Genomic DNA, 115,343 nt, shown 5'->3' on the forward strand with positions numbered 1-115,343 from the left:
ACACGAGGAACCTTGTGGGAAGTAAGGGGGACCACCCCCTAAGGCTAAATACTACTTAGTGACCGATAGCGCATAGTACTGTGAAGGAAAGGTGAAAAGGACCCCGGGAGGGGAGTGAAAGAGAACCTGAAACCCTGTGTCTACAAGCTGTGGGAGTGCCTTATGAGCACGACCGCGTACTTTTTGTAGAACGGTCCGGCGAGTTACGCTTACTGGCAAGGTTAAGCACTTCAGGTGTGGAGCCGTAGGGAAACCAAGTCTTAAGAGGGCCAGAGTCAGTAGGAGTAGACCCGAAACCGGGTGATCTATCCATGTCCAGGTTGAAGCTGCCGTAAGAGGTAGTGGAGGACCGAACCCACATCCGTTGAAAAGGGTGGGGATGAGGTGTGGATAGGGGAGAAATTCCAATCGAACCCGGAGATAGCTGGTTCTCCTCGAAATAGCTTTAGGGCTAGCCTCGGTGTGAGTCTTGCGGAGGTAGAGCACTGAATTTCCTAGGGGGCGTCAAAGCCTACCGAAGAATATCAAACTCCGAATGCCGTGTAGATATCACCGGGAGTCAGACTGCACGAGATAAGTTGGGCGGTCAAAAGGGAAAGAGCCCAGACCTACAGTTAAGGTCCCAAAGTGCGCGTTAAGTGGAAAAGGATGTGGGATTTCGAAGACAACCAGGATGTTGGCTCAGAAGCAGCCATACATTCAAAGAGTGCGTAATAGCTCACTGGTCGAGAGGTCCTGCGCCGAAAATGTCCGGGGCTGAAACGCGCCACCGAAACTAAGGAATCTGAAAAGATTGGTAGAGGAGCATTGTATATGGGAAGAAGCAGTACCGTAAGGAGCTGTGGACTATATAGAAGAGAGAATGCCGGAATGAGTAGCGAGATAGAGGTGGGAATCCTCTAGGCCGAATATCCAAGGTTTCCAGGGTAAAGCTGATCTGCCCTGGGTGAGTCGGGACCTAAGGTGAGGGCGAGAGCCGTAGCCGATGGACAACAGGTTGATATTCCTGTACTGCAGTATGACAGAACTGTGGGGACACGTAAGGAGAGCGGGAGCCGGGAATGGAAAGCCCGGTACAAGCGAGGTACCAGTATGGTAGGAAAATCCGCCATGCAATGGGAAGACGTGATGTGGAGCGAAATTTAGTAGCGAAGCCCGTGAGCCATGCGTCAAGAAAAGCCGCTATCGTTCATATTGTACCCGTACCGTAAACCGACACAGGTGGATGAGGAGAGAATCCTAAGGCCGGCGGAAGAAGTATTGCCAAGGAACTCGGCAAAATGGCCCCGTAACTTAGGGAGAAGGGGTGCCTGCGGGAGCAGGCCGCAGAGAATAGGCTCAAGCAACTGTTTAGCAAAAACACAGGTCTATGCGAAACCGAAAGGTGAGGTATATGGGCTGACGCCTGCCCGGTGCTGGAAGGTTAAGAGGAGAGGTTAGCGGTAACGCGAAGCTTTGAATTTAAGCCCCAGTAAACGGCGGCCGTAACTATAACGGTCCTAAGGTAGCGAAATTCCTTGTCGGGTAAGTTCCGACCCGCACGAAAGGCGTAATGATTTGAGCGCTGTCTCGGCAATACATCCGGTGAAATTGAAGTGCCAGTGAAGATGCTGGCTACCCGCGCCAGGACGGAAAGACCCCATGGAGCTTTACTCCAGTTTGGCACTGGGGTCCGGTGTTGCATGTACAGGATAGGTGGGAGGCTGAGAAACGGTAGCGTCAGTTGCCGCGGAGCCGCTGTTGGGATACCACCCTTGTGATATTGGGCTTCTAACCAGCCGCCGTTAGCCGGCGGTGGGACAATGCCAGGCGGGGAGTTTGACTGGGGCGGTCGCCTCCGAAAGGGTATCGGAGGCGCCCAAAGGTTCCCTCAGAATGGACGGAAACCATTCGAAGAGTGCAAAGGCAGAAGGGAGCTTGACTGCGACACCGACGGGTGGAGCAGGTACGAAAGTAGGGCTTAGTGATCCGGTGGTATTAAGTGGGAATGCCATCGCTCAACGGATAAAAGCTACCCTGGGGATAACAGGCTTATCACTCCCAAGAGTTCACATCGACGGAGTGGTTTGGCACCTCGATGTCGGCTCATCGCATCCTGGGGCTGTAGTAGGTCCCAAGGGTTGGGCTGTTCGCCCATTAAAGCGGTACGCGAGCTGGGTTCAGAACGTCGTGAGACAGTTCGGTCCCTATCCGGCGTGGGCGCAGGATATCTGAGAGGAGCTGTCCTTAGTACGAGAGGACCGGGATGGACGGACCGCTGGTGGACCGGTTGGCTTGCCAAAGCCATGGCCGGGTAGCCAAGTCCGGAAGGGATAAACGCTGAAGGCATCTAAGCGTGAAGCCCCCCTCAAGATGAGATATCCCATTCTTATGAAGTAAACCCCCTTGAAGACGACGAGGTAGATAGGGCAGGGGTGGAAGTGTGGTAACACATGGAGCTGACTGTTACTAATCGGGTGAGGGCTTGACCAACAAGCCGAGGAAGCGGGCAGGAAACAGCAGGAATGGATCGGAACAAGCTTGCTTGTGGAGAAGCATTCCTGATGGTTCCTGGACATTTGCGAAGCAAATGACATCGAACGACGGAGTCGTGAGATGACTACCGCTGGAGTATCGGTACGCAGGTTAGAATTGATTCAAAGAGTTTGATTAACGATCAACAAGCATGTATGTAGTTTTTAAGGTATAATCCTTAAATTAAATATTCCTCCTTAGCTCAGTCGGTAGAGCATGCGGCTGTTAACCGCAGTGTCGTTGGTTCGAGTCCAACAGGGGGAGCATGGTGCCATAGCCAAGTGGTAAGGCAAAGGTCTGCAACACCTCTATCCCCGGTTCAAATCCGGGTGGCACCTCTTAGAAAGCCCTGGAAATTTATCTTTCCAGGGCTTATTTTACTAGCTGAAGACAGTGAAGATAATTAAAATGTATTTGAAGAAAGATTTCTGGAAGATCGGACAGCATCCGTAATGAATGCTGTCCGACAGATCAGGAATTTTTTTCTGTAATCAGGATTCTTTGGTTGCACAAGCAGTGAAAAGAGGCCTTAAGGTAGTAAAATTCTTCCCGGCAGAACCGGCAGGTGGAATTTCAATGATCAAGGCTATGGCAGCTCCTTATACAGGAATCCGTTTTATGCCTACCGGCGGGATCAATGCGAAAAACCTTGAGGACTATCTTTTCTGTGACAAAATCCTCTGCTGCGGCGGAAGCTGGATGGTAAAAGGAGATCTTGTGAAGGCAGGAGAATTTGACAAAATATTTGACAAAATAAGAGAGCTGACAGCAGAGGCAAGAAAGCTTGCGGATTCCATAAGAAAGTAATCAGAATTAATACACATATTCAATAAAAAAGCAGAATCCTGCACAACCAGGCAGAGTTCTGCTTTTTTTGTCAATTATTGTGAAAATAGATCAATGAAGCAGGATCAGAAGAAGATTTTTCCGGATCAGCCACAGGATCCGCAGAAGTTTTCCGAAGATCCATTCGGTAAAGATAAAAGATTCCACCGAAGAATCCGGGAATCAATCCGGCGTATCCACCGGTACATAAGATCACAGTCAGTTTCACCATCAGTTCTGTCTGAAGTCCCAGACAAACAAGTAATCCGGACAAAATTCCGGCTGCACTCCATCCAGCTGTCAGAAGTGCAAGAAAAACAGCAGGTGCAGGGGCCTTTTTTTTATTTTGAGCTAATTGATTCCACAGTGTTTTATACATAATCCATTCCTCCCATTTTGATGGAATTATACTTCTGCTGTTGTCAGAAACAGTCAGCCATAATATTGATTTCCTTTATCTGTCTGTATTATAGAAAAGAAATGTAAAATACAAATGCGCAGGAATGAAAAATCTTTGTAAAATATAAGTAGAAATTGCATTTTGAATGAAGAACCGATATACTTATAAATATATTTACAGACATATCGATTACAGATGAAGGGATATTACCAAACAGCTGTGATATTGAGGCGTGGAATAAAAAGGGGGCAAGTAAAAGCCCCCTGAAATTATAGAGAGAGCAAAGAGGAGGATGAGAATGGAGCATACGGAAGGTTATGTGAAGCTGGAGAATGTATCCAAAATCTATGGCTCAAAAGAAGTGAAGATCATAGCTGTGGATGAGATCAGCTTCCGGATAAAAAAAGGAGAATTTGTGGTTGTGGTAGGACCAAGCGGTGCCGGAAAGACAACGGTGCTGAATATCCTGGGCGGAATGGATAAGGCCACATCCGGCAATGTCTGGATCGATGGAAAAAATATTGCAAAATATACAGACCGGCAGCTGACCGGATACCGGCGGGAGGATATTGGATTTGTATTCCAGTTTTATAATCTGGTGCCAAATCTGACTGCATTGGAGAATGTGGAGCTTGCTCTTCAGATCTGTAAGGATCCTCTGGATGCCAGGACAGTTCTGGAGGAAGTAGGGCTGAAGGAGAGACTGACCAATTTTCCGGCACAGTTATCCGGCGGTGAGCAGCAGAGAGTTTCCATAGCCAGAGCGCTGGCGAAGAATCCAAAGCTTCTGCTCTGTGATGAACCTACAGGAGCGTTGGATTATCAGACCGGCAAGGCAATCCTGAAGCTCCTTCAGGATACCTGCAGGGAACGGGGCATGACGGTTATTGTCATTACTCACAACTCTGCATTGACACCTATGGCCGACCGTGTGATCAAGATCAAAAACGGCAAGGTTTCCAGGATGACTGAAAATGCACATCCCACACCAGTGGAAGAGATTGAATGGTAGGTGACGGAATGAAAGCATTACACAAAGATTTCTGGATGGAGATCCGGAAAAGTAAAGCACGTTTTATCTCGATCTTTCTGATCGTGGCACTGGGTGTTGCATTTTTTTCCGGGATCCAGGCGTCTTCTCCGGATATGAGATATTCCGGAGATGCTTATTATGAAGCAGCAAAGCTGATGGATCTGAAGATCCAGGGAACCCTGGGACTGACGCAGCGTGATGTAAAAGCAGTATCGGACATTGACGGTGTGGAACTGGCTGAGGGCGGTTACTCTACGGATGTTATGAGTGGAGAGGACGATGCCAGGAAGGTTCTTCATCTGGAATCCATCAGCAGCAATTTTAATCTGCTCACAGCAGATGAAGGAAGGATACCGAAAAAAAGCGGTGAGATTTTTCTGGACAAGCCATTTGCAAAGAATCGGGGGTACAAAATCGGGGATACCATATCTGTCAGTGAGGATGGAAACAGTGAGCTTCTGAAAAAAACAACCTATACAGTTGTGGGAATCGGAAGCAGCCCTCTTTATATTTCATTTAACAGAGGAAATACGACTCTTGGATCGGGTGAGGTCAGCGGCTTCGGATATATTCTTCCGGAGGATTTTGATCAGGAGGCTTTTACCCAGATCTATGTTATGGTCCATGAATCCGGGGATGTGATCAGCTATACAGATGCCTACGACAATCTTATCAAAAAGATCCGGAAACGTGTGGAAGGCATCGAAAAAGAACAGTGCAGCCTGCGCTACGAGGAGATCGTCGCAGAAGCCAATGAAAAACTGGCTGATGCCAGAAAAGAGCTTGAGGACGGAAAGAAGGAATCAGAGGAAAAACTTGGAAACGCGAAGAAAAGGCTGGGTGATGGGCAGAAGAAGTATGAGGATGGAAAAAAAGAGTACGAAGATGGAAAACAGCAGCTCAGTGATGCAAAAAAGGAGCTGACCGATGGAAAACAGCAGCTTGCTGACGGAAGAAAGCAGATTGAAGATGGATGGTCTCAGCTTAACAGCGCAAAACAGCAGGTGGAAGACGGTCTGTCCCAGTTAAATTCTGCCAGATCCCAGCTTGCCGACTCCGAAGCACAGATAAATGAGAAGCAGGCAGAGCTGACTGCCGGATATGAACAGCTGAATGCCGCAAAACAGCAGGTAAGTGACGGTGAGGTCCAGCTCCGGGAAGCGGAGAAAACACTGGAAAGTAAACAGGCTGAGCTTGACAGTGGAAGAGAACAGTTGGAAACGGGAAAGAATACGATCAAAGAAACAAAGGCTGCTCTCACCAGTCAGAAAGAACAGTGTGAGGCAGGACTTGTACAGGTTTCCGAGGGCGAATCCCAGATCAGTTCCAGTGAAGAAGCCCTTTCCGGGCAGCAGGCACAGCTGGATGAACTGACCAGCCAGAAAGAGGCATTAAGCAGTCAGGCGGCGGAGCTGCAGGCGCAGTATGACGCCGGTGCGGAAGCAGGAAAAACCGAGGAAGAGCTGGCGGAGCTTTTCACGCAGATCCAGACTTTAAATGGTCAGATCAGTGCAATGGAAGAACAGATAAATGCCGGTCAGGCCCAGATCGACGGGGCGCAGGCAGAGCTTACTGCAAAAAAATCAGAGCTGGCCCAGACAAGAGCTGAACTGGAGAGCAGCCTAGGTCAGATCAATGAGGGCTTCCGCCAGATCGAAGAACAGGAAGAGACACTTTCCGGGACAGAGGCACAGCTGAACGAAGGCCAGGAAGAACTGGATAAAGGGAAAAAAGAGCTGGAAACAAAGAAAGCAGAGCTTTCCGCGGCAAAAGAAGAAATTGCGGCAAACCAGGCAACTCTGGATGATGGCCAGAGTCAGCTGGATTCGGCCAGAGTCCAGCTCAGCTCAGGGCGGCAGCAGCTGGAGGAAAAACAGGCCCAGTTAAATGCCGGCCAGGCAGAAATCCAGGCCAACACAGAAAAGCTTACCAGCAGTCAGACTGAACTGGATGCAAATGAACAGAAAATCCTGGATGGTGAAAAAGAGATCCAAGAAAACGAACAGAAATTAAAAGACGCCAAAAAAGACCTGGAGGACGCAAAAAAGAAGCTTTCCGATGGAAAGAAAGAATATCAGGACGGTAAAAAAGAAGCCGATGACAAAATTGCGGAAGCTCAGCAGAAGATCGAGGATGCCCAGAAAGAGGTGGATGATATTGAAACACCGGAATGGATCATCTCAGACCGCAATGACCTTCCGGAATATTCGGATTTTGGTGATAACGCAGAGCGACTGAAAAACATCGGAAAGGTTTTCCCGATGATATTCTTCCTTGTAGCGGCTCTGATCAGTCTTACCACGATGACACGAATGGTGGAGGAACAGCGAACCCAGATCGGAACCATGAAAGCGCTGGGATACGGAAAAGCATCCATTGCATCAAAGTATCTCAGCTACGCATTTCTGGCTACCGTAGGTGGAAGTATCGCAGGAGTACTTTTCGGAGAAAAGGTTCTTCCGTGTATCATTATCCAGGCGTATGGAATCATGTACTGGAATATTGGCGATCACATGCAGCTGGATTATGAGTTACAATATGCACTGATCGCTTCCGGAGCAGCGGTGATCTGTACTATGGGCGCTACACTGTTTTCCTGCGCAAAAACCCTGTCAGAAACACCGGCATCTCTGATGCGTCCGCCAGCACCGAAAGAAGGAAAACGGATCTTTATTGAACGGATCAGCTTTATCTGGAAGCATCTGAGCTTTTCCTGGAAATCGTCCATGCGAAATCTTTTCCGTTATAAAAAGCGTCTTTTTATGACCATTTTCGGAATTGCAGGAAGCATGGGACTGATGCTTGTAGGATTCGGACTTTATGATTCCATTATGGATATTGCGCTTCTCCAGTATGACCAGATCCAGCACTATGATGCCATGGTGATCAATGATGAGGATGCCACAGACAGCCAGGAAAAGGATCTTCTGAAATTTCTGGACGGAAACAGCGAGATCGATCACTATACCCGTGTGCAGCTCACCAAGATGACGGCACCAAAAGAAAAGGGAAGTGTCAGTATCTATGTGTATGTTCCGGAAAATACGGAAAATTTTAAAGAGGATGTAACATTACGTGACCGAAAGTCTCACGAGCAGTATGAGCTTACCGATGATGGAGCGGTGATCTGTGAAAAAACGGCTTCTCTTATCGGTGTGAAAGCAGGAGACAAGATCACCCTGGAGAAAGACAACAGAAAGTATAAAGTAAAGATCACTGCTGTCACAGAGAACTATATGGGACATTACGTTTACATGACCCCATCCTGCTATGAAAAAACATTCGGGGAGAAACCGAAGTATTCAAGTACAGTATATACTATGAAAGAAGATGCAGAGAGTGATCTGGAGACTCTTGGAAATGCGATCCTGAAATATCCGGCAGCTTTAAGTATCAGCTATACAAGCAGCACAGCAGGTCAGGTAGAGCGAATGCTGGGATCCCTCGGAGCGGTGATCTGGGTCCTGATCATTTCTGCCGGAATGCTGGCATTTGTGGTACTGTATAATCTGAACAACATCAATATCACAGAGCGGCAGAGAGAGCTTGCAACATTGAAGGTCCTGGGATTTTATGATGGCGAGGTTTCCCAGTATGTATTCCGGGAAAATATCCTGCTGTCCTTCATAGGGATTCTGGCAGGCGCAGTGTTCGGAATCCTCCTTCACCGGTATGTGATCACAACCGTTGAGGTAGATGCGGTGATGTTCGGAAGAAATATCAAGCCAATAAGCTTTGTTTACAGTGGAATCATTACCTTTGGGTTCTCCATGTTTGTAAATATGGTGATGCATTTTAAGCTGAAAAAGATCAATATGGTAGAGTCACTGAAGAGCGTGGAATAATAGAAGAAAATACTGAAAAACAGTACGAAAATTATGAAAGTGAAAAAATTAAAAAAATAAGGAGAGTATCATGAAAAAAGTATTATACGAGGAATTACTTCCGGAAGAATGTGTACAGAGGATAAAGGAGATGCCGGTTGCCTATCTGCCACTTGGCACACTGGAATGGCATGGTCCGCATATGCCTCTTGGAGCTGACGGGATCCAGTCAAAAGAACTGTTTGTCCGGGTAGCAGAAAAAGTCGGTGGCGTAGTGCTCCCGATGCTGTTCATGGGACCTGACCGTTTATTTGATGATCGGGGAACTGTATTTTATGGAATGGATATCAATACAGAGGGCGCATTGAATACATATTATGCCCAGCAGATGAAGGGCAGTGCCTACTGGATGGAAAAGGGACTGTTTCAGGATCTGCTGCGCAGTATTTTTGCCCAGCTTTCCAGAGCAGGAGTCCGTATCGTTGTGGGACATGGACACGGTCCGTCGACAAATACATTTCAGGAAATGAAGGAAGAGGCAGAAGAAAAATACGGACTGTGCATTATGACAGCATGGACCTATGCGGATGATGAGAGACTGAAATATCAGAATGATCATGCCGGAGCAAATGAGACCTCTATTGTAATGGCTGTTCGGCCGGAGCTGGTTGACTTTGGACAGGTAAAAGAAGATGAGAGTAATCTGATCGGCATTGCAGGTCGTCATCCGGTCCGAGAATCATCGGAAGCATATGGAAATGAAATTCTGGAATATACAATGAAAACACTGATCGCAGGTATTGAAAAGGAGTACAAAACAATAAAAGAAAGATAGATACCTGTCTTGACAAAAAAAGAAAATTTCATTATAGTAGGAACATGGCAAAGGTGTTGAATAAGAGGAGTATGCAGATCTACGCTGACAGAGAGAAATGCACAGACGCAAGAGAAGCGCAGGCTGAAAGGCATTTTCAGATGGAGGACTGCAGAAGGTAGCTTAGGAGCCGGGAAACTGAAAGCAGAAATGCAGAACAGATGCAGATGCTGCTGTGTAGGTTTTCACGTATCCCGCGTTAAGGGACAAGAGATAGACGGGAATAACAGATGTTTTTTCCGGATAATGAAGGTGGTACCGCGAGAATGATCGCCCTTCGCACATTAGTTATTGGCTTTTGTGTGGAGGGCGTGTTTTTTCTTGCAGAGAACAGGAGCGTTCAAAGCTCCCATAATCAGAAAAAACTGTCAGAAAGACAGCTTGATTCCAAAAAGATTCAGGAGGAAAACATGAGCAAAGAACTTGCAAAGACTTATGATCCCAAGGGTATTGAGGATCGTCTGTACAAAAAATGGATGGACAACGGGTACTTTCATGCAAAAGTTAATCCGGACAAAAAACCTTTTACAATTGTAATGCCGCCGCCCAATGTAACCGGACAGCTGCATATGGGACATGCACTGGATGAGACCATGCAGGATATCCTGATCCGTTTCAAAAGAATGCAAGGCTATGAGGCTCTCTGGCAGCCGGGAACTGACCATGCAGCCATCGCTACAGAGGTTAAGGTAACAGAGAAACTTCGTAAGGAAGGGATTGATAAGAACGAGATCGGCCGTGACGAATTTATGAAACATGCCTGGGCATGGAAAGAGGAGTACGGCGGAAAGATCATCAATCAGCTGAAAAAGCTGGGAGCATCTGCAGACTGGGAGCGTGAGCGCTTTACCATGGATGAGGGCTGCTCCAAGGCTGTTCAGGAAGTATTTATCCGCCTTTATGAGAAAGGCTATATCTACAAAGGCTCCAGGATCATCAACTGGTGTCCTGTATGCCAGACCTCTATTTCTGATGCAGAGGTTGTGCATGAAGACCAGGACGGATTTTTCTGGCACATCAATTATCCCATCGTAGGTGAGGACGGACGTTTTGTTGAGATCGCGACCACTCGTCCGGAGACACTTCTCGGCGATACAGCAGTTGCTGTAAACCCGGAGGATGAAAGATATAAAGACCTTGTAGGAAAGATGCTGAAGCTTCCTCTTACAGACAGAGAGATCCCGGTTATTGCCGATGAGTATGTTGACAAGGAATTCGGAACAGGCTGCGTTAAGATCACACCGGCACACGACCCCAACGACTTTGAGGTTGGACGCCGTCATAACCTTGAGGAGATCAACATCTTAAATGATGATGCCACCATCAACAGCCTTGGCGGAAAATATGCAGGTATGGACCGTTACGAGGCACGTAAGGCCATGGTAGAGGACCTGAAGGAGCAGGGACTTCTTGTAAAGGTTGTTCCGCACAGCCACAGTGTTGGTACCCATGACCGCTGCGGTACAACGGTAGAGCCGATGATCAAACCACAGTGGTTTGTAAAAATGGACGAAATGGCAAAAGCTGCTATCAAAACTCTGGACGACGGAAACCTTCAGTTTGTTCCGGCACGTTTTGACAAGACTTACCTGCACTGGCTGGAGAATATCCGTGACTGGTGTATTTCCCGTCAGCTTTGGTGGGGACACAGGATCCCGGCTTATTACTGCGATGAGTGCGGTGAGATGGTGGTGGGAAGAGAGATGCCGGAGAAATGCCCGAAATGCGGATGCACACATATGCATCAGGATGAGGACACTCTGGATACCTGGTTCAGTTCCGCACTGTGGCCGTTCTCCACACTTGGATGGCCGGATAAGACACCGGAGCTTGAGTATTTCTATCCTACAGATGTTCTGGTAACCGGATATGATATCATCTTCTTCTGGGTTATCCGTATGGTATTCTCCGCACTGGAGCAGACCGGTGAGACACCGTTCCACCATGTACTGATCCACGGTCTGGTACGTGACTCACAGGGACGTAAGATGAGTAAGTCTCTTGGAAATGGTATCGATCCGCTGGAGGTTATCGACAAATACGGCGCAGATGCCCTTCGTCTGACACTGATGACAGGTAATGCACCTGGAAATGATATGCGTTTCTACTGGGAGCGTGTAGAATCCAGCCGTAACTTTGCAAATAAGATCTGGAATGCTTCCCGTTTCATTATGATGAACCTGGAGGGCAGGACAGTAACAGCGCCGGAAGACCTGAACGCACTGTGCAACGAGGATAAATGGATCCTTTCCAGACTGAACACAGTGATCCGTGATGTTACTGAGAATATGGATAAATATGAGCTTGGAATTGCCGTACAGAAGGTCTATGATTTCCTGTGGGATGAGCTCTGTGACTGGTATATCGAGATGGCAAAGGTAAGACTGTGGAAGGCAGAGGAAAACCCGGCAGCAGCAAACGATGCACTGTGGACACTCCGCACTGTGCTGACACAGGGACTGAAGCTTCTTCATCCGTTCATGCCGTTTATCACAGAAGAGATCTACTGCACACTGCTTCCGGATGAAGAGTCCATCATGATCTCTGACTGGCCGGTATACAGAGACGAGATGGATTTTGCAGATGCTGAGAAAGCAGTTTCAAGCTTCCAGGAGGTTGTACGTGGAATCCGTAACACCAGAAACGAGATGAACGTACCGCAGAACAGAAAGACCAATATCTACATCGTAGGCAAGGATGCAGAGTGCTGTGCACGTTTTGAGTCCTGCAAGAAGTCCTTTACAAACCTTGCGTTTGCGAAAGAGATCCACGTACAGCAGGATAAGAACGGAATCGGTGAGGATGCGGTATCCATCGTTGTGGCAGACGGTGTGGTTTATCTGCCGCTGGAGGATCTGATCGACCGTGAAAAAGAGATCGAACGTCTCACAAAAGAGCAGGAGCGACTTACAAAAGAGATCGCACGCTGCGAGGGAATGCTGAACAATCCGAATTTTGTGAACAAGGCACCTGCAGCCAAGGTAGAGGCAGAGAAGGAGAAACTTGAGAAATACAAAGAGATGAAAGAGAAAGTGAACCTGCAGTTAACACAGATGGTGAAATAACGAAGGAGTGTTTTAATGAAGTGGTGTAACTTTTTCAATAAGATTTCGCTGATACTTCAGGCTCTGGGCTGTGCAGTCCTGTACTTTTTGATCGAGGCCATATGCAGGCACTCGTTCACAGAGGCGTGGATCTACATGACCACAAAGCCGCTTGTATTTGCTTATAATGCAGCGTTTATCTTTACGACGATGCTGATTGTTTATCTCTTCCGAAAGAGAATTTTCTGGCGTATCTTTGTGGGCAGCTTATGGCTGTTTCTGGGAATCGTAAACGGTGTGCTTCTTCTCAACCGTGTCACACCGTTTACAGGACCGGATGTGAAGAATCTGACAGATGGTCTCAGTATTGCAAAAAAATATCTGACCCATACCCAGATGATCATAGGTGCAGTTCTTCTGGGAATTGCGGTTCTGATCCTTCTGATCATCCTGATAAGGTCGCCGAAGTACAGAGGCAAGCTGAAATATAAGGTGAATATTCCGCTGGTCCTGGTTGGGGTTCTTGCATTTGGAGGAATCACACAGCTTGCTCTGGAAAAAAGAGTTCTTTCCAATTATTTTGGAAACATTGCCATAGCTTATGAGGATTACGGATATCCTTACTGTCTGGCAACGACGATCTTTAATACCGGAATCAGTGCTCCGAGAGACTATTCCAAAAGTGAAATCAAAAGGATCGAGAAGTCGGAAGAAAATCTTCCGGAAACGAAAGAAGGCAGTCATCCGAATATCCTGTTTTTACAGCTGGAGTCCTTTTTTGATCCTACGCTGGTAAATTATCTGGAGCTGTCAGAAGATCCTATCCCGAATTTCAGAAAGCTGATGAAGGAGTATTCCTCCGGATATTATAAGGTGCCTTCCGTAGGAGCCGGAACCGCAAATACTGAGTTTGAATCCATTACCGGAATGAGCCTTCATTATTTTGGACCGGGAGAGTATCCTTACAAGAGTATCCTTAAGGAAACTACCTGTGAGAGCGCACCGTATGTTCTGAAGAATCTGGGCTATACTGCTCATGCAGTACATAATAATGAGGCGAATTTCTACGGAAGAAGAAGTATTTTTCCAAATCTGGGATTTGATACCTTCACTTCGGCAGAGTATATGAAGGATGAAAACCAGAAGAACTCGTTGGGCTGGACCAAGGACAGTGTCCTCACCGATGAGATCATCAAGTGTCTGGATTCCACAGAAGGGCCTGATTATGTATATACTATTTCCGTACAGGGACATGGAGATTATCCTTCAGAACCGGTACTGGAAAATCCGGAGATCACAGTTTCCGGGGCACCTACTGACGAGCTGAACAATAAGTGGGAGTATTATGTAAATCAGATCCATGAGATGGATAATTTTGTCAAAGAGCTGACTGACAGGCTGGCAGATTATCCGGAGGATGTGGTACTGGTCATGTATGGTGATCATCTGCCGACCATGGGACTGACCGTGGAGGATGTGGAGAATAAATATCTGTTCCAGACAGAGTATGTGATGTGGGATAATTTCGGACTTAAGAAAAAGAAAGAAAATCTTGCGGCATACCAGATGGCAGCAGAGGTTATGGACCGTGTAGGTATCCATGAGGGAAATGTTTTCAAGTATCATCAGGCAAGAAGAAACACCAAAAATTATCAGGTGGATCTGGAGACCCTGCAGTACGATCTTCTCTACGGAAAGCAGTATACATATGACGGAGAGAATCCTTTTGAGCGGACAAAGATGCGTATGGGAATCTATGATACCACGCTGGATTCCATTCAGGTTGTGTCTGAGACGGATCACACCTATTATATCCAGGGAACAAACTTTACGCCGTCCAGCCAGGTGAAGATCAACGGAGAATGGTATGATACGGTTTACGTAAATCCTACCAAGCTGATCATTACCGGAAAGGAACTGGATGATTTTGACCGGCTCTTGGTAGTGCAGCGAAGCAACAGTTCCACAAGAAAGGCCATGACAAAGAGCCATGACCGGGCGGTTTATGCGCTGCTCGCTGACAGCAAGTGGAAACTTGACAGTGAAAAGGGCAGTTCTGATACAGGGTCAATGGAGGAAACGGATACAGCGTTAGAAACGGAATCCACAGAAGATTCCGGTGAAGAAAACAGTACAGACAACCAGTAAATGGCATAGAAAAGATACTCCGATACAAAAAATGTCGGATAAAATATTACGATTAGGACTGGACATCTTCCACCACTATTATATAATGGTATCGTAACGAACAGGAGGGGAGAAGCTTTTCTCCCCAAAAGTTCTTTACGAATACATTATAGATAAGTGATGGTTTTTTTTATGAATTACGAAGAAGCAGTTGCGTATATTGAAGATATACCGAGATTTACTACTAAGAACAGCCTGGACCATACCAGAGAATGCTTAAGAAGACTTGGAGATCCGCAGAGGAAATTCCGTGTGATCCATGTGGCAGGAACCAACGGAAAGGGAAGTACCTGTGCTTTTATCACATCGGTCCTTCGGGAAGCAGGATATTCCTGCGGACTTTTTACATCTCCTCATCTGGTGGAGATCAACGAGCGTTTTCAGATCAACGAGGAAGTGATCGATGACGATACTTTCCTTCGTGCTTTTGAAAAAGTTAAGAAGCTTTCCGATGAGCTGGTTGCGGAGGGAAGCTATCATCCCACCTATTTTGAGACACTCCTTCTGATGGGAATGGTGATCTTTGCAGAAGCCGGCGTGGATTATGTAACACTGGAGACCGGTCTTGGCGGACGTCTGGATGCAACCACTGCTGTGGAGGATCCGGCAGCCTGTGTGATCACATCCATCAGCCTCGATCATATGCAGTATCTTGGAAATACAGTTTCCGAGATCGCAGGAGAGAAGGCAGGGATCATGGTGCCGGGTGTTCCGGTGATCTACGATGCAAATGATCCGGATGCAGCCGGAGTGATGCGTGAGCATGCAGAGAAGCTGGGATGTCCATATTATGAGCTGAAACGGGAAGACACAGAGATCCATAAGATCACAAAGGATGGAATCCGGTTTTCTCTTAAGGACGAGACATATGGCGATGCCGTATTTGATATACCGTTTATCGCCCGTTATCAGGTTATGAATGCAGCTCTTGCGGTGAAAACCATTCAGGTACTGGAAGATCAGATTCCGGTATCTCTGGAGGCTCTGAAGGCTGGTATGGCAAAAACACGCTGGCAGGGAAGGATGGAAACGGTTCTTCCGGGTGTGATCGTGGATGGCGCACATAACGAAGACGGTGTTGAGAAGTTTGTAGAGACAGCAGAACATTTCCAGAAGGAATTTCCTCTGACTCTGCTGTTTTCCGCAGTGGATGACAAGGACTATACGGATATGATCCGCACGATCTGTAGCAGGATCCGTTTTCGACATGTGATCGTCACACAGGTAGGCGGATACCGCAAAGTTCCGGTAGAAGAGCTTGCGGAGATCTTCCGTGAAGACGGAGTACCGGAAGTGGAAGCAATAGAGGATGTTCCAGCAGCTTTTGAACGGGCAGTAAAGGAGAAAGGTGAGGATGGAATGCTGTTCTGTGTAGGATCCCTTTATCTGGTCGGTGAGATCAAGGCTGTGATCAGGAGGAAAAAATTATGATCGATTACGAAGAGGAACTGAAGAAATTTGAACCATGTCTGGATGTGGCAGATGTAGAAGGTGTCATTTATGACCGGGAGATCACAGATATCATGGATGTACTCCAGGAGATGCTGCGTGAGGTCAAGAGCAACAGACGTGTAAGATAAGGAGAAGTGGATGAACTGCATAAACTGTGGAGCGTTCCTGACGGATACAGATCTGGATTATTGTCCGCACTGTGGAGCCAATATACTGATCCAGAAGAAGGTGGATTATCTTTCCAAGCTTTATTATAATCAGGGGCTGGAAAAAGCCAGCATCCGGGATCTGTCCGGGGCGATCAGCTGTCTGAAGCAAAGTCTTGCTTATGACAAACGGAATATCCGTGCAAGAAATCTTCTTGGTCTTGTATATTTTGAGACCGGTGAGGTGGTTGCCGCACTGAGTGAGTGGGTCATCAGCAAGAATATCCAGAAGAACCGAAATCTGGCTTCAGAATATATTGCCAGGCTTCAGGCAAACCAGAACAAACTGGAAACAATCAACGAAAGCATCAAGAAATATAACAATGCCCTCGCCATGTGCAGGGAAGGCCATGAGGATATGGCGGCCATCCGCCTGAAAAAGATCCTGTCCCAGAATCCTAAGCTGATCAAGGGGTATCATCTTCTTGCTCTGATCCAGATGAAGAATCAGGAGTGGAATAAGGCGAGAAGAACCCTGAAAAAAGCAGCCAGGATCGACAAGACCAATACCACCACACTTCGTTTCCTGCGTGAAGTTGACGAGCAGACGGGTGTTACCACAAAGATGGAAAAGCAGCGTAAGGGCTTGTTTGGAAATGAAAAAAATGAGAATGATAATATTTCAGGAGAAATCGTTGTAAGGCCGTCGTCTTATAAAGAAAGATCAAAGATATCACTTTTCTTTACCACGGTACTTGGATTTGCGGCAGGGGCGGCAGCATTCTGGCTCCTTGTACTGCCGGCTGTGAAACAGGATATTTACAGGCAGGCCAATCAGCAGATCATACAGTACAGTGATTCTCTTTCCAGCCAGAGCGTGGAGCTTACCAAAGCTCAGGGAGAAGCTGCCCAGTCCAGTGATACGGCAGATGCAGTTGCCAAGCAGGCAGAGGAAGAGCAGAAACGCAGTCAGAGCTATGAGGCTTTGTTTAATGCATATACTGCCATGCAGCAGGAGGATCTGGATACAGCGGCGCTGGAACTACAGAAGGTATATGTGGATACACTGTCAGATTCTGCAAAGGGGATTTACAGTACTATCAGCGGAAAGACCGGTGTAAGCGGGATCGAGAGCGGAGCTTCTGACGGAACGTCCAGTGCTGACAGCAGCACAGATGGAACAGCTGAAGCTGGAGCGGATGCCGCAGCTTCGGCGGGAGAAGATGCACAGAGCTCTGACGGAGATTCCGGAGAAGACAGCAGCTACAGTGACGGAGGATATGAGGATTCCTCTTACGATGGAGGTTATACAGAATAAAAAAGATCATAACTCATACAGAGGAGAAACCTCGGATAAGGGGAATGTGCGTTGGCGCATTCCTCTTTTTTTACCCTTTGGTCATGAAAAATGGAATAAAAAATCAAAAATGGGGGAATGATAGAATGACATCAGGTTTTGAAAAATCCGGAACCGTGCTGACTGTACATCTTCCGGCGGAACTGGATCATCCGGCTTCTGATGAGATTCGGAGAGAATCAGACCGGATTATTGGACATAACTATATAAAAAATATGATTTTTGATTTCTCAGAGACCGTTTTTATGGATAGTTCCGGGATCGGTCTGCTGATGGGTAGGTACCGGGCACTTGGCATGAGGGGGAAATGTGTGCAGGTTGTCAATGTGAACAGTCATATTGCAAAGCTTCTGCGGCTATCCGGAGTGGGAAAATATATTGAAATCTGTGGAATTAAAAAATCGGCAGGTGAACAGGAGGGTGTTTATTATGGAAAACACAAATGAAATGACGATCATTTTTGACAGCAGACCGGTAAATGAAGCACTGGCAAGAGTTGCTGTGGCTTCATTCTGCACACAGCTGAATCCTACGCTGGAGGAAATTTCGGATCTGAAGACCGCAGTATCGGAGGCAGTGACCAACTGCATCATACACGGGTATGAAGGGGAGATACATAAGATCCGGGTAGAATGTCGTCTCCGGGGGCAGGAGCTTCAGGTAGATGTGACGGATCACGGAGCCGGGATCCCGGATATCAAAAAAGCCATGGAGCCTCTGTTTACCACAAAGGCTGATAAAGACCGCTCCGGTATGGGGTTTACATTCATGGAGGCGTTTATGGATGAGCTTCAGGTGGAATCGGAGGTTGGCCGTGGAACTACCGTGCACATGAAAAAGATCATCAGGAGGTAACTATGGATCGTACTCTTGTCCTCATCGGGCGTGCACACCAGGGGGATAAAGCGGCAAGAGATCTTTTGTTTGAGGAAAATACAGGACTGATATACAGTGTGGCAAAGCGTTTTCTGGGACGAGGGGTGGAGATGGAGGATCTGTTCCAGATCGGCAGCATCGGACTTCTGAAAGCTGTGGATAAGTTTGACATGTCCTATGATGTGAAATTTTCCACCTATGCCGTTCCCATGATCATCGGAGAGATCAAACGTTATCTCAGGGACGACGGGATACTGAAGGTAAGCCGTTCTCTGAAGGAAAACCACTACAGGATCTATCAGGTGAGAGAAGCACTGACACGCCGGCTGGAGCGGGAACCTACGACGGGAGAAATGGCAGAGGAAATGGGAATTTCCATAGAAGAACTGGTAATGACCATGGAATCCGGTGCAGAGGTGGAATCTCTTCACAAAACGATCTATCAGGGTGAGGGAACGGAGATTTCTCTGATGGACAAGCTTCCGGAAAAAGAAAACCGGCAGGAAAAAGTACTGGACAGGATTTTTCTGGAAGAGATACTGGGGACTCTGGAGGCAAAGGAGCGGAGGTTGATCTATATGCGGTATTTTCAGAACATGACCCAGATGGAGATCGCCCATGAGCTTGGCGTATCCCAGGTACAGGTATCCAGAATGGAAAAGAGGATCCTGCGCAGTCTGCAGGAATCCGCAGAGAAAAAATAAAAGAGAGCCATGAGAAATGCTGCTGTTTTCTCATGGCTTCTTTTTGTGGGCAGCAGATTTAGTCAGACTGCTGCTTTTTTATGAAAAAGTACATTTTTGTATTTGGAAAGTGCTCCAAGAAGGATCATACCGATCACACCGGCTGAGATAAATTCGCCGGCTCCTACTGTGAGCATCATAAACGGGATAGGAAGGTTAATGCCATATCCGTAACGAAGCACAAGAGGAACGATCACAATGTTGGAAACGATCGGCGGGATCGGGGCTGTCCATTTGCCTGTATTGCGAAGCTTGTAGGTAAAGAATGCACCGATAAGTGTGGCAATGCTTCCGAAAATGATGTCAACCGGAATCGCACCGCCAAGAAGATTGGCAATGATACATCCCACGAACAGTCCCGGGATGGCAGCCGGTGTGAAGAACGGAAGCACGGTCAGCGCCTCGGAAAACCGGATCTGAACTTCACCGAAGCTAAGTGGCGCGAATACCAGTGTCAGGACAACATATACAGCTGCAATGGCAGCTCCCTGTACCAGAAAATGAGTACCTTTGTTTTTCATGTTTTTTATTCTCCTTTAGTTTTGTTTTACGAGTGGAAGGTCACGAACACTCGGCACATTTATAGGCGGTGACCGCCTTGTAAGCCCTGTACGACCTTGGTTTTTGCGGGCTTTTGCAGCGAAACTGAGTATAGCATAAGGGGCGTGGAAATGCAAGGTACGATCTTATTTGCTAACCCTGGACTGTGGGGAAAACTCCTGCGGAGGCAGGATCAGACAGAAGCAAAGGCAGCAGGAACCTTATGGAAACAGGGGCTTTTTTCTTGACAGCTTTTTGGGATATTGATAAAATATATTTCATAGGTTAAAGGGGCATTGGTTTTGATCTAAATCAATGTCTCTTTATTTATGTATCACACACATTATACCAGGGAGGTAGAAAGATGTTAAAAGTATGGATCGCAGGTGCCAACGGACAGATCGGACGGGCACTGAATGATGTTCTGGATCCAATGCAGATCGAGACTCTGAACACAGATCTTGATGAGCTGGATATCACAGACACAGATGAAGTGATCAACTTCGGTTCCATTAACCGTCCGGATGTGATCATCAACTGCACCGGTATCACAGATACCGATGAGTGTGAGAAGAATCCGGAACATGCATACCGTGTCAACGCACTGGGAGCAAGAAACTTAAGCATCGTGGCAAGAAAATGCGGGGCAAAGATCGTCCAGCTTTCCACAGATGATGTTTTCGACGGAAAGAGCAAAAAACCGTATACAGAGTTTGACGATACCAATCCGCTGACTGTTTACGGCCGTTCCAAGAGAGCCGGAGAGAACTATGTAAAAGAGTTTACACACAAACATTTCATTATCCGAAGCAACTGGGTATACGGAAAAGGCGGACATAATTTTGTAAACCGTGTGCTGGAGACAGCAGAAAAAGGCCAGGCGCTTTCCGTTGCTTCGGATCAGTTCGGATCACCGACCAGCGCCAAGGATCTGGCAAGAATGATCCTGTATCTTATCGATACCAACGAATATGGAACTTATCACGTAACCTGCAGCGGTGTATGTAACCGTTATGAGTTTGCAACCGAGATCCTTCGCCTTGCAGGAAAGGAGATCGAACTGAGATCCGTGCCGACAGAGCAGTCAGATCTTTCTTCTGTCAGACCGCCATATGCCGTCCTTGATAATTTTATCCTCCGTATTATTGAAGTGTATGACATGCCGGACTGGAAAGCATCGCTGAAAGAATATATGGATGAAAGAGCGGAGGACTAGAATGAAAGAGAAAAATATAAAAGAAAAAACACAGCAGAAAAAGAAAATGGGCCTTACCACGAAGATCTTTGTGGCGTTGATCGCAGGTGCGATACTGGGAATCATTCTCTGTTACCTGGTTCCTGACAGCAGCTTCAAGAAAGATGTGATCGTGGAGGGAATCCTTTATGTGATCGGACAGGGATTTATCCGTCTGATGAAAATGCTGGTTGTACCGTTGGTATTCTGTTCCCTTGTCTGCGGAAGTATGTCCATCGGTGATACCAAGAAGCTTGGAACCGTAGGTGTGAGAACACTGGTATTTTATCTGGCGACTACAGCTCTGGCTGTTTCGGTTGCTCTGACGGTAGGTAATCTGATCAATCCGGGTGTGGGACTTGATATGAGCTCTATTCAGTCCTCTGCTTCCTCTGTGGAGACTATGGAGGCTACCTCTCTTACGGATACCATCCTGAATATCATTCCGGACAATCCGATCAATTCCCTGGCAAGCGGAAGCATGCTTCAGGTTATCGTATTTGCCCTGATCGTGGGTGTGATCCTTGCGAAAATGGGAGAGCGTGCAGAGACAGTAGCGAACTTTTTCAGCCAGTTCAATGATATCATGATGGAGATGACCATGATGATCATGGCACTTGCACCGATCGGTGTATTCTGCCTTATCAGCAGAACCTTTGCAAACATCGGTTTCAGCGCGTTTATCCCACTGGCAAAATATATGATCGGTGTTCTCCTTGCACTGGCGATCCAGTGCTTCGGCGTATACCAGATCCTGCTGAAGATATTCACAGGACTGAATCCGATAAAATTCATCAAGAAATTTTTCCCGGTTATGGCATTTGCATTCTCAACAGCTACATCCAATGCCACGATCCCGATGTCCATTGATACCCTGTCCAAGAAAGTGGGTGTTTCCAAGAAGATTTCTTCATTTACCATTCCTCTTGGAGCTACTATCAATATGGACGGTACCTCTATCATGCAGGGTGTTGCCGTAGTATTTGCGGCACAGGCCTTCGGTATCCACTTAAGTCCGATGGATTATCTGACAGTTATCGGAACTGCAACCCTTGCTTCCGTAGGAACTGCCGGTGTACCAAGTGTTGGTCTTGTTACCCTGACCATGGTATTTAATTCTGTAGGACTTCCGGTTGAGGCCATTGGTCTGATCATGGGTATTGACCGTATCCTGGATATGACCAGAACAGCGGTTAACATTACCGGTGATGCAGTCTGCACAACCATCGTTGCACACCAGAACGGTGCACTGGATAAAAACGTGTTCAACGAATCAAACTAAATATCCGGTTCAAAAAAAGATCCGACTCTGTCGGGTGAGAAAAAAACGAAAAACGGCTGTACATATCGTAAGAGCGATATGTGCGGCCGTTTTTTTACTGGATCAGGTAAGTCCCCTGCTTATTCCTGTTCCAGAACACCCATGACAGAGGGCAGTTCCAGTTGCTGATAGGTGTGAAGGATCTTTTCCAGCTCAAAGATGGCAGGGGTAAGAAACTTATTCTTGTGATAGACCAGCTTGAATTTCCGGTTCCATTCCCCTGCTTCGTTGCAGAAGACCCGGACTGAACGGTGACGGATCTCATGATGCATAAGACGGATGGACATAACAGAGAGCATCTGGTTATACAGCACTGCGTTCAGCAGTGCCTGCGGACTGTTGGCTTCCCAGGCAGTCCGGATCTTCAGATCATGGCGAAGGGTGTAATCCTCAAAAAGCTGTCTGGTACCGCTTCCATATTCCCGGACTGCAAATTTCTGGTTGTTCAGCTCCTGGTCATGGATGCGTCCTCTGCGGTAAAACGGATGCTTTTTTCCGGCGGCAAGGACCAGACAGTCGTCGATGATGGGAAGAACAACAAGGTCCGGGGAATGGATCTCACCTTCTACCACAGCAGCGTCCAGTTCAGAACGCAGAAGCTTCTGCTCGATATTTTGCGTGTTGGTGACAAAGGAGTAAACGTCAAGGTACGGGATTTTTTTCTGCAGATCCAGGATAATGGATGGGGTCAGGCAGGTTCCCACAGTGAGGGTGGAGCCAAGCTTCAGGGTGGAAGACTGTCCCTGGTTCTGCATCAGCTCTTCCAGCTGCTGAAACTGGCGGATCATTTCACGGGCATGGGGAAGAAGAATCTTTCCCCGTTCTGTGAGATAAAGCTTTTTTCCAAGACGTTCAAAGAGAAGGCCGTTATAATGAGCTTCCAGCTCACGGATGGCCTGACTGACTGTTGGCTGGGAAAGATAAAGATGTTTGGCAGCAGCACTCATGGAGCCCTGTTCCGCAACGGCCGCAAAAACAGTGAGATGGCGGATGGTCATATGGAATCTCCTTTTATTGTAAATTGGTGTATAGGTAAAACCTATCATTTTTATAAAATAATATCATTTTTCAAATACATCTTCAAGTGGTATAGTAGAAAGTACGTGAAAACGATTTCAACATTGCAAAATACAGGGCAACGATACCGTGGGAAAGTATCGGAATGCCGGTGAGACCAGGAGGAGGAAATATGTCAGCATTAACTGTAAGCAAAGAGGAAGAGAAAAGACTGAAGGGGCAGGGGTTTTTAAATAACCGGGGAACCGATGAATTTTCTGCACGAGTGATCACTGTAAACGGAAAGGTGACAGCGGCACAGCACAGATGTATGGCGGAAGCAGCAGAGAAATTCGGCAACGGAAATCTTACCTACACGACCAGGCTCTCCGTGGAGATCCAGGGAATCCCCTATGAAAAGATCGAAGAGTTTCAGGAATTTATTGCGAAGGAAGGTCTGGAGACAGGAGGAACAGGAGCAAAGGTCCGACCGGTAGTATCCTGCAAGGGAACCACCTGTCAGTATGGACTTCTGGATTCCTATGCAATTTCAGAAGAGATTTTCCGGAGATTCTATAAAGGCTACCGTCAGGTTGCACTGCCGCATAAATTTAAGATCGCAGTAGGCGGATGCCCGAATAACTGTGTGAAACCAAATCTGAACGATGTGGGAATCATCGGACAGAGGATCCCGCACTTTGACAGCGAGGCCTGCAAGGGCTGTAAAAAATGTGCCATTGAAGCTGCATGTCCAAACAAAGTGGCGAAAGTCGTTGACGGGAAACTGCACATTGATGAGGAACTTTGCAGACACTGCGGAAGATGTGTGGGAAAATGTCCGTTCCATTCCATCCCGGATGGTATCTACGGATTCAAGATCTATATCGGTGGACGCTGGGGAAAGAAAATTTCCCATGGAAAGGCCCTGAACCGGATCTTTACGTCAGAGGAAGAGGCACTGGATGTTATTGAGAAGGCAATCCTGCTTTTTAAGGACCAGGGATTAAAGGGAGAACGTTTTGCCGAGACTATAGAACGAATTGGATTCGAAAATGCAGAAAAACAATTATTGGAAAAAAATCTTCTGGAAAGAAAAATGGAAATTTTGTCCAAATAGAGATATAAAAAAACTTCCTATTATATAAGCTGTCTGAAACTGAAAAAATGCGAACAATAATATAAAAAAAATATTTCATTTATATAAAATTTTATTGTATCACAATATTAACAAAAAACTAAGTGAAAATTCTATTTGAAATATGTAAAATAATGTGATAAAGTATTAACAATACATGAACGGAGGTAAAAAGAGTGGAAAACTACATGTATTTGGTGCCGGTGGCAGCCGTACTGGCACTTCTGTTCGCAGCATACCTTGCAGCGAAGGTCAGCAAGCAGGATGCAGGAACAGACAGAATGAAGGAGATCGCAGGTGCGATCGCAGAAGGTGCCCGCGCCTTCTTAACAGCAGAGTACAAGATCCTGGTTATTTTTGTAGCCGTACTTTTTGTACTGATCGGAATCGGAGTTGGAAGCTGGGTAACAGCAATCTGCTTTGTAGTAGGTGCTCTGTTTTCAACAATCGCAGGATACTGCGGTATGACCGTTGCAACAAAGGCTAATGTAAGAACAGCAAATGCAGCAAAAGAGGGAGGAATGAACAAGGCTCTTTCCATTGCATTCTCCGGCGGTGCTGTTATGGGTATGTGTGTTGCAGGTCTTGGTGCACTGGGTGTCAGCGTTGTGTATATCATCACAAAGAACGTTGACGTACTTTCTGGATTCAGCCTTGGTGCTTCTTCCATCGCACTGTTTGCACGTGTTGGTGGTGGAATCTATACAAAGGCAGCTGACGTAGGAGCTGACCTTGTAGGTAAGGTTGAGGCAGGAATCCCGGAGGATGACCCTCGTAACCCGGCTGTTATCGCGGATAATGTAGGTGATAACGTAGGTGATGTTGCCGGTATGGGTGCAGACCTTTTTGAGTCCTATGTAGGATCTCTGGTATCTGCCCTTACACTTGGTGCGGTAGCCGGAGCAGTTTCCGGTGTTCTCTATCCGCTGGCTATTGCAGGCTGTGGACTGATCGCATCCATCATTGCAACATTCTTTGTAAAAGGTGATGATAATTCCAATCCGCAGAAAGCCCTCACAAAAGGAAGCTATGTATCTGCAGCACTTGTTATCATCGTGTCCCTGATCCTCAGCAAGACTCTCTTCGGAGATATGAAGGCAGCCATTGCTGTGATCGCAGGTCTTGTTGTCGGTGTCATCATCGGAAACATTACAGAGTATTACACATCTGCAGATTATAAACCGGTTCAGGGAATCGGCGAGCAGTCTGAGACAGGTGCAGCTACAACTATCATCAGTGGTATCGCAGTAGGTATGAAATCTACAGCATTCCCGATCCTGCTGATCTGTGTTGGTATTTTTGTAGCATACGGTGTGGATGGATTATACGGAATCGCTCTTGCAGCAGTTGGTATGCTTTCCACAACAGGAATCACAGTTGCCGTTGACGCGTATGGACCCATCGCTGACAATGCCGGTGGTATTGCAGAGATGTCAGGTCTGGATGAGTCAGTTCGTGAGATCACAGATAAGCTTGATTCTGTAGGTAACACAACAGCAGCTATGGGTAAAGGCTTCGCGATCGGTTCCGCAGCTCTTACAGCGCTTGCTCTGTTTGTATCTTATGCGAATGCAGTAAATCTGGATGCGATCAATATCCTTGCTCCTCGTGTTACGATCGGTATCTTTATCGGTGGTATGCTTACATTCCTCTTCTCGGCCTTCACAATGGAATCCGTTTCCAAGGCTGCTTACAAGATGATCGAGGAAGTAAGACGCCAGTTCCGTGAGAAACCGGGTATCATGAAGGGTATCGAAAAACCGGATTACAAATCATGCGTTGCGATCTCCACAACAGCAGCTCTTCACGAGATGATGCTTCCTGGAATCATGGCGGTCGTTGTTCCGGTTATCGTAGGGGTTGTTCTTGGCGTTGAGGCTCTTGGAGGACTTCTTTCCGGTGCTCTTGTAACAGGTGTACTGATGGCAATCTTCATGTCCAACGCAGGTGGTGCATGGGATAATGCAAAAAAATACATCGAGACAGGTCATCATGGCGGAAAAGGCAGCGAGGCGCACAAAGCAGCCGTTGTCGGCGATACAGTCGGCGATCCGTTCAAAGATACATCAGGGCCTTCCATTAACATCCTGATCAAGCTTATGACTATTGTATCACTGGTATTTGCTCCTCTGTTCTTATCCATCGGAGGACTTCTGTAAATATCATTTCAGAAAAAAAGTAAACCCATATTATATAAAAAAAGCTCTTTGCAGAGAAATCTGCAGGGAGCTTTTTTTGTGCGACAGGCGGCGGAATTGTACGGATATGAGAGTGTGCTCTGGTTATGATTCAGTTTCTGGATTTTCTGTTCGTGCAGCCTGTTCGATCAGTGTCCGGTTTACATCATCCTCATAGGTCCGCATCTGCACCTGCATAGGTGTGGGATCATCGCTTAGCTTCAGATGCCCGAAATGATTAAAGAAGATCAGTACGCCGAGGCCAATCCCGATGGAGTAGGAAATCTCCAGGATGGTAAAGCCGGAGGAACTTTTTCCCGTAACAAGAGTGTAAAACTGGCTAAAAAGGCTGCCCATATCTACGTCATTATTAAAGGTCATAATGGAAAAAGCAGCGCCGAAAAAGGAAACCAGACATACAAAAAAGATTTTTACATACCGGAAAATTTTCCCTGTGGCAGAGCTGATGCGGTAGGTGATGATAAAATCCGTTTCCCCGATGGGAGAAATGTCAATGGAGGGTTCCAGCTTCTGGATCTTTTTCAGAAGATCCGAGGCAGACATCACATAGCGTCCGGGCTTTTTCGCATCCAGAACGATCACAGGCATGACCCGCAGACGATTGAGGATTTTGGGGTCACTCATGGAAAGTGCAGCGATATCCTGAAGATATACATGTGGGTTGGTGACTTCAATGTTCTGATCCAGCTGCAGATAAAGAGTATCACTCATGAGAAAAAACTCCTTTCCCGGAATATTATTTTTTCATTTTTGGACGGAAGAAGAGACTGGCCAGATAAGAGAAGATCAGGGCGGAGGAAACTCCGGCAGCACAGGCAGTGAAGCCTCCTGTAAAAAGCCCAAGGATGCCGTCTTCTTCAATGGCTTTTTTCATACCCTCCCATAATACATGTCCGAAACCGATCAGCGGGACGGAGGCCCCGGCACCTGCAAAATCCACCAGCGGCCGGTAGACGCCAACGGCACTTAACAGGGCGCCGCTGCATACCAGAAGTACCATCACGCGGCCAGGCATCAGCTTTGTCTTGTCCAGAAGGATCTGGATCAGGGCACAGACAAGGCCGCCGAACCAGAATGCGTTAAAGTAATCCATGCTCATACCTCCATATGCTCGATGACAACTCCGTGGGCAATACCCGGAATACTGTCACCTTCATTAAAGCTTACTTTGGAAAGAAGCGCTCCTGTTGGTACAAAAAGGATCCGCTTCCATTCTCCGGATACAATCTTTGGAAGGATATAGGAGGCAAGGACTACAGCAGAACAGCCGCAGCCGCTTCCTCCTGCGTGGGTGTCCTGAGAAGGATCGTCATAGATCAGGATACCGCAGTCTTTATGAATGGGAGAAAGCCGGATATTTTGTTCCTCCAGAAGATCCAGGAGAATTTTCTGCCCGATGATCCCCAGATCCCCGGTAAAGACGGCATCATAATCCGAAGGCGTCCGCCCGAAATCCGAAAAGCTTCGTGCAATGGTATCGCAGGCTGCAGGAGCCATACAGCCTCCCATGTTCATGGAATCCCTGAGACCGTAATCCATCACACGGCCGGCAGTAAGGCCGGTGATAGCAGCACAGCCTTTGCCGGAGCGCAGAGGAGCTTTTTCTCCGGGAGGAGATGTACTTAGGATACAGGCACCGCTTCCGGTTACTGTCCAGGTGGCAGAAAACGGCCGCTGGTTTCCGTATCCCAGAGGAAAACGAAATTCTTTTTCCGCACTTGCGAAATGGCTGGAGGTGGCACATAAGACCCGTGTGCCGAATCCGGCGGTCAGAGCAAGGGAACCGAGAGAAAGTGCTTCCCCTATGGTGGAGCAGGCGCCGTAAAGACCGTAAAAGGGAATTCCAAGTCCAGCGGAGCCGAAACAGGTGGCTGATGTCTGAGCGAGAAGATCTCCGGCGAACATCAGATGGATATCTTCGGAGCTCAGTCCGGCTTTGCCTATGGCCTGAGTGGCAGTTTCTTTCTGCAGTGTGCTTTCCGCAGATTCCCAGGTGTCACAGCCAAACATGGGATCTTCACAGACCAGGTCAAAAAGATCTCCAAGAGGACCGTTCGCCTCTTTCTGACTGACGATGGATGCGGCGCTTTCGATATACAAAGGCTGTGAAAATGCAATGCTGGCTGCGCCAAATCTGAGATTTTTGTTCATGATATCACCTCCAGGATCTTTAGGATATAATAGATCACACCCAGTCCCCAGGCGCTTAAGATGCCGTAGAGGATCACAGGACCTGCAATAGTAAAGATCTTGCACCCTATGCCGAAAACCTGTCCTTCTGCCCGGAACTCAATGGCGGATGCAGCCACTGAGTTGGCGAATCCGGTAATGGGAACAAGACTTCCTGCACCGCCGAATTTGCCGATTTTGGGATAAATACCAAAGCCTGTGAGAAGGACGCTTAAGAGAATGAGAAGGACAGAACACCAGGTTCTGGAATCGGAAGCATCTGCACCGAGAGCCTGTGCTGTGTTTAAGATAACCTGTCCAAGAAGACAGATCAGTCCGCCTGTGAGAAAAGCTTTTGCCATATTCAGTGGCAGACTGTGGGTGGGAGTAAGCTGCTTGACATATTGTTCATATTTTTTTTTGTTGATATTTTGCATATGGAAAATCCTTTCGTGATATGGTAGAGTGACAGTAAGAATTACATCCAGCTCATGGCATAATAAAACAGGGAGCCCAGGGCTTTTCCGGCAGCAATGGAAATTATTACCGGAGAAAGCCCCTGAGAGAGCTTCAGCCGTCTGGCAAAGACGGGAAAGACTTTTGCGATCTCTGCCAGTGCGAGGATCCAGCCGCCCAGGAAAATTCCGAAAAATACTCCGCAGACAGCCAGGAAAAAAGGTCCCAGCGGAATTCTGATCGGAAACAGGGTGACGACGGTTCCGACAACTGTTCCCAGAAGTGTCAGATCTTCATAAAGAAAAATCTGGTCAGCTGTATGCGTGATACCTGCATAGCGGGGAACAATGGAAAGGCCGATCAGCAGTCCGGAGACACCTCCTGCAACGATGATCCCGGCACAGAAACCGATAAAGCACAGAATCAGCTGTTGAAGCATGGACAGAACCTCCTTGTGGGATTGTATGGGAATAGTATGATAAAATATAAATTTTTTATGCGAAAATCTTAAAAAACAAGAATATCTGTACATTTACGGACAGAGATAGTATAATAAAAAGGGATATGGACAGCGGCGGACAGGCGCTGTCTTTCTCAATCAAAAGAAAAAACAGTGTCAGGAGGACGGATATGCAGGATGCTTTTTCACGTATGGAATTGCTCGTTGGAAATACAGGTGTAAAAAAACTCAGCAGGGCGAAAATTGCAGTATTCGGTCTTGGCGGAGCCGGATCACAGGTGGCAGAGTCACTTGCGCGCTGCGGTGTGGGGAGTCTGACACTGATCGATCATGAAAAGATCACATTGACGAATATCGGAAGCCAGGTGCTGGCACTTCATTCTACTCTGGGAATGAGCAAGGTAGAGGCGGCCAAGAAGAGAATCCGGGATATTGATGAGAATATTTTGGTGCATACCTACGAAACCTTTTATAATGAGGAGACTGCGGGAATGTTTGAATTGCGTTCCTTTGATTATATTGTGGATACAATGGGAACACTGTCGTCAAAACTGCTTCTGATCAGCAGAGCAAGGGAGGGACGTGTGCCTGTGATCTCCTGCCTGGACATCGGGAACAAGATAGACCCGTCCAGACTTGAGGTTGCGGATATCAGCAGGACCACAGTATGCCCGGCGGCCAGGATCATAAAAAAAGAACTGCGTAAACAGGGAATACGTAAACTCAAAGTACTGTATTCCAGAGAACAACCGGCAAAAGAAAAGCTTTTCAGACGGAGAAGAACTATGGTGAAGAAGCCTGTCGAAGGAAATATTTCCTTTGTGACAGGGACTGCGGGATATCTGCTGGCGGGAGAAGTTGTGCGGGATATACTGTCAGCCGGAAACGTTTCACACAGCTGACAGCAGATGAGAAATTGAGCGCAGATCACGGACAGATCCAGTTCATGAGCATGAGTCAAGGCGGAACAGTAATGTCTGCTTTACAGAAATAAAATAGAAAGACTGAGGAAATAAAAAGTGAATTCAGAAATCATAAAAAAGTTCTGCGATCTTCTTGGAGAAGAACGTGTTTTTACAGGCGAAGCAATGAGCCGTCATACAACTTTTAAGATCGGAGGTCCGGCGGATTATTTTCTGATGCCGGATAAAGACACAGATGTGGGGCGTATCGTAAAAATCTGTAAAGAAAGTGCGATCCCTTATTTTATCCTCGGAAACGGAAGTAATCTTCTGGTAGGAGACGGCGGTTACCGTGGCGCGGTTATCCAGATCTACAAAAATATGTCTGCCGTTACCGTAGAAGGAACAGAGATCACCGTACAGGCAGGTGCGCTGCTTTCATCGGTGGCAGCAGCAGCAAAAAATGCAGCTCTTACAGGCTTTGAGTTTGCAGGCGGGATCCCGGGAACTATGGGCGGTGCGGTTGTGATGAATGCAGGTGCCTATGGCGGCGAGATGAAGGATGTTCTCACAGAGGTAACTGTGATGGATGAGGAGGGAGAGATCGTTACCCTTCCGGCAGATAAACTGGAACTGGGATATCGTACCAGCATCATCAAAACCGCAGGTTATATCGTGCTGGAAGCAAAGCTGCAGCTGAAGGAGGGAAATCCGGAAGTGATCCGTGAGACCATGAAAGATCTGACGATCCGTCGTACCACCAAACAGCCGTTGGAGTATCCCAGTGCTGGAAGTACCTTTAAGAGACCGGAGGGATATTTTGCAGGTAAGCTGATCATGGACAGCGGTCTTGCTGGATATCAGGTAGGTGGTGCACAGGTTTCTGAGAAACACTGTGGCTTTGTGATCAATGCAGGCGGTGCAACTGCCAGGGATGTCCGCACGCTGCTGGATAATGTCAGGGATATCGTTTATAAGAAATATGGAGTTACGCTGGAACCGGAGGTGAAGTTCCTGGGTGATTTTGAAGCCTGAGGAATGCGTATGTACGCTTTGCATATAACGGAAGAAGAAATGGAAAGGAAGAGAGACTATGCGTTTTGTGATCGTTACAGGAGTGTCAGGAGCAGGAAAAACAGCTGCACTTAAAATGTTGGAGGATATGGGATATTTCTGCGTGGATAATCTTCCGATCCAGCTTCTGGAAAAATTTGCTTCCCTTCTTCCTGAGATGCAGAGCGAAAATGTTAGAAATGTGGCTCTGGGGATCGATGCCAGAAGCGGAAGTGCCCTTGATGAACTGGAAGTAGTTCTGGACCGTATGAAGCAGACCGGGTATGATTACGAGATCCTGTTTATGGATGCAGAGGATTCGGTCCTTGTAAAACGCTATAAAGAATCCAGAAGAAGCCACCCGCTGGCAAGAGCAGGGAGAGTGGATGAGGGAATCCGCCTGGAACGTGAGAAAACAAAATTTCTCCGGAAACGTGCGGATTATATCATTGATACCAGCCATCTGCTTACCAGGGAGCTTCGCCAGGAAATCGAAAAGATCTTTGTGGATGACAGAGAGTTCAGCAATATCATGATCTCTGTGCTTTCCTTCGGCTTTAAGTATGGAATCCCGGCAGATGCAGATCTTGTGTTTGATGTGCGATTTCTTCCCAATCCCTATTATGTGGATGAACTGCGTCCTCTGACAGGCCTTGACGATGAAGTGTTCAATTATGTGATGGCCAGTGATACGGCGAAAGCCTTCGCGGACAAACTGGAGGATATGATCCGTTTTCTGATCCCTAACTACATTAAAGAAGGGAAAACAAGCCTTGTGATCGGTATCGGATGTACAGGGGGAAAACATCGTTCTGTTACGATTGCCAGAGAACTTTTTTTCAGGCTTTCCAAATCGGATGAATACGGCATCCGCCTGGAGCACAGGGATGCGGAGAAGGACAGACTTCTGAAAAAATAACTGCCGCGATGAAAAGGGTGGCAGGAAAACAGTAAAAGAGGGTTCGGGATGTCATTTTCAGGAAAAGTCAAAGAGGAACTTGCAGGACAGCTTAGTCTGGCCAGGCACTGTCAGGTGGCAGAACTGGCGGCACTGCTCTGTGGCTGCGGCCGTGTGGAAAAAATGTCGGATGGAAACAGAAAACTGTGGATCCAGACAGAAAATGAAGCAGTTGCAAGAAAAAGCTTTACATTATTGCGAAAAACCTTTAATATAGAGACAGCGATTGTTATCCGGGAAGGGTCTCATCTCAAACGGGGTAAGGTATATCTTGTTGAGGTTACGGATCCTGCCAGAACAGAGGAAGTACTGCAGGGGACAAAGCTTTCTGTGGATAACAAAACCGGTTTACTTGAAATGGATAATTCGCTTGTGGTTCAGATGAACTGTTGCAAGCGGGCATTTATTCGCGGTACTTTTTTGTCGTCCGGTTCGATCAGTGATCCAGAGAAAGGGTATCATTTTGAGATCGTGTGTCCGGACAGCAGGAAAGCAGAACAATTACAGGGGATTATCCGCAGCTTTCACGTAGAAGCTAAAATTGTGGTGCGCAAGAAATCATATGTGGTCTATGTGAAGGAAGGCGCGCAGATCGTTGACATGCTGGCAGTCATGGAGGCGAACGTAGCCCTTATGGATCTGGAGAACATCCGGATACTTAAGGAAATGCGTAACACGGTAAACCGTAAGGTGAACTGTGAGGCTGCGAATATCAATAAAACGGTAAATGCGGCAGTGAGACAGGTGGAAGATATACAGCTGATCAGCAGAACTATCGGTTTTGAGAGTTTGAGCGATGGACTGGCACAGATAGCCAGGCTGAGACTGCAGTATCCGGATGCCACGCTGAAAGAATTAGGCATGATGTTGAATCCGCAGGTGGGCAAATCAGGTGTGAATCACCGGCTTCGCAAGCTGAGTGAGATCGCAGATGAGCTGCGGGAGAACAAGGAGGAGCTATTATGATTAAAAAACCAATCACTATCAACTTATCCACTGGACTGGAGGCAAGACCTGTAGCACAGCTTGTTCAGGTGGCAAGCCAGTTTAACAGTGAAATTTATGTTGAGATTGGCAAAAAAAGAGTCAATGCAAAGAGCATTATGGGAATGATGACTCTGGGACTTGACGCTGGAGAAGAGATTACACTGTCTGCCAACGGTGATGATGAGAATGCAGCGATGGAGAGCATTGAACAGTATTTAAGCAACCAGTAATCCGTTGGAACAGAGCAGTCCGCGGAAAAGGGTAGATTCCTGCGGATGTGGAATATAAAGGGATACAGACGGAAAGGAAGACCGATTCCCGCTGTATCCCTTTCCGCTTCAAAGTACCTACAAATATGAAAGAGGAAGATTACCTATGTCAAAAGTATTGAAATTTATCGTACATTTTGTTGTGATATGCACACTGATCTGTGTACTGGGACTTGTTCTTCCGCCGTTCTTCGGGGTGAGAACAGTGATCGTGGATAAATCCGATAAGGCAACGAACCTCCCAGTCGGATCTGTTACATATGCGATCCCGGAGAAGAGTTCTGCGATCAGCGCAGGTACTCCGATCCTTGTACAGAAAGATTCCGAGACATATAAATATACGATCACCAAGCTCGATGCCTCCAAGGGAACCGGAACAGTAACAGATCAGTCCGTTTCCGGAGGAAAGACTTTTACCATTAAGGTTGGAGATTATGTTCCGAAAGTTGTAGTTACCATTGGCTATGTGGGATATCTTATGGTGGCTACAGAAAGTATTGAAGGCCTGATCATTCTTGGTCTGGTCGTATTGTTCCTGATCATCCTGTATGTGATCGCAGAGCTCTGGAAGAAAGAGCCGGATGATATTGAGGAAGATGTGAACGATCCGGAACCGGGTTATGTGAAGTCCAGGAAAGAACTGAAGCAGGAAGAAAAAGCACGTGCCAGAAGAATGAAGGAAGAAGAAAAAGAGATCATTCAGGAAGAAAAGACACGAAAACACAAAAATAAAAAAGCAGATAAGCGTAAGGTCCGTACGGGCGGTTTCGTAGATGAGATTGACGAAGAGGATGTTGCAGACTATTCGGAGAATAAAAAGAAGGCTGCCATACAGCAGACTGCACAGACTGCCACAAGTGAAGCTCATGCGGAACTTAAGAAAGAGATTGCAGCAGCCACTTCAGAAGAAGCAGATATGCTTTCCAGACTGGAAATGGCAGAACGTACGGTTGAAGAAAACAGAAAGCCGCATCCGGCCGGAAAGGTCGAAGAGGTTCCGGAAGAGGAAGAGGAGCCGGTTACCATTGGAAGCCTTGCGATGCCGTCTTATTCCGCAGCGCAGCTTGCAAGCCGCGTAAAGAAGGCCGGTGATGCACCGGATATCGTTAAGGATGACATCACGAAGGTTACACTGTTTGATTACTCGGATATCATCAGTGGTGATGTGGACGATATGGAAGAATAAAATAAGTACCTATTATATAAGAAGAAAATGGTTCAGAAATGAGCCGTTTTCTTCTTTTTTAAAAAAAATCAAAAAAATTAAAAAAAAGGCTTGCATTCTGAAGAATCATCGTATATACTAATCCTTGCTGTGACATTGATAGCTATGAAGCGCGAGGTTGCTGCCACACTGGCAGGTTTTCCGTGGAGCGAATGTCAAGTTAGGAAACTGACGACAAGTCACTGTACAAAGTTCAATAACCATCTTGGGATGGGACGTGTGTGTAAATATACCATGACACACACGGAGATGTGTACAGTCGCCGCTTGTCGTACTGCTATATAAGTACGAATAGGAGGAGACTTTTTTTATGGCAAATCAGGTAATGAGAATCACATTAAAGGCATATGATCATCAGCTCGTTGATGCATCTGCAGCAAAGATCATCGAGACAGTAAAGAAGAACGGAGCAATGGTAAGTGGACCGGTTCCGCTTCCTACTAAGAAAGAGGTTGTTACAATCTTAAGAGCTGTTCATAAATACAAAGATTCCAGAGAGCAGTTTGAGCAGAGAACACATAAGAGACTTATCGATATCCTGACACCAACTCAGAAAACAGTAGATGCACTTTCCAGACTGGAAATGCCGGCTGGTGTTCACATCGATATCAAGATGAAAAACCGCTAATAATGTCATTTGACATTAACTATATGATTACCGAATGGTAATCCGCTATAAGGAGGAAGAAAGAAATGAAGAAAGCTATTTTAGCTACTAAAGTCGGAATGACTCAGATCTTCAATGAAGATGGAATGTTAATTCCGGTAACTGTTTTACAGGCAGGTCCTTGCGTTGTAACTCAGGTTAAAACTGAGGAGAACGATGGATACACATCAGTTCAGGTTGGCTTCGGCGAGATCAGAGAGAAACTGGTCAACAAACCGGAGAAAGGCCACTTTGACAAAGCTGGTGTAGCTGTAAAGAGATTTGTAAAAGAGTTCAGATTTGACAATGCCGGCGAGTATGAGGTTGGACAGGAGATCAAGGCTGATATCTTTGCAGCAGGAGATCATATCGATGCTACTGCAGTTTCCAAAGGTAAAGGCTTCCAGGGCGCCATCAAGAGACATGGCCAGTCCAGAGGACCTATGGCTCACGGTTCTAAATATCATCGTCATGCAGGTTCCAACGGCGCTTGCTCCGATCCGAGCAAGGTTTTCAAAGGAAAACATATGCCAGGTCACATGGGACATGTTCAGGTAACTGTTCAGAATCTTGAGATCGTACGTGTAGATACAGAAAATAACTTACTGTTAGTTAAGGGTGCTGTTCCAGGACCTAAGAAATCTTTGGTTACAATCAAAGAGACAGTAAAGTCCTTATAATAGGAAAGGAGGAGCATCAGAATGGCTAATGTAACTGTTTATAATATGGAAGGCAATGAAGTTGGCACAATGGAGCTGAATGACGCAGTATTCGGCGTTGAGATCAACGAGCATCTCGTTCATCTTGCAGTTGTTCGTCAGCTTGCAAATAACCGTCAGGGAACTCAGAAAGCGAAAACTCGTTCTGAGGTAAGAGGCGGCGGAAGAAAACCGTGGAGACAGAAAGGAACAGGTCATGCAAGACAGGGTTCCATCCGTGCACCACAGTGGACAGGCGGCGGTGTTGTATTCGCTCCGGTTCCGAGAGATTATGAAGTGAAAATGAACAAGAAGGAAAGAAGAGCAGCTCTTAAATCCGCTCTGACATCCAAGGTTCAGGATAATAAACTTGTTGTTGTTGACAGCCTTGCACTTGCTGAGGTTAAGACAAAAGAGATGCAGAAGGTTCTTACAAACCTGAAAGCAGAGAAAGCTCTTGTAATCACAGCTGACAACGATCAGAACGTAGTTCTTTCCGCAAGAAACATCGCTGACGTGGAAACTGCAACACCGGCTACAATCAACACATACGATGTTATGAAACACAACACCGTAGTTGTTACAAAGGATGCCGTTGCATCTATCGAGGAGGTATACGCATAATGGCAAGTATTCAGTACTATGACGTAATCATCCGTCCGGTTATCACAGAGAAATCCATGGCAGACATGGGTGAGAAGAAATATACATTCCTTGTACATCCGGAAGCTAACAAAACTCAGATCAAAGAGGCTGTTGAGAAGATGTTCGAGGGAACAAAAGTTAAGAGCGTAAACACCATCAACAGTGATGGAAAGAAAAAACGCCGTGGAATGGTAGTTGGAAAAACTGCTAAGACTAAAAAAGCTATCGTAGCTCTTACAGAAGAGAGCAAAGATATCGAGATTTTTGAGGGACTTTAATTAACAGATAAGTCCGAATATGTGCACGAAAGCACGAGAACAAATTCGAAAGGAGAAACATCATGGGAATCAAAAGCTATAACCCATATACACCGTCAAGAAGACATATGACTGGTTCCGACTTCTCTGAGATTACAGCTGCAAAACCAGAGAAATCCCTCGTTACTTCCCTTAAGAAGAACGCTGGACGTAACAATCAGGGTAAGATCACTGTAAGACATCAGGGTGGCGGAAGCAGAAGAAAATACAGAATCATCGACTTCAAGAGAAGAAAAGATGGAATCCCTGCAACAGTTAAAACAATCGAGTACGATCCGAACAGAACAGCTAACATCGCTCTGATCTGCTACGCAGATGGCGAGAAAGCTTACATCCTCGCTCCAGAGGGACTTAAAGTAGGCCAGAAGGTTTACAATGGTCCGGAAGCTGAGGTTCGTGTTGGAAACTGCCTCCCACTGGAGCTTATCCCGGTTGGTACTATGGTTCACAACATTGAGCTTCATCCTGGAAAAGGCGGACAGATGGTTCGTTCTGCAGGAAACGGCGCACAGCTCATGGCTAAAGAAGGAAAGTACGCAACACTTCGTCTTCCTTCCGGTGAGATGAGAATGGTTCCGATCGTATGCCGCGCAACTGTTGGTGTAATCGGAAACGGAGATCACAACCTTATTAACATCGGTAAAGCCGGACGTAAACGTAACATGGGTATCAGACCTACAGTTCGTGGTTCCGTAATGAACCCGAATGACCATCCGCATGGTGGTGGTGAAGGTAAGACCGGTATCGGACGCCCAGGTCCTTGCACACCGTGGGGCAAACCTGCTCTCGGCCTGAAGACCAGAAAGAAAAACAAACAGTCCAACAAGTACATCGTAAGAAGACGCGATGGAAAAGCATTATCGAAATAATAAGGAGGAGAAAGCATGTCTCGTTCACTGAAAAAAGGACCTTTTGCAGACCAGAGCTTACTTAAAAAAGTAGACGCTCTTAACGCTGCAAATGATAAATCCGTAATCAAAACTTGGTCTCGCCGTTCCACAATCTTCCCGTCTTTCGTAGGACACACAATCGCTGTTCATGACGGAAGAAAACATGTGCCGGTATATATCACAGAGGATATGGTAGGACACAAACTTGGTGAGTTCGTTGCAACAAGAACTTACAGAGGACACGGAAAAGACGAGAAGAAGTCCGGAGTACGCTAGTCATCAGATTTATAACTGCCCGCTGTCAATTTAAGACAGCTGGCAGATAACTTAGATATCGAATTTGAGAAAGGAGGCACTTTAAGATGGCAAAAGGACATAGAAGCCAGATAAAGAGAGCCAGAAATGAGAATAATAGAGAGACAAGGCCGTCTGCAAAGTTATCTTATGCAAGAATTTCTGTTCAGAAAGCCTGCTACGTATTAGATGCGATCCGTGGCAAAGATGTACAGACAGCACTTGGTATCCTGACATACAACCCGAGATACGCTTCCAGCGTGATTAAAAAACTGCTTGAGTCAGCAGTAGCAAACGCTGAGAACAACAACGGAATGAACGCAGACAACCTTTATGTTGCAGCATGCTATGCAGATAAGGGACCTACAATGAAGAGAATTCAGCCGAGAGCACAGGGTAGAGCTTACAGAATCGAGAAGAGAACTAGCCATATCACAGTTGTGCTTGATGAAAGGTAAGGAGGAAAAGCATGGGACAGAAAGTTAATCCGCATGGCCTTAGAGTCGGAGTTATCAAGGATTGGGATTCCAGATGGTATGCAGAAGACAAGTTTGCTGACTACCTGGTAGAAGACTACAACATCAGAACATTCCTTAAAAAGAAATTATACAGCGCAGGTGTTTCCAAAATCGAGATCGAGAGAGCATCTGACAGAGTTAAGATCATCATCTACACAGCAAAACCTGGTATCGTAATCGGTAAGGGCGGCGCAGAGATCGAGAAAGTTAAAGCTGAGCTTCAGAAATACACAGACAAGAAGCTTATCGTTGACATCAAAGAAGTTAAGAGACCGGACAAAGATGCACAGCTGGTTGCTGAGAACATTGCTCTTCAGCTTGAGAACCGTATTTCCTTCAGACGTGCTATGAAGTCCACAATGCAGAGAACAATGAAGGCTGGCGCTAAGGGAATCAAGACTTCCGTATCCGGACGTCTCGGCGGAGCTGATATGGCTCGTACAGAGTTCTACAGCGAGGGAACAATCCCGCTTCAGACACTTCGTGCAGATATTGACTATGGCTTTGCGGAAGCAGACACCACATACGGTAAAGTTGGTGTTAAGGCATGGATCTACAATGGTGAGATTCTTCCGACAAAAGGAACTAAGGAAGGGAGCGATAAATAATGTTAATGCCAAAAAGAGTAAAACGTCGTAAACAATTCCGTGGCTCCATGAGAGGAAAAGCCCTTAGAGGCAATGTTATCAACTATGGTGATTTCGGTCTTGTTGCTACTGAGCCATGCTGGATCAGATCTAATCAGATCGAGGCAGCCCGTGTTGCTATGACCCGTTACATCAAACGTGGCGGTAAAGTTTGGATTAAGATTTTCCCGGATAAACCGGTAACAGCTAAACCAGCTGAGACTCGAATGGGTTCCGGAAAAGGCGCTCTGGAGTACTGGGTAGCAGTAGTAAAACCAGGTCGTGTTATGTTTGAGATTGCAGGCGTGTCCGAAGAGGTTGCCCGTGAAGCATTACGTCTTGCAATGCACAAGTTACCATGTAAATGTAAAATCGTTTCTCGTGCAGACTTAGAAGGCGGTGATAACAGTGAAAATTAATAAGTTCGTGGAAGATTTAAAAGCAAAGTCAGTTGCAGAACTGAATGAAGAATTAGTAGCTGCTAAAAAAGAGCTTTTCAATCTGAGATTTCAGAATGCAACAAACCAGTTAGACAATACAGGACGAATCAAAGAGGTTCGTAAAAATATTGCCAGAATCCAGACAGTAATCACTGAGCAGGCAAACGCTTCCAAATAGGACAGGAGGACATAATCGTGGAAAGAAATCTGAGAAAAACCCGCGTGGGTAAGGTTATCAGCGACAAAATGGATAAGACCATCGTAGTTGCAATTGAAGACCATGTAAAACATCCTCTTTACAAAAAAATCGTGAAGAGAACATATAAATTAAAAGCTCATGACGAGAACAATGAGTGCAACATCGGAGATACCGTTAAGGTAATGGAGACCAGACCGCTGTCCAAGGACAAGAGATGGAGACTGGTTGAGATCGTAGAGAAAGCTAAATAAGGAGGAAACCAGTATGATTCAGCAGGAAACTAGACTGAAAGTTGCCGACAACACTGGTGCAAAAGAAATCCTTTGTATTCGTGTTATGGGCGGCTCTACAAGAAGATATGCAAACATCGGTGACACAATCGTTGCTACGGTTAAAGATGCAACACCAGGCGGCGTTGTTAAAAAAGGTGACGTTGTTAAAGCTGTAGTTGTTAGAACTAAAAAAGGCGCTCGTCGTAAAGACGGATCTTACATCCGTTTTGATGAAAATGCTGCCGTAATTATCAAGGATGACTTAACTCCGAGAGGAACACGTATCTTTGGACCAGTTGCCAGAGAGCTTCGTGAGAAGAAATTCATGAAGATCGTTTCCTTAGCTCCGGAAGTATTATAGGAGGGTGCCGAATGTCAGCTATGAAAATTAAAAAAGGTGATACTGTAAAGGTAATCGCTGGAAAAGATAAAGGTAAGGACGGAAAGGTCCTTGCAGTTAACGTAAAAGACAACACAGTAGTTGTTGAGAACGTAAACATGGTTACAAAGCACGCTAAACCGTCCGCAGCTAATCAGAACGGTGGAATCGTGACAAAAGAAGCTCCGCTTCATATTTCCAACGTAATGCTCGTTGTAGACGGAAAAGCTACAAGAGTTGGATTCAAGATGGATGGAGACAAAAAAGTTCGTGTTGCCAAAGCAACAGGAAAGACAATCGATTAATTAAGAGAGGAGGCATATAAAGGTGAGTAGATTAAAAGATCTTTACAAGAACGAGATCATGGATGCCATGACCAAGAAATTCGGATACAAAAACGTAATGGAAGTGCCAAAACTCGAGAAAATCGTTGTTAACATGGGTGTTGGCGAGGCAAAAGAGAACGCTAAACTTCTTGACGCTGCAATCGCAGATATGGAACTTGTTACAGGACAGAAAGCAATCGCTACAAAAGCTAAAAAATCTGTCGCTAACTTCAAAATCAGAGAGGGTATGCCGATCGGATGTAAAGTTACTCTGAGAGGCGAGAAGATGTATGAGTTCGCCGATCGTCTTATCAACCTTGCTCTTCCACGTGTACGTGACTTCCGTGGTGTTAACCCGAACGCATTCGACGGCAGAGGAAACTATGCTCTTGGTATCAAAGAGCAGCTGATCTTCCCAGAGGTTGAGTACGATAAGGTTGATAAAGTAAGAGGAATGGACGTTATCTTCGTTACAACTGCTAAAACAGATGAAGAGGCACGCGAATTACTGACATTATTCAACATGCCATTTGCTAAATAGGAGGAAAAGATTCATGGCTAAGACAGCAATGAAAATTAAACAGCAGCGTAAAGCTAAATTCTCCACAAGAGAGTATACTCGCTGCAGAATCTGTGGCCGTCCACATGCATACCTGAGAAAATACGGAATTTGCAGAATCTGCTTCCGTGAGCTGGCATACAAAGGTCAGATCCCGGGTGTTAAGAAAGCTTCCTGGTAGGCCGAGGCGAAAGCAACTTTTTAATCATTTAAATAATATTCACACGACATGTAAAGTCTGAAGAAAGAGGAGGAAACTTACATGACAATGAGCGATCCGATCGCAGATATGCTTACAAGAATCCGTAACGCAAATACTGCAAAACATGACACTGTAGACGTACCGGCATCCAAGATGAAAATTGCTATCGCAAACATCCTTGTAGATGAGGGATACATCGCAAAATATGATCTGGTTGAGGATGGAGTTGTTAAAACTCTTCACATCACACTGAAATATGGTGAGGACAAAAACCAGAAGATCATCACAGGACTTAAGAGAATCTCCAAACCAGGTCTTCGTGTATACGCAGGCAAGGATGAGCTTCCGAAGGTTCTTGGTGGACTTGGTATCGCAATCCTTTCCACAAACAAAGGCGTTATCACTGACAAAGAGGCTCGTAAGCTTCAGGTTGGTGGCGAGGTACTTGCATTCGTTTGGTAGGCCGAAGGTCGCTTGACGAAGCAGTCATATAGCTTTTAAACTGAAAACAGAGAGGGCATGGGCCCTCTCCGACAATCTAAGTAAGGAGGACAAATTTATGTCACGAATCGGAAGACTTCCGGTTGCAATTCCAGCTGGCGTTGAGGTTACAGTCGCAGATGGAAACGTTGTAACAGTAAAAGGACCTAAGGGAACACTTGAGAGAGCACTCCCGACAGAGTTAGAGATCAAAGTTGAAGACGGTCATGTAGTTGTAACAAGACCGAACGACTTAAAGAGAATCAAAGCCCTTCACGGCTTAACAAGAAGCCTTATCCACAACATGGTTGTTGGTGTAAGCGAAGGATACAAAAAAGAGCTTGAGGTTAACGGTGTTGGTTACAGAGCTGCTAAGCAGGGCAAGAAACTTGTACTTAACCTCGGATATTCTCACCCGGTAGAGATGGAAGATCCAGAAGGTCTTGAGTCCACAGTTGACGGAAACAAGATCATCGTATCTGGTATCAGCAAAGAAAAAGTTGGCCAGTACGCAGCTGAGATCAGAGACAAGAGAAGACCTGAGCCATACAAGGGCAAGGGAATCAAGTACGTTGACGAAGTTATCAGACGTAAAGTCGGTAAGACCGGTAAGAAATAATTAAGGAGAGTGAGAATATGATTAACAAAGCATCCAGAAGCGAAATTCGCGAAAAGAAGCATAGAAGATTACGTCATCATTTAAACGGAACTGCAACTACTCCTCGTCTGGCAGTATTTCGTTCCAACAAGCACATCTATGCACAGATTATTGATGACACAGTTGGTAAAACTTTAGTATCCGCTTCTACTCTCCAGAAGGACGTAAAAGCAGAGCTTGAGAACACTGATGATGTACAGGCTGCAGCAAAAGTTGGAGCAGTGATCGGTAAAAAAGCTGTTGAGGCTGGTATCGAGAGCGTTGTTTTCGACAGAGGTGGATATATCTACCACGGAAAAGTTAAAGCACTGGCAGATGCAGCAAGAGAAGCTGGACTGAAATTCTAAGAGGAGGAAAAGAACACATGAAACGTAATCTTATTGATGCTAGTCAGTTAGAGTTAGAAGATAAAGTAGTATCAATCAAGCGTGTTACCAAGGTTGTTAAAGGTGGTCGTAACTTCCGTTTCACAGCTTTAGTTGTTGTAGGTGACGGCAATGGACACGTTGGTGCAGGTTTAGGAAAAGCAGCAGAAATTCCGGAGGCGATCCGCAAAGGTAAAGAGGACGCTATGAAGAAGCTTGTTACTGTTGCAAGAGACGAGAACAATTCCATTACACATGACTTCGTCGGAAAATTCGGAAGCGCTGAGATGCTTCTGAAGAGAGCTCCGGAAGGTACTGGAGTTATCGCCGGTGGCCCGGCACGTGCCGTAATCGAGCTTGCAGGTATCAAAAACATCCGTACAAAATGTATGGGTTCCAGAAATAAACAGAACGTAGTTCTGGCAACAATCGCAGGCCTGAGCCAGTTAAAGACTCCGGAAGAGGTTGCAAAGCTCCGCGGAAAATCTGTAGATGAGATTCTGGGTTAAGGAGGATATGGAAATGGCAGATACAATCAAGGTTACACTGGTAAAATCTCCGATCGGTGCAGTACCGAAACACAAAAAAACTGTAAAAGCTATGGGTCTTACAAAGATGCATAAAACAGTTGAGATGCCAGACAACGCTGCAACCAGAGGAATGATTCAGCAGGTGCAGCACCTGGTAAAAGTAGAAGATTAAGGAGGTGCCAGAATGGAATTATCAAACTTAAGACCCGCAGAGGGTTCCAAGCATAGCGATAACTTCAGAAGAGGCCGTGGACATGGTTCAGGAAACGGCAAAACTGCTGGTAAAGGACATAAAGGACAGCTTGCTCGTTCCGGACACAAGAAACCGGGATTCGAGGGAGGTCAGATGCCTTTATACAGACGTCTTCCTAAGAGAGGTTTCACTAACAGAAACTCTAAAGAAATTATCGCAATCAATGTAGACGTTCTCAATCGTTTTGAGGATGGCGCAGAGGTTACAGTTGACAGCTTACTTGCAAGCGGTGCAATCTCCAAGATCGGTGATGGTGTTAAGATCCTTGGAAACGGCGAGCTTACAAAAAAACTTAATGTTAAAGTTAATGCTGTCAGCGAGACTGCAAAAACAAAAATTGAAGCTGCTGGTGGTACAGTAGAGGTGATCTAATGTTTGAGACTCTTAAGAGTGTTTTCAAAGTAAAGGAAATGAGAAGAAAGCTTCTCTATCTGATCTGGATGATATTCGTGATCAGAATCGGATCCCAGCTTCCTGTACCGGGAGTCGACAGTGACTTCTTTAAGCAGTGGTTTGAATCTAATACCGGTGACGCATTCAATTTCTTTGATGCGTTCACCGGCGGTTCCTTTACTCAGATGTCAATTTTCGCATTGAACATCACACCTTACATTACTTCTTCCATTATCATTCAGCTTCTTACCATTGCCGTTCCGGCACTGGAAGAGATGCAGCGTGACGGAGAAGAAGGAAGAAAAAAGCTTACAGCAATCACACGTTATGTAACGGTTGGTCTTGCTCTGTTTGAGTCTGTTGCCATGGCAATCGGATTTGGACGTCAGGGTATGATCCCGAACATGAGCTTCCTTAAAGGAATCGTAGTTGTTGCAAGTTTAACAGCGGGTTCTGCAATGCTTATGTGGCTGGGCGAGCGTATTACAGAGAAGGGCATTGGAAATGGTATTTCCATCGTCCTGACTATCAATATCGTGTCCAGGATCCCGAGTGATATGTCCCTTCTTTATGAGAACTTCGTCAAGGGCAAAACAATTGCAAAAGGAATGCTTGCAGCCTGCATCATTGCTGTGATTATTCTGTTTGTTGTAGTGCTCGTACTTATCCTCAACGGAGCAGAGAGAAGAATTCCGGTTCAGTATTCCAGAAAGATGGTTGGACGTAAAATGATGGGCGGTCAGTCCACAAACATCCCGCTCAAGGTAAATACTGCCGGCGTTATCCCGGTTATTTTTGCTTCCTCTATCATGTCTTTCCCGTCGATCATTGCTCAGTTCGCTGGCAAAGGAAACGGAACGGGCATCGGAAGTGAGATCTTAAGAGGACTTTCCTCCAATAACTGGTGTAATCCAAGTCAGATCCAGTACAGCTGGGGGCTGATCGTGTATGTGGTACTTTGCGTATTCTTCGCATACTTCTATACATCAATTACCTTTAATCCGTTGGAAGTAGCCGATAATATCAAAAAGCAGGGCGGTTTTATCCCAGGCATCCGTCCGGGAAAACCGACTTCAGATTATTTGACTAAAATCCTGAATTATATTATATTTATAGGTGCAGTAGGTCTTGTTATCGTGGCCGTTATACCGTTCTTCTTCAACGGTGTGTTCGGTGCGGATGTTTCCTTCGGCGGTACATCTATCATCATCATCGTAGGTGTTATCCTGGAGACCGTTAAGCAGGTGGAATCTCAGCTGCTTGTACGTAATTACAAAGGCTTCCTGAACTAATTGAAAATGAAGGTTGCGGTGCGAAAGTGTCGCAGCCTTGATTTGTAAACAGGACTGTCTGAAGATCAGGCAGAAAACAGGAAAATGGAGGGTATGCTATGAGAATTATTATGTTGGGTGCACCGGGGGCAGGTAAAGGTACTCAGGCTAAGAAAATTGCGGCGAAATATGGAATTCCGCACATCTCCACAGGAGATATTTTCCGTGCTAACATCAAAAACGGTACCGAGCTTGGAAACAAAGCAAAAACTTACATGGATCAGGGACTTCTTGTTCCGGATGAACTGACCTGCGACCTTGTTGTTGACAGAATCCAGCAGGATGACGCAAGGGAAGGGTATGTTCTGGATGGTTTCCCGAGAACCATTCCGCAGGCAGAATGCCTGACAGAGGCTCTGAACAAACTTGGAAGCAAAATTGACTATGCGATTGATGTGGATGTGCCGGATGATAACATCGTGAAACGTATGAGCGGACGCCGTGCATGTGTGAAATGCGGTGCAACTTATCACGTTGTATTTGCAGCACCGAAGACAGAGGGGGTCTGCGATACCTGTGGTGACAAGCTTGTACTCCGTGATGATGACAAGCCGGAAACAGTCCAGAAGCGTCTGAATGTTTATCATGAGCAGACACAGCCATTGATTGACTATTACACCACACAGGGTGTTTTGAAGACGGTAGACGGAACCAGGGATCTGAATGAGGTATTCCAGGAGATCGTTGACATCTTAGGAGAATAAGAATGTCCGTAACAATTAAGACACAGCATGAAATCGAACTTATGAGAGAAGCAGGCCATCTTCTTGAGAAGGTGCATGACGGTCTGATCCCTTACATCAAACCGGGTGTCAGCACCAAAGAGATTGATAAGATCGGAGAAGAAATGATCCGGTCTATGGGCTGTATTCCGAACTTTCTGAACTACGGAGGTTTTCCGGCTTCTTTCTGCATCAGCCTGAATGATGAGGTTGTGCATGGAATTCCATCCGAGGAGAAGATCATCCAGGACGGGGATCTGGTTAAGATCGACGCCGGCCTGATTTATAAGGGCTACCATTCTGACGCAGCACGTACCTATGCGGTAGGTGAAGTATCCAAAGAAGCACAGCAGCTCATTAAGGTTACAAGAGAGTGCTTTTTTGAAGGACTGAAAATGGCAAAAGCCGGAAATCATTTAAATGATATTTCCAAAGCCATCGGAGCCCACGCAGCGAAATACCGTTACGGTATTGTACGTGACCTTGTAGGACATGGAATCGGAACTCATCTTCATGAGGATCCGCAGATTCCAAACTTCCCGCAGAAGCGCAGGGGCATCAAGCTCCTTCCGGGAATGACCCTGGCCGTCGAGCCCATGATCAACCTTGGTCGTGCGGACGTGGCATGGCTGGACGATGAGTGGACAGTGGTAACCATGGATGGTTCACTTTCCGCCCATTATGAAAACACGATCCTCATCACCGATGGGGAACCAGAGATTCTGACGCTTACGAATCTGTAAGCAGCAATTGTTGTCATGACATAGGAGGTAAAAAATGTCAAAAGCAGATGTGATCGAAGTAGAAGGCACTGTTCTGGAGAAACTGCCTAATGCGATGTTTAAAGTGGAACTGGAAAACAAACATGTGGTACTTGCACATATCAGTGGCAAGCTCCGTATGAATTTTATCCGTATTCTCCCGGGAGATAAAGTAACGATCGAACTTTCTCCGTATGATCTTTCCAAAGGAAGAATCATCTGGAGAGATAAATAAGAAATATTGTAAAAGACGACCTGGTGGCGTTAAGCTGCCGGGTCTTTTTTTGCCTTTTCTGCAGAAAAAGAATTTGAAGTGGAGTTTATCACTCACAAAAGAGACAGCAGCTGAGAGTTCAGATGATAAAGATACGGAAGATGCAGAATAATTGGAAATCAGTGTAAAACTTAAACGTGTTGACAAACTGTGAAGTGAGTGTATTCAGGATATGCAGCAAATCGAAAATCCTGGTTTTACGAATATTATAAGATAAAACATAAAAATCCCTCGGAAATGATTAAAAAATCATTTTTCGGGGGATTTGTTTATGCAGATAATTTTTTATTTTACTTATGCTATCACCTTATCATCCGATCCCGCCCAGCACAACACCAAGGATCAGCACCAGAAAGCACACCGGAATATAAAGATATTTACACACCGGATAAAAATATTTCGTGAATGGTTTCTCACGGCCTTTGCTGATCTGGCTTTCCACATAGCTCCGGCCGAAGATCCAGAAGAACATGATCCCTGCAAGTCCTGCGCCGAGAGGACAGATATAGATGGAAAGCACATCCATCCAGTCAGAAACAATGCCCTGGATAAGAAGCGAAACCACAACGCCGATCACTGAGATCACCATGCAGGAAGGGATCCGGCCAAGACCTGTTTTTTCCTGAACTGTGGCAATAGGAGCTTCATAAAGGTTCATAAGCGAGGTCATGCCTGCAAGGAACACAGCTACGAAAAAGATGATGGCAATGATCCGTCCGCCAGGCATGGTTTTGATCAGGTGCGGCAGGTAGATGAACAGAAGTCCGGGACCGCCCTGGTCAAGCTTGGCACCTGTGGTAGCCATGGCCGGAATGATAACAAGTGCTGCCAGCATAGCAGCCAGAGTATCAAAAAGTGCTACCTTTGCAGCAGATGCAGGGATATCTTCGCTGTCCGGAAGATAAGATCCGTAGATCAGTGTACCGTTGCCTGCAACAGACAGGGAGAAAAATGCCTGTCCAAGTGCGAAGATCCAGGTGGAAGGCTTTGCCAGAACTTCCGGCTCCACGCGGAAGATATAGCGGTATCCGGCAGCAGCTCCCGGCTGAAAGGCAACATAGATGCCAAGGATCACAAACAGTATAAAGAAGATAGGCATCATCACTTTATTGGCCTTTTCGATGCCGCTTCCAACGCCGTACATCAGGATAAACATGCAGATCACAAGAGCAGCCAGCTGCCAGAGATTATTTCCCCAGGCAGAGGCCATGCCTCCGAATTTGGCGCCAAAGGACTCAATATCTGCCGGTGCCAGGGTGGAGCCTGTAAAGGCTCCGAGCATATATCGGAAGATCCATCCCATAACAACGGTATAACCGATAGCCATGGCCAGTGCACCGATCACCGGTATCCAGCCCAGTGTTTCGCCCAGCCTTCGTCTGCCTCTGGTTTCGCAGGCCATGCCGAAGGCGTCAATGGGCCCGGAACGTGTCCCGCGGCCAAAGCTCATCTCACCGATCACCCCGGTAAAGCCGATCAGCGCCACAAAAATAAAATACGGGATCAGGAACGATCCCCCGCCATACAGGGAAACTCTGGTGGGAAACATCCAGATATTTCCCATTCCAACCGCAGACCCGATGCAGGCCAGAATGAACCCCCAGCGGCTGTTAAAAGATTCTCGTTTTTTCATAAAAATAAAATTTCCTCTCTCCGTTGATCGTTTCAGTATAACATAATTTTGGAAAATAGGAAACTGCAGCATCTATACAGATGCAGGCCCTACAGATCCAGGCGGCTATTTGAGAGCCACATTTGTCACCTGCTCATAACCGTATAGCTGCGAAGCAGTTATGAGCCGGGCTCATCGGCGCAGGGCATTATCATAAAATCGAAAATGATCCGGTCTGTGCCGTGACTGGGTATACTCAAACATCACACCGTCACTGTTATAAGTCTGGCTGGACACCACAGCCACGCAGTTATAATCCTTTACATTCAGATGAAGATATTTTTCATCAATTTCTGTAACCTTTTCCACAGTCATGATACGTTTGCTGTTGACAATAGTCATATGAAGCACCTGTTCCAGATATTCATAGATAGAATGACTGGCAATCTCGGCAGTAAGGCCGGGAACGGATTCCTTCAGAAAATAATTATGGTTGATGATCAGCGGGATATCTTCAAGATAATGGATACGCTGAATATAATATACTTCTGCACCAGCGGGAAATCCTGTATAAGCTGACTGATTTTTGCTGATATAAAGCTCTGTAAAAAGAGCCACCTCCGTATGGGCATTCTGACCGTTCCTTGCAGCAGATTCCTTGAAGGTTTCGATCTCTCCGATGGTGAAAGCAGTCTTCTCGTTTGGACGGTAGATATTGCGGACACCTTTTCCCTGCATGGTCTGTACATAGCCGTCACTGACAAGAAGACTGACCGCACGTCGCAGGGTATTGCGGGAGCAGCCGTAAGTCTGGATCAGAGTGTTTTCGGAAGGCAGAAGCTCCTGATAGGCAAAGGTGTTGTCCTCTATTTTCATTTTCAGATCTTTATAGATATCTTCGTAAATACTTTTGGGCATTTCAATTCTCCATTCATGTTCGGTCAAAAATATATAGCAGGATTTATGATTTCTGAAATAATTATAAAAGATTTTTCCGGTAAGTGCAATGTAAATACCACGGAATGTTTAAACAAGTTACAGAGCATATTGATATGTTATAAAGATAGTATGAGAAATATAGATGAAATCAATTTGCGGCCATTCAAAATCATGATACTGGATTTCGAACGCATATAAGCTGTAAGCGTCAGAGGGGCTTACGCGTAAACAAAAAAGGAAATGTGACAGTGTAAAAACAGATCACATTTCCTCTTATTTTATCAAAGCTAAAATAAAGTCAGGCTTCTTTTTTCTTATAGGAAAGATTCCTGAAGCTGCTGCCGTCAGAAGCTGTGCTTCGGGTAACTGCCGGTGCATCGGCTGCGGTATTCCGGTCTGTACTGATCAGCCATACAGCATAGAAGGAAGGAACCAGACAGAGCCATACGCCTGAGAGACTGCAGGTCATATACAGGATCAGAGACAAAGCTGCACCTGTATGAAAAGAAAGCAGCGTCATTCCGTAGAATTTTGCTTTATCGCACTGTGCGCTGTCCTTTTTTATAAGGAACTGAGTGACAGCTGTGGTGAACTGGCGGAGGTTGTTGGTGGAAAAGATCGTGGAGCTGTTATATCCGCCGGGAGCCTTGAAGGTACACCACTGGAAAGGCATTGCAAAGAACACGGGGTAAAGAGCCACAACCGGAGACATTTCGGAAGGAAAGAATCCCAGGAGCAGGATCGCAGAGATATCGATCCCGATACTGATAAAACGAAGATCTGCGGAAAAATGCTCTGGGATCCAGACCGTAAGGATAACAGCAGCCATATATATGAGAAGCGCACCCACACGCAGAAGCATATCCGAAAAATTCCTGCCTATGAGATCCCGCACAACACCAAGAAGATTGGCTGTCTGGGCATTGCCGAAAAGATCAGCTCTTGACACAATGGCATAAAGCCCCAGGTATCCACCGATAAAAGATAAGGTGTAATGTATCAGAAAACGATATTTCATTTCCGTATGCATATGTAAAGATTCCTTTCATTAAAATAGGCAGATTCCATATGTCTGCCGGACTTTGCCACCCATTATAATACAGCCTGTAAAAAAAATCAAAAATTTTTTAAATTTTTTCTTGCATTTCAGGAAAACAGGTGTTAGTATATATTTCAAGCGCGCAAATACTGTGTATGAGTGCGCCTGTGAAACTGCAGATATGAGACTAATTTACGGAAGGAGGATTTCCAGTGAAAGTAAGATCATCTGTAAAGCCGATCTGCGAGAAGTGCAAGGTCATTAAGAGAAAGGGATCCATCAGAATCATCTGTGAGAACCCGAAGCACAAACAGCGTCAGGGTTGATTTCCATATCGGAACTTCTTTGGAATGTTTGTGAAACGTGCGGCTGCAGTATGAAACACCCGGCAGGGTTGTTCTACTGAACAGATAATAAGCATGTATTGCCTAATACCGAGAGGCAACAGCGGTTAAGATCCGCAATTTCGGAAAGGCTGTGATTCGCCAATTACAGCTGGGTGTTTTACCGAGGCACCCCAATTAGGAAACTAGAAAAGAAAGCGGCAGGTCGATATGTCCCATTTCACCTTGCGAGAGCAAGTGACATACGATATGCGGAACTTTCAGAAACAGAAAATGGAGGAAACAGTACATGGCTCGTATAGCTGGTGTAGACTTACCAAGAGAGAAACGTATTGAAATCGGTCTTACCTACATTTATGGAATTGGTAGACCAAGCGCAGACAAAATTCTTGCTAAAGCAGAGGTTAATCCTGACACACGTGTCAGAGATCTGACTGATGACGAGGTTAAGAGACTGAGTGCTGTTATTGATGAGACAATGACAGTAGAAGGTGATCTGAGAAGGGAAATCGCCCTTAACATCAAGAGACTGCAGGAGATTGGATGCTACAGAGGTATCCGTCATCGTAAAGGACTCCCGGTTCGTGGTCAGAAGACTAAGACAAATGCGAGAACTCGCAAGGGACCGAAGAGAACTGTTGCAAACAAGAAGAAATAATTTATAGATATAACTAATTAATTTCAATAAAAGGAAAGTGTAGGTTAGTTTTAAAATGGCAAAAGTTACAAAGAAAACGACAAAACGTCGTGTCAAGAAAAACGTTGAACACGGACAGGCACACATTCAGTCTTCCTTCAACAATACAATCGTCACACTGACAGATAACGAAGGAAACGCTCTTTCATGGGCAAGTGCCGGTGGTCTTGGATTTAAAGGTTCAAGGAAATCTACCCCTTATGCAGCACAGATGGCAGCAGAGACTGCAACAAAGGCTGCTTTAATTCATGGATTAAAAACAGTAGACGTTATGGTAAAAGGCCCGGGCTCAGGCCGTGAAGCTGCAATCCGTGCGCTTCAGGCATGCGGACTTGAAGTAACCAGCATTCGTGACGTAACTCCGGTTCCTCACAACGGATGCCGTCCACCAAAACGCAGAAGAGTCTAATTAGGAGGTAGTTGAAATGGCAGTAAATAGAGTACCTGTTCTGAAAAGATGCAGATCCCTTGGCCTGGATCCGATTTACTTAGGAATTGATAAGAAGTCCACAAGACAGTTAAAACGTGCAAACCGCAAGGTGTCTGAGTATGGTCTTCAGTTAAAAGAGAAACAGAAAGCAAAATTTATCTACGGAGTTCTTGAGAAACCTTTCCGTAACTACTACAAGAAAGCCGACAGAATGCAGGGCCAGACAGGTGAGAACCTTATGGTTATGCTTGAGAGCAGACTTGACAACATCGTTTTCCGTATGGGATTTGCCAGAACAAGAAGAGAGGCTCGTCAGATCGTAGATCACAAGCACGTACTTGTTAACGGAAAATGTGTAAACATTCCGTCCTACCTGTGCAAAGCAGGAGACACAATTGAGATCAGAGAGAAGAGCAAAGGCTCTGAGAGATATAAAGGAATCCTTGAGATCACTGGCGGAAGACTTGTTCCGGAGTGGATCGACGTTGATCAGGAGAACCTGAAGGGTGTAGTTAAAGAGCTTCCTACAAGAGAGCAGATCGATGTTCCTGTAAACGAGATGCTTATCGTCGAGCTGTATTCTAAATAATTAGTAACTGTTTACTGTGTCTACAGTTATAAAAATTGGTAATACCCTCGAATGTTGATTAACCCAGAAGGAGGGAACCTTATAGTGTTTGATTTCAATAAACCAAAAATCGAAATTACCGAAATATCCGAAGATAAGAAGTTTGGAAGATTCGTTGTAGAGCCTCTGGAAAGAGGTTATGGTACTACCCTTGGCAATTCTTTAAGAAGAATTATGCTGTCCTCCCTTCCGGGAGCTGCAGTAAGCCAGGTGAAGATCGATGGTGTACTTCATGAATTCAGCTCCATTCCGGGCGTGAAGGAAGATGTGACCGAAATCATCATGAATCTGAAATCTCTTGCCATTAAGAATCACAGCAGTGATAATGAGCCGAAGACCGCATACATTGAGTGTGAGGGCAAAGGTGTTGTTACAGCAGCTGATATCCAGGCAGATCAGGATATTGAGATCATGAACCCGGATCAGGTGATTGCAACCCTGAACGGTGGAAAAGACTGCAGACTGGCCATGGAGCTTACCATTACCAAGGGACGTGGCTATATCAGTGCAGACAAAGGCAAAACCGATGACATGCCGATCGGTATGATCGCAGTGGATGCGATCTACACACCGGTAGACAGAGTTAACATGATCGTAGAGAATACACGAGTTGGTCAGGTAACTGACTTCGACAAGCTTACACTGGATGTATATACCAATGGAACACTTGATCCGGATGAGGCAGTCAGCCTTGCAGCGAAGGTTCTCAGCGAGCATTTAAGCCTGTTCATTGATCTTTCCGAGAATGCTAAGACCGCAGAGGTTATGATCGAGAAAGAAGACAATGAGAAGGAAAAGGTTCTGGAGATGAGCATTGATGAGCTTGAGCTCTCTGTTCGTTCCTACAACTGCCTTAAGAGAGCCGGTATCAATACGGTTGAAGAATTATGCAACAAGACTTCTGACGATATGATGAAGGTTCGTAATCTGGGCCGCAAATCCTTAGAGGAAGTACTTGCAAAACTCAAAGAGCTGGGACTTCAGCTCCAGCCTACAGAGGAATAATCCGGAAACAGAGTAATGAGTGGGGTGTCAGCAGCAGGGCAGTAAGACCGAACAAGCATGTCCTGGTGTCCCACAGATGGAGGATAATAAAATGGCAAAATATAGAAAATTAAGTAGAACATCTAACCAGAGAAAAGCACTTCTCAGAAATCAGGTTACAAACCTTCTTCATCACGGAAAGATCGTGACAACAGAAGCTAAGGCTAAAGAGATCCGTAAGATCGCTGAGGGACTTATCGCTATGGCTGTACGTGAGAAAGACAATTTCGAGACAGTTACAGTAACAGCTAAGGTTGCTCGTAAAGATGCTGACGGAAAACGTGTAAAAGAAGTCGTAGACGGCAAAAAGAAAACAGTTTATGATGAAGTTCAGAAAGAGATCAAGAAAGATGCTCCTTCCAGACTTCATGCACGTCGTGAGATGATGAAAGTTTTCTATCCTGTAACAGAGGTTCCTGCTAAGGGCGCTGGCAGAAAGAAAAATACAAAAGAAGTTGACATGGTTGACAAGATGTTCAGCGAGATCGCTCCGAAATACGCAGATCGTAACGGTGGTTACACAAGAATCGTTAAGATCGGACAGCGTAAAGGCGATGCAGCAATGGAAGTTCTTATCGAGCTTGTATAATTTACTTCTGACCGATTTAAAGGACATTTGCAGAAATGCAGATGTCCTTTTTTAATATTCTAAAAAACTCGAAAAAATGCATAAATGGTGGGTTTTCGACCATAAATTACATTAAGATATCATAATTTGAATAACAAATCATGGTATAATATATAGAACAAAAAGTAACAACGATGGAGTAAAAGGGGATACATAAATATGACGATGATGACCATTGCCATTTGTGATGATATGCAGACGGATGCGAGAAGACTTCACAAACAGCTTGACGACGGTACATTTTTGCGGTGTCATCAGAGCTTTATCGTAAATATGGAACGGGTCACAGGAGCTGAAAATGACAGCTTCCATATCGGAGAGCATGTAATACCGATCTCCCGATCCTATAATCGGAATGCACACGAGAAATATGATGAATATCTGAGGCTTCAGCAGGAATATGACGAGGAAGAAGAGGATTAACTTGATTATTATCCTTTTTTAGCGTACAATCGGTAATGTATGAAATACGACTACACGTATACGAAAGGATGATAAACATGGTCGGTGGGACTTTTGGTATTACCGGACAGAAACAATATAGGAATGGTTTGGGACAGGTTCCCGGATATGATAAATTTGCAGAAGATAAAAAGGAAAGCAGCGAGGAAATGTTTTCCTTTACGTCTTGTGCATTTTTTTGTTGCCTGAGATGATGCGACGTTTTATACTGACATTGGAAATACTGTTTGTATCGCTTTTTCTTCTGGGAGGAAGTTTCCCGGAAACAGAAACTGCCCGGAATACATCAGGAGGATTTAGCTGGAAGGACTACAGGACCATTGCACATGCTCTGGGAGGTATGGACGGAAAGGATTACCTGAATTCCAGAGAGGGATTTCTGTTCATGTATGAACAGGGAGTTCGTCTTTTTGAATTGGATCTTTCCAGGACATCCGATGGAGTATGGGTCTGCAGGCATAACTGGTATGATTCCATGGGACAGTGGGATGGCAACGGAAAAAAAGTCCTTACAGAAAAGGAATTCAGACAAAGTAAAATATATGGGAAATACACCCCCATGACACTGGAGGATTTTTTCCTTCTTCTGAAAGATTATCCGGATGCATATGTGCTGATCGATTCCAAACAGTATTCTCTTCGCAATTATCAGAGAACACTGGAGGATTACAGTGATTATGTGGAAATCGCCAGGAATGCAGGTGCCGGTGAGACGCTGGACCGGATCATTCCGGAAATCTACAATGAAGCAATGTTTCCCGGAACGGCCATGCTCTATTCTTTTCCTTCCTATGTATATTCACTGTGGCAGGAGTATTCTGTGGAAGAGCTGGAGCATATTGCATCCTTCTGTAAAGAAAAGGGAATTCCGGCAGCAACAGTATACTGGGAGTATTGGTCAGAAGAAACGGAGAAGATCTTTGAAAAAAACGGGATCAGTCTGTATGTTTATACGGTTAATGACCGTGACCAGGCCAGAAGATACATTTCGCAGGGAGCAGAAGGAATCTGTACCGATTTCCTGACAGCGGAAGATCTGTGGTAAGAGAAATAAAAACAAAGGAATCAGAAGATTATGAAAATAAGAACAACCATTGCTGTGATGGCAGCAAAGATCACAGGACATGTCTGTAAGCTTATGGGCCGGCAGGGTGTGACCTGGGCCGGTAAGGTCGCGATGAAGATCTGTCCGGATATCCTGGAAGAGCTTTCTTCTCAGGTAAGAGAAAAAATATTTGTAGTATGCGGAACAAACGGAAAGACTACAACCAATAACATGCTGTGCGCAGGCCTTGAGGCAGAGGGAAAAAAGGTCATCTGCAATCATACCGGTTCCAACATGCTCAACGGAGTTGTGGCAGCCTTTGTATTGGGGGCAAAATTCAGCGGAAAACTGGATGCGGATTATGCCTGTATCGAGGTGGATGAGGCATCCACAAGACATGTGTTCACAAGGATCAGACCGGATTATATGGTTATGACCAATCTGTTCCGTGATCAGCTGGACCGTTATGGCGAGATCGATATCACTATGAACATCCTGGAAGAAATGATGAAAAAGGTTCCGGATATGAAGGTCATTGTCAATGGTGATGATGCACTGTCTGCATATCTTGCCATGGACTGCGGAAATCCTTTTGTAACCTACGGGATCAGCAAACCGGTGATCGAGAACAAAACAAACGAGATCCGTGAGGGCCGGTTCTGTAAGTGCTGTGGAGAAAAGCTGATCTACAGCTTCTATCATTACAGTCAGCTGGGAGACTACAGATGTCCGAAATGCGGCTTTAAACGTCCGGAGATCGACTTTGATGCCACAGATGTGAAGGTGGATGATCAGATCGCCTTTACAGTGGAGGATAAACGGATCGTGGCCAATTATAAGGGATTCTATAATGTGTATAATATTCTGGCTGCCTATGCGGGAATTCGTACCGCAGGCTTTAAGGCGGAGCATTTTAATGAGATGCTCCGGAAGTTTAATCCGGAGAACGGACGCAATGAACAGTTTCGGATCAAGGGCACCAGTGTTGTTCTGAATCTTGCCAAGAATCCGGCCGGTTTTAACCAGAACATTTCAGCTGTGATGCAGGACGGATCACCAAAGGATATCATCATTGTGATCAATGATAATGCACAGGATGGAAAAGATATCTCCTGGCTCTGGGATGTGGATTTTGATCTTTTCGGAGGGGACAATATCAATTCCATCACAGTCAGTGGTATCCGGTGTCAGGATATGCGCCTCCGTCTGAAATATGTGGATATCCCGTCCATGCTGGAAAATGATGTGGAGACAGCCATCCGCAAACGAATCGGGGATGGATGCGGCAATCTTTATGTACTTGTAAATTATACGGCGCTGTTTGGCACCAGAAATATCCTGAAGAAACTGGAGGGTGAGAAATGAAGATAACGATAGGGCATTTATATCCGGATCTTCTGAACCTTTACGGTGACAGAGGAAATATCCAGTGTCTGATGAAGCGCTGTCTCTGGAGAGGAATCGAGGCAGAAACCATAGCTTATGAACTGGATGACAGAATCGATTTTTCCAAACTGGATATCGTACTTCTTGGCGGTGGCTCCGACAGAGAACAGATGCTGGTATGTGAAAAGCTGAAGGAAATCCAGAAGGATTTCAAGGCGTATGTGGAAGACAATGGGGTTGTGATCGCAATCTGTGGAGGGTATCAGCTCCTTGGAAATTATTATAAGACGGATCAGGGGATGATCGAGGGTCTGAAGCTTGTAGATATGAGCACTGAGCAGGGAAAAGGCCGCCTTATTGGAAACATTGTGATGCAGAGCGATCTTTTTGATATGCCCATCGTAGGTTTTGAAAATCATGGAGGGCGTACCACCATCGGAAACAACAGATCCCTGGGAAAGGTTCTGTCAGGATACGGAAATGACGGACAATCCGGTGAGGAAGGGGTTGTATACAAAAATGTGATCGGTACGTATCTTCACGGACCGCTTCTTCCCAAGAACCCGCAGCTTGCAGATCTTCTGATCAGCCGTGCACTGGAAAAGAAATACGGTAAAAAGATCGAACTTGAGAAACTGGACGACAGCGAGGAACAGGAGGCAAACTCCTATATTTTCCATCGCTTTGTAAAAAACGAAGGATAAGAGGGCAGTATGGCAAAATCAAACAATCAGAAGGCGAAGATCCTGTACCTTGAAAAAATGCTGCGGGAAACAGGGGAGCATCGGGTAATATCTATGCAGAAGATCCTTGAGAATCTTGAGAAACAGGGAATCCGTGCAGAGCGAAAGAGCATTTATGATGATGTGGAGGTATTACGTTCTTTTGGAATGGATATCCGTTATACAAGAGAACGGCCGGGTGGGTATTATCTTGCCGGTGAGAGTGCCGGAGAGGAACAGCCGTCTGAAGAACCCGGGCTGACTGCGGAAGCTAAGGAGATTCATGAAACTAAAGATATTCATGAGACCTCTGTGACAGGGTACCGGAAGCTTCTTGAGGCTTCAGCCGGAACCATAAAAAAAGAAATAAAACTTCTCTGTACCGGAGCTGTACAGGCGGAGGTGCGTGACTTTTTCGGCACAGATGCAGAATATAAGATGAAAGATAGCGGAGATCTGACGGTAACTGCAGAGCTTCCGGAAAATGGAAAATTCTACGGCTGGCTGACCGGGATGGGCGGCAGTGTACGTATCCTGAAACCCAAGAAATCTGCAGCCGCCTACAGAGACTATCTGAAATCACTGGCAAAGGACTATAAAGGCTTATAGGAGAGATTTGATCATGAAGAAAAAAACAGCAATCCTGCTTGTGGGAGCTTTTGTCTTTACAGCAGCCTTTTCCGGCTGTGGAAAAAACAAAGAGGCGACAGAGGCAGCCAATGAAAGTGTGGAGTCTGAAGACCCGGAAGGAAAAGCCAAAAACAGCAATGATGCAGAGGAAGAAGAAAAAGAAGAAGCAAAAGAAACTGCGGCAGCAGATAAGAAAGTAGGTGTGTTTCTGCCTTCATCAGCAGATGATCCCCGTTGGTCTGCTGATGGAGAAACTCTTCAGAATACACTGGAAGATGATGGATATGATGCAGAGATATTTTGGGCAGATGAGGACAGTGATACGCAGGTATCACAGATCCAGTCCATTCTGGACGATGAAGAGCTTTCTGCACTTGTCATCGCACCTTCAGATGCTTATAGCCTGAACGATGTGCTGGAGCAGGTGAATGAGAAATCTATCCCTGTGATTTCTTACGATCAGCTGATCATGGATACAGATAAGGTCAACTATTATGTTACCTTTAATACAAGAAAAGCTGGAAAAATGGTGGGAGATTCCATCATAAAAAAAATGGATTTGGAGAAAGCCCGGGAAGAAAAGAAAACTCTGACCATTGAGTTCCTTATGGGCTCTCCGGATGATCGTGACGCACTGTTCTTTTATAATGGCGTGATGGAGAAGCTTCAGGAATATTTCGACGACGGAACACTGGTATGTACTTCAGGAAAGCTGACCTTTGATGATACTGCAGTGATGCGTTCCGGAAGAAATACTGCAAAGAATGATATGGCGGAGATCCTTTCTCAGAATTATACAGAGGGTGCGCCGGATATTATCTGCACAGGTGCCGACGACCTTGCACTTGGGGCTGTGGATGCCCTGGAGGATGCAGGACATGTGTCTGGAGAGGATGGCTGGCCTATGATCACAGGAGGCGGATGTGAGGCAGAAGCAGTGACCGCTGTGATCCAGGGAAAGATTGAGGATGATCTGCTGTTTGATAACCGTGTACTGGCAAATGACTGTGTGACGATGGTGGATGCTCTTCTGAAAGGGGAGAAGCCGGAGATCTCCGATTATGAGCAGTATGACAACGGGACCAAGATCGTGGGAACTGTGACCAGTGATATCCAGCTGATCGATGCAGATAATTATCAGATGCTTGTGGATGACGGATATTATGAAGAAAAAGAGATTATGCCGGAGGCAACTGCCACACCAACGCCGACAGTGACATCGGAAGCTGCGGTGACGGAAGAACCGGATATAGATGAAAATACACCGGAAGCTGCATCGGCTTCATCGGAAAAGGAAGAAACGGAAATTTCCGGAACACCGACACCGGAGGAAACAGTAACTCCGACACCTTCAGAAAAGTCGGAAAAGGGTGCAGATGCATAGATCAGAAATGATATCATGATCTGGCTGTGATAAAAATAAAAATACTCCCGGAAACAATGTATATAAGTTTCCAGGAGTATTTTTTATGATAAATCTTATTCACGGAAAGCAAGTTTGCCATCAGCAATGGAATCAATGATAGCAAGGGATTCCAGATGGATACCCATGTCACGGATGGTCTGTCCGCCGGACTGGAAGCCTTTTTCGATAACGATTCCGGCTCCTTCAAGAGTTGCGCCGGATTTCTTAACGATGTCGATCAGACCGAGAAGTGCACAGCCATTGGCAAGAAAATCATCGATCAGGAGTACGTGATCTTCCGGTCCGAGAAATTTCTTGGAAAGAATCACATCGTAAACTTTCTTGTGGGTGAAAGACTCTACCTTGGTGGTGTACATCGCGCCGTCAAGGTTCACACTCTGTGCTTTCTTGGCAAATACAACCGGTACATGGAAATACTGTGCCGCAATACAGGCAATACCGATACCGGAAGCCTCGATGGTAAGGATCTTGGTGATTGGACAGTGGTCAAAACGTTTCTTGAATTCTTTGCCGACCTCGTTGATCAGGTCAATATCCATCTGATGATTCAGGAAGCTGTCCACTTTTAAAATATTTCCTTCTTTTACTACGCCGTCTGTCAGAATTCTGTCTTTTAAAAGCTGCATGAAATTTATCTCCTTTGATTTATCACATTAATATATGTTTACTGCCCACGGACAGAGCAGTAATATTTTTAATATGTATCATACGACAATATTTGCGTGAGTGCAATTATTTTTGACAAAAAAACATAAAATTATTATAATGGATAGGATGACTAAGAAAGGAACAGGCACAGATGAAAGAGTACGAAGTAATCTGGGAAATTTTTAACAAATGTCCGAGAAATCAGATGCGTGATGTATTTGTGGAAGAAGTGGAGATTGCAGATCCGGAAGCGTATGTGAAACAGAAATTTCAGGGGAAGGATGTCTCCTACGAGAAGACAGTACTGGAAGACGGAACCATCATTTTTGACATTCAGACATCTATGATCCGGCAGCGCTGTTCTTTCACGGAGATCTGAAGGAGGAAATACACATGAAAGAAACACATGTGCACGTTCTCGAGGATGGAACCGTTCTTGAACATACCCACGGGGATCAGGAACATGTGCATACTCACGATGGCACACATCCTCATCATCACAGCCACGCACAGACCAAGGCCGTACTCAACAGACTTTCCAGGGCCATCGGGCATATGGAATCCATTAAGCGTATGGTGGAGGAAGGACGTGACTGCAGCGAAGTGCTGATCCAGCTGTCAGCCGTAAAATCTGCGATCAATAATACAGGCAAGATCATCCTGCAGGATCATATAGAGCATTGCATTGTGGATGCCGTGGAGCATGGAGACAGGGATGCTATCAGGGAACTGGAAAAAGCGATCGACAGATTTATGAAGTAAGGTAAGGAGTTCATAAGAGATCGTGAATGAGAAAAAATATACGGACAGAGAGCCAGTTCTGTCTGTGTAAATACAAAGAATGAGAGGAATCTATTATGGCAAAAGAGTGTAGCAATACATCCTGCAACAAATCAAGCTGTGAAGGCTGCGGACAGAAACAGCCCCAGAGCCTCATGGCAGAACCAAATGTTTTTTCTGACGTAAAACATGTGATCGGAGTTGTCAGCGGAAAGGGAGGTGTGGGTAAATCCTTCGTAACAGGCTCCCTGGCAAATCTGATGGCTTCCAAGGGATATAAAGTGGGCATTATGGATGCTGATATCACCGGTCCGTCCATCCCGAAGATGTATGGCATCAAGGGCAATGCACAGGGCAGTGACAATGGGATCTATCCGATGCCAACTGCAAACGGAATCGAGGTTATGTCTGTAAACCTTCTTCTCCCGGATGAGGAGACACCGGTGATCTGGAGAGGTCCGGTCCTTGCAAATATGGTAAAACAGTTCTGGAGTGATGTGATCTGGGGTGAATTGGATTATCTCTTTGTAGATATGCCGCCAGGAACCGGAGATGTTCCGCTGACAGTATTCCAGTCCCTGCCGATCGAGGGTGTCGTGATCGTTACTTCTCCGCAGGATCTGGTCCGCATGATCGTCAAGAAGGCCTATAACATGGCTGATATGATGAAGGTTCCGGTCCTTGGAATCGTGGAGAACTATAGCTATGTGAAATGTCCGGACTGCGGAAAAGAGATCAAGGTCTTTGGCGAGAGCCATATCGATGAGATCGCTGCAGAACTGAAGGTTCCGGTCCTGGGCAAGATGCCGATTGACGTGAAGCTTGCAGAGCTTGCAGACAGCGGTCTGTTCAGTAAGATCGAGAATGAGTATATCACTGCGGCAGCAGACGTGATGCCGAAGGCTGAAGCGTAAGTAATAAGAATAATATCTGACCGATATCAATAACAGAAAAGACCACCGGAATTGAGTACATAAGGATCGTAATAACCTTATGGCAGATTCCGGTGGCTTTTTTTACTGAATCAGGGAAGTATCCTGCTTCGATCGCGAAAAGCAGTAAGCGGCAGGAACTTGATCGTATCAGATCTGGGAAAAATATTTAAGAAAGCACTGGGCAGCCTGGGAAAGCTGCAGTGCTTCATGATGAGCGATCACGGCACTTCTTGCGGGCAGAGGTGTTTTCAGATGGACAGGTTCCAGACCCGGACGGTTGCGGAGCATATAATCCGGGATACAGGCAATACCAAGTCCGATCTCTGCAAGATCGATCAGCAGATCGTTGCTGTTCAGTTCAACCTCAGGCAGCAGCTTCAGTCCCTGGGCTGCAAACACCTGATGAAGATATTCGCTGGTGGTACTTTTTGGAGCGAGCATCAGGATGGGATAATCCAGAAGATTTTCCATGGAAAGAGGCGATTTGCCCATGGTGAAATAGTCCGGATTTGCCACGAAGATATCCCGGAATTCCAGCACAGTCTGAAGCTTGGTGTGGGCTGAAAGCCGGGAATTCGGGTAGTTGGTGACGATCAGTTCAGCCTGGCCGTTTTCCAGAAGCTCCGCACATCCGATGGAGGTACTGTTGATGATCTTGATCCGTACCTCCGGATGATCCTTGTGGAAACGGCGGAGATAGGGGATGAGAAAATAGCGGCACAGAGTATCGCTGGCACCGATCCGCAGCTGACCGGTAAGATTTCCTTCTCCGGAAAGGACAGCCTCTCCCTCGTTTAGCATGGAAAGGGCCGGCTTTACATGCTGGAGGAGAAGCTCTCCCTCCGGAGTCAGGATGACCCGTTTGGTGCTGCGCACAAACAGAGTATGGCCCAGCTTTTTTTCAAGGTTTTTGACGGCCTGGCTTACTGCAGACTGTGAGATAAAAAGCTGTCTGGAAGCCTCCGAAAAGCTCAGCGTCGTGGCCACGTAATAAAACACTTTGTAAAGTTCAAGATTGATATCCATATGTGAAAAATCCTCCGCTTATAAATGATATAAGATATATTAATTTTACTAATGATATTTCCTATGATACTATATTTTCAGCAGAAAAGAAAGACTGAAATGCTTTCTGCACGTTTACCATCCTTATTATCGGATATAGAGAAAGGAGCCTTCTATGAGCAACGTAAGACGTGTGTATGTAGAAAAGAAACCTGCCTTTGCAGTAAAAGCAAAGGAACTGAAACATGAGATCAAACATTATCTTGGTATCAGCACTGTGACAGCAGTCCGTGAGCTGATCCGTTATGACGTGGAGAATATCTCCGATGAAGTATTTGAGAAAGCCTGCAAGACCGTATTTGCAGAGCCGCCGGTAGATGATCTGTATCTTGAAAAATTTGATGTGGCAGAGGGCGCACGTGTATTTTCCGTAGAATTCCTTCCCGGACAGTTTGACCAGAGAGCCGATTCAGCAGTGCAGTGTGTACAGTTCCTGGATGAGAATGCAGCACCGATCATCCGTTCAGCAACTACTTATGTAATCGAAGGAACCGTTACAGATGCAGAGTTTGAGGTGATCAAACATCACTGCATCAACCCTGTGGATTCCCGTGAGACAGGTCTTGAGAAGCCGGAAACACTGGTAACCGTATTCCCGGATCCTGAGGATGTGAAGATTTTTGACGGATTCAAGGATATGGCTGAGGCTGATCTGAAGGAGCTGTACGCTTCTCTGAACCTCGCCATGACATTTAAGGACTTCCAGCATATCCAGAATTATTTCAGAAATGAAGAGAAACGCGATCCTTCCATGACAGAGATCCGTGTCCTGGATACCTATTGGTCTGATCATTGCCGTCATACTACTTTCTCCACAGAACTTACCAGCGTGAAGTTTGACGAAGGTGATTATAAGACTCCTATTGAAAAAACATACAAAGAATATCTGGATGCCCATAAGGATATGTACAAGGGCCGTGAGGATAAGTTTGTCTGCCTGATGGATCTTGCACTTATGGCAATGAAGAAACTGAAAGCAGAAGGCAAGCTTGCAGACCAGGAAGAGTCTGATGAGATCAATGCCTGCAGTATCGTGGTACCGGTGGACGTGGACGGGAAAGAAGAAGAGTGGCTGATCAACTTCAAGAACGAGACACACAACCATCCGACGGAGATCGAGCCTTTTGGTGGTGCGGCAACCTGCCTTGGCGGAGCTATCCGTGATCCGCTTTCCGGACGTACCTATGTATACCAGGCAATGCGTGTGACAGGTGCAGCAGATCCTACCGTATCCGTAAAGGAAACTCTGAAGGGTAAACTTCCGCAGAAGAAGCTTGTCCGCAGCGCAGCCCACGGCTACAGCTCCTACGGAAACCAGATCGGTCTTGCAACCGGTGCTGTAAAAGAAATCTATCATCCGGACTACGTTGCAAAACGTATGGAGATCGGTGCGGTTATGGGTGCGGCTCCGAGACGTGCGGTCATCCGTGAAAATTCCGATCCTGGAGATATCATCATCCTTCTTGGCGGACGTACCGGTCGTGACGGTATCGGCGGTGCAACCGGTTCCTCCAAGGTCCATACAGAGGCTTCCATCGAGGTCTGCGGCGCTGAGGTGCAGAAAGGTAACGCGCCTACCGAGCGTAAGATCCAGAGGATGTTCCGCAGAGAGGAAGTCAGCCATATCATCAAGAAATGTAACGACTTTGGCGCAGGCGGTGTTTCCGTTGCCATCGGCGAGCTGGCACCGGGACTTCAGATCGACCTCGACAAGGTTCCGAAAAAATACGCAGGTCTTGACGGCACTGAGATCGCCATCTCTGAGTCTCAGGAGCGTATGGCTGTTGTAGTTGACCCGAAAGATGTGGATACTTTCCTGAAATTTGCAAATGAAGAGAATCTCGAGGCAGTTCCGGTTGCAGTTGTAACGGAGGAGCCACGCCTTGTCCTTAACTGGAGAGGAAAAGAGATCGTAAATATCTCCCGTGCATTCCTGGATACCAACGGTGCACATCAGGAGACCTCCGTTGAGGTTGAGATCCCGTCAAAGGACGGAAATCTTTTCGAGGAACGTCCGGATGTAACAGATGTAAAGAAAAAATGGATGGATACTCTTGCTGACCTGAATGTATGCTCACAGAAGGGTCTTGTGGAGATGTTTGACGGCTCCATCGGCGCAGGCAGTGTATTTATGCCTCACGGTGGCAAATATCAGCTGACAGAGACACAGTCCATGGTTGCAAAGGTTCCGGTACAGAACGGAAAAACAGAGACTGTTACCATGATGAGCTACGGCTTTGATCCATACCTTTCCTCATGGAGTCCGTATCATGGAGCTGCCTACGCAGTAACCGAGTCCGTTGCCAAGATCGTTGCAACCGGTGGTGACTATAAGAAGATCCGTTTCACCTTCCAGGAATACTTCCGTCGTATGACAGAAGATCCTAAGAGATGGAGCCAGCCGTTCTCCGCACTGCTTGGCGCTTATGCGGCACAGATCGGATTCGGCCTTCCTTCCATCGGCGGTAAGGACAGTATGTCCGGAACCTTCAATGACATTGATGTTCCTCCGACACTGGTGTCCTTCGCAGTGGATGTTGCAAAGGTAAAAGATGTGATCACACCGGAGCTCAAAAAAGCAGGAAGCAAGCTGGTATGGCTCCGTGCACCGAAGGATTCCTATGATCTTCCGGATTACCCGGCTCTTATGGAGCAGTATGATAAATTACACCAGGATATCCAGGCAGGCCGTGTGATCTCCGCATATGCACTTGACCGTCATGGAATCGCTGCTGCAGTCAGCAAGATGGCCTTTGGTAACGGCATGGGTGTAAAGATTGAGCATAACCTTGATCCAAGAGATTTCTTTGCTCCGGCATTCGGCGATATCATCTGTGAGGTTCCGGATGGAAAAGTCGGTGAGCTTGCCATTACCTATACTGTGATCGGTGAGGTTACGGATAATGCGAAGTTCACCTACGGTGATACAGAGATCACTCTGAAAGAGGCGCTTTCCACATGGGAAGGAACTCTGGAGAATGTATTTAAAACAGCAGCAGGAACCGAGGACGTCAAGGCAGATGACGGTTCCCTTTACAAAGCAGACAGCATCTATGTATGCAAACATAAGGTTGCAAAACCGCGTGTATTTATTCCGGTATTCCCTGGAACAAACTGCGAGTATGACAGTACCCGTGCATTTGAGAGAGCAGGCGCCGAGGTAGACGTAAAGGTATTCAAGAACCTTACAGCAGAAGATATCCATGATTCTGTAGAGATCTTTGAGAAAGCCATCGATCAGGCACAGATGATCATGTTCCCGGGCGGCTTCTCAGCCGGAGATGAGCCGGACGGATCCGCAAAATTCTTTGCTACTGCGTTCCAGAACGAGAAGATCAAGGAGGCAGTTATGAAGCTCCTCAATGAGCGTGACGGTCTTGCTCTTGGTATCTGCAACGGATTCCAGGCACTGATCAAACTGGGACTGGTACCGTACGGTGAGATCTGCGGACAGAAAGAGGATTCTCCGACACTGACCTACAACACCATCGGACGCCACGTATCCAGGATGGTTTACACCAAGGTTGTCAGCAACAAGTCTCCATGGCTTCAGAAAGCACAGCTTGGCGGCGTATACTGTAATCCGGCTTCTCATGGTGAGGGACGTTTTGTCGCAAACGATGAGTGGCTGAAGAAACTCAAGGAAAACGGACAGATCGCAACAGAGTATGTACCGGTAGATGAGACAGGATATGAGGGTGAGTTTAACGTAAACGGCTCTTATATGAACATCGAGGGTATCACAAGCCCGGATGGACGTGTTCTCGGAAAGATGGCACACAGTGAGCGTCGTGACGCAGGCGTGGCTGTCAATATCTACGGAGAGCAGGATATCAAGATTTTTGAATCTGGTGTTGAGTACTTTAGATAATACCAGGATTGCGTGAGCTGCATGCAGTGGCAGGGGATTTCAGACCTCCCTGCCACTGTAAAAATACAAAAAAGAATATATTTTTTAAAAAATTAAAAAAAGTGAAAAAAACTGTTGACACAAGTCACAAACCATTATATAATAGCAAAGCGAGTTGCGGAATGGAAGAGTTCCTAAGACGAATAACTGTTATGGGATCTTAGCTCAGCTGGGAGAGCATCTGCCTTACAAGCAGAGGGTCATAGGTTCGAGCCCTATAGGTCCCATGTTACAAAAAGATATGGCGAGATAGCTCAGTTGGCTAGAGCACACGGTTCATACCCGTGGTGTCGAGGGTTCGAATCCCCCTCTCGCTATTTATATGGGATCTTAGCTCAGCTGGGAGAGCATCTGCCTTACAAGCAGAGGGTCATAGGTTCGAGCCCTATAGGTCCCATGTTACAAAAGAATATGGCGAGATAGCTCAGTTGGCTAGAGCACACGGTTCATACCCGTGGTGTCGAGGGTTCGAATCCCCCTCTCGCTACTTAACAAAAGGTCTGAAGATTCAATTTTATTGGGTTTTCGGACTTTTTTTGTTATAAAATTCCGGCTGCCTGTGGTAAGACCAGATATGAAAAGTTAAGATTGACATTTTACATCGTTTTTTTTATCATAGTAAAAGAATAGACATAACGAATCATTTCGGGAAATGAGGATTGTATAATGAAAAAAAGAATGCTTTTTGTTTTCAACCCCAAAGCAGGAAAAGGAAGAATCAAGATGCATCTGCTGGACATTGTGGATATCTTTAATAAAGGTGGGTACGAAGTGATCATCCGTGCCACGCAGGGACCGAAGGATGCTTATGAACAGGTGAAGGAATATGCAGATCAGGTAGATCTGATCGCCTGCAGTGGAGGTGACGGTACACTGGATGAGGTGGTTACCGGAATCGTGGAAGTGGGCAGCCAGACACCGATCGGGTATATCCCTGCAGGAAGCACCAATGATTTTGCCAACAGTCTGTTTATGCCGAAAAGTATGACTGCAGCTGCCTCCATGATCATGGAGGAGCAGATCTATCACTGTGACATCGGTAAATTTAATAACCAGACATTTGCCTATGTGGCTGCGTTTGGACTGTTTACCAATGTTTCCTATGAGACAGACCAGGATCTGAAAAATATCCTGGGACATGTTGCCTATGTGCTGGAAGGGATGAAGCAGCTTTTTGAGGTGAAATCCTATCATCTGAAGGTAACCTCCGATGAGCTGACTGTGGAGAATGATTTTATCTACGGTATGATCAGCAATTCCAGATCTGTAGGCGGATTTAAGAATCTTACCGGAAAAAACGTGGATATGAATGACGGACTGTTTGAGGTGACACTGATCACCAATCCGAAGAATCCGCTGGAGCTTCAGGAGATCATGACTGCGCTTCTTACTGCAGAGGATAATACAGATCTGATCTATTCTTTTAAGTCTGCGCATGTTGTGATAGAGTCAGAGGAGGCTGTTCCGTGGACGCTGGATGGAGAGTTCGGTGGAGATCAGACCCGTGTGGAGATCGATAATCTTCATGAGGCCATGAACCTTTATCTTACCAGCCGTAAGAAACAGAAAAAAAGCCGGCTGAACCAGAAAATGCAGGAGATTAAGGAGATTACCCAGAAGAGCGAAGAATGATCCGGGTATCCGAAGACAAGGTGATCATACAGAGGTGAAAATGTCTTTCCTCATAAGAAAGACTGGATATACAGGAACGAAAAGGAGGAAGAAATGGGAGATTATATCAACGTAAAGGAAATCTTTGGCTGCGATGTATTTAACGATTCTGTTATGCAGGACCGTTTGCCGAAGAAGGTATACCGCGAACTGAAAAAGACAATAGAAGAGGGTAAGGAGCTGTCCATGGAGATCGCTGATGTGGTTGCACATGAGATGAAGGAATGGGCTATTGAGAAAGGTGCTACTCATTATTGTCACTGGTTTCAGCCGCTGACAGGTGTTACTGCCGAGAAACATGACGCATTTGTCACAGCGCCAAGAGAGGACGGAAAGGTACTCTTAAGCTTTTCTGGCAAGGAGCTGATCAAGGGTGAGCCGGATGCATCCTCATTTCCATCCGGAGGACTTCGTGCAACATTCGAGGCAAGAGGCTATACAACATGGGATTGCACATCACCTGCCTTTGTACGTCATGACGCAGCCGGCGGGATCTTATGTATCCCCACAGCATTCTGCTCCTACACAGGAGAGGCGCTTGACCAGAAAACACCGCTTCTTCGTTCCATGGAAGCGGTCAATACACAGGCACTTCGACTTCTTCGCCTTTTTGGAAATACAACATCAAAAAAAGTAACTCCTTCCGTTGGAGCTGAGCAGGAGTATTTCCTGGTTGATAAGGAGAAATGGCTCCAGAGAAAAGATCTGATCTATACAGGAAGAACTCTTTTCGGTGCTATGCCGCCGAAGGGACAGGAGATGGATGACCACTATTTCGGAACCATCCGTCAGAGAATCTCCGCATACATGAAGGAAGTCAACGAGGAGTGCTGGAAGCTGGGCGTAACAGCAAAGACACAGCACAATGAGGTTGCACCTGCACAGCATGAGCTGGCACCGATCTACGCACCGGTAAATATTGCAGCAGATCACAACCAGATCATGATGCGTATCCTCAAAAAAGTTGCAAGCCGCCATGGTATGCGCTGCCTGCTTCATGAGAAACCGTTTGCAGGAGTTAACGGTTCCGGTAAGCACAATAACTGGTCCCTGACAACGGATGACGGGATCAACCTTCTTGAGCCGGGAAAAACTCCTCATGAGAATATCCAGTTCCTTCTTATTCTCACCTGTATCCTGAAAGCCGTTGATGAGCATGCAGATCTTCTGAGAGAGTCTGCAGCAGATGTTGGAAACGATGAACGTCTCGGAGGAAACGAGGCACCGCCGGCAGTTATCTCCGTATTCCTTGGTGAGCAGCTTCAGGATGTTCTGGAGCAGCTGATCAGCACAGGTACCGCCACACACAGTAAGACCGGCGAGATCCTGGATACCGGTGTTAAGACACTTCCGGATTTCATGAAGGATGCTACAGACCGAAACAGAACATCACCATTTGCGTTCACAGGAAACAAATTTGAGTTCCGTATGGTTGGTTCCCGTGATTCCATTTCCGAGTGCAACGTAGTTCTGAACACGATCTCAGCAGAAGTATTCCGCGATGCATGCGACCGTCTGGAAGCAGCAGACGATTTTGATACTGCAGTACATGACCTGATCAAGGAGTATGCGATCCAGCATCAGCGTATTGTATTCAACGGAAACGGATATGCACCGGAGTGGGAGGCAGAGGCAAAGAGACGTGGACTTCCGATCCTTCCGTCCATGGTAGATGCCATTCCTGCGCTGATTACAGATAAGGCTGTGAAGCTTTTTGAATCCTTTAATGTATTTACAAGAGCAGAGCTTGAGTCCAGAGCAGAGATCCAGTATGAAGGCTATGCAAAGGCCATCAACATTGAGGCCAAGACCATGGTGGATGTAGCTACCAAGCAGATCATCCCGGCAGTGATCCGTTATACAACGGTTCTTGCAGAGTCCATCAATTCTGTGAAGGCAGTGAGCGCAGCGCTTGATGTCAGTGTACAGACAAGTCTTCTGGAAAAATCCTCCGCACTTCTTGCTGAGACCAAGACAGCTATGGATAAGCTTTCCGGACTGATCGCTGAGTCGGAATCCCATGAAGAGGGACGTGACCGTGCTGTATTCTTCAGAGAGAGCGTGGTACCGGCAATGCAGGCTTTAAGAAAACCTGTAGACGAGCTTGAGATGATCGTAGATAAAGATATGTGGCCGATGCCATCCTACGGCGATCTGATCTTTGAGGTATGATCGGTTAAATAAAATACAGGAAATAAGAGATGTTCCCTGGGTGCAGCGGCATCTTTGAAATCAAATGATGGGACAGATATAAGATCTGTCCCGTTTTTTACCTGGCGGAGAAAAAATCTGTAAGCGGTTATCCGTCATAGGATCATATAATAACTGCGGATGAGGATATCTGCGGTATTCAATCAGATTCAGGAGTAAATATATATGATAGAATTAGAATTTTTAAAAGAACAGAACGTTTCCGAAAGCCTGATCCACGGTATCGAGGAGTTTCGAAAAAATTATAACGTTGATGAGGGGGCTGCAGCCAGAGTTACCAGACCGTCCATACCGTTCTACGGAAAAGAAATCCTGGAAATGGCCATTGCAGGACTTCTGGAAGGAGAAAATCTTCTTCTTGCAGGCCCAAAGGCTACGGGTAAAAATATCCTGGCAGAAAATCTGGCATATGCTTTTGGCCGTCCGGTTTATAATGTTTCTTTCCATGTCAATACAAACAGCGGAGACCTGATCGGAACGGATACCTTCGTAAACAATGAAGTCTGCCTCCGAAAGGGCAGCATCTATCAGTGTGCCGAGTATGGTGGCTTCGGTATTCTGGATGAGATCAATATGGCAAAGAACGATGCGGTCTCTGTCCTTCATGCAACTCTGGACTATCGCCGCTCCATTGATGTTCCGGGTTATGACCGGATCAACCTTCATCCTGCGGCACGTTTTATCGGAACCATGAACTACGGATATGCAGGAACAAAGGAGCTGAACGAAGCTCTGGTTTCCCGTTTCCTGGTGATCGATATGCCAGCGCAGACAGAAGAAACCCTGGGATTTATTTTCCGCAAAATGTTCCCGGAGGCAAAGGAAAAGGCAGTGGAACAGTTTATCGGTGTATTTATGGATCTTCAGAAGAAATCCGTAAACAGTGAGATCTCCACAAAAGCGCTGGATCTTCGAGGACTTCTGGCTGCCATGAAGATTGTTCGTGCAGGACTTTCTCCTCTGGCAGCAGTGCAGATGGGAGTGGTGAACAAAACCTTCGATATTTTTGAAAAGGAGATTGTGGACGATGTAGTCCGTACAAGGATCCCGGAAGAGTGGACAAAGGATGATGTCTATGCATAAAGATCTGACCGAAGAACTTTCTATAGAAGATTACAAGATGGAGCTGGAAAACCGGATCCGTAATCTCCTCTGGACGGTAAGCGGCGACTATACACTGGATGTGAAGCCGGATGTATCGCTGTTTCTCCGCTCAAAAGAGATCGCTCTTTACGATGGGATCAAACAGGGGGCTTTTGCCAGATATTTTGACAAAAATCTGCTTGGCCTTTATCTTGTAAAAAAAATCTATCTGGATGCCTCTGAGACGGAGCTGACCGGGCTGACACAGCTCTGTATCGAAGCGGCAGTGGGAGATCGGATCTGTGAAGAGCGCCCCGGGGTTCGCCGCATGAGAAAAAAAGCTCTGGAAGATATCCTGGATCAGGAATATGAAAACCTGCCTTTCTACGATAAGCTGTTGGACAGGCTGAAAATTGCAGTATTCCGTGATGTACTTACAGGAAGTGTACAGCCTCTGGAGAAAAAACTGTCTGCATTCCGGGATCAGATCTATGCCTGCGCAGAAAGCAGAGACACCATGGAACTGATTTGGATCATCGACAGCCTCTATAATGCGGTCATCGATCCGGACTTTGAGAAGAAAAACGGTTCCCTTGAACGGGTAATGGCGGTGACGCTGGAAGAACTGACGGAATTTGGCTGGGAAGACTACCTTAATGAAGAGATGTATGAGGAAGCTCTGGAAAATTACGTGGAGAAGCTCACAGACCGGATGACAGATATTGAAGATTCCTCACTGACACAGGATATGGAAGAAAAACGTAAGGTGAAAAACAAGATCACGGTGATTTCAGAGGAAGCTCTTCAGAAAGCTCATACCTATGTGGAACTGAATTTTGGAAAAACCTATCTCACACCTGCGGAAGAAAAAAGAATGAACCATCTTATGTGCCGGGGAATACACGGAGACTGCAGCCTGTATTTTACAGAAGGAATCCTGAAAAATCCGGTTCGTGATAATTATCAGTACCAGTATGCAAAGCGTCTGCGTAATAAGAACATATGGATCTATCATGACAAGCACAGAATTGCAAAACGAAATATTGCCATATTGACTGAACTCCTGAAAAAAGCACTGGTGATCCGAAGTGAAAACCAGGAAGTCCTATCAGACCGGGGAACTATCGTTCCTTCCAGGCTGTGGCGTATAGGCAGAAGCTGTGAGGCAAATCTTTTTAAGAGGATTCTTCGTGGAGACAATACGGATTTTGTGGTGGATATACTGATCGATGCCAGTGGTTCACAGATGAGCCGGCAGGGAGATGTGGCACTGCAGGCTTATATGATCAGCTCTGCCCTGAGCAATGTGGACATCCCTCATCGGGTTATGAGCTACTGCACATTCTGGGATCATACGATCCTGCACAGGTTCCGGGAATATGATGATCCGGTTTCGGCAGATGAGGATATTTTCAATTATGTGACTTCCTCCAATAATCGGGACGGGCTTGCCATAAAAGCAGCGGGATACAGTCTTTTGCAGAGGGAAGAGGAAAAAAAGATCCTGATCATCTTAAGTGACGGACGCCCCTACGATGTGATCATAAACCGCCCCAATGCAAAAAATCCGGCCCCTTATCAGGGAAAATATGCCATTTCAGATACTGCAACAGAGGTGCGGCGTCTTCGGAGCCAGGGCGTCAGTGTTCTGGGGGTATTTGCAGGTGAAGAGAAGGATCTTCCGGCGGAAAAGAAGATTTTTGGAAAGGATTTTGCCTATATCCGGGATATCGGAAATTTCTCAAAGATCGTAGGGCGATATCTGACAAAACAGCTGGAAGCGGACAACTGAAAAAAAACAGCATTTTTTTTTAAATGTATAATATTCAATTAAAAGGAATAAGGTCACTATGTTAGCATAAAAGCCGCATAGTGACCAATTATTTGCTTATAATTATACAGAAAATTGTAAATAATACATAATATCTCAGATATAATTCCTTGCAAAATACTGCGAAATTTGCTATACTATATAACGTTACTAATTTACTAGATAAAGGGAGAGGAAATATGAACAAAAACACAGAGTTCAAACCTTACATTCCTGCGGAGAAAGTCACTCCGGAGCTCACAGTTACATCTGTGATCATGGGATGTATTCTTGCTGTCATCTTCGGCGCAGCCAATGCTTACCTTGGTCTTCGTGTTGGTATGACAGTATCTGCCTCCATTCCGGCGGCAGTTATCTCCATGGGTGTTATCCGCGTGATTCTTCGCCGAAACTCCATTCTGGAGAGTAATATGGTTCAGACTATCGGTTCAGCCGGTGAGTCTCTTGCAGCCGGTGCTATCTTCACCATGCCTGCACTGTTCCTCTGGGCAGAGGAAGGACTTACAAGCAAGCCAGGCATTGTTGAGATCACTCTGATCGCACTTTGCGGTGGTATCCTTGGTGTACTTTTCATGGTACCCCTTCGTAATGCCCTCATTGTTAAAGAGCATGCAACTCTTCTCTATCCGGAAGGAACTGCCTGCGCAGACGTTCTTCTTGCCGGTGAGGAAGGCGGAGCAAATGCTTCCACAGTATTCTCCGGTATGGGACTTGCTGCCATCTTCAAATTTGTTGTTGATGGACTGAAGCTTCTTCCGGCAGATGTTTCTGCAGCATTTAAGTCCTTCAAGGGTGAGATCGGTATGGAGGTTTATCCGGCACTTCTCGGTGTTGGTTATATCGTAGGACCGAAGATCGCATCCTACATGTTTACAGGTTCTCTTATCGGCTGGATGGTCATCATTCCGCTGATCTGCCTGTTCGGACCTGATACATGGATGTATCCGGCAGCAGAGGGAACGACCATTTCCCAGCTTTACGCAAACGGCGGAGCAGCAGCAATCTGGTCTACTTATGTTAAATATATCGGCGCAGGTGCTATCGCAACCGGTGGTATCATTTCCCTGATCAAATCCCTGCCGCTGATCGTTACAACCTTCCGTGACTCCATGAAGAGTATGAAGGGAAGCAAGAACACAAGCACAGAGAGAACCGCACAGAATCTTCCGATGCAGTTCATCCTTCTCGGTGTTATAGCAATGGTATTTATCATCTGGATCGTTCCGGCAATCCCGGTAACTCTTCTTGGTGCATGTATCATCGTAGTTTTTGGATTCTTCTTTGCAACAGTATCTTCCCGTATGGTAGGTCTTGTAGGAAGCTCCAACAACCCGGTTTCCGGTATGGCTATCGCTACTCTTCTGATCGCTACATTTGCGATCAAGAGCTCCGGTAAAACAGGTATCGACGGAATGACAGCAGCGATTGCGGTTGGTTCTGTTATCTGTATCATCGCAGCGATCGCCGGTGATACCTCTCAGGACCTTAAGACAGGATACCTTCTCGGTGCTACACCTAAGAAGCAGCAGATGGGTGAGATGCTCGGTGTTGTTGTTTCCGGTTTTGCTATCGGCGGTGTTCTGTATCTTCTGGATGCAGCATGGGGCTACGGTACAGCAGAGATCCCTGCGCCACAGGCTCAGCTTATGAAGATGATCGTTGAGGGAATCATGGGCGGAAACCTTCCATGGGGACTTGTATTTGTAGGTGTATTCCTTGCGATCTGCCTTGAGATCCTCCGTATCCCGGTAATGCCTTTCGCAATCGGTCTTTACCTTCCGATCTACCTGAACGCAACCATCATGATCGGTGGTATCGTTCGTGGATTACTTGACCGCAGAAAAGGTGTTGACGAAAAAACCAAGACAGCTCAGGTCACAGATGGTACCCTGTACTGTGCTGGTATGATCGCCGGTGAGGGTCTTGTTGGAATTCTTCTTGCGATCTTTGCAGTTGTCGGTATCAGCCTTGATATGTCCGGCGTTGTAAACCTTGGAAATATCGGCGGTGTTGTGCTGATGATCATCATGATCCTGTCACTGCTTAAATTCTCTATCTGGAGAAAGAAGAAAGCCTGATGAGAAAAAACAAAAAGGATAAGAAACAGGATATCAACTATCTTGATCTGATCCCGGAAACAAACCAGTCGATCCGGTGGCACCGGGACCTGAAGCAGCGGATCATTCTTGAGATAGAGAATAAGGGTATGTTCAATACCATCGCGCAGAAGGTTTTTGGCAAGCCAAGGTTTTCCAAGGTTCATCTTGATGAAATGGGAACTTTTATCTGGCCTGAGATCGATGGAGCCAAAACTGTGCAGGAGCTTGCCCTGCTGGTGAAAGAGCATTTCGGAGATAAGGCAGAACCGCTTTATCCGAGAATCGTAAAATACTTTCAGATAATGGAAAGCTATGAATTTGTTCATTTTATAAATAAAAAGACAGAAAAATAGCATGGAGAACGGGAACGGACGCAGAATAGTGTACGGTCCCGTTCTTTTTATGACACGTCAGTGCGGGAAACTGATGCAGTTGTCATATGATACTATAGCATTTCCGGGATTTTCACAGCGGAATAGAAATATTGAGGACATTTCAAGACAGAAATTCCGGGAATTGCTGTAAAAAATGAAAGGAGCACTTTATGAGTCTTGTGAAAAAAAAGAACTGGTATCTGGATTATCTTCTGATCATAGTAGGAACCGGGCTGATGGCACTTGCTATCAATTCCGTTTTTGATGCAACCGGGCTGGTAACAGGCGGCTTTTCCGGTATAGCGATCCTGGTGAAGTACTGGACCGGTGAGATTATAGATGGCGGGGTTCCGCTGTGGCTTACCAATATCACGCTGAACATCCCGCTGTTTTTTCTGGGATGGCGGATCAAAGGCTTTTCCTTTGTAAAAAAAGCTCTGGTCGGTGAGATCTCCCTCTCAACCTGGCTTGCCATTCAGCCGGTGTGGAATATTGCGGGAGATGATCTCCTTCTGGCTGCTGTATACGGTGGTGTGATCCTGGGAATCGGCATTGGAATGGTTTTCCTTGGACAGGGAACCACAGGCGGAACGGATATGATGGCAGCACTGATCCAGAAGTATATGCGTCATTATTCCATCGCACAGATCATGCAGTTTATTGATGGGCTTATTGTGATCGTAGGAATGTATGTGTTCGGTATCCAGAGGGCTCTGTATGCCATCATTGCGGTTTATCTGGTAACAAAAGTATCCGACAGTCTGATCGAAGGTCTGAAGTTTTCCAAACAGACATTTATCATCACGGAGAAGCCGGATGAGGTTGCCAGAGTCATTATGGAAGACCTGGATCGCGGAGCGACAGGGATCTGTGGCAAGGGGATGTATTCCGGTCAGGAGAAGACGATCATCTTCTGTGTGGTAAACAAAAAGGAAATTGTGAAACTGAAAGAGCTGGTAGATGATATTGATCCCAACGCTTTTGTGATCGTTTCCGATGCAAGAGAAGTTCATGGAGAAGGTTTTATAGAGAAAAATTAGGCGGATTTCAACAAAAATTTGTAAATTTTTTCAGTTTTACTCTTTCATTTTTGGTGATTTTGTATTAAAATAGCCATAGATAGAGAGGGAAAGACAGAAGATAAGCATACACATAAGTGAGAAGGGATTGAACGGAATGATATCGAATCAGGTGTTACAGAATACGCTCGAGGGACTTAAAGAAATATCAAGGACGGAATTTTGTGTCATTGACACAGACGGCAAGGTACTTGCGTCTACCTTTTCTGATTTTGAAATCCAGCCGGCAGATATCCAGGCTTTTGTAGAATCCCAGGCGGACAGCCAGCTTGTCAAGGGATTTCAGTACTTTAAGGTCTGTGATGATTATCAGTTGGAATATGTCCTGGTAGCCCACGGAGATGATGAGGATACTTATATGGTAGGCAAGCTTGCAGCCTTCCAGATCCAGAATCTGATCGTTGCGTACAAGGAGCGTTTTGACAAAGACAGCTTTATCAAGAATCTTCTTCTTGATAATCTTCTTCTGGTGGATATTTACAACAGAGCGAAGAAGCTTCATATTGAAGCAGATGTCCGTCGTGTAGTTATGATCCTGGAACTGAGCCAGGAGAAAGATCACAGCTCTGTAGAGAGCGTGAAAAGCCTTTTTGGCGGAAAGAGCAGAGATTTTATCACTGCTGTTGATGAGAAGAGCATCATTATAGTCAAGGAACTGGAAGAGGGAGAGGGCTATCCGGAGATGGATAAGCTGGCTCATACGATTATGGATACTCTGGATCTGAATAAAGATGGTGAGGATGTCCACATGGCATACGGTACCATTGTCAATGAGTTGAAAGAAGTTTCACGTTCCTACAAGGAAGCGCGTATGGCCCTTGATGTAGGCAAGATCTTCTTCGGAGACAGGGAAGTTATCGCATACAGCTCACTTGGAATCGGACGCCTGATCTATCAGCTGCCTATTCCTCTGTGTAAGATGTTTATCCGCGAGATCTTTGACAACAAATCTCCGGATGATTTCGATGAGGAGACACTTGTCACCATCGATAAATTCTTTGAGAACAGTCTGAACGTATCTGAAACTTCACGTCAGCTGTATATCCACAGAAATACGCTGGTATATCGTCTGGATAAACTCCAGAAGAGTACAGGCCTTGATTTGAGAGTGTTTGAGGATGCCATTACATTTAAGATCGCGCTGATGGTTGTTCGATATATGAAATATATGGAGACATTAGAGTACTAATAGCATTCGGAATGCAGGATGATAGTTTGATACATTAAGGCAACATATTAAAACTTTTAAACTGCCTCTTATTCCTTCCCGGAATAGGCGGCAGTTTTTGTATGAGCGTTTTTCATCATGGAATATTGTGTAAATGTCCCTCCTGTTTGGAAGCATTCATGAAGTGTGTTACTGAGAACGGAGTGAGCAGTAACGAATTCACATGAACTTCACAGATAACATCCATGACTCTATTGTAATTTTGGTATTTTTACGTTAAAATAAATAATTTGAAGAGGGCTGTTGATTACTGTTTACTGGTAATATTCCGCGGAGCGCATTACTGAGAACGGAGTGAACAGTAACGTGAACAGTAACCGTTGTAGGGCCCGGGAAATTTATTCTTGCATTTAAACAGAATATATATTACAATAATGTTACAAAAAAATTAAGAGAATTATGCTTTTATAATATAGAGGAGGATATATATGATCGATCTTGTAGATGTGAGCAAATCTTACGGCCCGGGTCTTCCGGCTGTGAATCATGCGAACTTACATGTTGATAAAGGGGAATTCGTATTTGTAGTAGGAAGCAGTGGCTCCGGTAAATCCACACTGATCAAGCTTCTGATGAAAGAACTGGATTCTACCAGCGGAACGATCACAGTCAGCGGGGAACGTCTGGAGAAGATGAAACACAGACGCGTTGCCAAGTATCGCAGAAAGCTTGGGGTAGTATTTCAGGATTTCCGTCTTTTAAAAGACCGTAATGTATATGAGAATGTAGCATTTGCGCAGCGTGTCATAGGAAGACCCACCCGTGTGATACGCAAACGTGTGCCGGAGGTTCTCCAGGAGGTAGGACTTGCAGGAAAGTATAAGGCATACCCGGATGAGCTTTCCGGTGGTGAGCAGCAGAGAGTTGCTCTTGCCAGAGCACTGGTAAACCGCCCGGACATCCTTCTGGCAGATGAGCCGACCGGAAACCTGGATCCGAAAACCTCCGAAGAGATCATGGCTCTGATGGAGCAGATCAATGACAGAGGAACCACAGTTCTGGTAGTCACCCACAATAAGGACATCGTCAATGCCATGCGCAAGCGAGTAGTCACCATGCACAACGGCAAGATCATCAGCGATGAGAAAGAGGGAGGATATCATGAGGCCTAGTACGATCTGGTATACCCTGAAGCAGGGCTTTAAGAATATAAAAAGAAACTGGATGTTTTCCCTGGCATGTATCATCACGATGGCAGCCTGCATTTTTCTGGTAGGCATTTTCTATTCCATCGTGAACAACGTCGGTAATATTGCCCATAAGGTGGAAGAAGAAGTACCGATCACCGTGTTCTTTGATGAGGGCACTTCAGAGGAAGAGATCCAGGCGATCGGCGATGCTATTCAGTCCAGGCCGGAAGTGGCCAGGATGGACTATCAGTCCGCAGATCAGGCATGGGAAGAATACAAACAGAAATATTTTGGAGATGAAGATGCGGCAGATGGATTTAAAGATGATAACCCTCTTGCCAATTCATCCAATTATCAGGTATATCTCAATGATATCACCAAGCAGACAGAACTGGTGAATTATATCCAGGGGCTGGATCATGTCCGGAAGGTAAATCAGTCTGAACAGGCCTCCAGGACACTGGGTTCCATCAACAAGCTGGTTTCTTATGTGTCGATTGCCGTGATCGCAATCCTTTTGATCATTTCCATATTCCTGATCAGCAATACAGTATCTATGGGTATTTCTGTCCGTAAGGAAGAGATCGGAATTATGAAATATATAGGAGCTACAGATGCTTTTGTACGACTGCCATTCCTTCTGGAAGGTATGATCCTCGGTGTGATCGGTGCGGCGATACCGCTGATCTGCCTGTTTTTCCTGTATAATTCCGCTGTAGAGTTTATTCTGACAAAATTCAATGTACTGACAGGAATCGTGGATTTCATTCCGATCTGGCAGATCTATGAGGGTCTGGTCCCCATGGGACTTGGACTTGGTGTGGGAATCGGTCTTCTGGGAAGCTTTTTCACAACAAGAAAACACCTCAGAGTATAACCAAATAGCAGAGAATCTTATGTATCCGCAAGATGTGTGATCATAAGATATACAGCGGCTGTCGGAATATCGGCAGCCGTTTTCGGTATATAAAAACCGGACGGCGCACAGGGGAGTACAGAAAATCTGTGATCTTATCGGCTTTGCCGGCTGTGCAGAAGAAAGGAAAAATATGAAAAATAAAGAATTCAAAAAAGGTATAGCCATTGGAGTGGCAGCAACGCTGGTTGTGACAGGCGCTGTTTTTACCAGCTATCAGAAAGTACTGTTTCCGAAAGGCAATGCGCTTTCCGATGTGAAAACGGTTCAGAAGCTGAATTACCTGGAAGAACTGATCGATGAAGAATATCTGGATGAAAAAGACGAGAGCAGCCTGCGTGAGGGGCTTTATGCTGGCCTGCTTGCCGGCCTGAAGGATCCGTACTCCACCTATTACACAGCCGAACAGTATAAAGAGCTGAATACTTCCAATGAAGGCTCCTACGTAGGAATCGGTGCCGTTCTTCAGAAGGATGACACCGGAGGGGCAAAGATCATACAGCTTTATGAGGGTGGTTCTGGAGAACAGGCGGGACTGAAAAAGAAAGATGTGATCAAGGCAGTAGATGGAGCTGATGTTACAGACAAAGAAACTTCCGATATTGCTTCCATGGTCCGTGACAGTGAGAAAGCTTCCGTAACGCTGACCATACAGCGGGAAAACGAAGAGAAACCCCGGGATGTCAAAGTGGAGATCCGGGATGTGGAGATTCAGACCGTTTCCCATGAGATGCTTTCCGAAGACACCGGCTATATCCGGATCTCCGAATTTTCTGAGGTGACCAGCGAGCAGTATAAAAAAGCATTTGCAGATCTGAAGGATCAGGGAATGAAGAAGCTGGTTGTGGATCTCCGTGATAATCCGGGAGGCCTTCTTACTGCAGTCTGCGGCGTACTCCGCCAGATACTTCCGGAAGGACTGATCGTCTATACAGAGGACAAAAACGGAAAGAGGGAAGAGGAAACCTGCGACGGAAAAAATGAACTGGACATGCCGCTGGCTGTTCTGGTAAACGGAAACAGTGCCAGTGCATCGGAGATCTTTGCGGGGGCGGTAAAGGACTACGGGATTGGAACGATTGTAGGAACAACTACCTATGGGAAGGGCGTGGTGCAGACCATCCAGCCTCTTACCGATGGCAGTGCGGTAAAGATTACCATCGCAAAATATTTTACGCCAAAGGGCAATGATATCAACAAAAAAGGAATCACTCCGGATGTGGAAGCAGAGCTCTCCGGAGACATCACAGACTGGACAGAACTTACGCATAAAGAAGACGCGCAGCTTCAGACAGCCCTGAAAGAGATCGGACAGAGCTGACGCGTTCGGAGGGGAGAAAAAATGATAACTTTACAATTATTGCAGCAGATCATCGTATTTTTTCTGATGATGTCCTGTGGATTTACAGTGGTAAAATGCGGACTTATCGATGCAAAAAGCAGCAGGACACTTTCAGTCATCTGTATCTACATCATCATGCCCTGTGTAATGATCAATGCTTTTCAGATCGAATATTCAAGAAGCATCCGGAATGGCTTCCTTCTGGCAGTGGCAGCAGCCATCCTGATCCATATTTTTCTTCTGGTATTTGTACAGATCATCGGCAAGCCACTGAAATTAAGTGTGGTAGAAAAAGAATCCATCATCTATTCCAATTCCGGAAATCTGGTGATCCCTCTTGTAACGGTAGTTCTTGGTGAAAAATGGGTGATCTATGCCAGTGCTTTCCTGAGTGTGCAGATGATCCTGATGTGGACCCACGGACAGTCGCTGATGGAGGCGAAGGCCGGCATCAACTGGAAAAAAATACTCTGCAACATCAATCTGATCGCTATTATTCTTGGAATCGTTCTGTTCTTCACGCAGATCAGACTGCCGGTGATCCTTGGAAACACCATGAGCCAGATCTCAGCCACCCTGGGACCTGTATGTATGATCATGCTTGGAATGACCATGACGGAGGTAAAATGGAAAGATATTTTCAGCCATTCCAGGATCTATCTGATCACGATCCTGAAAATGGTGGTGACGCCGCTGCTCATACTGCTGTTTTTGAAGTATCTGCCCTTGGCTTCAATGGTAAAGGATGGAAAAACCATTCTGCTTATCAGTCTGATGGCAGTGATCACACCGTCGGCAACGACGATTGTACAGCTGGCACAGCTCTACGATCAGGACCCGGTCTATGCCAGCACCATCAATGTAATGACAACGCTGGTAAGTATCATAACCATGCCACTGATGGTCATGTTGTATCTTGCCTGAGCATCTCAGGGAATCGTTACGGATAACTTTGTGTCAGGCAACATGCTTTGCGGATATTACCTGTGAACAGTGATCGGAAATCCTGCCCTCATAATTGTAAAAACAAAATAAAAGTGATAGAATCAAATCATATGAGGGCAGAAGAACTACATCTGCTCATAGTGGAAAACATAGCACAGGATCATCAAAACAGGAGGATAGCATAAATGGAACGACATGCTTTTGCAATGAAAGTAAAAGAAGGAAAAATGAATGATTACCGTAAGACCTTAGGTGAGATCTGGCCGGAGCTTACTGCATATCTTGACCGTAACGGCATCCATAATTTCAGCATCTGGAATGCGGCAGACCTGATCTTCGGATATTACGAAAATGCAGACGGAGAGGTGATCTCTCCGGAAGAGGAGAAAGTAAAGGCAGCATTGACTGAAAAGATCGGAGATACCTTTACCTGGATCTCTACTCCTGGAAAAGACATGCGCCTGATGTATCATAATTTTGGTGTTGTGAGAGAAAACAAAGAGCTGATCCGCCACAGAATGTTCATGACAAAATTAAAAGACGGCTGTGAGGAAGAATATAAAGCCCGTCATGACGGACTTGTGGCGCAGAGAGGCGAAACAATAGATCCGGGCCCGGACAGCAACTTCAGCATCTGGAGTGCGGGCGGATATATTTTTGGATATGATGAGATCGACACAACCATGGAAGTGGAAGAAACACCGGAAGCAAGAGAGGCAACCATCGCATGGGAGACACGCCAGCTCGGGATCATGGACTGGATCACCAACGATGTGGACTGGATGACAAAAGAAGTACATCCGTCCAGTGTACGTCTTGCATGGCATAATTAAAAAATGGGAAAATAAAAAGGAAGGAGGCCGGGGCTTTGTTTGGAGGCAGCCCCGGCAGTATGAAAAAGAAAAAAGTGTTATCAAAGGTAGTACCCTTTGCACATCTAATAATATACTCATATTTTGTGGTCATTCTGTGACGTCATTCTGAAAAAAGTATGAACAAAAAAGAAAAAATAACTGAACTCAAATGTTACCAGTGAACAGTAACAACTTAAATCTTAACAATTCTTAAACTTTCCATATTTAGTTGAAACCATACGCCCCGACTGTTATACTGTGACTATCAGATATTAGCAGGAGAAGAATATGTTTTATTCCTGATATCAATAAAATAATGAGGCGTGAATTTATGAAACGTTTTTGGAAATATGTAACAGGGACCGTACCTGCGTACGGGCTTTTTCCCCTTGTTTTTTCATTTGTATTTAACTGTCTTGTATATTCCGGTTCAAGGGCGATTGCAGGCGGTTGGTATCATCACAATATAGAAAGTAATCTTGATCTGCGACTCCCATTTGTGCCGCAGTTTTTGATTATCTATTTTGGCTGTTATGTATTCTGGGCAGTGAATTATATCCTTGCGGCTAGGCAGGAGCGGGAACAGGTTTACCGTTTTTTTACTGCGGATATTATATCCCGTTGTGTGTGTCTGATCATATTTCTGGCATATCCCACTACCAATACAAGACCGGTGATCGAAGGAAACGGAATCTGGGATCTGCTGGCCGGCTGGCTGTATTCCATTGATGCGGCAGATAACCTGTTTCCATCTATCCATTGTCTGGTAAGCTGGTTCTGTTTTCTGGGGATCAAGGATCAGAAAAGAATTCCGACATGGTATAAGGGGGTATCGTTTACACTGGCTGTGCTGGTTTTTCTGTCTACCATTTTTACCAAGCAGCATGTACTTGTGGATGTGGCAGGTGGTGTGATCCTGGCTCAGGTATGCTTTATTCTGGGACAGAAAACAAAACTCTGGCATATTTATGAACGGTTTGGAACTAAAATTGAAAAAAAGATCAACAGCTATACAGAAGGTGTCAAGTGATGAAGAGCAGAAAAAAGATCATATTTAACGGAGTGTTCCTGGCAGTAGTTTTTGCCCTGACTATCTACGGCGTTTTTCACGGAGAAGACCTGTCTTCCATGATGGATGCCATACATAGGGCAGATAAACGGTGGCTGCTTCCGGGAATTGCACTGGTAGCATTTTTTATCTGGGGGGAATCCATCATTATCTGGTATATGATGCGTTCCAGCGGGATCCATCTGAAAAAAAGAACCTGCTTTCTGTTTTCGTCTGTAGGATTCTTTTTCAGCTGTATCACACCATCCGCCAGCGGCGGACAGCCCATGCAGATCTACTATATGAAAAAAGAGAAGATTTCCATTCCGGTGTCAACGGTGATCCTGATGATCGTGACGATTACCTATAAGCTGGTGCTTGTGGTGATCGGTATTGGGATCGCGATTTTCGGAAGAGGATTTCTTCACAAATACCTGGAAGGAATCCTGCCGGTGTTTTATCTGGGACTGATACTGAATATCTTCTGTGTCACTTTTATGACCATTCTGGTATTTCATCCGCTTTTTGCAAAAACGATCCTGGTGAAGGGAATGAAGCTTCTGGAACGGTTTCATCTGATGAGGAAAAAAGAGGGACGGCTGAAAAAACTGGAAGCTTCCATGGATACTTACCGAAATACTGCGGCATATCTGAAGAATAATCCGCTGGTGATCGTTAAAGTGATAGGGATCACTTTTATCCAGCGTATGGCACTGTTTGCAGTGACCTGGTTTGTATATCAGGCTTTTGGACTCCATGGAACCGGTTTCTGGGATATCCTTTTTCTCCAGGCAGTGATATCGGTATCTGTGGATATGCTGCCTCTTCCGGGAGGAATGGGAATCAGTGAGACTTTGTTTCTTACCATTTTCAGTCCGGTATTCGGTGGCCTGCTGCTTCCGGGAATGGTGCTTAGCAGAGGGCTGGGATATTACGGAGAGCTGCTGATCAGTGCGGTGTTTACTGCGGTGGCTCAGCTCACTGTCGGAAAAAAGGAATCCTGAAAAGATTTGATCGAATGCAGATCGCGGAGATCTGTTTGACCCAGATCAGGTAAGTCCCCTGTGGAACTGTGAATATAGCCTGACATGAAAAAGAAAAAAGAGGTGTGCAAATGATAGGATTTTATGATTACACGGTAATAATGACTTACATAAGCGTAGTTTCTTCCATGATCGGAATCTTCTGCGCTGTGACGGACCATATTTCAGCAGCGGTGTGCTGTCTTGCATTTTCCGGACTGTGCGATATGTTTGACGGAAAGATCGCAAGAACTAAGAAGAACAGAACGGAGGAAGAGAAATGCTTCGGGATCCAGATTGATTCCCTTGCAGATATCGTCTGTTTCGGGATCCTTCCCATTGTGCTGGGATTTAAGCTTGGAATGTGTCATATTTACGGAATAGCTATTCTTTTATTTTACGGTCTGGCAGGCCTGATCCGTCTGGCATACTTCAATGTTATGGAGGAAAAACGTCAGAATGAAACCTCCGAAAACCGAAAATATTATCAGGGACTTCCCATCACATCCATGTCTGTGGTCCTGCCGCTTCTGTTTGTGGTATCCCTGCTTTTTCCGGAGTATAAATGGTTTGTGGTGCTCCTTCATATTGCAATGCTGACGGTAGGACTTCTGTTTATCCTAGATTTTAAATTCCGTAAGCCCACCAACAGGGAGCTGGTGATCATTGTTGCGGTAGTTGCTGTGGCAGTTCTTCTTGTACTTTTCTACAACGAAGGATGGTGGAAGTTCAATTATCTCTATAAGCTTTCCATGGAGAGAGGTGGTAATCTATGATCCGGACAGCGGACAGAATGGGGCATATTACAGAGGAGGATTCCTTTCAGAACAACCTTCTGGAAAAAATCTACGGTTCTGTAGCCGGACGCATGCTGATCCGGCCGCTGGTCACTCCCGTTGTTTCCATTGCCATGGGATGGATTCTGGATTCCAGGCTTTCGGCAGCAGTGGTGAAACCCTTTATACGGTTCAATCATCTGGATATGAGTGATTATGAAAAGCGTAAATACATCTCTTACAATGATTTTTTCAAGCGGAAGATCCGGGAGGGTGCCCGCCATATTGATATGGAACCGGGACATTTTATCAGTCCCTGTGACTGCAGGGCGAGTGTGTATCCGGTAGATGAAAAAGCCCGTCTTCATATCAAACAGACCGAATATACCATAGAGGAGCTTCTCAGGAATCCTTCTCTTGGAAAAAGATATCAGGGTGGCTATGTGTGGGTGCTTCGTCTCTGTGTTCAGGATTATCACAGATACATTTATCCGGACAATGCGTTGGAGTCCGGACGCATCAGGATCCCGGGGATCCTGCATACAGTCAACCCCGTGGCCAACGATGCCTATCCGATCTACAAGGAAAACAGCAGAGAGTATTCTCTTTTGAAAACAGAGAATTTCCGTACCGTGCTGATGATGGAGGTAGGTGCTCTTCTTGTCGGAAGGATCGAAAACCGGCCAGGGAAAGCATTTGTGAAACGGGGAGACGAAAAAGGAAATTTTGCTTTCGGCGGTTCCACCATTGTGCTGATCACCGAAAAAAATGCGGTAAAGCCGGATGAAGATATTTTAAACAATTCCCGTGAAGGAATTGAAACAAGAGTATTCATGGGAGAAAAGATCGGAGAATCCTTTTAGAGGGTTCTCCTTTTTGGGCGGATAAAATAAAAAAAATGAAATTACGTTCACACACACAACACAAACCTGTGATATATTATGAGCAGTAGCAAAGCGGAATGGAAATATCCGCTTTAGATGAACCGGAAGTAAAAGCTCAGCTTTTTATAAAGAGGGATGATACAGAGCATTTCGGGTTGTCAACAGCTGCCCGGAACAGCGACTGCGAAACGGAGGAAGATAGAATGGATGCATTAAAAATTCTTGTAGTAGATGACGAGAGCAGAATGAGAAAACTGGTAAAGGATTTTCTCACCAAAAAGAATTTCCAGGTACTGGAAGCCGGTGACGGTGAGGAGGCCATGGATATTTTTTATAAAGAAAAGGACATTGCGCTTCTGATCCTGGATGTGATGATGCCGAAGATGGATGGCTGGGAAGTATGTCGTGAGATCCGCAAAAATTCCAAGGTTCCCATCATTATGCTGACAGCAAGAGGAGATGAGCGTGATGAGCTTCTGGGATTTGAACTCGGGGTGGACGAATATATCTCCAAACCCTTCAGCCCCAAGATCCTTGTAGCACGTGTAGAAGCCATTCTTCGAAGAACGGGACAGAGCAACCCGGATGAGATACTTTCAGCAGGTGGGATTGTCATTGACAAGGCAGCGCATCAGGCAACGGTAGATGATAAACCGATGGATCTGAGCTTCAAGGAATTTGAGCTTCTGACTTATTTCCTGGAGAATGAGGGAATCGCTCTTTCCAGAGAAAAGATCCTGAATTCTGTGTGGAATTATGATTATTTCGGAGATGCCAGAACCATTGATACTCATGTCAAAAAACTGAGAAGTAAAATGGGCGATAAGGGCGAGTATATCAAGACAGTCTGGGGGATGGGCTATAAGTTTGAGGTAGGAGAATGAAAAAACCGAAGGAAAAAATAAAAAAGATCCACAGTCTCCGCCATCAGATCACAGCATACTTTATCGGTCTGCTGTTTTTATCCATTCTGACTATTACCGTGATCAACGGAGCCTTTCTTGAAAAATATTATGTGACAAAAAAGATCGATGTACTTCTGAATCTCCGAACAACTCTGGAAAATACAGATATTGACAAGATGATGAACAGCAACAGCTCGAAAGGTATGGAGAGTATTCCCGATGAGATCCAGAGAGCCTGCTCCAGAAACAATCTTTCCTGGGTTATCATTGACAGCAGCAATACCAGCTGGCTTTCCTGGGGCGAAAATGAAAAAATGCTTCAGAGCAAGCTGTTCGGATATGTCTATGATCTGGATGAGGACGGAGATAAGAGCCGGACCTTGAAGCAGGGTGACAATTATACCATCCAGCAGTCGCATGACCGTTTTGCGGGAATGGATTATGTGGAATGCTGGGGACAGCTGGATGAGGAACGTTATTTTATCATAAGGACACCCCTTGAGAGCATCCGGGAGAGCGCTGATATTTCCAATAAGTTTTACTTTGCGGTAGGTCTGATGATCATAATCTTAAGTGGTCTGGTCATTATGGTCGTGACCAGGAGGATCACCCGTCCCATCAGTGAGCTTACGGAACTTTCCAGAAAAATGTCAGATCTGGATTTTGAGGCAAAATACGAGAGCAAGGTCGGCAATGAGATCGATGTTCTGGGAGATAATTTCAACCGGATGTCCTCACAACTGGAGACTACCATCAGTGAACTGAAATCTGCAAATAATGAACTGCAGCGTGACATTGAGGACAAGATCAAGATCGACAAGATGCGAAAGGAATTTCTGGATAACGTGTCCCATGAACTGAAAACTCCCATTGCCCTGATCCAGGGCTATGCAGAAGGCTTAAAAGAAAATATTTCTGATGATCCTGAGAGTAGAGAGTTCTATTGCGATGTCATTATGGATGAAGCCTCCAAGATGAATAAACTGGTAAAAAATCTTCTCACACTGAATCAGCTGGAATCCGGCAAAGATGCAGTTGTAATGGAGCGGTTTGATATCGTATCCCTGATCCGCGGCGTGCTTCAGACCATGAATATCATGATCGGGCAGAAGAATGCAAAAGTGATCTTTGAGGCGGAGAAGCCGGTTTATGTATGGGCCGATGAGTTTAAGATCGAAGAGGTTGTGACAAACTATGTAAGCAATGCCCTGAACCATCTGGAGGGCGAGAAAGAAATCGAGATCAAGCTGCAGGATGAGGATAACCGTGTGAAGATCAGTGTGTTTAACACAGGGACTCCGATCCCTGAGGCAGATGTACCGAATCTCTGGAATAAATTTTATAAAGTTGATAAAGCGAGAACCAGGGAATACGGCGGAAGCGGCATCGGTTTATCCATTGTAAAGGCCATCATGGAAAGCATGAACCAGGAATATGGCGTGCAGAACTTTGATAATGGTGTGGAATTCTGGTTTACACTGGACCGGAAATAATAAAACTTTACCGTGATAATGTGAAAAAATAGGCGGCAGCAGAGAAAAGTCTTTGCAACCGCCTGTTTTTGCGTTATACTAAAGCAATGTAAATCGAAGGTGAGAGAGGAATATCGAGATACAAAAGAGCAGGAGGAAGCATTATTATGATAGGAATCATTGACTACGATGCAGGAAACATCAAAAGTGTGGAAAAAGCACTTCAGTATCTGGGACAGGAGACTGTCGTCTCAAGAGATCCCCAGGTGCTTCTGAAAGCAGATAAAGTAATCCTTCCGGGGGTTGGAAGCTTTGGTGATGCTATGGAAAATCTCAAAAAATACGGACTTGTTCCGGTAATACATGAGATCGTGGAAAAGGGAACGCCCTTTCTTGGGATATGCCTGGGACTGCAGCTGCTTTTTGAGAGCAGTGATGAGACACCGGGAGTGGAAGGTCTTGGAATCCTGAAGGGGAAAATCCTGCGCATCCCGCCAAGTCCGGGACTGAAGATTCCGCATATGGGCTGGAATTCCCTGCATATTCAGAACAGCGGAAGATTATTTAAGGGTATTCCGGAAAACACATACGTTTACTTTGTACATTCCTATTATCTTCAGGCAGAGGAGGAAGAGATCGTGAAAGCGACCACTCAGTACAGCACATGCATCCATGCGTCTGTGGAGAAGGGAAATGTATTTGCGTGTCAGTTCCATCCGGAAAAAAGCAGCCGGTGGGGCTTGAAGATCCTTGAGAATTTTGCGGCACTTGAGTCAGGCACCGGAAAGGAGGCATAATCATGTTTACAAAAAGAATCATTCCATGTCTGGATGTAAATAAAGGACGTGTAGTAAAAGGCGTGAATTTTGTTGATCTTAAGGATGCCGGAGATCCGGTGGAAATTGCCAAAGCTTACGATGCAGCCGGTGCGGACGAGCTTGTTTTTCTTGATATCACTGCCTCCTGCGAGGAGCGTGATACCGTGGTGGATATGGTAAGAGCTGTTGCAGCCAACGTATTTATCCCGTTTACCGTAGGCGGAGGAATCCGTACCGTAGATGATTTCCGGAAGCTTCTCCGTGAAGGTGCAGATAAGATTTCTGTAAATTCCGCAGCTATCGACCGTCCGGAGCTGATCCATGAGGCCGCACAGAAATTCGGAAGCCAGTGTGTAGTAGTTGCCATTGATGCCAAGAGAAGACAGGATGGCGGCTGGAATATCTACAAACATGGCGGAAGACTGGATACCGGTATTGATGCTCTTGAATGGGCAAAGAAGGTGGAAGAACTTGGCGCAGGTGAGATCCTTCTTACCAGCATGGACTGTGACGGAACCAAGGCCGGGTATGATATTGAACTTACAAGAGCCGTTGCAGATGCGGTTTCCATCCCGGTGATCGCCTCCGGTGGTGCCGGAACCCTGGAGCATTTTTATGATGCACTGACAGAAGGCGGAGCAGATGCGGCACTGGCAGCATCTCTGTTGCACTACAAAGAGCTGGAGATCCGGGAAGTGAAGGATTACCTTGCGGAAAAAGGAATTTCCGTGAGAAGATAAGTTGGATGAGAGGTGATAGATATGGCTCCTATAGCAGGAGACTGGCAGGAGGCACTGAAAGGTGAGTTTCATCAGCCCTACTATGCCAAACTTTATAAAACCGTGATGACAGAATACAGAACAAGAAAGATTTTTCCGCCGCCGGAAGATATGTTCAATGCGTTTCATTTTACGCCTCTGCATCAGGTAAAGGTTGTGATCCTGGGACAGGACCCCTATCACAATGATGGACAGGCTCATGGGCTTTGCTTTTCCGTAAAAAAAGGTGTGGAAACACCGCCATCTCTGGTGAATATTTATAAGGAACTTGAGGATGATATGGGATGTTATATCCCAAACAACGGTAATCTGGAAAAATGGGCAAAGCAGGGCGTGCTTCTTTTGAACACAGTGCTGACTGTACGTGCACATCAGGCCAATTCCCACAGAGGAATCGGCTGGGAACAGTTTACCGATGCGGCTATCCGGATCCTGGACCAGGAGGATCGCCCGATCGTGTTTCTCCTCTGGGGGCGGCCTGCTCAGATGAAGGCATCCATGCTTCATAATCCGAAGCATCTGATCCTGGAAGCACCACATCCAAGTCCCCTTTCTGCCTACCGGGGATTTTTCGGATGCAAGCATTTCAGCAAGGCTAATGAATTTTTGAAAGCCAATGGGGTAGAACCTGTTGACTGGCAGATTGAGAATATTTAAGTTAAGGAAAGTAAAATGGGTAAAAAAAATGATAACACACTTGTGAAAAACGCATCTTTTCTTATGGTTGCGGCGCTGATCTCCAAGATCATCGGAATGCTGTACAAGAGTCCGCTTTCAACTACACTGGGAAGTCAGAGCTTTGCACTTTTCCAGTTTGCACAGAATGTATATTTTATCCTGCTGATGATCGCGTCCTTCAGTATTCCTCAGGCTGTATCCAAGATCATGGCGGAGAAGATCGCTTTTCACAGATATAAGGATGCACAGAAGGTATTTTACGGTGCACTGATCTATGCGGCAGTTGCCGGCGGTATCGTGGCGCTGATCTGTATATTTGGTGCAGGAATCCTGGTTCCGGACAGTATGGCTAACGCCCGTCTGGCACTGCAGATGCTTGCACCCACAATTTTCATGTCCGGTCTCTGCGGTGTATTCCGTGGATATTTCCAGGCATACCGCAATATGATGCCTACATCGATCTCGCAGATCATTGAGCAGATCTTTGTGGCAACCTTTGCGCTTCTGATGTCACATGTATTTATCCAGCATTTTTCCGCAACAGGAGATATGGATCTGATCCATCGCTGGGGTGCGGCAGGTGCTACCATGGGTACCGGAGCAGGTGTGGCTTCCGCGCTGATCTTTATGCTGATCGTTTATGGGGTAAACCGTAAGATCATCCGGAAAAGGATCGTCAATGACCGCCATTCTGTAAATGAGAGTATGGGTCATGTAATGAGTAATATCGTGCTCATCATCATGCCGATCATTCTCAGTGCTTTTATTTATAATGTAAACGGATATATCAACAGCTATATGTATTCCGGTATCATGGATATCAAGGGTGCTGCCAAGGACGTGATCCAGACCTTGTATTCCGAGTACGGATATTATATGACGCTGATCAATATCCCGCTTACCCTGGCAAGTACAGCACCGACATCTATGATCCCTGAGGTTTCCGCGCATTATGCAATGCACGATATTGAAGGTGCAAATATGAAGACAGACCGTGCCACATGGATCAGTATGCTGATCTCCATTCCGGCGGCAGTAGGTCTTGCAGTTCTTTCCGGATCGATCACGAGACTGATCTTCCCGGGAACCAATGGCGTAGGCGGACAGCTTCTGATCCTGGGAGGAATCACCATTATCCTGAATGGCAACTCCAATATCACCAACGGTGTACTTCAGGGAATCGGCAAGCCGAAGCTCCCGATGATCCATGCAGCCATTGCCCTGGTAGCAGATGTGATAGCCATGGCCCTGCTGCTGGTATTTACCAATCTTGGTGTTTATACCATTGTCATCGCCCAGATCGTTTATGCAGTTGTGATGTGTCTTCTCAACGACCGTTCCATCAAGAAATATATGGGCTATAAGAATCCATGGAGAAGTGCTTATTTAAGCCCGTTCCTTGCATCTATCCCGATGGGGGTTGTTGCGGGAGTGGTGTATTACGGTCTGTATGCACTGATCCATTCCAATGTGATCTGCCTAGGTATTTCCGTGATGCTGGCAGCAGGTGTATACCTTATTGTATATCTGTTTGTAAGCAAGCCCGGTGAAGAAGAGCTGGGTATGATGCCTGGTGGAAGATATATGAAGAAGCTGGCGAGAATGATGAAGATCATCTGATCTGTAAGTCCGATCAGTAAACGGCAATACAGTTATTCGGTGCAGAACGCAAAGTGAACACAGCTAGCACAGGAAAAAATACTCACAGATTTGTTCCGGCAGATTTCCAGCCGGAGGATCTGTGAGTATTTTTTTATATCAGGTCTCTGGAAATGCAGGCTTTTGAAGAATGGATTCCTTTTAGACTTTTTTCTGTGAAAACAGTCTTATGATCTCCAGAGTAACGTTCACAGCGGCATCCATTCCTTCTGCTGTAATATGCTCATAAGGCCCGTGATAGGCATGTCCGCCGGTTCCGAGATTCGGGCAGGGCAGTCCCATAAAGCTTAACTGTGCACCGTCTGTGCCGCCGCGGATAGGCAGGATCAGCGGTGTGACACCGCAGCTGTGGCAGGCTTCCTCTGCCAGAGATATCAGCCATGGGCAGGTATCGATGATCTCTTTCATATTGCGGTACTGCTGGGTGATGGTAAGAGTTACGGTACCTTCCCCCCATTTTTCATTGAGGATCTCCGTGATATGTGTGAGCGTTTTCTGACGGATCTCAAAAGAAGCGGCATCGTGATCCCGGACAATATACTGAAGCTCAGCCTGGGAAACATCTCCTTTCATGGAGCACAGATGGAAAAATCCTTCGTAGTCTTCTGTATTCCTGGGCGTATCTGCCGCCGGAAGCATGGAGTTAAATTCCATGGCAACGAGGACTGCGTTGATCATGGTATTTTTGGAAGAACCGGGATGTACATTAACGCCCTGGAAGGTTACTTTTGCACTGCAGGCGTTAAAGTTTTCGTACTGGATCTCGCCTTCCGTATCACCGTCCAGGGTATATGCATAATCCGCACCGAATTTTTTTACATCAAAGTGGGCCGGTCCCATGCCGATCTCTTCATCCGGAGTAAAAGCAACGCAGAGAGGTCCGTGAGGTATTTTTTCCGTAAGGATATGCTCCAGCGCAGTGAGTATCTCTGCAATGCCGGCCTTGTCGTCTGCGCCCAGGATCGTGGTTCCGTCTGAGGTGATCAGGGTACGCCCGGCAAGTGAAGCAAGATGGGGGAACATTTCCGGGGAAAGAGTTCTGCCGCTTGTGCCGAGAGGGAGCTCTTTTCCATCGTAATCTTCTGTGATCATCGGTGTGACTGCATGGTCGCAGAAATCGGAAACCGTATCCATATGAGCGATAAAGCCCAGTGCTTTGCAGTGCTCCAGACCTTCTGTAGCAGGAAGATGTGCATAAACGTAACAGTGTTCATCCAGAGACACATCAGAAATCCCAAGGCCTTTCAGTTCCTCCACAAGAAGCCGGGCCAGGTCAAACTGGCACTGGGAAGAGGGGGAAGAAGAGCTTTCTTCATTGCTGGGTGTGGATATTTTTACATAGGATAGAAGTCGTTGGTATGCTTTCATAGAAGAATATTCCTTTCTGAAAAAATCTATCCGGAACAGGTTATGGCCGCATTTATGAAGCCGTTCTGTTTTTCCGGAGATAATAACAGTATACCACACAGTATCCGTATATTTTCAGAAAAAATCTCCCACGATATGAAAACCTGTGCTATAATCTGTGAGATAATAAAAAACAGGAGGATTTGAGAGTGGAAGAAAGAATCATACAGGTCGAAGAAAAAGTACCTGCAAAGATGCTGATACCGTTAAGTATCCAGCATATGTTCGCCATGTTCGGAGCATCCGTACTGGTGCCATTCCTTTTTGGTATCAGTCCGGCTATTGTGCTTCTGATGAATGGTGTGGGAACACTCCTTTTTATTTTCATCACAAAAGGAAAGGCACCGGCTTATCTGGGCTCCAGTTTTGCCTTCCTTTCACCGGCTCTTCTGGTGATCAGCAAGTATGGATATGAGTATGCCCTTGGCGGTTTCGTTGTTCTGGGTATTGCTGGTATGTGCGTGGCATTGATCGTCCGCCAGTGCGGAACAGACTGGATCGATATCGTGCTTCCTACAGCGGCAATGGGACCGGTAGTGGCGCTGATCGGTCTGGAGCTTGCGGGAAATGCAGCAAGTACGGCAGGACTTCTGGACGGGAAGGTAGATCCGAAGAATGTGATCGTATTTCTGGTCACACTTGGAGTTGCGGTATTCGGGCAGATCCTGTTCCGGGGCTTCCTTTCTGTTATTCCGATCCTGATCGCGATCATTGCGGGATATGTGGCAGCAGGTGCATGCGGGCTTCTGGATTTTACACAGGTAAGGGAAGCGGCATTTTTGGCTCTTCCCAACTTTACATCTCCGAAATTTAATTTTGAGGCCATTATGACGATCTTTCCGGCATTGCTTCTGGTAACCTCCGAGCATATAGGCCATCAGATCGTAACCGGAAAGATCGTTGGAAGGAATCTTCTGAAAGATCCGGGTCTCCACAGATCCCTGTTTGCGGATTTCTTCTCTACCACAGTTTCCGGATGCCTTGGTTCTGTGCCGACAACTACTTACGGTGAGAACATCGGTGTCATGGCAGTGACAAAGGTTTACAGTGTACAGGTGATCGGTGGTGCGGCAGTGCTTTCTATCTGCTGTTCCTTCCTTGGTAAACTGGCAGCCCTGATCAGTACCATTCCCGGTCCGGTGATCGGTGGGATTTCCTTCCTTCTTTACGGAATGATCGGAACCTCCGGCCTTCGTATGCTGGTTGACAATCACGTGGATTACAGCAAGTCCAGAAATCTGACGCTGACAAGCGTTGTCTTTGTTGTAGGTCTTTCCGGAATTGCCCTGAAGCTTGGAAATGTTGAGCTTACCGGTATGGTGTTGGCATGTGTGGTTGCCATGGCATTAAGCCTTGTATTCTATATTCTGGACAAACTGAAGCTGACCAACGATCAGTGACAGGAAATATATTGCATAAAAAGCAGATGAAGAGGGAAATCTTTTTATCTGCTTTTTTGCATTCAGAGAGGAAAAAGAAATCATGTATGGGAAGCCTTTTGTCGGATTTTCAGAGATCCTGTCAACAAAAAAACAGAGGGATTTTCAAGTATCTTATTGACAATCATTCCGTTTTATAATACTATGTAATACAGAAAACACGAACAAAGGTTCGGATTAAAGGAAACCTGATTAGAAAGAGAATAAAGAATAGGAGATTACATAATGATCAGTGAAGAGAAGCAGAAGGCGCTGGAAGCGGCTCTTGGAAATATTGAGAAACAGTTCGGTAAAGGCTCTGTCATGAAGCTTGGAGATTCCAGTTCCCATATGCAGGTGGAGGCAGTTCCCACAGGATGCTTAAGCCTGGATATCGCCCTTGGTGTAGGTGGTGTTCCCAAGGGACGTATCGTGGAGATCTACGGACCGGAGTCCAGTGGTAAGACAACGGTAGCCTTACATATGGTCGCTGAAGTGCAGAAGAGAGGCGGAATCGCAGGATTTATCGATGCGGAGCATGCTCTTGATCCTGTTTATGCCAAGAGTATAGGTGTTGATATCGACAACCTTTATATTTCACAGCCGGATAACGGAGAGCAGGCGCTGGAGATCACAGAGACTATGGTACGTTCCGGTGCTGTGGATATCGTGATCGTGGACTCTGTTGCAGCCCTGGTTCCCAAGGCTGAGATCGAAGGAGATATGGGAGACAGCCATGTAGGTCTGCAGGCCCGTCTGATGTCACAGGCACTCCGTAAACTGACGGCTGTTATCAGCAAGTCCAACTGCGTGGTGATCTTTATCAACCAGCTTCGTGAGAAGGTTGGAGTGATGTTTGGCAATCCGGAAACTACAACCGGTGGACGTGCGCTGAAATTCTATGCATCTGTCCGTATGGATGTACGCCGTGTGGAAACATTGAAGCAGGGTGGTGAGATGGTCGGAAACCACACACGTGTGAAAGTAGTTAAGAACAAGGTGGCTCCGCCATTTAAGCAGGCAGAGTTTGATATCATGTTCGGAACCGGTATTTCCAGAGAGGGAGATATCCTGGATCTGGCTGCAGAATGCTCCATCGTAAACAAGAGCGGAGCCTGGTATGCATATGAAGGGGATAAGATCGGACAGGGACGTGAGAATGCCAAATTATTCCTGAGAGAGCATCCGGAGATCCGCGATGAGATCGAGAAGAAGGTTCGTGTACATTATCATCTGGATCCGGCAGATGAGACAGCAGAAGCAGCAGTACAGACAGAAGATACAGAGAAGGAAGAGTAATCCATGCTGGATCTGGAAGAACGAAACCGTGCAAGAAAGAAAGCCATGCGGCTTCTGGAACATATGGACCGCACAGAGAAAGGCCTGACAGATAAACTCCGTCAGGCTGAATTTTCACCGGAGGCAGTAGAAGATGCCATTGCTTATGTAAAGTCCTATGGGTATATCAACGATGCCCGTTATGCCAGAACCTATATCTCCTTCCGCATGGAATCCAGAAGTCGTCAGAAGATCCTATCGGAACTTCAGTTAAAGGGTGTGGACCGTCAGACTGCCCTGGATGCCTGGAATGAGATGGAAGAGCTTCTGGAACCGGACGAGCGGGAGGTATTACGCAGGACGATCGAGAAGAAATATGCGCCGGACACAGAGCTTGATGAAGGACAGATGCGAAGGCTGTATGGATATCTGGCCAGACGAGCGTTCCGGTATGAGGATATTTCCCATACCCTGGAAGAAATGAACATCCGGGTGAACCGTGATATGGAATAAATCTGCGGAGAAAAAGAGCCAGTTTATATATGCTAACCAAAATCTGCTTTTTCATGAGAAAAACTTGACATAAATGTGAAAAACAGCTAAACTTGTATTGTTGTATTTGTACAATGAAAACTAAATAAGGAGGTGCTCCTGTGGCAGGCACAATTATCGGTGTTATTGTCGCTGTGGTAGTCACGCTGCTTATTGCAGTTCCTGTTACTTGCAAGGTTGCTGTTGACAAGAAAGTACGCAAGGATGCGGAAATCATAGGTACAGCAGAGGATAAGGCAAGGAATATTCTTGATGAAGCATTGAAAGCAGCAGAGACCAAGAAACGTGAAACTTTACTTGAAGTAAAGGAAGAATCTCTGCGAACTAAAAATGAACTGGAAAGGGAAACCAAGGAACGGAGAAACGAGCTGCAGAGATACGAGAAGCGAGTTTTGTCAAAAGAGGAATCTGTTGACAAAAAAGCCAATGCAGTGGAGAAGCGTGAGCTGGAATGTACAGCGAAATTTAACGAGTTACAAGAAAAAGAAAAACGAGTAAATGAACTTGAGGAAAAAGGAGTACAGGAACTGGAACGAGTTTCAGGTCTTACCTCCGAACAGGCAAAAGAAGAATTACTGAAATCTGTAGAAGATGACGTAAAGGTGGATGTTGCAAGACTCTATAAAGAGCTTGAGAACAGAGCAAAGGAAGATGCCAATAAGAAAGCCAGGGAATATGTAGTCAATGCCATTCAGAAATGTGCAGTGGATCATGTTTCCGAGACAACGATTTCTGTGGTACAGCTTCCAAGTGATGAAATGAAGGGAAGGATCATCGGTCGTGAAGGCCGTAACATCCGTACACTTGAGACACTTACCGGTGTGGATCTGATCATTGATGATACACCGGAGGCAGTGGTACTCTCCGCATTTGATCCGATCAGGAGAGAGATCGCCAGAGTGGCTCTTGAGAAACTGATCGTGGATGGACGTATCCATCCGGCAAGGATTGAAGAGATGGTGGAGAAAGCCCAGAAAGAAGTGGAAGCACAGATCCGGGAAGACGGTGAGAATGCTGCCATGGATGTAGGGGTACATGGAATCCATCCGGAACTTCTGAAGCTTCTTGGACGCATGAAATTCCGTTCAAGCTATGGACAGAATGCTCTGAGACATTCAATTGAGGTTGCACAGCTTTCCGGACTTCTTGCAGGAGAAGTTGGTGTGGATGTGCGTATGGCCAAGCGTGCCGGACTTCTTCATGACATTGGTAAATCCATTGACCATGAGGTAGAAGGTTCTCATATTCAGATCGGTGTGGATCTCTGCAAGAAATACAAGGAGTCCCCGATCGTTATCAACACGGTTGCGTCTCATCATGGTGATGTGGAGCCGGAATCTCTGATCGCGTGTATTGTACAGGCTGCTGATGCAATTTCCGCAGCAAGACCTGGAGCAAGACGTGAGACCCTGGAAACCTATACCAATCGTCTGAAACAGCTTGAGGATATCACCAATGAATTCAAGGGTGTAGAGAAATCTTTTGCTATTCAGGCAGGAAGAGAAATTCGTGTTATGGTCATGCCGGATCATGTAAGTGATGCAGATATGGTTCTCCTTGCAAGAGATATTGCAAAGCAGATCGAGGCAGAGCTTGAGTATCCTGGACAGATCAAAGTTAATGTGATCCGTGAAAGCAGAGCGGTTGACTACGCAAAATAAGCTTTCAATGGAAGAAAGTTCTGGAAATACCAAAGGCCGGACAGCTTTTTAGCTGGCCGGTCTTTTTGTCATGTGGAAAAACGGTCATATTACCGGAAAAACAGGCGTAAACTGGTACAGGGTGAGTAAATGGAGAGTAAGACAGAGAACCGGAAGTGGAAAAATGCCGGACGTTTTCCGGCGGAGCTTCTTTTTATGGCCGGATTTTTTGCGGGAAATGTGTTGCCGAATCTGATCTGGAAAATGGAGTGGAAGCAGAAAACCCTGGCTTCTTTTTATCTGATCCGCAGCTTTGCAGGAAAAGATATTTCCGGCGGAGCTTATTTCCTGGAAGTGCTGCGACGAAGAGGAGGTTTTTTTCTTCTGTTGTTTTTATGCGGATTTACAATATTCGGAGTGCCTTTGACGGTCGCATATATGCTGTTTTTGGGAATGGAGACAGGAATGATCCTGGCATTATCGGTTCTGGAATTTGGCATTTATGGCGGTGTGGCCGGCGCCGGACTTCTGATGCCACAGTATCTGGTCTATATTCCGGCGTATTTTTATCTTGCAGGTATCGTATACAGACAATCGTATGGGATCTGGAAAAATTATGGACTTGTGCCGCAGAAAACAGGGGCTTATTTTCGGCAGGGGATCACAGTTTTTCTGCTGTATACAGGAGGAATCCTCGCAGAAAGTTTTCTGAATCCCTGGATCGTAGAAAAAGTTATAAAGGGCCTGAAATTTTTTTGAGGAAAATTTCCACAATATCTAGTAATGGTTTCCATAAAATCTGCGATATTTGGTGGTTTGTGCCGGAAAGTGTTGAAATTGTGCGGTTTTACGATGAAAAACTGTTTGATTTTATGTAAAATTAACAGTATAATTCAGTCATAAACGAGTATGATTTTAGAGAAACGGGATGCAGAGAAATGGACATAGAGATACGGGAATTTATTACATATTTACATAATAGAAAAAGGACGTCACATAATACAGAAGTATCTTACCAGAGAGACCTGAAGAAGATGGCAGTGTATTTTGCAGATCGTGGGATCTATGATATCCGGGATGTAGGAGAACTGGAGCTGGAAGGCTATCTCAGCTATATGGAGAGAGGACAGTTCGCTTCCTCAACGATCTCCAGAAATGTAGCATCTATCCGTGCCTTGTTTCAGTATCTTTATCAGGAGAACAGGATCGGGAGGGATCCGTCTCTGGAACTGAAGCCGCCCAAGGTTGAGAAGCGGATGCCGGAGATCCTTACTGTGGATGAGGTAGACCGCCTTTTGAAACAGCCGGATCTGAATACACCGAAGGGAATCCGGGACAGTGCCATGCTGGAGCTTTTGTATGCTACAGGAATGCGTGTCAGTGAACTTTTGCGGCTGAATCTGGAGGATCTCAATCTGCGGCTTGGTTATGTAGTCTGTCACGATGAGGATAAGGAACGGGTGATCCCGATAGGAAATGTATGCAAAACAGCCATGGAGAAATATCTGAAGGAAGCCCGTGGAAAATTTGTGAAAGAAAATGAGACGGAGAGTCTTTTTACCAACTGTTCAGGAAAATCCATGAGCAGACAGGGATTCTGGAAGGTTCTGAAGGGATATGCAGAGGAAGCCGGGATCCAGCATGATATCACGCCGCATACACTGAGACATTCTTTTGCCGCACATATGCTGCAGAATGGAGCGGACGTGAAGAGTGTGCAGGAAATGCTTGGACATTCGGATATTTCCACCACACAGGTCTATCTGAATTTTGGCGTTGCGAAAATGCGAGACGTATATATGAAAGCACATCCGAGGCATTGATCTGTAAGAAATAATATAAAAAACGCGTTCAAAAAAGAACCGGCAGCTTCCAAAATGGGAGAATGCCGGTTCTTTTTTTGAACATAAATTGTAGAATGATCACAAATGTCTGTTCCCTGAAGTGCAGATCAGACAGAACTTAGCAATTTTCAGCGATCGTGTAAAGCAGCTTCTCAGACTCATCCCAACCAAGGCAGGCATCTGTGATGGATTTTCCGTAGATGTGATCTCCACCGATCTTCTGGTTGCCTGGCTCGATATAGCTTTCGATCATGAGACCCTTTACCATGGAGTGAAGCTCAGGATCTACCTGACGGCTGTGAAGAACCTCACTTGCGATACGAACCTGCTGCTCGTAATGCTTGTTGGAGTTGGAGTGGTTGGTATCCACGATCACTGCCGGGTTGGCAAGGTTCTTTGCATGGTATTTGTCATAGAGAAGACGAAGATCCTCATAATGGTAGTTCGGGATCGCTTCCCCATGCTTGTTTACCGCACCACGAAGGATTGCGTGAGAGAGTGGGTTGCCGGTGGTCTCAACCTCCCAGCTTCTGTAAATAAAACGATGGGCGCCCTGTGCTGCAACAATGGAGTTCAGCATAACGCTGTAGTCACCACTGGTAGGATTCTTCATACCAGCCGGAACATCCATGCCGCTGACAGTGAGTCTGTGCTGCTGATCTTCAACAGAACGTGCGCCTACAGCAACGTAGGAAAGCAGATCAGAGAGATAACGGTAGTTCTCCGGGTAAAGCATCTCATCTGCACAGGTGAAGCCGCTTTCGCGGATAGCGCGCATGTGCATCTTGCGGATCGCGATCAGCCCGGCAAGAAGGTTCGGTTTTTTCTCAGGATCCGGCTGATGGACCATTCCCTTGTATCCTTCACCGGTCGTACGTGGCTTGTTTGTGTAAACACGCGGGATGATAACGACTTTATCCTCGATCTTTTCCTGAACTTTGCGAAGTCTTAAAAGATAATCGCATACGGCATCTTCGTTATCTGCAGAACATGGTCCGATGATAGCGAGGAATTTATCGGATTTTCCGGTGAAAACGTCGCGAATCTCAGCATCGCGTTTCTCCTTGAGCGCCTGAAGTTCAGCATTGAGCGGATACTGATTGCGGATTTCCTCAGGAGTTGGCAGTTTTTTTATGAATTCAAAACTCATAGTACTTTATTCCTCCATAACTATAGACATTTCAATTATTTATTATAAACGATTATTGGCCGATTGTCGATAGGGAAATTTTAGCGCTTTCACGTGTAGAAGAGTAAGCAGAAGCTCACCCAGAAAAATTCCGTAAAAATAGCCTCGGATTCCTGTTGCAGGAATTATAAAAACAACGGAGAAAATACGGATGAGAATGCCGGCAATACTGTGGATCAGACAGAGCCCCGGTTTTCCAAGTCCCTGCAGGATGCTGGTGAGCATGGTGTTTGTATAAAGAAAAGGACAGATAAAAGACAGATACCGTATGTAGGTTCCGGCAGTCTGGCTGTGAAAAAGCAATGTTCCGAGGAATGGGCCAAAAAGAAAGAATCCGCTTCCGCACAGAAATCCCAGGAACATGCACAGAAAAAAGGTCTGATCTGTGACACGGCGGATCTGCTTCTGCTTTCCCAGTGCATCAAGCTGTGCGATGGAAGGCATCAGCATTACAGCGGCGGAAGACGTAAGTGTGGAAGGAAACAGGAGCAGGGGCAGTGCCATTCCTGTAAAAATCCCATAGATTTTCAGTGAGTCTGAGGCTGTCATGCCGGAACGCAGAAGCATCTGTGGGATCAGGACCGCTTCTATGCTGCCGAGAAGTGTCAGAAGGATCCTGTTCAGGGAAATGGGAAAAGACAGTGTGAAAAGGTCCTTTATCAGCGGAAAGATCCTGACGGGAGTCTTTTCGTGTACAGGGTGATTTCCGAAATGAAAGGAAACTACCAGCAGCGACACCAGCGAAGCGGCAGTCTCTCCGGCAAGGGAACCTCCCGCTGCGATCAATGCAGTGATCGGACGTCTTTCAGAAAGAAAAATCAGATACAGGATATAGGTAGTGCCGATCCGTGCAGACTGCTCCGAAAGCTGCACGGCTGCCGGAACAGAGGCTTTTTTCCGGGCATAATAATAGCTGTCAATGCAGGAATGAATGGCACAGAGAGGAATACTGACAGCTGTTATGCGAAGAAGACCGGCAGTCTGCGGTGTTTTCAGAATTGCGGAAGCAAAAAAATATGCGTGCTGAAAAAGCAGAAAACCGGCTGCAGCAGAAAAAAAGACAGCCATAAGTGTTCCTGTGACCAGCGAAAAACGTGCCTCCTTTTTCTCCTGAAGGGCAAGTCTGGACGCGATCAGGCGTGAAAGGGCAGACTGGATCCCTGTATAGGATAAAGCGGCCATAAGTCCCTGGAGAGGAAGAACCAGCTGATACAAACCAAGACCTTCCGCACCAATGGCATGGGAGAGGAATATTCTATAAAAGAAACCTGCGATACGGCTGATAAGGCCTGTGCAGGCAAGAATCAGGGTTCCTTTGAGAAATATATTTTTTGACATGGATAACCTTGAGTCTTTTTTGCCAGTATATGAAGAAGTTAGTCTTGACAGAACCATATGTTTCTGATAGAGTAAACATGAAATCCGAGGAAAACACTGGGAATTGAAAAAAAGAGGTGAGCGGATGAAACTGTCAACAAGAGCAAAATACGGACTTAAGGCTTTGATAGACCTTGGTCTTTACAGTGAAAAAGAAGCGGTTTCGCTTCAGAGTATTGCGGGCCGTCAGAATATATCAGTCAGCTATCTGGAGCAGCTGATGGCACTTTTGAAAAAAGCGGGCCTTGTGAAGAGTGTCCGCGGCGCAGCCGGAGGATACTTCCTTGGAAGACCGGCAGAAGAGATTTCAGTGGGAGATATCCTTCGTGTCCTGGAGGGTGGCCTGGAGGCTGCAACATGTCCGGGAACAGAAGGTGACGGTGGCTGCCAGGGTTCTGATCTCTGCGTGGCTAGATTAGTGTGGAAGAGGATCAACGACAGCATCACAGATGCAGTGGATACCCTGATGCTCAGTGAGCTGATCGAAGAAAGCCGGAGAATACACGAAAAATAATTATCCTGAACAGGAGGAAAAGAAAATGGGAAAAATGATATATCTGGACAATGCGGCTACCACAAAGACCGCACCGGAAGTTGTGGAGGCTATGCTGCCGTATTTTACAGAGTTTTATGGAAATGCTTCAACCGTTTATGATTTTGCGGCAAACAGCAAGGCTGCCATCGCAAAGGCAAGACAGCAGATCGCAGATGTGATCGGAGCCAAAAAAGAGGAGATCTATTTTACAGCAGGTGGTTCCGAGTCTGATAACTGGGCTCTGAAAGCGACCTTTGAGGCATATAAAAATAAAGGAAACCATATCATCACAACAAAGATCGAGCATCATGCCATCCTTCATACCTGCGAGTACCTTGAAAAAGAGCGTGGTGCCAAGGTCACATACCTGGATGTAGATGAGAATGGTTTCATTGACCTGGATGAGCTTCAGAAAGCCATTACACCGGAGACCATCCTGATCTCTGTTATGGCTGCAAACAATGAGATTGGTACTCTTGAGCCGCTGAAAGAGATCGGACAGATCGCACATGAGCATGGAATCCTGTTCCATACAGACGCTGTTCAGGCATTCGGCCAGATCCCGATCAATGTAGATGAGTTCAATATTGATATGCTCAGCTCCAGCGGACATAAGATCAACGGACCGAAGGGAATCGGCTTCCTCTATATCCGTAAGGGCGTTAAGATCCGCTCCTTCGTACATGGCGGAGCACAGGAGAGAAAACGTCGTGCAGGTACAGAAAACGTTCCTGGTATCGTAGGATACGGTCTTGCAGCAGAGCGTGCAAACAAGTCCATGAAAGAGCGTACTGCAAAAGAAATCGAGATCAGAGATCATATGATCAGCAGGATCCTCACAGAGATCCCGTACGTACGTCTCAATGGAGATAAAGTAAAACGTCTTCCGAATAACGTAAATGTAAGCATCCAGTTTATCGAGGGAGAGTCACTTCTTCTGATGCTTGATAATTTCGGAATCTGTGCATCCAGCGGTTCCGCATGTACATCCGGTTCTCTGGATCCGTCACACGTTCTGTTAGCTATCGGTCTTCCTCATGAGATCGCACACGGATCTCTCCGTATGACCTTAAGCGAGGAGACGACAATGGAGGATGTTGATTTTGTAGTAGATAAGCTGAAAGATATTACTGCAAACTTAAGAAGCATGTCTCCATTATATGAAGATTTTATTAAAAAGCAGAAAAAATAATAAAAATACTTGCCAGGAGGAAAAAATAATGTATAGTGAAAAAGTAATGGATCATTTTCAGCATCCACGTAATGTCGGTGAGATCGAGAACGCAAGTGGCGTGGGTACTGTAGGAAATGCAAAATGCGGTGATATTATGAGAATATTCCTTGATATCGATGACGAAACTCATATTATCAAAGACTGCAAATTTAAAACATTTGGATGCGGTGCAGCAGTTGCAACAAGCAGCATGGCAACAGAACTTGTAATGGGCAAGACCATTGAGGAAGCTATGGAAGTAACCAACAAGGCCGTTATGGAGGCTCTGGACGGACTTCCGCCGGTAAAGATCCACTGTTCCCTGCTTGCTGAGGAAGCAATTCATGCAGCTCTCTGGGATTATGCAGAGAAACATCACATTAAGATCGAGGGTCTTTCCAAACCGAAGTCTGATATCCACGAGGGTGAAGAAGATACAGAAGAGGAGTATTGATCCCTTTTATTTACGATCATAACCGGGGCATGAGCAAGCTTCAGTTGAACAGAACCGTAAGCCATTGAAAGGACAGGTAAGTAAGAAGCATGACAGGACTTACGAACGAAGAAGTTCAGGAAAGAATTGCGCAGGGCCAGGTAAATAATAACGAAAACCCCAACACCAGGACATATAAGCAGATCATTCTGGAGAATACGTTTACATTCTTCAATTTTCTGAACCTGGTGCTGCTGGTTCTCGTACTGCTGGTTGGTTCCTACAAAAACTCCATGTTTGTAGGAATCATTTTTATTAATACCGTGATCGGGATCATTCAGGAGATCCGTGCCAAGAAGACGATTGACAAGCTGGCCATCCTGACAGAATCCAAGACGGTTGTTCTGCGTGAAGGAAAAAAATGGAAAATTTCTACAGAGAAGCTGGTTGTCGATGATCTGATATTCCTGAAGGCCGGAGAACAGGTTCCGGCAGATGCGAAGATCCTGGAGGGAAGCCTTGAGGTCAATGAATCACTGCTTACCGGTGAGGCAGACAATCTTCCGAAGAATCCGGGAGATGAGCTTTTTTCCGGAAGCTTTGTGACGGCGGGACAGGCCTGCTGCCAGATCATCCATGTGGGAAGTGACAACTATGCGTCAAGGATCACCAGCGAGGCAAAGGAATTCAAACGCCATAATTCAGAGCTTAGAAATTCCCTGAATGCCATTCTGAAGGTGATCAGTATCATTATCGTACCAATGGGTGCGCTGCTTTTTTATAAACAGTATTATTTTGTGGGAGACAATATCCGGGATTCTGTTGTCAATATGGTTGCAGCGGTCCTGGGAATGATCCCGGAGGGACTGGTCCTTCTTACCAGTGTGGCACTGACTCTGGGGGCGCTGAAGCTGGCCCAGAAGAAGACGCTGGTGCAGGAGCTGTACTGTATAGAAACTCTTGCACGCGTGGATACGCTCTGCCTGGATAAGACAGGAACTATCACAGAGGGTACCATGTGTGTGGAGGCGGTGGAGAGCTATCCGCCGGTGTATGATGAGATTTCAGAGAAAATATCCGGGAAAGATCCTGAATCCGGCGAAGGTGACGACAATGGAACTGAGAGTTCTGCGACTTCTGCAGTTTCAGCAACAGATGCGATCGCAAAGGAGGATGGAAGTGCGAATCTCGTATTACAGGAAAAGTCAGAAGCTGACCCGGAGAAACATAGTCAGGAAGATCCGGAGAAGACCCGGGAGATCGAGCATATCATGGGAAATCTGCTTTCTGTTCTGAAGGATCAGAATGCCACTGCCGATGCACTCAGGGCAAGATTTAAAGTATCTCAGGATATGGAGCTGGATCATGTAATCCCGTTTTCTTCTGACAGGAAGTACAGCGGAGCTGCATTTACAGATACAGGTACTTATCTGATGGGGGCAGCGCAGTTTCTTTTTCCGGAAGGGAACCCGGAGCTGATGGAGTATTGTGGCAGATTTGCAGAGGAAGGTCTTCGTGTGCTGGTTCTTGCCCATAGTGTAAATGTGAGTGAGGGAGCGGAGATTCCGGAGGGACTGGAACCCGTCGGACTTTTGCTTATTACAGATGTGATTCGTGCAGAGGCACCGGATACGCTGGCATATTTCGAAAGTCAGGGTGTTGATCTGAAAGTGATCTCCGGTGATGATCCGGTGACGGTTTCTGCAATTGCCAGACGTGCAGGCCTTAAAAATGCAGCGCATTATATAGATGCGACAACGATCACAACCCAGGAACAGATGGACGAGGCAGTTGCAGAATACAGTGTGTTCGGGCGTGTAACACCTCAGCAGAAGCAGGCAATGGTGAAGTCTTTGCAGGCTCAGAAGCATACGGTTGCCATGACCGGTGATGGTGTCAATGATGTTCTGGCGCTTAAAGAGGCGGACTGCAGTATTGCCATGGCTGAGGGCAGTGATGCTGCCAAGAATATTGCCAATGTGGTATTGCTGGATTCTAATTTTGCAGCAATGCCGGAAATTGTGAATCAGGGACGCCGGGTTGTAAATAATATCCGTACTGCGGCATCTATGTTTCTGATCAAAACGATTTTTTCCGTGCTGCTGTCACTGATCACGATCTTCTTCGGGGATTCCTATCCCTTTGAGCCGATCCAGATGTCTCTGATCAGTGCCTGCGCTGTTGGGATTCCTACGTTCCTTCTGGCGCAGGAGAATAATTATGAGAAGATCGACCATACATTTTTGCGTCATGTATTTATGAATGCATTTCCGGCTGCTGTGACCATCACGGGCTGTGTGTTCAGTGTGATGCTGGTATGCCAGAATGTATACCATTCCAATGCTATGCTGAATACAGCCTGTGTGCTTGTAACAGGATGGAATTATATGGCGGCACTTAAGACAGTTTACGCACCTCTGAATAAGTATCGAAAGGTGATCATTTACAGTATGCAGGTGATCTTTTTCGGTGCGGCGGTGGTTCTGCAGAATCTTCTGACACTGGGATCGCTGGAATTCGGAATGATCATTCTGGTGTTCCTTCTGATGACATTTTCTCCGATCCTGATCGATGTGATCACGGCCTGGCTCAGAAATATTTACAGCCGTTCGCTGGATAGTGGGGAACAGGGGAAATTTGCTGCATTTATTGATAAGCTGAGAAAATAATAATATGGGAAATAAAAAAGGACACTGCCCGTTGAAAATGGCAGTGTCCTTTTTTGCAAATAAACTGTGAAGCAGTTATCCAGTTATCCGGTGCAGAGCTGTGTAGAGAATGAAGATTATGGATATCCGCCTGACAAAGCTATTATTTCGTGTGCATAAGCCAGATAAATCCGAAGGCCGGGATCTCTACAGCCTGTGCGTCTCTCTGAACTCCTGTGAGAAGATCTGTGTAGGTACCGTCCGGTTCGTTGATCCAGGCTACCTTATCCTGGTCGCTGAAGTTGTAGATGCAGATCAGTTTTTCTTCGGAGGTTTCTCTTACCAGGGCAAGGAGAGCTTTTTCCCAGGTTTCCAGTGTATGTGCAGAAACTTCAGGTGCAAATACCGGATGGCTGGCACGGATGGATTCCAGCTGCTCAAGGCTGTTGAAAATGCGTCCCTGGATCGTTTCGGCATCGGCTCTGTTCCGGGCAAGTGCCCAGTTGAAACGTCCATTGTGGAGCCAGCGGGGATCAGCTGCTTTGGAAATGTCTGTTTTATAGGTGTAGTCATTCAGCTGTCCGACCTCGTCACCGCTTCGAAGTACCGGAATTCCGGGGAGGGAAAGAAGCAATGCATGAAGTGCTACGTCATAGCGGATTCCCCGGCTGACACCCTCCATATTTCCTTCATAATCAAAACGCTCTATTCCTGCAAGAGATGCGGTTGTTCCGCAGAGCTCCGATTCCTCGGTTTCCGGATTCACATAAATTTCACCACGGGCAAAGGAATCAGGGAAAATACCTGCCAGGAATTCATTCAGATAATCTCTGTGAGGCCCTTCTGTGATAAAGCTTCCTTTCAGGAAATCATAGTCCAGATTCCAGCGTACCGTGTTGCGGTTACGGAGGTAATTCTGGAATACCGGTGCCTGCGGAAGGTCTGCAGCTCTGTCGATTCCCCGGCGGAGAAGGGCAGTGTCCTTTGTGGCAACGGTATGCCAGAGATCGGACATCAGCTGGGTGCTGTTTACAATGTGAAGTTCCGGCATATCGGAAGTTCCGCCGAATGCAGCAGCCTCTGCAGGTGGGCGGTCTGTTTCGCCAAGGAGAAGAATTCCGGGGCATACGATCTCACACACCATTCGGGTCATACGCAGCAGAGAGTGAAGCTTCCAGAGATTTTCTTCCGGCATCATCGGAAGGACACCAAGGCTGAATACAGAAGCACCTTCATTTGCAAGCTCCAGGATCTGAAGAAGCATTGCATTAAAATAAGCCGGAGTCTGGAGCACGCATGGCGCACCGGACTGTGGGTCATCCACAGAAAGACTTAACGGGATCTCAAGAGCCAGGCGGATACCTGCTTTCCTACAGTTAGCTGCAAGTGTATGCAGATCTTCGGAGGTTCCGATCTCCGGGATAATGCGAAGAGAGCAGTTGGAGGTTGCCTGGAAAAGATCTGTCAGGTACAGAGTGTCTGCATTGCATTCACTGATATAGTCCAGCTTATCAGACAGCCCGGAAAGAGTATCTGCGAAGTCAGCAGGATTTACAGCCATTCCGGTGAAAGTAGTCTTACGGAACCAGTCAGGATCAGCAACGCAGGTCTGGTCAGCTTCCTTCATGGAAAGAGAACGCTCACGATAAATCTCTTTCATTTTTTTTGTGAGGCTTGAGAATGTGCCGGCAACTTCCGGATGATCGCGGAACAGTTCGCAGTAGAGCCATTTCAGATCATTGTAGTAGTATTTCAGACGTTTCTCGTAGAGGGCATCGTAAGCTGTGTCCTCCTTGGAAGTTTCGACTTTCAGAGGCTCAATCTTGGAAGTAGTAACTTTCGCCGGTTCAGTCTTTGAGGTCTCAACCTTGATCGGCTCGGTCTTGGAAGTCTCGACTTTGATCGGTTCGGTCTTGGAAGTCTCGACTTTGATCGGTTCGGTCTTGGAAGTCTCGACTTTGATCGGCTCGGTCTTGGAAGTCTCGACTTTGATCGGTTCGGTTTTGGAGGTTTCGACTTTAAGCGTTTCCTTCTTTACGGTTTCAAGTTTTTTCACTTCGGCTTTAGCATTTTCACCAGATTTGGCAGCACTGGAACTGGTGCCGGCAGCAGAGGTATTTTTTTTCAGCTGCTTTTCTTTTTTTGCCTGCATGACAGCTTTCTTTTTCTGGAGTCTTTTTGTTGACATATAGAGTTCCTCCTTAGATAAAATGATATTTTCAGTATAAAAATGTAAACTCTCTCACCGGAGAGAGAAACAGAGCTACAGCTTATGAAAAACAGGACGGCGGTTTTTAAATACAGCATAATAGGAAAAACCACATTCACGGAGAACATCAGCCGCCTTGTCAAAAGCATAGCCGATCTTATCCGGAGTATGGGCATCTGCACCGATGGTGATGATCTCACCGCCAAGCTCACGGTAACGTCGGATAATATTGACACATGGATTCGGTTCACCAAGCCCGTAGTGATAACCGCCTGTGTTCAGCTCGATTCCCACATTTTTGCGGATCAATGTCCGCAGGATCTCGTCCAGGATCTCCTTATATCTTCCATAAGAATACTGACGGTTCTGATTTGGACCATAACGTACTACATAGTCGATATGTCCGTACACATCCATCTCGTCAAAAGCAGCGATATTTTCCAGGATGGATTCAAAATATTCCATGTAACATGCGGATTCCTTACGGCCCTCAAAATAAGAAGGATAATAAGGATCATATCCGTGCACCACATGGGAGGAACCAATAACGAAATCAAAGGGAACTTCTTTCAGAAGATCGGAAAAAGATTCTGCAAGCTGAGGCTGAAGTCCAAGCTCGATCCCGAAGTTAACCTGGATCTGGTCTTTAAAAGCATCCGCAAGACTCTCAAGTTTCTGGCGGTATGCAGGGATGTTCAGGGAAAAATCAAGATTTTCCGGAGTATCGGGATAATCCGGATCAAAATGTTCAGTAAAACAGATTCCCGTGAGACCCTGGTCTGCGGCAGTCTGGATCATTTCTTCCATCGGTGCATCGGAATCTGCGGAAAAAGAGGAGTGCATATGGCAGTCCCATAAAATTTTCTGGCCCATTTTGTACCTCCATATTCAAGCCTTTATATTCTGTGACAATGATCGTATCTGCCTGTTATGAATCCGGGAAAGTCAAACTCCCAGCGGGAATATAGATATCCGTTTTGGGAATCAGCAGGACAGAACTTTCTATTAGAGAATTATAGCACATTTTTCAGAAATTTTCTTAATATTTATTTTAATGTTCTTTTTTATAAATAGCTCTTGAATTTTTGTTTGGAATTAGGTACAATATGAAACAGGTTGATGTTTCTTTAACAAAGGAACGATTTAATCACCATTCAATTCATAGGAGGAATTTATCATGGCAGTAAAAGTTGCAATTAATGGTTTTGGACGTATCGGTCGTCTTGCATTCCGTCAGATGTTTGGAGCAGAGGGATTCGAGGTTGTAGCAATCAATGACCTTACATCTCCTAAAATGCTTGCTCACTTATTAAAATATGATTCTACACAGGGAAGATACGCTCTTGCAGATACAGTAACAGCAGGAGAGGATTCCATCACAGTAGACGGAAAAGAGATCAAAATCTATGCTAAGGCTAACGCTGCAGAGCTTCCATGGGGAGAGATCGGTGTAGACGTAGTTCTTGAGTGCACAGGTTTCTACACATCTAAAGACAAAGCTCAGGCTCATATCGATGCAGGTGCTAAGCACGTAGTTATTTCCGCTCCGGCTGGAAACGACCTTAAGACAATCGTTTACAACGTAAACCATCAGGGTCTTACAAACGAGGACAAGATCATCTCCGCAGCTTCCTGTACAACAAACTGCCTTGCACCAATGGCTAAGGCTCTTAACGATCTTGCACCGATCAAATCCGGTATCATGTGCACAATCCACGCTTACACAGGCGATCAGATGACACTTGACGGACCGCAGAGAAAAGGCGATCTGAGAAGATCCCGTGCAGCTGCAGTTAATATCGTTCCGAACAGCACAGGTGCTGCTAAAGCTATCGGACTTGTTATCCCAGAGCTTAACGGCAAACTTATCGGTTCTGCACAGCGTGTTCCTACCCCAACAGGTTCTACAACAATCCTTACAGCAGTAGTTGAAGGAAATGTTACAAAAGAGCAGATCAACGCAGCTATGAAAGCAGCTTCTAACGAGTCCTTCGGATACAACGAGGATGAGATCGTATCCAGCGATATCGTTGGTATGAGATTTGGTTCCCTCTTCGATGCTACTCAGACAATGGTACTTCCACTTGAGAATGGCACAACAGAGGTTCAGGTAGTTTCCTGGTATGACAACGAGAACTCCTACACAAGCCAGATGGTTCGTACAATCAAGCATTTCGGAAGCCTTCTGAACGCTTAATTTTCAGCGAACGAGTGTAGAAGAATAGACTCAGAAAGGGTCCGGTCTGAAGAGGACCGGGCCCTTTTTTTCCAAAAGATCAAACAAAAGAATATCTGAGGAAATGACTGTTGACAGAGCGGACAACAATACCGCTCGCCCTTATTGATCTGCTTCCGGCAGAAATAAAAGTTAAGGAGATATAGAAATGCTGAACAAAAAAAGTGTTGACGATATCAATGTAAAAGGACAGAGAGTACTTGTAAGATGTGACTTTAACGTTCCGCTTCAGGA

115 protein-coding genes, 6 tRNA genes, 1 rRNA gene and 1 pseudogene (2 of these 123 running past the window's edge) are annotated in these 115,343 nt (G+C 46.0%); 105 read left to right on the forward strand and 18 right to left on the reverse strand.

Translation table 11 applies throughout. The features are described 5' to 3' along the window. The 4 genes and pseudogenes from V9W66_RS14130 to V9W66_RS14145 all read left to right on the forward strand — a co-directional run. Positions 1–2,472: ribosomal RNA gene (locus V9W66_RS14130) — 23S ribosomal RNA — on the forward strand; it begins 415 nt to the left of the window's first position. Between the two features lie 233 nt (positions 2,473–2,705). After that, positions 2,706–2,778: transfer RNA gene (locus V9W66_RS14135), tRNA-Asn, on the forward strand. Between the two features lie 3 nt (positions 2,779–2,781). Then, a tRNA-Cys gene (locus V9W66_RS14140) sits at positions 2,782–2,852 on the forward strand. A gap of 148 nt (positions 2,853–3,000) precedes the next feature. Beyond that, positions 3,001–3,321: pseudogene (locus tag V9W66_RS14145) on the forward strand (bifunctional 4-hydroxy-2-oxoglutarate aldolase/2-dehydro-3-deoxy-phosphogluconate aldolase); the annotation flags it as partial. A 70-nt stretch (positions 3,322–3,391) separates the two neighbouring features. On the opposite strand, the gene V9W66_RS14150 reads toward V9W66_RS14145, so the two are convergent. After that, positions 3,392–3,718 carry a hypothetical protein gene (locus V9W66_RS14150; protein ID WP_144094306.1) on the reverse strand — a complete coding sequence of 109 codons (327 nt, stop codon included), beginning with the start codon at positions 3,716–3,718 and terminating at the stop codon, positions 3,392–3,394. A 319-nt stretch (positions 3,719–4,037) separates the two neighbouring features. Between V9W66_RS14150 and V9W66_RS14155 the strand changes: the two genes are divergently transcribed. The 11 genes from V9W66_RS14155 (at position 4,038) to V9W66_RS14205 (ending at position 19,236) form a co-directional block, all read left to right on the forward strand. Then, positions 4,038–4,751: an ABC transporter ATP-binding protein gene (locus V9W66_RS14155; RefSeq protein ID WP_144094305.1), complete on the forward strand. Its 714-nt coding sequence runs from the start codon at positions 4,038–4,040 to the stop codon at positions 4,749–4,751. An 8-nt stretch (positions 4,752–4,759) separates the two neighbouring features. Next, a complete protein-coding gene (locus V9W66_RS14160; RefSeq protein WP_243121752.1) occupies positions 4,760–8,617 on the forward strand; it encodes an FtsX-like permease family protein in 3,858 nt (1,285 codons plus the stop codon). Positions 8,618–8,687: 70 nt separating this feature from the next. Continuing rightward, complete coding sequence (locus tag V9W66_RS14165; RefSeq protein WP_119240640.1) at positions 8,688–9,431, forward strand: creatininase family protein; 744 nt, start codon at positions 8,688–8,690, stop codon at positions 9,429–9,431. 449 nt (positions 9,432–9,880) lie between these two features. Further along, positions 9,881–12,535 (forward strand): valine--tRNA ligase, encoded by a 2,655-nt coding sequence (locus V9W66_RS14170; protein WP_144094303.1) that lies wholly within the window; start codon positions 9,881–9,883, stop codon positions 12,533–12,535. Between the two features lie 15 nt (positions 12,536–12,550). Then, on the forward strand, positions 12,551–14,662 hold the full coding sequence (locus V9W66_RS14175) for an LTA synthase family protein (protein ID WP_144094302.1): 2,112 nt from the start codon (positions 12,551–12,553) through the stop codon (positions 14,660–14,662). A 171-nt stretch (positions 14,663–14,833) separates the two neighbouring features. Beyond that, positions 14,834–16,132 carry a bifunctional folylpolyglutamate synthase/dihydrofolate synthase gene (locus V9W66_RS14180; RefSeq protein WP_144094301.1) on the forward strand — a complete coding sequence of 433 codons (1,299 nt, stop codon included), beginning with the start codon at positions 14,834–14,836 and terminating at the stop codon, positions 16,130–16,132. Beyond that, positions 16,129–16,281, forward strand: coding sequence for a hypothetical protein (locus V9W66_RS14185; RefSeq protein ID WP_015526890.1), 153 nt, complete (start codon positions 16,129–16,131; stop codon positions 16,279–16,281). Before V9W66_RS14180 ends, V9W66_RS14185 begins: the two co-directional genes overlap by 4 nt. A gap of 10 nt (positions 16,282–16,291) precedes the next feature. Further along, the gene (locus tag V9W66_RS14190; RefSeq protein ID WP_144094300.1) at positions 16,292–17,617 is read left to right on the forward strand and encodes a hypothetical protein; all 1,326 of its coding nucleotides are present in this window, start codon (positions 16,292–16,294) and stop codon (positions 17,615–17,617) included. Between the two features lie 125 nt (positions 17,618–17,742). Then, complete coding sequence (locus V9W66_RS14195; protein ID WP_144094299.1) at positions 17,743–18,102, forward strand: STAS domain-containing protein; 360 nt, start codon at positions 17,743–17,745, stop codon at positions 18,100–18,102. Then, positions 18,086–18,511, forward strand: a complete 426-nt coding sequence (gene spoIIAB / locus V9W66_RS14200) for an anti-sigma F factor (RefSeq protein ID WP_015526893.1) — start codon at positions 18,086–18,088, stop codon at positions 18,509–18,511. The genes V9W66_RS14195 and spoIIAB overlap by 17 nt, the downstream gene beginning before the upstream one ends. A gap of 2 nt (positions 18,512–18,513) precedes the next feature. Continuing rightward, positions 18,514–19,236, forward strand: a complete 723-nt coding sequence (locus V9W66_RS14205) for a SigF/SigG family RNA polymerase sporulation sigma factor (RefSeq protein ID WP_021650746.1) — start codon at positions 18,514–18,516, stop codon at positions 19,234–19,236. 62 nt (positions 19,237–19,298) lie between these two features. Here V9W66_RS14205 and V9W66_RS14210 read toward each other — a convergent pair whose 3' ends face one another. Beyond that, positions 19,299–19,796: a QueT transporter family protein gene (locus V9W66_RS14210; RefSeq protein ID WP_015526895.1), complete on the reverse strand. Its 498-nt coding sequence runs from the start codon at positions 19,794–19,796 to the stop codon at positions 19,299–19,301. A gap of 344 nt (positions 19,797–20,140) precedes the next feature. Between V9W66_RS14210 and rfbD the strand changes: the two genes are divergently transcribed. Both rfbD and V9W66_RS14220 read left to right on the forward strand, forming a co-directional pair. Next, positions 20,141–21,031, forward strand: a complete 891-nt coding sequence (rfbD, locus tag V9W66_RS14215; protein WP_279231462.1) for a dTDP-4-dehydrorhamnose reductase — start codon at positions 20,141–20,143, stop codon at positions 21,029–21,031. 1 nt (position 21,032) lies between these two features. Next, positions 21,033–22,331 carry a dicarboxylate/amino acid:cation symporter gene (locus tag V9W66_RS14220; RefSeq protein WP_144094297.1) on the forward strand — a complete coding sequence of 433 codons (1,299 nt, stop codon included), beginning with the start codon at positions 21,033–21,035 and terminating at the stop codon, positions 22,329–22,331. A gap of 119 nt (positions 22,332–22,450) precedes the next feature. On the opposite strand, the gene V9W66_RS14225 is transcribed toward V9W66_RS14220, so the two are convergent. Continuing rightward, positions 22,451–23,368 (reverse strand): LysR family transcriptional regulator, encoded by a 918-nt coding sequence (locus V9W66_RS14225; protein WP_144094296.1) that lies wholly within the window; start codon positions 23,366–23,368, stop codon positions 22,451–22,453. 191 nt (positions 23,369–23,559) lie between these two features. Here V9W66_RS14225 and V9W66_RS14230 point away from each other — a divergent pair, with 191 nt between their 5' ends. Then, a complete protein-coding gene (locus V9W66_RS14230) occupies positions 23,560–24,483 on the forward strand; it encodes a 4Fe-4S binding protein (RefSeq protein ID WP_044961019.1) in 924 nt (307 codons plus the stop codon). Positions 24,484–24,677: 194 nt separating this feature from the next. Then, complete coding sequence (locus V9W66_RS14235; RefSeq protein WP_144094295.1) at positions 24,678–26,660, forward strand: sodium-translocating pyrophosphatase; 1,983 nt, start codon at positions 24,678–24,680, stop codon at positions 26,658–26,660. Positions 26,661–26,783: 123 nt separating this feature from the next. Here V9W66_RS14235 and V9W66_RS14240 read toward each other — a convergent pair whose 3' ends face one another. Genes V9W66_RS14240 through V9W66_RS14260 form a run of 5 tightly spaced genes read right to left on the reverse strand, consistent with a single transcriptional unit; the run spans position 26,784 to position 29,763 of the window. Next, positions 26,784–27,410: a stage V sporulation protein AA gene (locus tag V9W66_RS14240; RefSeq protein WP_144094294.1), complete on the reverse strand. Its 627-nt coding sequence runs from the start codon at positions 27,408–27,410 to the stop codon at positions 26,784–26,786. A gap of 25 nt (positions 27,411–27,435) precedes the next feature. After that, on the reverse strand, positions 27,436–27,792 hold the full coding sequence (locus tag V9W66_RS14245) for a SpoVA/SpoVAEb family sporulation membrane protein (RefSeq protein WP_059085334.1): 357 nt from the start codon (positions 27,790–27,792) through the stop codon (positions 27,436–27,438). 2 nt (positions 27,793–27,794) lie between these two features. Beyond that, on the reverse strand, positions 27,795–28,850 hold the full coding sequence (locus V9W66_RS14250; RefSeq protein WP_144094293.1) for a stage V sporulation protein AD: 1,056 nt from the start codon (positions 28,848–28,850) through the stop codon (positions 27,795–27,797). Further along, on the reverse strand, positions 28,847–29,305 hold the full coding sequence (locus V9W66_RS14255; RefSeq protein WP_118368442.1) for a SpoVA/SpoVAEb family sporulation membrane protein: 459 nt from the start codon (positions 29,303–29,305) through the stop codon (positions 28,847–28,849). Before V9W66_RS14255 ends, V9W66_RS14250 begins: the two co-directional genes overlap by 4 nt. Positions 29,306–29,346: 41 nt before the next feature. After that, the gene (locus V9W66_RS14260; RefSeq protein WP_118608614.1) at positions 29,347–29,763 is read right to left on the reverse strand and encodes a stage V sporulation protein AB; all 417 of its coding nucleotides are present in this window, start codon (positions 29,761–29,763) and stop codon (positions 29,347–29,349) included. A 191-nt stretch (positions 29,764–29,954) separates the two neighbouring features. Between V9W66_RS14260 and V9W66_RS14265 the strand changes: the two genes are divergently transcribed. From V9W66_RS14265 to infA, 31 genes are all read left to right on the forward strand, one after another. Continuing rightward, positions 29,955–30,686, forward strand: a complete 732-nt coding sequence (locus tag V9W66_RS14265) for a tRNA threonylcarbamoyladenosine dehydratase (RefSeq protein WP_144094292.1) — start codon at positions 29,955–29,957, stop codon at positions 30,684–30,686. A 117-nt stretch (positions 30,687–30,803) separates the two neighbouring features. Further along, positions 30,804–31,721, forward strand: coding sequence for a UDP-N-acetylmuramate dehydrogenase (gene murB, locus V9W66_RS14270; RefSeq protein WP_144094291.1), 918 nt, complete (start codon positions 30,804–30,806; stop codon positions 31,719–31,721). A gap of 58 nt (positions 31,722–31,779) precedes the next feature. Then, positions 31,780–32,658, forward strand: a complete 879-nt coding sequence (gene rapZ, locus V9W66_RS14275) for an RNase adapter RapZ (protein WP_144094290.1) — start codon at positions 31,780–31,782, stop codon at positions 32,656–32,658. A gap of 48 nt (positions 32,659–32,706) precedes the next feature. Continuing rightward, the gene (whiA, locus tag V9W66_RS14280; protein WP_144094289.1) at positions 32,707–33,663 is read left to right on the forward strand and encodes a DNA-binding protein WhiA; all 957 of its coding nucleotides are present in this window, start codon (positions 32,707–32,709) and stop codon (positions 33,661–33,663) included. Then, on the forward strand, positions 33,660–33,914 hold the full coding sequence (locus V9W66_RS14285) for an HPr family phosphocarrier protein (protein ID WP_015526913.1): 255 nt from the start codon (positions 33,660–33,662) through the stop codon (positions 33,912–33,914). Before whiA ends, V9W66_RS14285 begins: the two co-directional genes overlap by 4 nt. 145 nt (positions 33,915–34,059) lie before the next feature. Then, a complete protein-coding gene (locus V9W66_RS14290; RefSeq protein ID WP_144094288.1) occupies positions 34,060–35,139 on the forward strand; it encodes a hypothetical protein in 1,080 nt (359 codons plus the stop codon). 349 nt (positions 35,140–35,488) lie between these two features. Then, positions 35,489–35,806: a 30S ribosomal protein S10 gene (rpsJ, locus tag V9W66_RS14295; RefSeq protein ID WP_015526916.1), complete on the forward strand. Its 318-nt coding sequence runs from the start codon at positions 35,489–35,491 to the stop codon at positions 35,804–35,806. Positions 35,807–35,871: 65 nt separating this feature from the next. Continuing rightward, a complete protein-coding gene (gene rplC / locus V9W66_RS14300; RefSeq protein ID WP_015526917.1) occupies positions 35,872–36,504 on the forward strand; it encodes a 50S ribosomal protein L3 in 633 nt (210 codons plus the stop codon). Between the two features lie 21 nt (positions 36,505–36,525). After that, positions 36,526–37,146: a 50S ribosomal protein L4 gene (gene rplD / locus V9W66_RS14305; protein WP_015526918.1), complete on the forward strand. Its 621-nt coding sequence runs from the start codon at positions 36,526–36,528 to the stop codon at positions 37,144–37,146. Next, positions 37,146–37,445 carry a 50S ribosomal protein L23 gene (gene rplW, locus V9W66_RS14310; RefSeq protein ID WP_015526919.1) on the forward strand — a complete coding sequence of 100 codons (300 nt, stop codon included), beginning with the start codon at positions 37,146–37,148 and terminating at the stop codon, positions 37,443–37,445. Before rplD ends, rplW begins: the two co-directional genes overlap by 1 nt. Positions 37,446–37,507: 62 nt before the next feature. Beyond that, entirely contained in the window at positions 37,508–38,353 is an 846-nt protein-coding gene (rplB, locus tag V9W66_RS14315) for a 50S ribosomal protein L2 (protein WP_015526920.1), read from the forward strand. A gap of 15 nt (positions 38,354–38,368) precedes the next feature. Further along, positions 38,369–38,650: a 30S ribosomal protein S19 gene (rpsS, locus tag V9W66_RS14320; RefSeq protein ID WP_015526921.1), complete on the forward strand. Its 282-nt coding sequence runs from the start codon at positions 38,369–38,371 to the stop codon at positions 38,648–38,650. A gap of 86 nt (positions 38,651–38,736) precedes the next feature. Continuing rightward, positions 38,737–39,126, forward strand: a complete 390-nt coding sequence (gene rplV / locus V9W66_RS14325) for a 50S ribosomal protein L22 (RefSeq protein ID WP_015526922.1) — start codon at positions 38,737–38,739, stop codon at positions 39,124–39,126. 11 nt (positions 39,127–39,137) lie between these two features. Beyond that, positions 39,138–39,794, forward strand: a complete 657-nt coding sequence (gene rpsC / locus V9W66_RS14330; RefSeq protein WP_015526923.1) for a 30S ribosomal protein S3 — start codon at positions 39,138–39,140, stop codon at positions 39,792–39,794. Further along, a complete protein-coding gene (gene rplP, locus V9W66_RS14335; protein ID WP_015526924.1) occupies positions 39,794–40,231 on the forward strand; it encodes a 50S ribosomal protein L16 in 438 nt (145 codons plus the stop codon). The genes rpsC and rplP overlap by 1 nt, the downstream gene beginning before the upstream one ends. Continuing rightward, positions 40,221–40,430, forward strand: coding sequence for a 50S ribosomal protein L29 (gene rpmC / locus V9W66_RS14340; protein ID WP_021650762.1), 210 nt, complete (start codon positions 40,221–40,223; stop codon positions 40,428–40,430). Before rplP ends, rpmC begins: the two co-directional genes overlap by 11 nt. A gap of 17 nt (positions 40,431–40,447) precedes the next feature. Continuing rightward, complete coding sequence (gene rpsQ, locus V9W66_RS14345) at positions 40,448–40,702, forward strand: 30S ribosomal protein S17 (RefSeq protein WP_021650763.1); 255 nt, start codon at positions 40,448–40,450, stop codon at positions 40,700–40,702. Between the two features lie 13 nt (positions 40,703–40,715). Further along, a complete protein-coding gene (gene rplN, locus V9W66_RS14350) occupies positions 40,716–41,084 on the forward strand; it encodes a 50S ribosomal protein L14 (protein ID WP_019162495.1) in 369 nt (122 codons plus the stop codon). An 11-nt stretch (positions 41,085–41,095) separates the two neighbouring features. Continuing rightward, complete coding sequence (gene rplX, locus V9W66_RS14355; protein WP_021650764.1) at positions 41,096–41,407, forward strand: 50S ribosomal protein L24; 312 nt, start codon at positions 41,096–41,098, stop codon at positions 41,405–41,407. A gap of 22 nt (positions 41,408–41,429) precedes the next feature. Next, entirely contained in the window at positions 41,430–41,969 is a 540-nt protein-coding gene (rplE, locus tag V9W66_RS14360) for a 50S ribosomal protein L5 (protein ID WP_021650765.1), read from the forward strand. Positions 41,970–41,982: 13 nt separating this feature from the next. Continuing rightward, positions 41,983–42,168, forward strand: a complete 186-nt coding sequence (locus V9W66_RS14365) for a type Z 30S ribosomal protein S14 (RefSeq protein WP_015526927.1) — start codon at positions 41,983–41,985, stop codon at positions 42,166–42,168. Positions 42,169–42,249: 81 nt separating this feature from the next. Then, entirely contained in the window at positions 42,250–42,651 is a 402-nt protein-coding gene (rpsH, locus tag V9W66_RS14370) for a 30S ribosomal protein S8 (protein WP_015526928.1), read from the forward strand. Between the two features lie 97 nt (positions 42,652–42,748). Next, entirely contained in the window at positions 42,749–43,288 is a 540-nt protein-coding gene (rplF, locus tag V9W66_RS14375; protein ID WP_015526929.1) for a 50S ribosomal protein L6, read from the forward strand. 17 nt (positions 43,289–43,305) lie between these two features. Next, the gene (gene rplR / locus V9W66_RS14380) at positions 43,306–43,674 is read left to right on the forward strand and encodes a 50S ribosomal protein L18 (protein WP_118513010.1); all 369 of its coding nucleotides are present in this window, start codon (positions 43,306–43,308) and stop codon (positions 43,672–43,674) included. A 17-nt stretch (positions 43,675–43,691) separates the two neighbouring features. After that, positions 43,692–44,201 (forward strand): 30S ribosomal protein S5, encoded by a 510-nt coding sequence (rpsE, locus tag V9W66_RS14385; RefSeq protein WP_144094287.1) that lies wholly within the window; start codon positions 43,692–43,694, stop codon positions 44,199–44,201. 13 nt (positions 44,202–44,214) lie between these two features. After that, positions 44,215–44,394, forward strand: a complete 180-nt coding sequence (gene rpmD, locus V9W66_RS14390) for a 50S ribosomal protein L30 (protein ID WP_015526932.1) — start codon at positions 44,215–44,217, stop codon at positions 44,392–44,394. A gap of 12 nt (positions 44,395–44,406) precedes the next feature. Further along, positions 44,407–44,847 (forward strand): 50S ribosomal protein L15, encoded by a 441-nt coding sequence (gene rplO / locus V9W66_RS14395; RefSeq protein ID WP_015526933.1) that lies wholly within the window; start codon positions 44,407–44,409, stop codon positions 44,845–44,847. Further along, on the forward strand, positions 44,847–46,160 hold the full coding sequence (secY, locus tag V9W66_RS14400; RefSeq protein ID WP_144094286.1) for a preprotein translocase subunit SecY: 1,314 nt from the start codon (positions 44,847–44,849) through the stop codon (positions 46,158–46,160). Before rplO ends, secY begins: the two co-directional genes overlap by 1 nt. Positions 46,161–46,258: 98 nt before the next feature. Continuing rightward, positions 46,259–46,903, forward strand: a complete 645-nt coding sequence (locus V9W66_RS14405; RefSeq protein ID WP_144094285.1) for an adenylate kinase — start codon at positions 46,259–46,261, stop codon at positions 46,901–46,903. A gap of 2 nt (positions 46,904–46,905) precedes the next feature. Then, complete coding sequence (map, locus tag V9W66_RS14410; RefSeq protein WP_015526936.1) at positions 46,906–47,664, forward strand: type I methionyl aminopeptidase; 759 nt, start codon at positions 46,906–46,908, stop codon at positions 47,662–47,664. A gap of 34 nt (positions 47,665–47,698) precedes the next feature. Beyond that, complete coding sequence (gene infA, locus V9W66_RS14415; protein ID WP_005428560.1) at positions 47,699–47,917, forward strand: translation initiation factor IF-1; 219 nt, start codon at positions 47,699–47,701, stop codon at positions 47,915–47,917. 349 nt (positions 47,918–48,266) lie between these two features. On the opposite strand, the gene V9W66_RS14420 is transcribed toward infA, so the two are convergent. The 3 genes from V9W66_RS14420 to V9W66_RS14430 all read right to left on the reverse strand — a co-directional run bounded on the left by V9W66_RS14420 (position 48,267) and on the right by V9W66_RS14430 (position 51,537). After that, positions 48,267–49,589 (reverse strand): sodium-dependent transporter, encoded by a 1,323-nt coding sequence (locus tag V9W66_RS14420; protein ID WP_144094284.1) that lies wholly within the window; start codon positions 49,587–49,589, stop codon positions 48,267–48,269. Between the two features lie 171 nt (positions 49,590–49,760). Continuing rightward, complete coding sequence (locus V9W66_RS14425; protein ID WP_144094283.1) at positions 49,761–50,486, reverse strand: UTRA domain-containing protein; 726 nt, start codon at positions 50,484–50,486, stop codon at positions 49,761–49,763. A 319-nt stretch (positions 50,487–50,805) separates the two neighbouring features. Beyond that, a complete protein-coding gene (locus V9W66_RS14430; protein WP_144094282.1) occupies positions 50,806–51,537 on the reverse strand; it encodes a YoaK family protein in 732 nt (243 codons plus the stop codon). Between the two features lie 221 nt (positions 51,538–51,758). On the opposite strand from V9W66_RS14430, the gene rpmJ reads away from it, so the two are divergent. The 12 genes from rpmJ (at position 51,759) to V9W66_RS14490 (ending at position 60,946) form a co-directional block, all read left to right on the forward strand. Beyond that, positions 51,759–51,872, forward strand: a complete 114-nt coding sequence (rpmJ, locus tag V9W66_RS14435; RefSeq protein ID WP_003022746.1) for a 50S ribosomal protein L36 — start codon at positions 51,759–51,761, stop codon at positions 51,870–51,872. A gap of 307 nt (positions 51,873–52,179) precedes the next feature. After that, on the forward strand, positions 52,180–52,548 hold the full coding sequence (gene rpsM / locus V9W66_RS14440) for a 30S ribosomal protein S13 (protein WP_008707282.1): 369 nt from the start codon (positions 52,180–52,182) through the stop codon (positions 52,546–52,548). A gap of 55 nt (positions 52,549–52,603) precedes the next feature. Then, positions 52,604–52,996, forward strand: a complete 393-nt coding sequence (gene rpsK / locus V9W66_RS14445) for a 30S ribosomal protein S11 (protein ID WP_015526942.1) — start codon at positions 52,604–52,606, stop codon at positions 52,994–52,996. A 16-nt stretch (positions 52,997–53,012) separates the two neighbouring features. Continuing rightward, positions 53,013–53,606 (forward strand): 30S ribosomal protein S4, encoded by a 594-nt coding sequence (rpsD, locus tag V9W66_RS14450; RefSeq protein ID WP_015526943.1) that lies wholly within the window; start codon positions 53,013–53,015, stop codon positions 53,604–53,606. A gap of 84 nt (positions 53,607–53,690) precedes the next feature. Further along, positions 53,691–54,650, forward strand: coding sequence for a DNA-directed RNA polymerase subunit alpha (locus V9W66_RS14455; RefSeq protein WP_118513017.1), 960 nt, complete (start codon positions 53,691–53,693; stop codon positions 54,648–54,650). 91 nt (positions 54,651–54,741) lie between these two features. Further along, positions 54,742–55,278 carry a bL17 family ribosomal protein gene (locus V9W66_RS14460; protein ID WP_021976084.1) on the forward strand — a complete coding sequence of 179 codons (537 nt, stop codon included), beginning with the start codon at positions 54,742–54,744 and terminating at the stop codon, positions 55,276–55,278. 198 nt (positions 55,279–55,476) lie between these two features. After that, complete coding sequence (locus V9W66_RS14465; RefSeq protein ID WP_144094281.1) at positions 55,477–55,740, forward strand: LytTR family transcriptional regulator DNA-binding domain-containing protein; 264 nt, start codon at positions 55,477–55,479, stop codon at positions 55,738–55,740. Between the two features lie 379 nt (positions 55,741–56,119). After that, positions 56,120–56,824 (forward strand): phosphatidylinositol-specific phospholipase C/glycerophosphodiester phosphodiesterase family protein, encoded by a 705-nt coding sequence (locus tag V9W66_RS14470; RefSeq protein ID WP_243121751.1) that lies wholly within the window; start codon positions 56,120–56,122, stop codon positions 56,822–56,824. A 30-nt stretch (positions 56,825–56,854) separates the two neighbouring features. Continuing rightward, positions 56,855–58,189, forward strand: coding sequence for a MurT ligase domain-containing protein (locus V9W66_RS14475; protein ID WP_144094279.1), 1,335 nt, complete (start codon positions 56,855–56,857; stop codon positions 58,187–58,189). Further along, on the forward strand, positions 58,186–58,914 hold the full coding sequence (locus V9W66_RS14480; protein ID WP_015526951.1) for a type 1 glutamine amidotransferase: 729 nt from the start codon (positions 58,186–58,188) through the stop codon (positions 58,912–58,914). Before V9W66_RS14475 ends, V9W66_RS14480 begins: the two co-directional genes overlap by 4 nt. A 9-nt stretch (positions 58,915–58,923) precedes the next feature. Further along, positions 58,924–59,541: a WYL domain-containing protein gene (locus V9W66_RS14485; RefSeq protein ID WP_015526952.1), complete on the forward strand. Its 618-nt coding sequence runs from the start codon at positions 58,924–58,926 to the stop codon at positions 59,539–59,541. Between the two features lie 13 nt (positions 59,542–59,554). Further along, positions 59,555–60,946 carry a substrate-binding domain-containing protein gene (locus tag V9W66_RS14490; protein WP_144094278.1) on the forward strand — a complete coding sequence of 464 codons (1,392 nt, stop codon included), beginning with the start codon at positions 59,555–59,557 and terminating at the stop codon, positions 60,944–60,946. Between the two features lie 95 nt (positions 60,947–61,041). Here V9W66_RS14490 and V9W66_RS14495 read toward each other — a convergent pair whose 3' ends face one another. Beyond that, positions 61,042–61,614, reverse strand: coding sequence for a xanthine phosphoribosyltransferase (locus V9W66_RS14495; protein WP_144094277.1), 573 nt, complete (start codon positions 61,612–61,614; stop codon positions 61,042–61,044). Between the two features lie 173 nt (positions 61,615–61,787). Between V9W66_RS14495 and V9W66_RS14500 the strand changes: the two genes are divergently transcribed. From V9W66_RS14500 to V9W66_RS14510, 3 genes are all read left to right on the forward strand, one after another. Next, a complete protein-coding gene (locus tag V9W66_RS14500) occupies positions 61,788–62,015 on the forward strand; it encodes a hypothetical protein (RefSeq protein WP_015526956.1) in 228 nt (75 codons plus the stop codon). 14 nt (positions 62,016–62,029) lie between these two features. Next, on the forward strand, positions 62,030–62,398 hold the full coding sequence (locus V9W66_RS14505; RefSeq protein ID WP_144094276.1) for a metal-sensing transcriptional repressor: 369 nt from the start codon (positions 62,030–62,032) through the stop codon (positions 62,396–62,398). A 95-nt stretch (positions 62,399–62,493) separates the two neighbouring features. Then, the gene (locus V9W66_RS14510; RefSeq protein ID WP_015526958.1) at positions 62,494–63,330 is read left to right on the forward strand and encodes an Mrp/NBP35 family ATP-binding protein; all 837 of its coding nucleotides are present in this window, start codon (positions 62,494–62,496) and stop codon (positions 63,328–63,330) included. A gap of 168 nt (positions 63,331–63,498) precedes the next feature. Here V9W66_RS14510 and V9W66_RS14515 read toward each other — a convergent pair whose 3' ends face one another. After that, on the reverse strand, positions 63,499–64,377 hold the full coding sequence (locus V9W66_RS14515; RefSeq protein ID WP_021650784.1) for a LysR family transcriptional regulator: 879 nt from the start codon (positions 64,375–64,377) through the stop codon (positions 63,499–63,501). A 154-nt stretch (positions 64,378–64,531) separates the two neighbouring features. Here V9W66_RS14515 and V9W66_RS14520 point away from each other — a divergent pair, with 154 nt between their 5' ends. From V9W66_RS14520 to V9W66_RS14655, 28 genes are all read left to right on the forward strand, one after another. Then, on the forward strand, positions 64,532–68,287 hold the full coding sequence (locus V9W66_RS14520) for a phosphoribosylformylglycinamidine synthase (RefSeq protein ID WP_144094274.1): 3,756 nt from the start codon (positions 64,532–64,534) through the stop codon (positions 68,285–68,287). A gap of 193 nt (positions 68,288–68,480) precedes the next feature. Continuing rightward, positions 68,481–68,553, forward strand: a tRNA-Val gene (locus V9W66_RS14525). A gap of 16 nt (positions 68,554–68,569) precedes the next feature. Beyond that, positions 68,570–68,643 (forward strand) — tRNA-Met (locus tag V9W66_RS14530). A 7-nt stretch (positions 68,644–68,650) separates the two neighbouring features. Then, positions 68,651–68,723, forward strand: a tRNA-Val gene (locus V9W66_RS14535). A gap of 16 nt (positions 68,724–68,739) precedes the next feature. Beyond that, a tRNA-Met gene (locus V9W66_RS14540) sits at positions 68,740–68,813 on the forward strand. Positions 68,814–68,992: 179 nt separating this feature from the next. Then, the gene (locus V9W66_RS14545; RefSeq protein ID WP_144094273.1) at positions 68,993–69,958 is read left to right on the forward strand and encodes a diacylglycerol/lipid kinase family protein; all 966 of its coding nucleotides are present in this window, start codon (positions 68,993–68,995) and stop codon (positions 69,956–69,958) included. Positions 69,959–70,051: 93 nt separating this feature from the next. Further along, complete coding sequence (locus V9W66_RS14550; RefSeq protein ID WP_144094272.1) at positions 70,052–72,169, forward strand: glutamine synthetase III family protein; 2,118 nt, start codon at positions 70,052–70,054, stop codon at positions 72,167–72,169. Positions 72,170–72,373: 204 nt separating this feature from the next. Then, positions 72,374–73,291 (forward strand): AAA family ATPase, encoded by a 918-nt coding sequence (locus V9W66_RS14555; RefSeq protein WP_144094271.1) that lies wholly within the window; start codon positions 72,374–72,376, stop codon positions 73,289–73,291. After that, a complete protein-coding gene (locus tag V9W66_RS14560; RefSeq protein WP_186292815.1) occupies positions 73,284–75,083 on the forward strand; it encodes a nitric oxide reductase activation protein in 1,800 nt (599 codons plus the stop codon). Before V9W66_RS14555 ends, V9W66_RS14560 begins: the two co-directional genes overlap by 8 nt. Before the next feature lie 218 nt (positions 75,084–75,301). Further along, the gene (locus V9W66_RS14565; RefSeq protein WP_144094270.1) at positions 75,302–77,200 is read left to right on the forward strand and encodes an OPT family oligopeptide transporter; all 1,899 of its coding nucleotides are present in this window, start codon (positions 75,302–75,304) and stop codon (positions 77,198–77,200) included. Then, on the forward strand, positions 77,200–77,574 hold the full coding sequence (locus tag V9W66_RS14570) for a PqqD family protein (protein WP_021650789.1): 375 nt from the start codon (positions 77,200–77,202) through the stop codon (positions 77,572–77,574). The genes V9W66_RS14565 and V9W66_RS14570 overlap by 1 nt, the downstream gene beginning before the upstream one ends. 191 nt (positions 77,575–77,765) lie before the next feature. Further along, positions 77,766–78,635 (forward strand): YitT family protein, encoded by an 870-nt coding sequence (locus V9W66_RS14575; RefSeq protein WP_144094269.1) that lies wholly within the window; start codon positions 77,766–77,768, stop codon positions 78,633–78,635. A 136-nt stretch (positions 78,636–78,771) separates the two neighbouring features. Beyond that, positions 78,772–79,863, forward strand: coding sequence for a PucR family transcriptional regulator (locus V9W66_RS14580; protein ID WP_144094268.1), 1,092 nt, complete (start codon positions 78,772–78,774; stop codon positions 79,861–79,863). Positions 79,864–80,330: 467 nt separating this feature from the next. Then, positions 80,331–81,014: a cell division ATP-binding protein FtsE gene (gene ftsE, locus V9W66_RS14585; RefSeq protein WP_015526972.1), complete on the forward strand. Its 684-nt coding sequence runs from the start codon at positions 80,331–80,333 to the stop codon at positions 81,012–81,014. Beyond that, positions 81,004–81,909 (forward strand): permease-like cell division protein FtsX, encoded by a 906-nt coding sequence (gene ftsX, locus V9W66_RS14590; protein ID WP_021650791.1) that lies wholly within the window; start codon positions 81,004–81,006, stop codon positions 81,907–81,909. The genes ftsE and ftsX overlap by 11 nt, the downstream gene beginning before the upstream one ends. A 172-nt stretch (positions 81,910–82,081) precedes the next feature. After that, on the forward strand, positions 82,082–83,269 hold the full coding sequence (locus tag V9W66_RS14595) for a S41 family peptidase (RefSeq protein WP_144094267.1): 1,188 nt from the start codon (positions 82,082–82,084) through the stop codon (positions 83,267–83,269). 21 nt (positions 83,270–83,290) lie between these two features. Then, positions 83,291–84,214 (forward strand): AEC family transporter, encoded by a 924-nt coding sequence (locus tag V9W66_RS14600; RefSeq protein WP_015526976.1) that lies wholly within the window; start codon positions 83,291–83,293, stop codon positions 84,212–84,214. A gap of 206 nt (positions 84,215–84,420) precedes the next feature. Next, entirely contained in the window at positions 84,421–85,068 is a 648-nt protein-coding gene (locus tag V9W66_RS14605; protein WP_015526977.1) for an L-rhamnose mutarotase, read from the forward strand. A 352-nt stretch (positions 85,069–85,420) separates the two neighbouring features. After that, positions 85,421–86,119: a phosphatase PAP2 family protein gene (locus V9W66_RS14610; RefSeq protein ID WP_144094266.1), complete on the forward strand. Its 699-nt coding sequence runs from the start codon at positions 85,421–85,423 to the stop codon at positions 86,117–86,119. After that, positions 86,119–87,141, forward strand: coding sequence for a lysylphosphatidylglycerol synthase transmembrane domain-containing protein (locus V9W66_RS14615; protein ID WP_144094265.1), 1,023 nt, complete (start codon positions 86,119–86,121; stop codon positions 87,139–87,141). Before V9W66_RS14610 ends, V9W66_RS14615 begins: the two co-directional genes overlap by 1 nt. A 110-nt stretch (positions 87,142–87,251) precedes the next feature. After that, positions 87,252–87,935 carry a CDP-alcohol phosphatidyltransferase family protein gene (locus V9W66_RS14620; protein ID WP_021650799.1) on the forward strand — a complete coding sequence of 228 codons (684 nt, stop codon included), beginning with the start codon at positions 87,252–87,254 and terminating at the stop codon, positions 87,933–87,935. Continuing rightward, complete coding sequence (locus tag V9W66_RS14625) at positions 87,932–88,798, forward strand: phosphatidylserine decarboxylase (protein ID WP_186292816.1); 867 nt, start codon at positions 87,932–87,934, stop codon at positions 88,796–88,798. Before V9W66_RS14620 ends, V9W66_RS14625 begins: the two co-directional genes overlap by 4 nt. A 224-nt stretch (positions 88,799–89,022) precedes the next feature. Next, a complete protein-coding gene (locus tag V9W66_RS14630) occupies positions 89,023–89,703 on the forward strand; it encodes a response regulator transcription factor (RefSeq protein ID WP_015526981.1) in 681 nt (226 codons plus the stop codon). Next, a complete protein-coding gene (locus tag V9W66_RS14635; RefSeq protein ID WP_144094264.1) occupies positions 89,700–91,217 on the forward strand; it encodes a sensor histidine kinase in 1,518 nt (505 codons plus the stop codon). Before V9W66_RS14630 ends, V9W66_RS14635 begins: the two co-directional genes overlap by 4 nt. 146 nt (positions 91,218–91,363) lie before the next feature. Continuing rightward, positions 91,364–91,993, forward strand: a complete 630-nt coding sequence (hisH, locus tag V9W66_RS14640; protein WP_021650803.1) for an imidazole glycerol phosphate synthase subunit HisH — start codon at positions 91,364–91,366, stop codon at positions 91,991–91,993. Positions 91,994–91,995: 2 nt separating this feature from the next. Further along, entirely contained in the window at positions 91,996–92,754 is a 759-nt protein-coding gene (gene hisF / locus V9W66_RS14645; protein WP_144094263.1) for an imidazole glycerol phosphate synthase subunit HisF, read from the forward strand. Between the two features lie 21 nt (positions 92,755–92,775). Further along, entirely contained in the window at positions 92,776–93,450 is a 675-nt protein-coding gene (gene ung, locus V9W66_RS14650) for a uracil-DNA glycosylase (RefSeq protein WP_021650805.1), read from the forward strand. A 15-nt stretch (positions 93,451–93,465) separates the two neighbouring features. Then, a complete protein-coding gene (locus V9W66_RS14655) occupies positions 93,466–95,091 on the forward strand; it encodes a putative polysaccharide biosynthesis protein (protein ID WP_144094262.1) in 1,626 nt (541 codons plus the stop codon). 180 nt (positions 95,092–95,271) lie between these two features. On the opposite strand, the gene pepT is transcribed toward V9W66_RS14655, so the two are convergent. Next, the gene (gene pepT, locus V9W66_RS14660; RefSeq protein WP_144094261.1) at positions 95,272–96,498 is read right to left on the reverse strand and encodes a peptidase T; all 1,227 of its coding nucleotides are present in this window, start codon (positions 96,496–96,498) and stop codon (positions 95,272–95,274) included. Between the two features lie 188 nt (positions 96,499–96,686). Here pepT and uraA point away from each other — a divergent pair, with 188 nt between their 5' ends. From uraA to xerD, 6 genes are all read left to right on the forward strand, one after another. Further along, on the forward strand, positions 96,687–97,937 hold the full coding sequence (uraA, locus tag V9W66_RS14665) for a uracil permease (RefSeq protein ID WP_144094260.1): 1,251 nt from the start codon (positions 96,687–96,689) through the stop codon (positions 97,935–97,937). A 264-nt stretch (positions 97,938–98,201) separates the two neighbouring features. Continuing rightward, on the forward strand, positions 98,202–99,254 hold the full coding sequence (recA, locus tag V9W66_RS14670) for a recombinase RecA (protein WP_144094259.1): 1,053 nt from the start codon (positions 98,202–98,204) through the stop codon (positions 99,252–99,254). Positions 99,255–99,257: 3 nt separating this feature from the next. Continuing rightward, positions 99,258–99,746: a regulatory protein RecX gene (locus tag V9W66_RS14675; RefSeq protein WP_144094258.1), complete on the forward strand. Its 489-nt coding sequence runs from the start codon at positions 99,258–99,260 to the stop codon at positions 99,744–99,746. Positions 99,747–99,886: 140 nt separating this feature from the next. After that, on the forward strand, positions 99,887–101,446 hold the full coding sequence (gene rny / locus V9W66_RS14680; RefSeq protein WP_144094257.1) for a ribonuclease Y: 1,560 nt from the start codon (positions 99,887–99,889) through the stop codon (positions 101,444–101,446). 129 nt (positions 101,447–101,575) lie between these two features. Continuing rightward, a complete protein-coding gene (locus tag V9W66_RS14685; protein ID WP_144094256.1) occupies positions 101,576–102,184 on the forward strand; it encodes a stage II sporulation protein M in 609 nt (202 codons plus the stop codon). A 179-nt stretch (positions 102,185–102,363) separates the two neighbouring features. After that, positions 102,364–103,248 carry a site-specific tyrosine recombinase XerD gene (gene xerD / locus V9W66_RS14690; protein WP_144094255.1) on the forward strand — a complete coding sequence of 295 codons (885 nt, stop codon included), beginning with the start codon at positions 102,364–102,366 and terminating at the stop codon, positions 103,246–103,248. A 139-nt stretch (positions 103,249–103,387) separates the two neighbouring features. Here xerD and V9W66_RS14695 read toward each other — a convergent pair whose 3' ends face one another. Both V9W66_RS14695 and V9W66_RS14700 read right to left on the reverse strand, forming a co-directional pair. Continuing rightward, a complete protein-coding gene (locus V9W66_RS14695) occupies positions 103,388–104,419 on the reverse strand; it encodes a 3-deoxy-7-phosphoheptulonate synthase (RefSeq protein WP_144094254.1) in 1,032 nt (343 codons plus the stop codon). A 42-nt stretch (positions 104,420–104,461) separates the two neighbouring features. Next, positions 104,462–105,796 (reverse strand): polysaccharide biosynthesis protein, encoded by a 1,335-nt coding sequence (locus V9W66_RS14700; protein ID WP_144094253.1) that lies wholly within the window; start codon positions 105,794–105,796, stop codon positions 104,462–104,464. A gap of 124 nt (positions 105,797–105,920) precedes the next feature. Between V9W66_RS14700 and V9W66_RS14705 the strand changes: the two genes are divergently transcribed. The 4 genes from V9W66_RS14705 to V9W66_RS14720 all read left to right on the forward strand — a co-directional run bounded on the left by V9W66_RS14705 (position 105,921) and on the right by V9W66_RS14720 (position 110,685). Beyond that, on the forward strand, positions 105,921–106,349 hold the full coding sequence (locus tag V9W66_RS14705; protein ID WP_144094252.1) for an RrF2 family transcriptional regulator: 429 nt from the start codon (positions 105,921–105,923) through the stop codon (positions 106,347–106,349). 25 nt (positions 106,350–106,374) lie between these two features. Beyond that, on the forward strand, positions 106,375–107,562 hold the full coding sequence (gene nifS / locus V9W66_RS14710) for a cysteine desulfurase NifS (protein ID WP_021650819.1): 1,188 nt from the start codon (positions 106,375–106,377) through the stop codon (positions 107,560–107,562). Between the two features lie 28 nt (positions 107,563–107,590). Beyond that, positions 107,591–108,037, forward strand: a complete 447-nt coding sequence (gene nifU, locus V9W66_RS14715; protein WP_015526995.1) for a Fe-S cluster assembly scaffold protein NifU — start codon at positions 107,591–107,593, stop codon at positions 108,035–108,037. An 89-nt stretch (positions 108,038–108,126) separates the two neighbouring features. Continuing rightward, positions 108,127–110,685 (forward strand): cation-translocating P-type ATPase, encoded by a 2,559-nt coding sequence (locus V9W66_RS14720; RefSeq protein ID WP_144094251.1) that lies wholly within the window; start codon positions 108,127–108,129, stop codon positions 110,683–110,685. Between the two features lie 142 nt (positions 110,686–110,827). On the opposite strand, the gene V9W66_RS14725 is transcribed toward V9W66_RS14720, so the two are convergent. Both V9W66_RS14725 and V9W66_RS14730 read right to left on the reverse strand, forming a co-directional pair. Next, complete coding sequence (locus V9W66_RS14725; RefSeq protein WP_144094250.1) at positions 110,828–112,852, reverse strand: alpha-amylase family glycosyl hydrolase; 2,025 nt, start codon at positions 112,850–112,852, stop codon at positions 110,828–110,830. Positions 112,853–112,927: 75 nt separating this feature from the next. Then, positions 112,928–113,746: a histidinol-phosphatase HisJ family protein gene (locus V9W66_RS14730; protein WP_144094249.1), complete on the reverse strand. Its 819-nt coding sequence runs from the start codon at positions 113,744–113,746 to the stop codon at positions 112,928–112,930. 304 nt (positions 113,747–114,050) lie between these two features. Here V9W66_RS14730 and gap point away from each other — a divergent pair, with 304 nt between their 5' ends. Both gap and V9W66_RS14740 read left to right on the forward strand, forming a co-directional pair. After that, entirely contained in the window at positions 114,051–115,070 is a 1,020-nt protein-coding gene (gene gap, locus V9W66_RS14735; RefSeq protein ID WP_015526999.1) for a type I glyceraldehyde-3-phosphate dehydrogenase, read from the forward strand. A 187-nt stretch (positions 115,071–115,257) separates the two neighbouring features. Then, positions 115,258–115,343, forward strand: partial view of a phosphoglycerate kinase gene (locus V9W66_RS14740; protein WP_144094248.1) — the beginning only. It continues 1,111 nt past the right edge of the window; the window shows 86 of its 1,197 coding nt (coding positions 1–86); its start codon is at positions 115,258–115,260; its stop codon lies off the right edge, out of view.

This window comes from Blautia massiliensis (ex Durand et al. 2017) (assembly GCF_051861785.1).
GTDB classification, from domain to species: domain Bacteria; phylum Bacillota; class Clostridia; order Lachnospirales; family Lachnospiraceae; genus Blautia_A; species Blautia_A luti_A.

What these genes read in the sequence shown, in the direction of transcription:
- V9W66_RS14150 (WP_144094306.1), bottom strand. Translation starts at nt 3,718, where the DNA reads ATGTATAAAACACTGTGGAATCAATTAGCTCAAAATAAAAAAAAGGCC.
- V9W66_RS14155 (WP_144094305.1), top strand. Translation starts at nt 4,038, where the DNA reads ATGGAGCATACGGAAGGTTATGTGAAGCTGGAGAATGTATCCAAAATC.
- V9W66_RS14160 (WP_243121752.1), top strand. Translation starts at nt 4,760, where the DNA reads ATGAAAGCATTACACAAAGATTTCTGGATGGAGATCCGGAAAAGTAAA.
- V9W66_RS14165 (WP_119240640.1), top strand. Translation starts at nt 8,688, where the DNA reads ATGAAAAAAGTATTATACGAGGAATTACTTCCGGAAGAATGTGTACAG.
- V9W66_RS14170 (WP_144094303.1), top strand. Translation starts at nt 9,881, where the DNA reads ATGAGCAAAGAACTTGCAAAGACTTATGATCCCAAGGGTATTGAGGAT.
- V9W66_RS14175 (WP_144094302.1), top strand. Translation starts at nt 12,551, where the DNA reads ATGAAGTGGTGTAACTTTTTCAATAAGATTTCGCTGATACTTCAGGCT.
- V9W66_RS14180 (WP_144094301.1), top strand. Translation starts at nt 14,834, where the DNA reads ATGAATTACGAAGAAGCAGTTGCGTATATTGAAGATATACCGAGATTT.
- V9W66_RS14185 (WP_015526890.1), top strand. Translation starts at nt 16,129, where the DNA reads ATGATCGATTACGAAGAGGAACTGAAGAAATTTGAACCATGTCTGGAT.
- V9W66_RS14190 (WP_144094300.1), top strand. Translation starts at nt 16,292, where the DNA reads ATGAACTGCATAAACTGTGGAGCGTTCCTGACGGATACAGATCTGGAT.
- V9W66_RS14195 (WP_144094299.1), top strand. Translation starts at nt 17,743, where the DNA reads ATGACATCAGGTTTTGAAAAATCCGGAACCGTGCTGACTGTACATCTT.
- spoIIAB (WP_015526893.1), top strand. Translation starts at nt 18,086, where the DNA reads ATGGAAAACACAAATGAAATGACGATCATTTTTGACAGCAGACCGGTA.
- V9W66_RS14205 (WP_021650746.1), top strand. Translation starts at nt 18,514, where the DNA reads ATGGATCGTACTCTTGTCCTCATCGGGCGTGCACACCAGGGGGATAAA.
- V9W66_RS14210 (WP_015526895.1), bottom strand. Translation starts at nt 19,796, where the DNA reads ATGAAAAACAAAGGTACTCATTTTCTGGTACAGGGAGCTGCCATTGCA.
- V9W66_RS14220 (WP_144094297.1), top strand. Translation starts at nt 21,033, where the DNA reads ATGAAAGAGAAAAATATAAAAGAAAAAACACAGCAGAAAAAGAAAATG.
- V9W66_RS14225 (WP_144094296.1), bottom strand. Translation starts at nt 23,368, where the DNA reads ATGACCATCCGCCATCTCACTGTTTTTGCGGCCGTTGCGGAACAGGGC.
- V9W66_RS14230 (WP_044961019.1), top strand. Translation starts at nt 23,560, where the DNA reads ATGTCAGCATTAACTGTAAGCAAAGAGGAAGAGAAAAGACTGAAGGGG.
- V9W66_RS14240 (WP_144094294.1), bottom strand. Translation starts at nt 27,410, where the DNA reads ATGAGTGATACTCTTTATCTGCAGCTGGATCAGAACATTGAAGTCACC.
- V9W66_RS14245 (WP_059085334.1), bottom strand. Translation starts at nt 27,792, where the DNA reads ATGGATTACTTTAACGCATTCTGGTTCGGCGGCCTTGTCTGTGCCCTG.
- V9W66_RS14250 (WP_144094293.1), bottom strand. Translation starts at nt 28,850, where the DNA reads ATGAACAAAAATCTCAGATTTGGCGCAGCCAGCATTGCATTTTCACAG.
- V9W66_RS14255 (WP_118368442.1), bottom strand. Translation starts at nt 29,305, where the DNA reads ATGCAAAATATCAACAAAAAAAAATATGAACAATATGTCAAGCAGCTT.
- V9W66_RS14260 (WP_118608614.1), bottom strand. Translation starts at nt 29,763, where the DNA reads ATGCTTCAACAGCTGATTCTGTGCTTTATCGGTTTCTGTGCCGGGATC.
- V9W66_RS14265 (WP_144094292.1), top strand. Translation starts at nt 29,955, where the DNA reads ATGCAGGATGCTTTTTCACGTATGGAATTGCTCGTTGGAAATACAGGT.
- rapZ (WP_144094290.1), top strand. Translation starts at nt 31,780, where the DNA reads ATGCGTTTTGTGATCGTTACAGGAGTGTCAGGAGCAGGAAAAACAGCT.
- whiA (WP_144094289.1), top strand. Translation starts at nt 32,707, where the DNA reads ATGTCATTTTCAGGAAAAGTCAAAGAGGAACTTGCAGGACAGCTTAGT.
- V9W66_RS14285 (WP_015526913.1), top strand. Translation starts at nt 33,660, where the DNA reads ATGATTAAAAAACCAATCACTATCAACTTATCCACTGGACTGGAGGCA.
- V9W66_RS14290 (WP_144094288.1), top strand. Translation starts at nt 34,060, where the DNA reads ATGTCAAAAGTATTGAAATTTATCGTACATTTTGTTGTGATATGCACA.
- rpsJ (WP_015526916.1), top strand. Translation starts at nt 35,489, where the DNA reads ATGGCAAATCAGGTAATGAGAATCACATTAAAGGCATATGATCATCAG.
- rplC (WP_015526917.1), top strand. Translation starts at nt 35,872, where the DNA reads ATGAAGAAAGCTATTTTAGCTACTAAAGTCGGAATGACTCAGATCTTC.
- rplD (WP_015526918.1), top strand. Translation starts at nt 36,526, where the DNA reads ATGGCTAATGTAACTGTTTATAATATGGAAGGCAATGAAGTTGGCACA.
- rplW (WP_015526919.1), top strand. Translation starts at nt 37,146, where the DNA reads ATGGCAAGTATTCAGTACTATGACGTAATCATCCGTCCGGTTATCACA.
- rplB (WP_015526920.1), top strand. Translation starts at nt 37,508, where the DNA reads ATGGGAATCAAAAGCTATAACCCATATACACCGTCAAGAAGACATATG.
- rpsS (WP_015526921.1), top strand. Translation starts at nt 38,369, where the DNA reads ATGTCTCGTTCACTGAAAAAAGGACCTTTTGCAGACCAGAGCTTACTT.
- rplV (WP_015526922.1), top strand. Translation starts at nt 38,737, where the DNA reads ATGGCAAAAGGACATAGAAGCCAGATAAAGAGAGCCAGAAATGAGAAT.
- rpsC (WP_015526923.1), top strand. Translation starts at nt 39,138, where the DNA reads ATGGGACAGAAAGTTAATCCGCATGGCCTTAGAGTCGGAGTTATCAAG.
- rplP (WP_015526924.1), top strand. Translation starts at nt 39,794, where the DNA reads ATGTTAATGCCAAAAAGAGTAAAACGTCGTAAACAATTCCGTGGCTCC.
- rplN (WP_019162495.1), top strand. Translation starts at nt 40,716, where the DNA reads ATGATTCAGCAGGAAACTAGACTGAAAGTTGCCGACAACACTGGTGCA.
- rplX (WP_021650764.1), top strand. Translation starts at nt 41,096, where the DNA reads ATGTCAGCTATGAAAATTAAAAAAGGTGATACTGTAAAGGTAATCGCT.
- V9W66_RS14365 (WP_015526927.1), top strand. Translation starts at nt 41,983, where the DNA reads ATGGCTAAGACAGCAATGAAAATTAAACAGCAGCGTAAAGCTAAATTC.
- rpsH (WP_015526928.1), top strand. Translation starts at nt 42,250, where the DNA reads ATGACAATGAGCGATCCGATCGCAGATATGCTTACAAGAATCCGTAAC.
- rplF (WP_015526929.1), top strand. Translation starts at nt 42,749, where the DNA reads ATGTCACGAATCGGAAGACTTCCGGTTGCAATTCCAGCTGGCGTTGAG.
- rplR (WP_118513010.1), top strand. Translation starts at nt 43,306, where the DNA reads ATGATTAACAAAGCATCCAGAAGCGAAATTCGCGAAAAGAAGCATAGA.
- rpsE (WP_144094287.1), top strand. Translation starts at nt 43,692, where the DNA reads ATGAAACGTAATCTTATTGATGCTAGTCAGTTAGAGTTAGAAGATAAA.
- rpmD (WP_015526932.1), top strand. Translation starts at nt 44,215, where the DNA reads ATGGCAGATACAATCAAGGTTACACTGGTAAAATCTCCGATCGGTGCA.
- rplO (WP_015526933.1), top strand. Translation starts at nt 44,407, where the DNA reads ATGGAATTATCAAACTTAAGACCCGCAGAGGGTTCCAAGCATAGCGAT.
- secY (WP_144094286.1), top strand. Translation starts at nt 44,847, where the DNA reads ATGTTTGAGACTCTTAAGAGTGTTTTCAAAGTAAAGGAAATGAGAAGA.
- V9W66_RS14405 (WP_144094285.1), top strand. Translation starts at nt 46,259, where the DNA reads ATGAGAATTATTATGTTGGGTGCACCGGGGGCAGGTAAAGGTACTCAG.
- map (WP_015526936.1), top strand. Translation starts at nt 46,906, where the DNA reads ATGTCCGTAACAATTAAGACACAGCATGAAATCGAACTTATGAGAGAA.
- infA (WP_005428560.1), top strand. Translation starts at nt 47,699, where the DNA reads ATGTCAAAAGCAGATGTGATCGAAGTAGAAGGCACTGTTCTGGAGAAA.
- V9W66_RS14420 (WP_144094284.1), bottom strand. Translation starts at nt 49,589, where the DNA reads ATGAAAAAACGAGAATCTTTTAACAGCCGCTGGGGGTTCATTCTGGCC.
- V9W66_RS14425 (WP_144094283.1), bottom strand. Translation starts at nt 50,486, where the DNA reads ATGCCCAAAAGTATTTACGAAGATATCTATAAAGATCTGAAAATGAAA.
- V9W66_RS14430 (WP_144094282.1), bottom strand. Translation starts at nt 51,537, where the DNA reads ATGCATACGGAAATGAAATATCGTTTTCTGATACATTACACCTTATCT.
- rpsM (WP_008707282.1), top strand. Translation starts at nt 52,180, where the DNA reads ATGGCTCGTATAGCTGGTGTAGACTTACCAAGAGAGAAACGTATTGAA.
- rpsK (WP_015526942.1), top strand. Translation starts at nt 52,604, where the DNA reads ATGGCAAAAGTTACAAAGAAAACGACAAAACGTCGTGTCAAGAAAAAC.
- rpsD (WP_015526943.1), top strand. Translation starts at nt 53,013, where the DNA reads ATGGCAGTAAATAGAGTACCTGTTCTGAAAAGATGCAGATCCCTTGGC.
- V9W66_RS14460 (WP_021976084.1), top strand. Translation starts at nt 54,742, where the DNA reads ATGGCAAAATATAGAAAATTAAGTAGAACATCTAACCAGAGAAAAGCA.
- V9W66_RS14465 (WP_144094281.1), top strand. Translation starts at nt 55,477, where the DNA reads ATGACGATGATGACCATTGCCATTTGTGATGATATGCAGACGGATGCG.
- V9W66_RS14470 (WP_243121751.1), top strand. Translation starts at nt 56,120, where the DNA reads ATGGACGGAAAGGATTACCTGAATTCCAGAGAGGGATTTCTGTTCATG.
- V9W66_RS14475 (WP_144094279.1), top strand. Translation starts at nt 56,855, where the DNA reads ATGAAAATAAGAACAACCATTGCTGTGATGGCAGCAAAGATCACAGGA.
- V9W66_RS14480 (WP_015526951.1), top strand. Translation starts at nt 58,186, where the DNA reads ATGAAGATAACGATAGGGCATTTATATCCGGATCTTCTGAACCTTTAC.
- V9W66_RS14485 (WP_015526952.1), top strand. Translation starts at nt 58,924, where the DNA reads ATGGCAAAATCAAACAATCAGAAGGCGAAGATCCTGTACCTTGAAAAA.
- V9W66_RS14490 (WP_144094278.1), top strand. Translation starts at nt 59,555, where the DNA reads ATGAAGAAAAAAACAGCAATCCTGCTTGTGGGAGCTTTTGTCTTTACA.
- V9W66_RS14495 (WP_144094277.1), bottom strand. Translation starts at nt 61,614, where the DNA reads ATGCAGCTTTTAAAAGACAGAATTCTGACAGACGGCGTAGTAAAAGAA.
- V9W66_RS14500 (WP_015526956.1), top strand. Translation starts at nt 61,788, where the DNA reads ATGAAAGAGTACGAAGTAATCTGGGAAATTTTTAACAAATGTCCGAGA.
- V9W66_RS14505 (WP_144094276.1), top strand. Translation starts at nt 62,030, where the DNA reads ATGAAAGAAACACATGTGCACGTTCTCGAGGATGGAACCGTTCTTGAA.
- V9W66_RS14510 (WP_015526958.1), top strand. Translation starts at nt 62,494, where the DNA reads ATGGCAAAAGAGTGTAGCAATACATCCTGCAACAAATCAAGCTGTGAA.
- V9W66_RS14515 (WP_021650784.1), bottom strand. Translation starts at nt 64,377, where the DNA reads ATGGATATCAATCTTGAACTTTACAAAGTGTTTTATTACGTGGCCACG.
- V9W66_RS14520 (WP_144094274.1), top strand. Translation starts at nt 64,532, where the DNA reads ATGAGCAACGTAAGACGTGTGTATGTAGAAAAGAAACCTGCCTTTGCA.
- V9W66_RS14545 (WP_144094273.1), top strand. Translation starts at nt 68,993, where the DNA reads ATGAAAAAAAGAATGCTTTTTGTTTTCAACCCCAAAGCAGGAAAAGGA.
- V9W66_RS14550 (WP_144094272.1), top strand. Translation starts at nt 70,052, where the DNA reads ATGGGAGATTATATCAACGTAAAGGAAATCTTTGGCTGCGATGTATTT.
- V9W66_RS14555 (WP_144094271.1), top strand. Translation starts at nt 72,374, where the DNA reads ATGATAGAATTAGAATTTTTAAAAGAACAGAACGTTTCCGAAAGCCTG.
- V9W66_RS14560 (WP_186292815.1), top strand. Translation starts at nt 73,284, where the DNA reads ATGCATAAAGATCTGACCGAAGAACTTTCTATAGAAGATTACAAGATG.
- V9W66_RS14565 (WP_144094270.1), top strand. Translation starts at nt 75,302, where the DNA reads ATGAACAAAAACACAGAGTTCAAACCTTACATTCCTGCGGAGAAAGTC.
- V9W66_RS14570 (WP_021650789.1), top strand. Translation starts at nt 77,200, where the DNA reads ATGAGAAAAAACAAAAAGGATAAGAAACAGGATATCAACTATCTTGAT.
- V9W66_RS14575 (WP_144094269.1), top strand. Translation starts at nt 77,766, where the DNA reads ATGAGTCTTGTGAAAAAAAAGAACTGGTATCTGGATTATCTTCTGATC.
- V9W66_RS14580 (WP_144094268.1), top strand. Translation starts at nt 78,772, where the DNA reads ATGATATCGAATCAGGTGTTACAGAATACGCTCGAGGGACTTAAAGAA.
- ftsE (WP_015526972.1), top strand. Translation starts at nt 80,331, where the DNA reads ATGATCGATCTTGTAGATGTGAGCAAATCTTACGGCCCGGGTCTTCCG.
- ftsX (WP_021650791.1), top strand. Translation starts at nt 81,004, where the DNA reads ATGAGGCCTAGTACGATCTGGTATACCCTGAAGCAGGGCTTTAAGAAT.
- V9W66_RS14595 (WP_144094267.1), top strand. Translation starts at nt 82,082, where the DNA reads ATGAAAAATAAAGAATTCAAAAAAGGTATAGCCATTGGAGTGGCAGCA.
- V9W66_RS14600 (WP_015526976.1), top strand. Translation starts at nt 83,291, where the DNA reads ATGATAACTTTACAATTATTGCAGCAGATCATCGTATTTTTTCTGATG.
- V9W66_RS14605 (WP_015526977.1), top strand. Translation starts at nt 84,421, where the DNA reads ATGGAACGACATGCTTTTGCAATGAAAGTAAAAGAAGGAAAAATGAAT.
- V9W66_RS14610 (WP_144094266.1), top strand. Translation starts at nt 85,421, where the DNA reads ATGAAACGTTTTTGGAAATATGTAACAGGGACCGTACCTGCGTACGGG.
- V9W66_RS14615 (WP_144094265.1), top strand. Translation starts at nt 86,119, where the DNA reads ATGAAGAGCAGAAAAAAGATCATATTTAACGGAGTGTTCCTGGCAGTA.
- V9W66_RS14620 (WP_021650799.1), top strand. Translation starts at nt 87,252, where the DNA reads ATGATAGGATTTTATGATTACACGGTAATAATGACTTACATAAGCGTA.
- V9W66_RS14625 (WP_186292816.1), top strand. Translation starts at nt 87,932, where the DNA reads ATGATCCGGACAGCGGACAGAATGGGGCATATTACAGAGGAGGATTCC.
- V9W66_RS14630 (WP_015526981.1), top strand. Translation starts at nt 89,023, where the DNA reads ATGGATGCATTAAAAATTCTTGTAGTAGATGACGAGAGCAGAATGAGA.
- V9W66_RS14635 (WP_144094264.1), top strand. Translation starts at nt 89,700, where the DNA reads ATGAAAAAACCGAAGGAAAAAATAAAAAAGATCCACAGTCTCCGCCAT.
- hisH (WP_021650803.1), top strand. Translation starts at nt 91,364, where the DNA reads ATGATAGGAATCATTGACTACGATGCAGGAAACATCAAAAGTGTGGAA.
- hisF (WP_144094263.1), top strand. Translation starts at nt 91,996, where the DNA reads ATGTTTACAAAAAGAATCATTCCATGTCTGGATGTAAATAAAGGACGT.
- ung (WP_021650805.1), top strand. Translation starts at nt 92,776, where the DNA reads ATGGCTCCTATAGCAGGAGACTGGCAGGAGGCACTGAAAGGTGAGTTT.
- V9W66_RS14655 (WP_144094262.1), top strand. Translation starts at nt 93,466, where the DNA reads ATGGGTAAAAAAAATGATAACACACTTGTGAAAAACGCATCTTTTCTT.
- pepT (WP_144094261.1), bottom strand. Translation starts at nt 96,498, where the DNA reads ATGAAAGCATACCAACGACTTCTATCCTATGTAAAAATATCCACACCC.
- recA (WP_144094259.1), top strand. Translation starts at nt 98,202, where the DNA reads ATGATCAGTGAAGAGAAGCAGAAGGCGCTGGAAGCGGCTCTTGGAAAT.
- V9W66_RS14675 (WP_144094258.1), top strand. Translation starts at nt 99,258, where the DNA reads ATGCTGGATCTGGAAGAACGAAACCGTGCAAGAAAGAAAGCCATGCGG.
- V9W66_RS14685 (WP_144094256.1), top strand. Translation starts at nt 101,576, where the DNA reads ATGGAGAGTAAGACAGAGAACCGGAAGTGGAAAAATGCCGGACGTTTT.
- xerD (WP_144094255.1), top strand. Translation starts at nt 102,364, where the DNA reads ATGGACATAGAGATACGGGAATTTATTACATATTTACATAATAGAAAA.
- V9W66_RS14695 (WP_144094254.1), bottom strand. Translation starts at nt 104,419, where the DNA reads ATGAGTTTTGAATTCATAAAAAAACTGCCAACTCCTGAGGAAATCCGC.
- V9W66_RS14700 (WP_144094253.1), bottom strand. Translation starts at nt 105,796, where the DNA reads ATGTCAAAAAATATATTTCTCAAAGGAACCCTGATTCTTGCCTGCACA.
- V9W66_RS14705 (WP_144094252.1), top strand. Translation starts at nt 105,921, where the DNA reads ATGAAACTGTCAACAAGAGCAAAATACGGACTTAAGGCTTTGATAGAC.
- nifS (WP_021650819.1), top strand. Translation starts at nt 106,375, where the DNA reads ATGGGAAAAATGATATATCTGGACAATGCGGCTACCACAAAGACCGCA.
- nifU (WP_015526995.1), top strand. Translation starts at nt 107,591, where the DNA reads ATGTATAGTGAAAAAGTAATGGATCATTTTCAGCATCCACGTAATGTC.
- V9W66_RS14720 (WP_144094251.1), top strand. Translation starts at nt 108,127, where the DNA reads ATGACAGGACTTACGAACGAAGAAGTTCAGGAAAGAATTGCGCAGGGC.
- V9W66_RS14725 (WP_144094250.1), bottom strand. Translation starts at nt 112,852, where the DNA reads ATGTCAACAAAAAGACTCCAGAAAAAGAAAGCTGTCATGCAGGCAAAA.
- V9W66_RS14730 (WP_144094249.1), bottom strand. Translation starts at nt 113,746, where the DNA reads ATGGGCCAGAAAATTTTATGGGACTGCCATATGCACTCCTCTTTTTCC.
- gap (WP_015526999.1), top strand. Translation starts at nt 114,051, where the DNA reads ATGGCAGTAAAAGTTGCAATTAATGGTTTTGGACGTATCGGTCGTCTT.